This is a genomic window from Devosia sp. Z11_6 (assembly GCF_058133665.1).
Map to the genome: position 1 here is coordinate 55,313 of NZ_JBYUNQ010000001.1, position 112,662 is coordinate 167,974.

Consider the following 112,662-nt stretch of genomic DNA (forward strand, 5'->3'; position numbering starts at 1 on the left):
GGGATCGCGCAGATCCACAAAGCCGATGGCGATCATGCCGGCGGCAAGGGCGCCCTCGACCCCGTGGGGGCTGTCATCCACCATAATGCAGCGGCGGGGATCGGCCCCCATTTCAGCGGCGCAGTGCAGCATCAGGTCCGGTGCTGGCTTGGGGTGGGCAACGTGGTCGGCGCTGAACACATGACCATGAAAGGCCTTCCAGAGCCCGACGCGCCCAAGGCTGCGAGTCAGCCGGTAGAGCGAGCTGTTGGAGGCCACGCAGATCGGGCGGTTGAGGCGTGTCACCACATCGGCAATGCCCTCGATCTCTTCGACGGCTTCAAAGCCCTTGTAAAGGCGCTTGCCCCAGGCGGTGAAGAGGGCGTCGAGATCTGTAACCCCGAGCTTTTCGGTCAGATAAGCCTTGGTGTCCCGCTCGGAATTGCCGGTGAAAGTCACATGGGCTTCGGTTTGCGTCATGGGAAAGCCCGCATCGGTGAGGGCTTCGGCCATGGTGCGGCTGGCAATGATCTCGCTGTCGATCAACACTCCATCGCAATCGAAGATTACGAGGTCGGTGTTGTGCAAGATGATGGGGTCGGCCGCGGCCCCATCCGTATCGAGTATTGAATCAGCCACGAAGCTTTTCCTTTACGGAAACGGCGAGATCGGGAACATCGGAGGTGATGGAGAACACGGGCTGCTGCAGCCAGTATCCGATGCTTTCGGCATCGTTGCACATCCATACCGCCCACCGGTTCATCGGCACGATGGACTTCACCAGATCAAGATTTTCGAGGAGGACGCTGCGTTCCACCGCGACGATCTCGACGAGTTCGCCGAGCATAGTGAGCGCGGCCGGCAGTCCGCCGAGGCGCTCGGCCGAGTGCCGGTCAATCGAAGCGAGGCGCCGCCCATTGGGCACCGCTGTGCGGATGTCGCGCAGGACATCGGGATCAAAGCTCGTGAGCACCGCCCGATCCCCAAAGTTGAAGCGCTCCATCTCGGCGAGCACGGCGGGCACAATGCCCGGATAGGGCTTGTGGTCGTGATCGGATTTGAGCTCGATGTGGAGTTCGAGCGTGCTGTCGGCGAACAGTTCGAGCACTTCGCGGAAAGTCGGGATGTGCTCGCTGTCGCTGTCGCGCAAGATCACGTTCTTGCGCCCATCCACTGGCAGATCGGCCACGAGGCCCGTGCCCAGGGTCGTGCGCTCGAGCGTAGCGTCATGGATGCACAGGAGCTCGCCCGCCTTGGTCAGGTGGATATCGAACTCCACGGCATCGACGCCGAGCGCGCGCACCTTCTCGAAACCGCCCAGGCTGTTTTCTGGCCACACGTTGCGACCGCCGCGGTGACCGACGATTTGAACCACTTCAGATACCCTCTTGGTTGAAGCTTACTTGCCGGAATCGACAAGTCCTTTGGTGAACAGGCCCTGCATTGCCAGGATGATGACGGCTGGGGGCAGCATGACGAAGAACGCCGCAGCCATGGCCAGATTCCAGGCCGGTTCGGCATCGGCAACGGGCACCAATTGCTTGAGGCCCAGCACGGCAGTGGCCATGCTCTTGTCGGTCGTAAAGAGGAGGGGCCAGAGATACTGGTTCCACCCGAAGATGAAGAGGATGATCGCCAGCGCGCCGATATTGGCCTTGGAGAGCGGCAGCAGGATATCCCAGAAGAACCGCATCGGCCCCGCCTTGTCGAGGCGCGCTGCCTCGCAGAGCTCCTCGGGCACGGTGAGGAAGAACTGGCGGAACAGGAACACTGCCGAAGCCGAGGCAATCAGGGGTAGGATCAGGCCCTGATAGGTGTTGACGAGGCTCCAGTTGAGCGCGGTCTCAACCCGGTAACCGGTCAGGGAGGCGATCAACCCGGACAGGCCCGAAATATCGACCACCCAGCGCAGGGGCCCCGCCACGTCGGCAACGGCCTCATAGGTGGGGATGATGCGCACTTCGACCGGCAGCATCAGGGACACAAAGATCAGCCAGAACGCCGTCATCCGAAAGGGGAAGCGGAAGTAGACGATGGCAAAGGCCGCCAACAGCGAGATGGCGAGCTTGCCGATCACGATGCCGCAGGTGACAATGATCGAGTTGAGGAACAGCCGGCCGAAATTGCCCTCGTTCCAGGCCTGCGCGACATTGTCAAAGAAGTGCAGCCCCGGTAGCACCGGGAAGGGGGATTGCTGCACTTCCTGAAGCGTGTGCGAGCTGGCCACAAAGGCGAAGTACAGCGGCAAGCAGACCAGCAGGGCACCAAAGATCAGGATGCCATGGCAGACAATGGTGAGGGTCCGGTTCTGGATCATGCTCAGACCCCGTAATTGACTTTGCGCTCAAGGGCGCGGAACTGCAGGACGGTGAAGGCAATCGCCACGATCATCAGCACCACCGACTGGGCGGCCGATGAACCCAGGTTCAGCTGCACAAAGCCTTCCTGGTAAACCTTGTAGACGAGGATATTGGTGGCTGCTGCCGGGCCGCCGCGCGTGACCGCATCGACAATGCCGAAGGTCTCCTGCTTGGCACCGTCGCATCCGCGCTTTGCCTCACCATCGCCGCCGCTTCGGCCGGCGAAATCGCGGTGATTGTCAAGACCACCAACTCGGACTTCTGGCAGAACGTCAACAAGGGCGCTGCCGCCGCACTCGAAGGCAATTCCGAGCACACGCTGAGCTTTGACGGCCCCGCTTCGGAAGCCGCCGTGGCCGACCAGGTTAACCTGGTGGAAAACGCGGTCAATCGCGGGGTCGCGGGCATCGTCCTAGCCCCTTCCGACCCCGAAGCACTGGTGCCGGTCGTGCGCCGCGCCAACGAAGCGGGCATTCCCGTCGCCATCATCGACTCCGCCTTGGGCGAAAGCGGCGCAGGCCTCTACCAGACGTTCCTTTCCACCGATAACTGCAAGGCCGGCGAGATGGCCGCTCAGGCCGTGATCGATGGCGCCGGCACCACCGGCAAGGTTGCCGTCATGTCTTATGTCGCCGGTGTTGGCTCGGAAATCGGCCGCGTCGGCTGCTTCACCGAATATCTCAAGGGCAATAGCGAGCTCGAAATCGTCGGCCCCTATTACTCCCAGTCCCAGATGGCCACCGCGCTCAACCAGACCACCGACGTGCTGGCCGCCAATCCCGACTTGGTGGCGATCTTTGGCGCCAATGAGCCCACCGCCATCGGCATGGGCCGCGCCATCGTGCAGGCCGGCAAGGCCGGCCAGCTCACAGCCATCGGCTTTGACGGCAACGAGGACCTCCAGGCCTTTGTCAAGGACGGCACGCTCTCGGGCATTCTCGTCCAGGGCTCCTATCAGATGGGCGAGCTGGGCGTGCAGGCCGTGCTCGATCTTCTGGGCGGCAAAACCCTCGAGGAGCAGATCGATACCGGCGTCGTCCTTGTCACCAAGGACAATATCGACCAGCCCGAAGCGCAGAACGTTCTCTATTAAGCAACTCACCCGGGCAGGCACCGCGTCTGCCCGGAACTTTCGATCCGAAGATTATCAGCCGCGCAAGCTGTAGCGCGCTTCTGCCGCGGAACTCACGCCCGCACCCGTCGTTGGTCATGGCATCCCACTTCGAGAGAGAGCCATGACCGATCGCCTCACCATGCAGGACCCGCGCAGCCAATATCCCCAGCCCCCGTTCCCACGCCAGCCGCAACCCATCCCTGGTCTGGCCGCCAAAATGGATCCGGTGCCCGATCATGGCGAAAGCTCCTATCAGGGCTCGGGCAAGCTCAAGGGCCGCAAGGCGCTGATCACTGGCGGCGATTCCGGCATTGGCCGGGCCGCGGCCATCGCGTATGCCCGCGAAGGCGCGGATGTCGCCATCTCCTTTCTTGAGGCCGAGTCAAGCGACGCGCAGGAGGTGATCAAGCTGATCGAAGCCGAAGGGCGCAAGGCCATCGCGCTTCCCGGCGACATCACCGATGAAAACTGGTGCCAGCAGCTGGTGAGCCAGGCCGTCGAGGGGCTGGGCGGACTCGATATCCTCGTCATCAATGCCGGCCGGCAGCAGAACCGCGAGTCGATTGACAAGGTCACCTCGGCCGATTTCGACAAGACGATGAAGACCAATCTCTACGCCATGCACTGGATCGCCCAGGCAGCCGTGCCGCATCTCAAGCCGGGCGCTGCCGTGATCACCACGGCCTCCATCCAAGCCTATGAGCCCTCGGCCATCCTGCTTGATTACGCCACCACCAAGGCCGGCATCGTCGCCTATACCAAGGCCCTCTCCAAGCAGCTGATCGAGAACGGCGTGCGGGTCAATTCCGTGGCCCCCGGCCCGTTCTGGACGCCCCTGCAGTCGAGCGGCGGCCAGCCCGAAGAAAAGGTCATGCAGATGGGCTCGGACAGCGCCTTTGGCCGCCCGGGCCAACCCGTCGAGCTGGCCCCGATCTATGTGCTGCTCGCGTCCCAGGAAGCCAGCTACATCACCGGCGAAGTGTTTGGCGTCACCGGCGGCGCCGGCATCGCCTGACGCCAGCATGGGCCGGGCCCCTGTGCCCGGCTCCTTTTCTCAGCAACGGAGTTCATCATGGACGAGGAGGCTGCCGGCAAGCTCGTGCCGGTTCGGGCAACACCCAATGCGCCGGCGCGGGCCCGCGTCCGTTGGGCCTGGGGCCGGGCAAGCCTTGAGGTCGATGCCGAGATTACCCCCGCCGGGTTCCTGGCGATCGGGGGCATGGTCGGCATGATCCTGCTTGCGGTAGTGCCCATTGTTTCGGCTGGTAGCCGCGCCCGCCGGCGGCTGTTCTGATTTAGCCGCCGGCTCACAGTCGGCGCGCTACTTCTTGTTGCGCATCGCAGCGCTCAGCATGTCGCCCAGCGAGCCGGTGCTGCGCTTGGCCTCCTGCGGCGGGCGCTGGCTGGGGCGCATTGGCTGCTCGCGACCACGTTCGCGCGGCGCGGCGGCCTCGCCATCCCTGCGCATGGTCAGTCCGATGCGCTTGCGCGGCAGGTCCACTTCCACCACCCGCACCTTCACAACGTCCCCCGCCTTGACCACCTCATGGGGGTCCTTGACGAATTTGTCGGCCAGCTGGGAAACATGCACCAGCCCGTCCTGGTGCACGCCGATATCCACGAAGGCGCCGAAGGCGGCGACATTCGTCACCGTGCCTTCCAGCATCATGCCCGGCTTGAGATGCTTGATGTCATCCACGCCTTCGGCAAAGGTCGCGGTCTTGAACGCCGGGCGCGGGTCGCGGCCGGGCTTTTCCAGTTCCGCCAGGATATCGCGCACCGTTGGTAGCCCGAACCGCTCATCGACAAAGCTCCTGGGATCGAGCCCCGCTAGCGCCGCCTTGTCCCCCATCAGCGTGCGCAAATCCCGCCCGCAGGCCGCAACGATCCGGCGCGCCACGCCATAAGCCTCAGGGTGAACGGAGGACGCATCGAGCGGCTCGGTGCCGTCGGTGATGCGCAAGAACCCCGCGCTTTGCTCGAAAGTGCGCTGGCCCAGCCGCGGCACCTTGAGCAGCGCCTTGCGCGATTGGAACGGCCCATTGGCATCGCGATAGGTGACAATGGCTTCGGCAACCGAGGCACCAAGGCCCGAAATCCGCGCAAGGAGGGGCGCCGAAGCGGTGTTGAGATCGACCCCCACCGCGTTCACCGCGTCTTCCACCACCGCATCGAGCGAGCGCCCGAGCCGGTTCTGGTCGACATCGTGCTGATATTGTCCGACCCCGATCGCCTTGGGCTCGATCTTGACCAGTTCGGCCAGCGGATCCTGCAGGCGCCGCGCAATGGACACCGCCCCGCGCAGTGACACATCGAGATTGGGGAACTCGGTCGCTGCAAGCTGGGAGGCCGAATAAACCGAAGCCCCCGCTTCCGAAACGATCACCTTGGTGGGTTTGGGCGCCGGCAGGCGTTCGATGAGGTCGGCCACGAGCTTTTCGGTTTCTCGGCTGCCGGTGCCATTGCCGATAGCGACCAGTTCGACCCGGTGCTTCTGGATCAGCGCCTGGATGGCCGCTTGCGCCCCCACCACGTCGTTGCGCGGCTGGAACGGGTAGATCGTTGCGGTATCGAGCACCTTTCCGGTCGGGTCGATCACCGCGACCTTGACCCCGGTGCGGATGCCGGGATCGAGCCCCATCGTGGCCCGAGCGCCAGCGGGTGCCGCGAGCAGCAGGTCCTTGAGGTTGCGGGCAAACACGGAAATGGCCTCGGCTTCAGCCCGCTCGCGCAGTTCCACCATCAGGTCCACCGACAAGGACGCACGCAGCCGCGTCCGCCAGGCCCAGCCCGCAACCTCGCGCAGCCAGTGGTCGCCGGCGCCATTGCCCTGCGCCTTGAGCGCGCCCGCCACCAGTCGCTCGGCGGGCTTGACTGGGTCGGGCAGGTCCGCGTCCACCTCGATGTCGAGGCTCAAAAATTCTTCGTCGCGACCCCGCATCATCGCCAGCGCGCGGTGGCCGGCGACCTTGTTCCAGCGTTCCGAATGGGCAAAATAGTCCGAGAACTTGGCCCCGGCCTCTTCCTTGCCCTTGAGCACCTTGGCGCTCAGCATCGCCTTCTCGCGCATATAGCTGCGCAATTGCCCGAGCAGGCCGGCGTTCTCGGTCAGTCCCTCGACCACGATATCGCGCGCGCCGTCCAGCGCTTCCTTGGTGCCGGGTACGTGTTCGTTGAGGTAAGCTTGTGCCAGCGCTGCCGGGTCGGCGTTGCGATTGGCGAGAATGGCCTCTGCCAATGGCCCCAGCCCGCGCTCGCGCGCAATCTCCGCCTTGGTGCGCCGCTTGGGCTTGAAGGGCAGGTAGAAGTCTTCCAGTTCCGCCTTGGTCGCCGCGCCCGTGATGGAGGCGGTGAGCTGGGGGGTGAGCTTGCCCTGCTCGTTGATCGATTTGAGGATCGCCGCCCGCCGCGCTTCGAGTTCGCGCAGATAGGTCAGCCGCTCGGCGAGGAGCCGCAACTGCGTGTCATCAAGCCCGCCCGTCACTTCCTTGCGGTAGCGCGCGATGAAGGGCACCGTGGCGCCACTATCGAGCAGTTCCACCGCCGCACCAACCTGGGCCGGGCGAGCCCCCACTTCGGTGGCGATCTGGGCCGCAATGCGGGTGTCGAGTTCGGCCATGGCTCTTCTTCTTGGGTTCGGCTGGCGCGACCATAGTCGCCTCGCGCGGCAGGTCACACCCGATCGGGCGGGTTTTTCCCCGGTTGTGCGTTCCCATGAGGATAAACCATGTCCGCAATATGCCGGTGTCGGGAACCCGCGCCTGGCAAATGAACCTCCCGGCCGCCTCGGTATTGTTCTTTGAATGTTCTCATGCATGATAGCAACCAGAACCGCAGGGGAGGTTGGGAATGAAGGTCAGTGGAACATTCGCCGTCTCGGGATTCCAGCAGGCAGAGCTGGCCGTGCCAGACGCGGTGGTCACCGGCTTGCCCGTGGGGGTCAGCACGATGGAAAAGCTCTACACTGGCGAGGTCAGCGGTCGCTCGACCACGATCTTCACCTTCGCCTTTGATCGCGTCTCGGGCGTGGGGTCGTACCTCGCCATGGAGAGTTTTGAAGGTGCCTTGGGCGACAAGCGGGGCAGCTTCAACTTCCTTCATTCGGCGGCCACCCAGGGGAGCGATCGAGCCAACGAGTTCTTCGCCATTGTCGAGGGCAGTGGCACCGGGGAGCTGGCGGGCATCACCGGCTCGGGCGGCATCAGCATTGATGCGGAGCTGCATCACATCTGGTTCGATTACACGCTCGGCTAGCGCGACAGGCCGGCGCTTCCGCGACATCTTGGCGACGGCTCTTGCGAACAAAACAGGAATACGGTTCGGTGCCCGCCTAGCTGGAGCCTTGCGATTCGTGGCGTTCGATACCTCATATCTGGAGACCCTGAACCCCGAGCAACGCCGGGCGGTGGAGCATGGGGTTGGGGCTGATCGCTCCTCGCCGCTGCTGGTGATTGCCGGCGCTGGCTCAGGCAAAACCAATACGCTGGCCCATCGGGTCGCCCATCTTGTCGTCAATGGTGCCGATCCCCGGCGTATCCTCCTCCTCACCTTTTCACGGCGTGGCGCCGGCGAGATGACCCGCCGAGTCGAACGGATCTTGGCGCGCGTCCTCGGTACCAATACGGGTGGGGCCGGGGATGCTCTCGCCTGGGCCGGCACCTTTCATGGCATCGGCGCGCGTCTCCTGCGCGAACACGCCGTCCAGATCGGGCTTGACCCTGCCTTCACCATCCATGATCGCGATGACTCCGCCGATCTCATGAACCTCGCGCGCCACGATCTGGGCTTGAGCGGCGCCAAGAGCCGGTTCCCCACCAAGGGCACGTGCCTCGCTATCTATTCGCGTGTGGTCAACGCGCAGGGTGATCTGGCCGAGGTGCTCAAAACCGTTTTCCCCTGGTGCGCCATGTGGGAAAGCGAGCTGCGTGCCCTGTTTGCCGCCTATGTCTCGGCCAAGCAGGGGCAGAACGTGCTCGATTACGATGACCTGCTGCTGTATTGGGCCGGGATGATGGAGGAGCCGGCCATCGCAGCCAATCTCGCCAGCCGGTTCGATCATGTGCTGGTGGATGAATATCAGGACACCAACCAGCTACAGGCCTCGATCCTCCTCGCCCTCAAGCCGCAGGGGCAGGGGCTGACCGTCGTCGGCGACGATGCCCAGTCGATCTATTCCTTCCGCGCCGCGACCGTCCGCAACATCCTCGATTTCCCAACGGCCTTTTCGCCCGCGGCCGACATCGTCACCCTTGATCGCAACTACCGCTCCACCCAGCCGATCCTTGCCGCAGCCAATGCGGTGATCGAGCAGGCCAGCGAGCGCTTCACCAAAAATCTCTGGACCGAGCGGCAGTCCGAGGCCAAGCCGCTGCTCGTCACCGTGCGCGACGAGGCTGACCAGGCGCGCTACGTCGTGGAAAAGGTGCTCGAAGCGCGCGAAGGCGGCGTGTTGCTCAAGCAGCAGGCGGTGCTGTTTCGCACCTCGAGCCATTCCGGCCCGCTCGAGATCGAGCTCACGCGCCGCAACATCCCCTTTGTCAAATTCGGTGGCCTCAAATTTCTCGACGCCGCCCATATCAAGGACCTGCTGGCGCTGCTGCGCTGGGTGGAAAATCCGCGTGACCGGGTGGCCGGGTTCCGCGTGCTCCAGCTGCTGCCGGGCATTGGCCCTGCGGCCGCCGGCAAGGTGCTCGATGCGTTGGCGACCGGGCCCGATCCCGTTTGGGCTCTGGGAGAAATCCCCCAACCTCCGCGCTCGGGTCAGGGCTGGAAGGAGCTCGTGGAACTCGTCACTCGCCTCTCCCGGCGTGATGCCGGCTGGCCGGCCGAGCTGGGCTATGCCCGGCTCTGGTACGAGCCCCTCATGGAGCACACCTATGAGGATGCCAGCATCCGGCAGGCCGATATCGTTCAACTCGAGCAGATCGGGGCAGGCTATCCCAGCCGCGAGCGGTTCCTGACCGATCTGACGCTGGATCCGCCCGAGGCGACGAGCGATCAGGCGGGGGTGCCGCTGCTCGATGAAGACTACCTCATCTTGTCCACCATTCATTCGGCCAAGGGGCAGGAATGGAAGGCGGTGCATGTGCTCAATGTGGTGGATGGCTGCATTCCCTCCGATCTGGGCACCGGCAGCACCCATGAACTGGAAGAAGAGCGGCGCCTGCTTTACGTGGCAATGACCCGGGCCCGCGACGAGCTGCATCTGCTGGTGCCACAACGGTTTTACGTCACCCAGCAGTCGCGCCATGGCGACCGGCATCTGTACGCCCAACGCACCCGCTTCATTCCCCGCGCGACGCTAGGCAGTTTCGAAGATATTTTATGGCCCCCGGTAAAGCCCTATCAGCCTGATGGGTTTACCCCCACGCCGGTGCAGGCCGATCTTGGCGCGCGCATGCGCAACATGTGGGCAAAATAGCCATGGTCAGTCTGCTGACACCGGCTGACCGCTCCGCCCCTATGCTCGGCAGGTGAAACAAGGCCGTCCTCGTGAGCATCCGCAAGATCATTCATATCGATATGGACGCCTTCTACGCCTCCGTCGAGCAGCGCGATAATCCCGAGCTGCGCGGCAAGCCGGTCGCGGTGGGTCATGGCGCCGCGCGGGGTGTGGTGGCGGCCGCCAGCTATGAAGCGCGGGCCTTCGGGGTTTATTCGGCGCTGGCTTCCGTCACGGCGATGCGCAAATGCCCCGAGCTCATCTTCGTGCCCCCGCGCTTTGACGTTTATCGCGCGGTCTCCGCCCAGATCCACGAGATCTTTCGCGCGCATACCGATCTGATCGAGCCGCTGTCGCTGGACGAGGCCTATCTCGATGTCACCCACAACAAGCAGGGCATTACCCTCGCGCGGGATGTCGCCAATACGATCCGCAGCCGGATCAAGGAAGTCACCGGCCTCAATGCCTCGGCGGGGATCAGCTACAACAAGTTCCTCGCCAAGATTGCTTCGGGTTACCGCAAGCCCAACAATTATTTCGTTATCCCCCCCGAGCGCGGTGCCCAGTTCGTGGCCGCCCTGCCGATCGAAAAATTCCATGGCGTCGGGCCCGCGACCGCGGCGCGCATGCACCGGCTCGGCATCATGACCGGGGCCGATCTTGCCGCCTTGAGCATGGACGAGATGGTCGCCCATTTCGGGCGCTCGGCCCAATATTGGTTCGACCTCGCCCAGGGAGTCGACCACCGCGAGGTCAAACCCAATCGCGAGCGCAAGTCCATTGGCGCTGAGGACACGTTCGGGCAGGACATCACCACCCTTGATGAAGCGCGTACCCTGACGCGCCCGCTGATCAACAAGGTCTGGGCGGGCGGCGAAAAGCGCGGGCTTTATGGCCGCACCGTCACCTTGAAGGTCAAGTTCGCCGATTTCGAGCAAATTACCCGTGCCAGAAGCCGGCCCGAGCCGGTCAGCAGCGCTGCCGAACTGGCCCAAGCGGTGGACGAATTGCTGGCGCAGACCTTTCCGCCCAGAAAACCCGTGCGCCTTCTGGGCGTCACCATCTCCGCCTTCACGCCTCCCAGCAACACCGCCACACCCAAGCAGATGGTCCTGCCCATCCCGGACTGAGCCTGCCTAGAGCCGCGCCCGCGATTTGAGCCAGCGATCAAACGCCACGGCTAGGATCAGGATCAGCCCGATCACGATGCTCTGGGTGTAGGACGAGACATTGTTGAACTGCAGCCCGTTCTGCAGCACCCCGATCAGCGCCGCCCCGATCACGGTGCCGCCCACGCTGCCGATGCCGCCAAATAGCGACGTGCCCCCGATCACCACGGCCGAGATCACGGTCAGCTCATAGCCGGCCCCCGCCACCGCCTCGGCCGAATTGAGCCTTGCCGCCAGCACGAAGGCGGCAAGGCCCGAGAAGAACCCCACGATCACGTAAACCGAAACAAGGATGCGATCGACCCGCAACCCCGACAGCCGCGCTGCCTCCGCATTACCGCCTACCGCATATACCGAGCGGCCATAGCGGGTATAGCGCAGCACCAGATGGCACAGCACCGCCGCCACCGCAAAGATGATCACCGGCACGGGGACGGGGCCCACAAGGCCGGTGCCGAACCAGCGCATGGCCGGATCAAACCCCGATATGGGCCCGCCATTGGACACGGTGAGCGTCAGCCCGCGAAAGATCGTGAGGCCCCCCAGCGTCACGACGAAGGGCGGCACTTTGAGCCGGGTGATGGTCAGCCCTTGCACCGCGCCGCACAGGGCGCCAACCACAAGCGCGGCAAGCAGCGCCGCAAACCAGCCGAACCCCGAAGATCCGGAAGCGGACAGCGACATCGAATTGGCCGTGCCCCCTTTGGCCACCACGGCGGCGATCATGCCGCAGAACGCCAGCAGCGAGCCGACACTGAGATCGATCCCCGCGGTCAGGATGACGAAGGTCATGCCCAGCGCGATCAGCCCGGTGATCGAGATTTGCCGCATGATGTTGAAGACATTGATGGGGTCGATGAAGCTGGGCTTCATGGCGGTGAACACCACGATCAGCGCCACGAGAAAGATCAGGGGACCAAAGCGCTTGGCAATGGCAAAGCCATTAGGGCCGCTGCGCCGAACTGGCTGGGTCGTGCTGCTCATTGGTGTTCTCCCCCTGGCTGGTCGAGCGCCATCAGCGCCATCAGCTTTTCTTCGCTCGCCTCGCTGGCGAGCATCGTGCCGCTCACGCGCCCCTGCCGCATGGTGACGATGCGGTCGCTGACCGCGAGGATCTCGGGGAGCTCGGATGAAATTACCATCACCGCGATCCCGCGCGCCGCGAGTTGCACGAGGATCTGGTGCACCTCGGCCTTGGCGCCCACATCCACCCCCCTTGTGGGCTCATCGACGATCAGCACCTTGGGGTCTCGCGCCAGCCAGCGCGCCAGGATCACCTTTTGCTGGTTGCCGCCCGAAAGTCCGGCAATGGGCTGGTCGGGAGAGGCCATGCGGATCGAGAGCATTTTCTTGAACTCGCCCAAGGCCTGACGTTCGCGCCGCTCGGTCATGATCCCCAGGCGATTGGAATAAGCCTCAAGCGTGGCGATGGAAAAATTCTGCAGGATCGAGAGAATGGGAAAGATGGCCTGGTGCTTGCGGTCTTCGGGCACGAGCCCGATCCCCAGCGCGATGGCGTGGGCAGGTGAGGCGGGGGCAATGGTTTGCCCGTCCAGAGTCATCGTTCCCGCCGCAATGCGATCAGCCCCGAACACGGCCCGCGCCAGCTCGGTCCGGCCCGAGCCCACCAGCCCCGCCACCCCCAGGATCTCGCCGGCCTTGAGATCAAGATCGATGCCTGCCAGCACGATGGCATGGGGCGCTTCGGGATCGCGGATGGTCTGCAAGCCGCGCACGCTGAGGCGCACCTGGCCCGCGGCATGCCGCTGCGCCGGCCGCGTATAAAGCTCGGAGGCCGCGCGCCCCACCATTTTCTCGATGATCCGGGGCAGGGGGATCGGACCGCCTTCCCTCAGCAAGTGGCCCGCCAGTCGCCCATCGCGCAGCACGGTCATGCGATCGCAAATGGCCGAGGCTTCCTCGAGCCGGTGGGTGACGAACATGATGGCGACGCCTTCCTCGCGCAGGCGGGCCATGATGGCGAGCAGCTGGCTGACCTCGGTCTCGGTCAGGGCCGAGGTCGGCTCATCCATGATGATCAGTCGGCTTTCGAGCGACAGCGCCCGGGCGATCTCGACCAATTGCTGCTCGGCTACCGACAGCGCCGAAACCGGCGTATCGGGGTCGATGCTGAGCCCCACCCGCGCGATGATGCTGCGGGTTTCCTGGCGCATGCGGCGCCAGTCGATGATCCGCAGGGGGCCTACCGGCGCGCGACCGATAAAGATGTTCTCGGCCACCGACAGCGTCGGGATGAGGCTCAGTTCCTGGTAGATCGTCACAATCCCGGCGCGCTTAGCCGCCTGGGGCGTTGCGGGCCGATAATCCTGTCCGGCAAAAACGATGCGCCCGCTCGAGGGCGGCTGCGCGCCCGAGAGGATCTTGAGCAGGGTCGATTTGCCAGCGCCGTTTTCTCCCAAAAGCCCCAGGATTTCGCCCGGGCGCACATCTAGCGACACATCACTGAGCGCTGCGACACCGGCAAAATGCTTTGATACCCCCATCACTTCGAGCAGGGGCGGCGTCGACGGCTGTGACGTGGCAAGAGCTGCCATCGGCCTGTCCTCCTGGGTCTGGCGCAAGCAACCGGCCGGGCGCCTCCTCGCCCCCGGCCGGCGGGATGCGGCTTAGCCGGCTTCGCCGATACGCTCGGCCTGGTCCAGATTGGCCTGGGTGATGACCACGGGGGTCAGCAGCACCAGCGTTTCGGCCGGCTCGGTTCCGTCCTTGGCATAGGCCACCGCGATCTTGACCGCCTCGCGTGATTGCTCGCCGGGGAACTGCTCGACCGTGCCGGCCATGCCCCCGTCGCGCACCGAAGCCAGCGCTTCGGGTAGCGCGTCAAAGCCATAGATCTTGACGTCGGTGAAGCCGCGAGCGGCGCAGGCTTCGAGCGCCCCCAGCGCCATGTCGTCATTGGCACAGATGATCGCATCGGGCTTGCCATTGGCCGCGAGCCCGGCTTCCGTCACGGCCAATCCTTGGTCGCGGGCAAAATTGGCGGTTTGCTCGAAGACGATCTTGTACTTGTCGGCCATGCCATCAAGCACGTTGTGCACGCCCTTGTTGCGGTCGATGGCGGGACCGGCGCCCGGCTGGCCCTGCAGGTGGAAGATGGTCGCGCCATCGGGGAAGGCGTCCACGACGGCCTGCGCTTCGGCTTCGCCGCCCTTGACATTGTCGGCCCCCACATGGGCCAGAATGCCTTCCACCCCGTCGACTCGCCGGTCGATGGTCACCACCGGCACATTGGCGGCAATGGCCTGCTCGATGGCGGGCGCCAGCGCATTGACGTCCAGCGGCGAAATGACAATTGCATCCACCTGCTGCACGATGGCCGATTCAATGTCGGCGGTCTGCTTGGGCGCAGAATTTTGCCCGTCGCTCTCGATCACCGCGACACCCTGGTTGCCGGCCTCGGCCTTGATCTGGTTGAGCATATGCACAAAGAACGGAAAGCCCAGGTTGGGCACCGATCCAAGAATGGTCAATTGGTCCTGCGCCAAGACAGGACTGGCAACGGCCAGCGCGCCGAGCGCCACCGAAGACATCAGAAAACTGCGTCTATCCATGGGTTCCTCCCGTTACGGGTCGCCGGCGACATCTTGTGTGTTCGTCCGGCAAGGGGAGCCTATGTGGTGCTTCTGCTCCCCGCAAGCAGCAAACCGATGGAGTTCGCCACACCCCATCCGCTAAACACCAAGCCATTCAACTCACGGGGCACTAAGGACTGCCGCCGAAATGGGCTGGGCGCCCGCCCGGCAGTGCGTTTGCCTTTCCTTTGGTGCAACGCGGGTCGGGGCGGCGACGTTCGCCCCTGTCAGGGAAAGGCCAAGGCTGTGCAAGACGTCACCCTAGTCCTTGTTCTATTGCTAGCCGTGGTGCTGAGCGGGGCCATCTCGCGTGCGCTGCCCTGGCCCATTCCCGTGCCCCTGGTGCAGATTGCCTTTGGCGCGGTGCTCAGCATCGGCACGCGGCAGGGGATCACGATCAATCCGGACGTGTTCTTCCTCCTCTTCCTGCCGCCATTGCTGTTTCTCGATGGTTGGCGCATTCCCAAGGAAGATCTGCTCAAGGACGCCTCCACCGTGCTGGAACTGGCCCTCGGGCTGGTGGTCTTTACTGTGGTGGGCATGGGCTTTTTCATCCATTGGCTGATCCCCGCCATGCCGCTGGCGGTGGCCTTTGCTCTGGCCGCCGTGCTGTCGCCCACCGACCCTATCGCCGTGTCCGCCATTGCCCAGCGCGTGCCGATCCCCAAGCGCCTGATGCACATCCTGGATGGCGAATCCCTCCTCAATGATGCATCGGGCCTGGTTTGCCTGCGCTTTGCCATTGCCGCGGCCCTCACTGGCACCTTCTCGCTTTATGATGCCGGGCTGACCTTCCTGTGGCTGGCGCTCGGGGGCATCGCCATCGGCGTGGGCGTGACCTGGCTCATCACCCGGCTCCAGGATCGGGTCTCGGGGCGCTGGGGTGAGGACACCGGCTCGAAGGTCTTGGTGAGCCTCCTCATCCCCTTTGCCGCCTATCTCGCCGCCGAACATATGCAGTGCTCGGGCATCCTTGCGGCGGTAGCGGCGGGGCTGACCATGAGCCTGCTCGAGGCGTCGGGGCGCACCCGCGCGACCACCCGCATTCGACGAAATGCCGTGTGGGACATGATCCAGTTCGCCGCCAATGGCGTGATTTTCGTGCTGCTGGGCGAGCAACTGCCCGGCATCGCCCGCGCGGCGCATGAAACCGTGGCTCTGACTGGTCATGCGGAAGTCTGGTGGCTCGCCATTTACATCGTGGCGATCAATGCCGGCCTCGCCGCCTTGCGCTTCGCCTGGGTCTGGGTATCGTTCCGGCTGACACTTTTTCGCGGGCCCGGGCCGCGCAAATCGCCCAACTGGCGTGTGGTCGCCGCCATGTCCTTCGCCGGCGTGCGCGGCGCCATTACCCTGGCGGGTATTCTGACCCTGCCGCTCACGACGCTGGATGGGGCGGCCTTTCCCGCCCGCGATCTGGCGATCTTGCTCGCCATGGGCGTCATCATCACCTCCCTGATCGTGGCCAGCATCGGCTTGCCCATCCTGTTGCGCGATCTGGATGTCCCGGCCGAATCGGGTGCGCGGGCCCAGGAAGACGATGCGCGCAGTGCCGCGGCGGACGCCGCCCTGGCGGCCCTAAGCAAGGCATTGGACCAGGTGCCCGAGGAGCGCAGCGACGCCCCGGTTTATGCGGCGGTCGGCAACCGGCTCGCCGAGCTCTACCAGCGCCGGCTCGATGGCCACTCGCAGCTGGAAGCGCTCGATATTTCGCGCAGCGAATACGAGCGGGTGGAAAAAGAGCTGGTTCTTGTCGCCTTGCGGGCCGAGCGCGCCGAAATCCGCCAGCGCCTGCGCACCGGCAAGCTCAAAAGCGAAGTCGCGCGGCAACTCATTCGTGACCTCGACTTGGCCGAGATGCGTTACTCCCGCTAGGCTCCATCCATGAGCGCCGGCGGGTTTCCGGCATCTAGCTCAAATTGTCGTGCGGAAACGAACAAATCGGCTACCCCTCACGTTGAGGCTCGACAACGAACCCAAGGGAGACGGCGAATGGCGAAGCGGCGGGAAGTGATGGCGGGAATGGCGGCGTTGCCGCTGGTGGCATGGGCGGCAGGGGCGTTGGCTCCGGCTTTCGCTCAGGAAGCAGGCACGCTTGATGGCGATCGCATGGCGACTTCGGGCGGCGATGTGATCATCCATCCCGTGAGCCATGCGAGCCTCGTGCTCGGCTATGACGACCAGGTGATCTATGTGGATCCCGTGGGCGGTGCCGAGCTTTACGCCGAGCTGCCCGCACCAACCGCGGTGTTGATCACCCATGGCCATGGTGACCATTTCGACGTGCCCACCCTCGAAGCCATTGCAGGCGGCGGCATTCCGATCCTGACCACCCAGGAAGTGTTCGACAAGTTGCCCGAGGCGCTCAAGGCTAATGCCACGGCGCTGGCCAATGGCGACGAGGGCTCGCTCAACGGTCTGCCCGTCGCGGCCATCCCGGCCTACAACACCTCGCCCGACCGGCTGCAGTACCACCCGCAAGGCGTCGGCAACGGCTACCTTATCAAGTTTGGGGACGACATCGTGTATGTCGCCGGCGACACCGAGCCCACGCCCGAAATGCTGGCGCTCGAAAACATCGCCGTCGCCTTCCTGCCGATGAACCTGCCCTATACGATGACGCCCGAGCAGGCCGCCGAGGCCGTTAACACCTTCAAGCCGGGCATTGTGTATCCCTATCACCACCGCGGCAGCGATCTGGATGCCTTTGAAGCGGCGGTCGAGGAAGGCGTCGAAGTGCGCCGGGCCAATTGGTATCCCGAAGGGGAAGAGGCGGCGTGAGGCCGCCCCGCAAGCCTTGACTCTGCCGTTATTTGCCATGATAAGCACAACCCGATGCGCGCCGGCTCAAACCGGTGCGCTGCTTTGGTTTGAAAACGCTGCTTAAGGCTTCCCCGCCGGTTTGATCGCCGGCATGCATGAAGACCGCGACACCGGGTGTAACGCCCAGGGGAATAGTCGCGGCGCCGCAAAGCGCGACAACAGGGACCGGGATGTTTGACGCACCCGGTTGATGAATGACGTTCGCAGTGATCAAAACCGGTGGCAAGCAGTACAAAGTTGCCGCCAATGACGTATTGAAGATCGAAAAGCTCGATGCCGAAGCCGGCACCATCGTGACCTTTGACCAGGTGCTGATGGTTGATGGCGAAGTTGGCGCTCCGCTGGTGGAAGGCGCAATTGTTGCTGCCGAACTGCTGGAAACGCGCAAGCAGAAGACGGTCATCATCTTCAAGAAGAACCGTCGCCACAATTACCGTCGCCGCAACGGCCACCGCCAGCTGCTCTCGACCGTGCGCATCACCGAGATCCTGACCGGTGGCGCCCAGCCGAACCTGACAGCTCCGGCCCGTACCGAAACGGCAACACCCAGCGTGAGCGAAGCCGCACCGGCTGGCGAGCAGAACCAGGCGGGCATCCCGGCTGTCGAGACCTTTGAGGCCGAGGCCGCCGCGCCCGCCAAGAAGAGCTCGCGCAAGGCCGCCGCAGCCCCTGCTGCCGACGACGCCGCTGGCGAAACCGCAAAGCCGGCCCGCAAGACTGCGGCCAAAAAGGCCGCTCCCAAGGCCGATCAGGAATAAGGACCAAGCACCATGGCACACAAGAAAGCAGGCGGTTCATCCCGCAATGGTCGTGATACCGCCGGACGCCGTCTTGGCGTCAAGAAGTTTGGCGGCGAAGAAGTGATCGCCGGCAACATCATTATCCGCCAGCGCGGCACCAAGTGGCACCCCGGCACTGGTGTTGGCTTGGGCAAGGACCACACGATCTATGCTCTGGTTGACGGCAAGGTGGCCTTCCGCACCCGCGCCAAGTCGCAGGTGTTCGTGTCGGTCGAGCCGGCGTTGGCCGCCGAGTAAGAACCGGCCGTTTGCACGCAAGCTGCCGGGGGACAGGTCCCTCGGCGCTGCCGCAACAGCTAAGCACAGGGGAACCGGTCCGCCGGTTCCCCTTTTTGCTTTTTCGGAGCCCAACATGGACAGCCCACGTCAGCGTCTTCCGGCGACCCTCACCACCACCCGGCTGGTGCTGACCACGCCTGCGCTCGCGCATGTGCCCGCCATTGCAGAACTGGCCAATAACCCTCGCCTTCTTGCTGTGTTGACCCGCCTTCCCAATCCGTACGGGGAAAGCGACGCGGTCTTTTTTGTCGAGGAGCTTGCCCGTAGTGCTGAAGAATGGGCTTGGGCGATCGAGCTCGAGGGGCGGTTCATCGGCACGATCGGGCTGCATCTGCTGGACGGACAACCCCCCGCACTGGGGTATTGGTTGGGCGAGCCCTTCTGGGGACAAGGCTATGGCACGGAAGCGGCGCGGGCAGTGGTGCAGACCGCACAGCAGGCCGGCTTTACCGCGCTCCGCTCCCGGGCTCTCGTCAGCAACAGCGCCTCACTCGCGGTGTTGCGCAAGGTCGGCTTTGTTGAACTGGGGCAGGCGTTCGAAGAAACGGGCACGCTGGTGGGTCAACCCGTCGTGCTCCTCGGCCAGGACTTGCCGCAATGATGCACGATCATTTTTCGAGCATGGCCCAATGACCCTTACCCTGCAAACCGCGCGCTTTACGCTGCGCCAGCCAGTGCCTGAAGATGCCGAGTTGATTGCGCGCTATCTCAACGATTTCGCGGTGTCGGGTAATCTCGCGCGGGTGCCATACCCGTATCGCGTCAGCGATGCCAAGGCGTGGCTGCGCACGCGCCGTCCGGTGATGCCGCTGGAGGACACCAATTTCTCCATCGACCTGCCCGGATTTGGTTTGGCGGGGCATGTGGGCTTTCATCTTGGCCCCAAAGGCCCCATTATAGGGTACTGGCTCGGTCGCCCCTTTTGGGGGCAGGGCATCATGACCGAGGCAGTGCGGGCGAGCCTTGACTGGTTCTTCCCCGCAACCAACGCCCCGGTCGTGTATTCGGGCGTGTTTCATTTCAACGCGGCCTCGCTGGCGATCCAGCGCAAGCTCGGCTTTACCGAGATTGGCCGTTCCCGCCTCCTATGCCTTGCACGCAAGGCCGAGGTGGAGCATATCGACACTCAATTGACGCAGGGCGTCTGGAAGGCGCACAAGCCATGAAGTTTCTTGATCAAGCCAAGGTTTATGTTCGCTCGGGCGATGGCGGCGCGGGCGCCGTATCGTTTCTGCGCGAGAAATTCGTCGAATTCGGCGGCCCCAATGGTGGCAATGGCGGGCGCGGCGGCGATGTGATCATCGAATGCGTGGATGGACTCAACACCCTGATCGATTACCGCTACCAGCAGCATTTCAAGGCCAAGACCGGCACCCATGGCATGGGCAAGCAGCGCACCGGCGCCGATGGCGAGGATACGATCCTGCGCGTTCCCGTGGGCACGCAGATCTTTGAAGACGACAACGAAACCCTCATCGCTGACATGACCGAGGTCGGCCAGCGCGTCGTGCTGCTGTCGGGCGGCAATGGCGGCTTTGGCAATGCCCATTTCAAGACCTCGTCCAACCAGGCGCCCCGCCGCGCCAATCCGGGCCAGGAAGGCACGGAAAAGTGGATCTGGCTGCGCCTCAAGCTGATCGCCGATGCCGGTCTCGTCGGCCTTCCCAATGCCGGCAAGTCCACCTTCCTTGCGGCCGTGTCCGCCGCCAAGCCCAAGATTGCCGATTACCCCTTCACCACGCTCCATCCTAATCTCGGCGTGGTCTCGATCGGCGAGCGCGATTTCGTCCTGGCCGATATTCCCGGCCTAATCGAAGGGGCCAGCGAAGGGGCGGGGATCGGTGACCGCTTCCTGGGCCATATCGAGCGCTGTGGCGTTCTGATCCATCTCATCGATGGCACCCAGGACGACATCAAGACCGCCTATACGACCATTCGCACCGAACTGGCCGCTTATGACGAACTGCTGGGGGACAAGCCCGAAATCGTCGTGCTCAACAAGGTCGATGCGATCGAGCCCGACGACCTCAAGGAAAAGGTCAAGCTCCTGAAAAAGCTGAGCCAAGCCGAGGTGCTCCAGGTCTCGGGGGTGACGGGGCAGGGCGTCGACACCGTGCTTTATCGCGTCATCGGCGTGCTAGACGAAGAAAAGGCCGCCAAGGCGGAAGCCGCCCGGCGCAAGGCAGAACCCCATTGGGCCCCCTAAAATGACGGTGAGGAGGGCGCTGGTGTTTGCGAGTTGCTCCGGTAGCCCTCATGGTGAGGTGCGAGCCCCATGGCGAGCCTCGAACCACGAGGGCGTCGCACGATGAACCCCCTTGCCCCCTTCAAGCGCCTCACCGTCAAGATCGGCTCAGCCCTCTTGGTCGACAAATCCGGCCAACTACGCTCGGAGTGGCTGGCGAGCCTCGCCGATGATCTCGCCGAGCTTAAATCTGCCGGCACCGAGATCGTCATCGTGTCCTCGGGCGCTATTGCCTTGGGGCGGGGGTTGTTGGGTCTCGATGCGCCGGTGCTCACCCTCGAGCAATCCCAGGCTGCCGCCAGCGCCGGCCAGATCGCGCTCTCCCAGGCCTGGGCTGAGGCGCTCGGCCGGCACAGCATCGTCACCGGCCAGATCCTCATCACCCCCAACATTACCGAAGAGCGGCGCTATTATCTCAATGCCCGCACCACGGTTACGACCCTGCTGACCCTCGGGGCCGTGCCGATCATCAACGAAAACGACAGCGTCGCCACCGCCGAAATCCGCTATGGCGACAATGATCGCCTGTCGGCGCGCGTTGCCACCATGATCGAGGCCGAGTGCCTGGTGCTCCTATCGGATGTCGACGGGCTATACACCGCCCCGCCCGCCAAGGACCCGAGTGCTACCCATCTGCCGATCGTTCCCAGCATCACGCCGGCCATCGAAACCATGGCAGGGGGCGCCGCCAGTCACCTTTCGCGTGGCGGCATGACCACCAAGGTGGAAGCCGGCAAGATCGCGACTCAGGCGGGCACCGCTATGATCATCGCCAAGGGCACCGAGCCCCATCCGCTGCGCGCCCTGGCGCAAGGCGCGCGCCACACGCTCTTCGCTCCCGCCCAAAGCCGCGGGCAGGCGCGCAAGCGCTGGATCATGGGCACCTTGCATGTCGCGGGCACGCTAAAGGTGGATGCCGGTGCCGTGCGCGCGCTGCGCACCGGCCGCTCGCTCCTGCCTATCGGGGTCACCAAGATCAGCGGCAGCTTTGAGCGCGGCGATGCCATTGCCGTCACCGATCCCGACGGCCTTGAGATCGCGCGCGGCCTTGCGGGGCTCGACAGCGACGAAGCCAGGCTGGTGATGGGCAAACGCAGCGACACCGTGGTGGAACTGCTGGGCATCGGCCACCGCGCCGAGCTGGTGCATCGCGACAATCTCGTGCTGGTGGGCGCCAAGGAGGAAGCCGTCAATGAGCCTGGCTGAAGTTAAGGGCGACACCGCCGCCGTCATGGCCGAGCTCGGCCGCAATGCCCGCGCCGCCGCCCGGGTGCTGGCCAGCGCCACGCCTGCGCAAAAGCGCACCGCGCTCCTCACCGCTGCCGGCGCCATCAACGCCCATCGCGCCAAGATCCTCAAGGCCAATGCCCGCGACATGGAAGCCGCCACGGCCAAGGGCATTTCCAAGGCCTTTCTCGATCGTCTGCTGCTGACCGATACGCGCATCGACGCGATGATCGAGGCCGTTCGCACCATTGCCGAGCTACCCGATCCCGTCGGCAGCGTCATCGCCGAATGGGACCGGCCCAATGGCCTGCATATCCAGCGTGTACGCACCCCTTTGGGCGTGATTGGCGTCATCTTTGAATCGCGCCCCAATGTCACCGCCGATGCGGGCGCGCTCTGCCTCAAGGCTGGCAATGCCGTCATCCTGCGCGGCGGCTCGGACAGCTTTTATTCCTCCCAGGCAATCGTTGATTGCCTGCTAGACGGGCTCCATCTCGCCGGCCTGCCCGTGGAGGCGATCCAGCTGGTGCCCACCACCGACCGCGCTGCGGTGGGCGAGATGCTTGCGGGCCTTGATGGCAATATCGATGTGATCGTGCCCCGCGGCGGCAAGACCCTCGTTGCCCGCGTGCAGGCGGAAGCCCGGGTGCCGGTATTTGCCCATCTCGAAGGGCTGGTGCACGTCTATATCGATCGCTCCGCCGATCTCGACAAGGCCGTTGCAATTACCCTCAACGCCAAGATGCGCCGCACCGGCATTTGCGGCGCCGCCGAAACGCTGCTCGTTCATCGCGACGTGGTTGACACCCATCTGCGCCCGATCATCGCTGAGCTGCAGGGCGCCGGCTGCGAAATCCGGGGCGACGCAACGGTTTGCGCCCTGATACCCGAGGCCAAGCCTGCTACCGAGAGCGATTGGCGCACCGAATACGAGGACGCCATCATCTCGGTTAAAGTGGTGGACAGCATCGAGGCGGCCATCGCCCATATCGAGCATTATTCCAGCCACCACACCGAGGCGATCATCGCCGAAGACCCAGAGGCGGTGGAGCTGTTCTTCAACAGCATCGATTCCGCCATCCTCATGCACAATGCCTCTACCCAGTTCGCCGATGGCGGCGAGTTCGGCTTTGGCGGCGAAATCGGCATCGCCACCGGCAAGATGCATGCCCGCGGCCCCGTCGGCGTCGAGCAACTCACGAGCTTTCAATACCGCGTCCGCGGCAACGGCCAGCTGCGGCCGTGAACTTTCTGGTCTTGGCACCATCCTCGGAGCTTGTTGCTCCCCTCCCCCTTGAGGGGAGGGGCCGGGGGAGGGGGTCCATCAGTGATCCACTGCACCACCCCCTCCCCAACCCTCCCCTCAAGGGGGAGGGAGCCCCAGGCCGATGGTGCGGTGTCGATTGACCCACCGTCCACCCCTCCGCATTGCCGGCGTCACCGAAATTCCGCCGTCCGCGCGCGGCATGCGCATTGGTTTGTTCGGCGGCAGCTTCAATCCCGTGCATGCCGGCCACCGTCTCGTGATGCAGCAGATGCTGGTGCGGCTGCGGCTCGATGCGCTTTGGGTGCTGGTCACCCCCGGCAACCCGCTCAAGAACCACGCTGAACTCGCGCCCCTCCGCGACCGGGTTGAGGCAGCCCGCCAGGTGCTGGCGCATCCACGCGTCAGGGTCACCGGCTTTGAGGCGGCGCTCGGCTTTGCTTATTCCTGGCAGACCGTGCGCTTTTTATCCCAAATCCTGCCGGATCGGCACTTCGTCTGGATCATGGGTGCCGACAATCTCGCCCAGTTCCATCGCTGGGAGCGCTGGACGGAAATTGCCGCCACCATGCCCATTGCCGTTTATGTGCGCCCCGGCGCCGATCGGGTGGCGCCAGCTTCGCGCGCTGCCCTTGCGCTGCAGCCCTTCCGCATTCCCGAAAGCCAGGCGGGCACCTTGGCCCTGCGCCCGCCACCGGCCTGGGTTTATTTGCATGGCAAGCAATCCACGCTTTCTTCCTCGCAATTGCGCGCGCGAGGGCGTGAAACGCCAAAATAAACACCCCACCTTGCACCCAGGGCTGCAAAAGCGCATATTAGACCGGTGTGATATAGATCACCCGAGAACAGGAACGATTGCTTGTCGTTTGCAAAGACGCGTGCACATTCCGATCAACAACCAAGGATGCTGACCCAACGCATGACCCATGCCCTGCGAGCATGGGCGGGAGGCCATTGCTGATGGCCACGCTGCCCAACACCTTTTCCCCGTCCCAGACCACGCCGCCAACCGCGCCAACGCGCGCGTTGATCGATGTCGTGCTGGAATGCCTTGACGATGCCAAGGCCGAGGAAACCATCGCCGTCGATATCACCGGCAAGTCATCCCTGGCCGACCATATGGTGGTCACCTCTGGTCGCTCCCAGCGCCATGTGGGCGCCGTGGCCGATCAGCTGGTTACCGCCTTGCGCGAAGCTGGCTATGGCAAGCCGCGCATCGAAGGCCTGCCCCATTGCGATTGGGTGCTGGTGGATGCTGGGGATGTGATCGTTCATATCTTCCGTCCCGAAGTGCGCGAGTTCTACAACATCGAAAAGATGTGGCAGGCCGATTTCGCGGCCGACGCTCACTAAGCCGGACCAATCCCGCTCATGCTGGCCGAGATCGCTCGGCCAGCCCAGTTCGGCTTGCCCGAGCGGTGCGTGGCTTTGCCGCGCAGCCGCCAGCGCTGGCCGAGCGAAACTCCTTCATGCTGCCATTACCCCGCCTTGGTACTGGTCCATTGACCGCCCCAATGCCTCAATGGACTTCTCTATGCCTCGGCCACTTCCCCCCCTCGCTCCTTCGCATCTGCCCGCCTTGCCCGGCGGAATGGCCCCATGCGCATGAGCATCGCCGCCGTGGGGCGGATGAAGGCGGGGCCTGAGCGCGAAATGGTCAGCCGTTATCTTGATCGCGCCACCGGTAGCGGCAAGCCCCTGGCGCTGACGGGCTTTGACGTGACCGAGCTGACAGAGTCCCGCGCATCGGCCGCCGCCACCCGCAAAAGCGAAGAAGCCCGCGCCCTCCGCGCCGCCATTCCCGCTGGCGTCGTGGTTGCGCTGGACGAGCGCGGCAAATCCATTGGCTCGGAAGCCTTTGCCGCCCTGGTCGGGCGCTGGCGCGATGAGGGGCGCCCCGCCGTCAGCTTTGTGGTGGGCGGCGCCGATGGCCTGGATCCCGATTTCGTCAAATCTGCCAATCTGGTGCTGAGCTTTTCCCCCCTGACCTGGCCGCACCAATTGGTGCGCATCATGCTGGCCGAGCAGCTCTACCGGGTGACCACGATCCTGTCGGGCCACCCCTATCACCGCGGCGACTGAGACCCGCATTCCTTAAGCAGTGTTAACCTGCGTTTTTTGTCGGGCTTGCTATGGTGCAGCCAAGTGATTCGCCCCAGGGGCAAGCGAGCTAGGAGAGTCAATGTCGGTTTCCTCCGGCGCGAGATGGGGTGTGGTGCTGGCAGTTGTCGCCGCAGCACTGGCCCCGGCCCCGTCGCTGCTGGCGCAGGGCCCGGCGCCCCAGGGCGAGCTTGCCCCGGCGCTGCCCACCGATGCCCCTCCGGCTGCCCCCACCGATATTGCGCCCGGCGCAGCCCCGCCAGTCCCCCCAGCTGCGCCCGACGCGGCGCTTCCTGCCGCGCCAACTACGCCGAAACTGGGTGTTGATCCCGCCGCCGTGCCCCCACCGCCTGCCGAGCTGCCCCCTGATCCGGTGACCACTCAGGCCGAACTCGCCAAGCTCGAAGCCTCGATCACCATGAGCAAGGAGCGCGCCGACGAGTTGCGCGCCGAAATCGCCGCCATGCAGGGGGATCGCACCCAGCAAAATGCCGCGCTGATCGCCGCAGCCCAGCGCGTCAAGCTGGCCGAAATCGAAGTGGCCGATATCGAGGAGCGCCTGTCGGGCCTGATTGTGCAGGAGCTCGAAGTGCGCGGCCGGCTCGATGGTGCCGATGCCGAAATGGCCAATGTGCTGGCGGCGCTCGAGCGTATCTCGCTCAATCCCCCACCCGCGCTCATTGTTGATCCCGCCGATGCGCTGGGCTCCGCCCGCTCCGCCATTTTGATCGCCGCGATCGTGCCCCAGCTGCGCGCCAAAGCCGACGCGGTGACCGCTGATCTGCAGGAACTCACCAAGATCAAGGAAGCAGCCCTCGCCGAAGAAGCGGCGCTGCGCGCCAATTATTCCGTGCTCGAGGAAGAGCAATTGCGCATCGCCACGCTTATTGCCGCGCGCAGCCAGGGCATTGCTGCTGTGTCGGCCGATCTTGAGGCGACCGAACAGGAAGCCATGGCGCTGGCCGCGCGCGCGACAACGCTACGCGAACTGATCGACCAGCTTTCGGCCCGCATCGAGGAAGGCCCGACACCACCCCAGGTCGAGGGAGAGGATGCGGTGCTGACTCCCGAAGCGGTCCAGACCGCGCTTGCCAACACGGCCCGCACCGAGCCGGCGGTGCCTTTTGCCAGTGCCAAGGGGTTCCTGACCTTGCCCGCCAACGGGGTCAAGGTCGTCGATTACGGGGCGGGCGACGGGTTTGGCGGCATCTCGCAGGGCGTGTCGCTGATGACGCGGGCCGAAGCGCAGGTCGTGGCGCCGGCCGATGGCTGGGTGCTCTATACCGGCCCCTACCTCAATTACGGCCAAATCGTCATTCTCAATAGCGGGCAGGGCTATACGATCCTCTTGGCAGGTTTGGAAACGGTGACCGTTTCCATTGGCCAGTTCGTCCTGATGGGCGAGCCGGTGGGCACAATGGGATCACGCACAATTGGACGAACGGTGACCACGAGTGCTGGCAACGCCCAGCCGACGCTTTATATTGAACTGCGACACAACAGCGAACCTCTCGATCCCACCGGCTGGTGGGCAAACCCGACACAAAGTGGATGAAACCCCCATGCGCCTTTCGACCTATCGCGCCGCTGCCCTGACGCTGGCGCTGCTGCTGCCTGCTTCGACGCTTCAGGCGCAGGAAACACCGGTGCCGCCCCCCGCCGAGCAAACGCCCGCGGCCCCGGCTGAAGAGGCTCCCGCTGTTCCCGCTCCCGATCAGTCGCCTGAGCAGGCGCCAGACGCCGAGCCTGCCCCCAGCGGGGAAGAGCCCGAGCCCACGCCGGAAGAGCAAAAGGCCGCGCCGCGCGATCCGCTCGAGGTTTATGCCGATCTCAATCTCTTCGGGGAGATCTTTGATCGCATCCGCTCTGAATATGTCGATGCCCCCGATGAGCAGGAGCTGATCCGCGCCGCCATTCAGGGCATGCTGACATCGCTTGATCCCCATTCGGGCTATCTGCCCCCAGCCGATTATGACGAGATGCGCGAGGATACCTCGGGCGAGTTCGGGGGTCTGGGCATCGAAGTCACCATGGAAGAAGACGTGATCAAGGTGGTATCCCCCATCGATGACACGCCCGCCGCCGAGGCCGGCATCATGGCCAATGACCTTATTGTCCGCATTGATGGCACCGATGTTCAGGGCCTAAGCCTTGACGAAGCCGTGGGCAAGATGCGCGGCCCGATCGGCACCGCAACCAAGATCACCGTTGTGCGTGAGGGCATCGACGAGCCGCTCGAGTTCGAGTTGACCCGCGCCGTGATCGCCATGCGCGCCGTGCGCTGGTCGCTGGAAGGCGATATCGGCGTGGTACGCCTGTCGCGGTTCTCCGAGCAGGCCTTTGTCGGCATCGAAAATGCCATCAAGGACATCTATGCCGAACGCGATGGCGTGGCGCCCAAGGGCATCATCCTTGACCTGCGCAACAACCCAGGTGGCCTCGTCGATCAGTCGGTTTATGTCGCGGACGCCTTCCTCAAGCAGGGTGCAGTGGTGATGACCCGTGGTCGCCTGCCACAGGAAAGCGCGCGCTACGACGCCAAGCCCGATCCGCTGGATGCCCAGATCGCCGATGTGCCGCTTGTGGTGCTGATCAATGGCGGCTCGGCCTCGGCTTCCGAGATCGTGGCCGGTGCGCTGCAGGACCATAAGCGTGCAACCCTCGTGGGGACGCGCTCCTTCGGCAAGGGCTCGGTGCAGTCGATCATTTCGCTCGGGCCCGATGGCGCGATGCGGCTGACCACGGCTCGCTACTACACGCCCAATAACCGCTCCATCCAGGCGCTGGGCATCACCCCCGATATCGAAGTGCGCCAGGTGGTTCCCGAAGAACTGCAGGGCCGCGACGAGATCATTGGTGAAGCCGGCCTTGCTGGTCACATCACCGTCGAAGGCCAGGAAGAAACCACGGTCGGCTCCTCGGTCTATGTGCCCCAGGACAAGGCCGAGGATGCGCAACTGCAATTCGCGCTGCGCCTGATCAATGGCGAGGAAACCAACGAAGCCTATCCGCCGCGTGCCCAATAAACTTCAACTCGGGTGAATGGCGGGGCATCTGGCCCCGCCGCTTGCCGCCACCCCTTCCATCCGGACCCTCCTAATGGCCAATGATCTCAGCACGCCGCTGACCGGCCGCAAGCGCCGCGCAGGAGCCGCAAGGCCCGGTTTTCCCGTAGCACGGGTGCTGTTTGGCGTGCTGCTGCTAGCGGCGGGAGGCATTGGCGCCCGGCTTTTGCTGGTTGATGATCCTGAGGGCGGCCGCCCCAGCCGCGAAGTGGCGATCACCAATACCCGCGCCGGCAACGACATCGCGAGTTCGGTCTCCCAGGGTCCAGTGACCATCACCGCCGATCCCGAACAATTCGCCGCCGGCGCTGCGCCCCCCGCCAGTCCAACACCCGCCACCGCCGCCGCGCCTGCTGCAGCCGGCGTGCTGCCCGATCTCAGCGAAGAAACCGCCGAAGGTCCGATCCCGCGCATTTCGGCGACCGGCCAAACCCCGTTCCAGGCCTATGCCCGCCCCGTCGACCATGCCCTAGTGGGCGGCAAGCCCAGGATTGCGCTCGTGGTCACGGGCCTTGGCATCAACGAGCAGGGCTCGCTCCAGGCCATCGAGCAATTGCCCGACGAGGTCACCCTCGGTTTTGCTCCTTATGGCAAGACGCTGCAAAGCACCGTCGCCGCCGCCCGCGCCGCGGGCCATGAAGTACTCCTTGAAATCCCGCTCGAGCCCTTTGACTTCCCCCAGAACGATCCGGGCCCCCACACCCTTCTCACCGGCGAAACCACCCAGTCCAACCTTGATCGCCTGTTCTGGCTGATGGCGCGCTTTGGCGGTTATGCCGGGGTGCTCAACAATATGGGCGCGCGCTTTACCGCCTCGGGCGCCGACTTCGCCCCCGTTGTCGAGGAACTGGGCGCCCGTGGCCTGGGCTATCTGGATGACGGCTCCTCCAATCGCTCACTCGCCCCCCAGTTGGCGGGCAGCAACAAGGTACCCTTTGCCCGCGCCGATCTCCTGGTCGACGCCAATCCCGCCCAGGCAGCCATTCTGTCAGCGCTGGGGAGCCTTGAAGCCAAAGCGGTAGAGAATGGTTCGGCAATTGGTATTGTAAGCGCCTTGCCGATCTCGGTTTCCACCATTGCCCAATGGGCCAGCGAACTGGAAAGCCGCGGTGTTGTGCTGGTGCCGGCCACGGCCCTGATGAAGTAGAGTTGTTCCATGTCCGAGCGTCCCACGCGCGAAAGCCTGCCCTATCGTGATTGCGTCGGCATCACCGTCTTCAATGCGGAGGGCAATGTCTTTATCGGCCGCCGCAAGTTCGAGAACGACCCGGAAAAGTCGGCCGAACACGGCTCGCCCTGGCAAATGCCGCAGGGCGGGATCGATGCGGGCGAGGATCCGCTGCGCGCAGCGCTGCGCGAGTTGCATGAGGAAACCAATATCACGACGGTCAGCCTGCTCGCCGAAGCGCCCGAGTGGATCTATTACGATTTGCCCGATGAAGAACTCGGCGTCGCGCTCAAGGGCCGGTTCCGCGGCCAGCGCCAGCGCTGGTTCGCCTTTGCCTTCACCGGCAATGACAGCGAGATCGATGTGCTGACCCCTGGCGGTGGCAAGCATCCGGCCGAGTTCGACGAATGGCGCTGGGAGCAGTTGTCGCGTCTGCCATCCCTGATCGTGCCGTTCAAGAAGGACGCCTATGACAAGGTCGTCGAGGCCTTTGCCGATATCCCGCAGCGCTTCACCCACAGCTAAACGGCAATGAAAACCATCGGCCTCATCGGCGGCATGAGCTGGGAATCCACCGCCCATTACTATGGGGCTCTCAACCGCGAAACGGCCCGGCTACGAGGTGGGCTGCATTCAGCGCCCATTCTCCTGCATTCCCTTGATTTTGCCCCCATTGCCCAATTGCAGGCCGCAGGGGAGTGGGGCCGCGCCGGCGAGCGGTTGGCGCAAAGCGCCCGCGCGCTCGAAGGAGCAGGGGCCGAGCTGATTGTGCTGGCGACCAACACCATGCACCATGTCGCCGACGCCATCACCGCGGCCATCACCGTGCCCTTTATCCATATCGCCGATCCCACCGCCGATGCGCTGCAGGCGGACGGCATGGAGCGAGTAGGGCTCCTTGGCACCCGCTTCACCATGGAAATGCCGTTCTACCGCGAGCGGCTGGTAGCGCGGGGCCTTGAGGTGCTGGTGCCCGAAGTCGGGCGCACCAATCTGCACGGCATTATCTATGAAGAGCTGTGCCGGGGCATCGTGCGCGAGGAATCGCGCCGTGTTTACGTCTCGGCCATCGAGCTCTTGGCGGCGCGCGGCGCCGATGCGGTGATCCTGGGCTGCACCGAGATCAACATGCTGATCGATGACAGCACCAGCCCCTTGCCGGTCTATGACACGACCGAACTGCACGCCAAGGCGCTTGTTGCTGCGGCCTTGGCCGACTGAAGCGAAAAACGGACCCCAGGAAACAAAAAAGCCCGGCAGTGCCGGGCTTTGGTTTAGTTGGCGTGGGCGCCGTTGAGATAAGACGCTTCCTGCGCCAGGTTCAGCAAACCGCTGACCACTTCCTGGGCGAAGCTGCGCTCCTCGGGAGTGTTGGCGGCAGCCAGGGTCTGCTCGGCGGTGCGGATGCGGGCCTGCAGGTCTTCCTGGCCCAGTTCGGCAAACGGCACCGATTCTTCGGCAAGGATGGTCAGTCCTTCGGGTGACACATCGGCAAAGCCGCCGCGCACGAAAAACACGGCCTGGGCGCCCGCGTCACCGGTAACGGTGATGAAGCCGGTGCGCAGGGTGGTCATGAACGGGGCATGGCCCGCCATTACCGTGAAATAGCCTTCGGTCCCGGGAACAGAAACGGCGGTCGCTTGCTGCGACAGCACCAGGCGTTCGGGCGAAACGATCTCGAGCTTGAGGCCTTCAGCCATGCCGGCAATCCTTTGGGCGGTCCGCGCCCGACTGGTCGGGCAGGAGGAGAAAGAATGGTCCGGGCAGGGCGCCCGGACCGTTTAGCTTTAGGCGGCCTGGGCAGCCAGCTTCTGGGCCTTGGCCACAGCCATTTCGATGGTGCCGACCATGTAGAAGGCGGCTTCGGGCAGGTGGTCGTATTCGCCGTTCACCAGGCCCTTGAAGCCCTTGATGGTGTCTTCGAGCTGCACGAACACGCCAGGCGAGCCGGTGAACACTTCGGCCACGTCGAAAGGCTGGCTCATGAAGCGCTCGATCTTGCGGGCGCGCGCCACGGTGAGCTTGTCCTCTTCGGAAAGCTCGTCCATGCCAAGGATGGCGATGATGTCCTGCAGCGCCTTGTACTTCTGCAGGATTTCCTGCACGCGGCGGGCGGTCTGGTAGTGCTCGTCACCAACCACATTGGGGTCAAGGATGCGCGAGTTGGATGCCAGCGGATCCACGGCCGGGTAGATACCCTTTTCCGAGATCGCGCGGTTCAGCACGGTCACGGCGTCGAAGTGGGCGAACGAGGTCGCGGGTGCCGGGTCGGTCAAGTCGTCGGCGGGCACATACACGGCCTGCACCGAGGTGATCGAGCCCTTGTTGGTCGTGGTGATGCGCTCCTGCATGGCGCCCATATCGGTCGCCAGCGTCGGCTGATAACCCACCGCCGAAGGAATGCGGCCCAAGAGAGCCGACATTTCCGAGCCAGCCTGGGTGAAGCGGAAGATGTTGTCCACGAAGAACAGCACGTCCTGACCCTGGTCGCGGAAGTTCTCGGCGACGGTAAGGCCGGTCAGGGCGACGCGGGCACGGGCACCGGGGGGCTCGTTCATCTGGCCGAACACGAGGGCGCACTTGGAGCCGGCAGCGGTGCCACCGTTCTCGTGCGGGTCCTTGTTCACGCCCGATTCGATCATTTCGTGGTATAGGTCGTTGCCTTCGCGGGTGCGTTCACCAACGCCCGCAAACACCGAATAACCACCGTGTGCCTTGGCGACGTTGTTGATCAACTCCTGGATCAGCACGGTCTTGCCAACGCCGGCGCCGCCCATCAGGCCGATCTTGCCGCCGCGAGCATAAGGAGCCAGCAGATCCACGACCTTGATGCCGGTGACCAGCACCTGTGATTCCGGGCTCTGCTCGGCAAAGCTCGGGGCTTCCTGGTGGATGCCGCGACGCTCGACTTCGCCGATCGGGCCGGCTTCATCGATGGGCTCGCCGATCACGTTCATGATGCGGCCAAGGGTGGCTTCGCCAACGGGAACCGAGATCGCGCTGCCGGTATCGATCACCTGGGCGCCGCGCACGAGGCCTTCGGTGGTGTCCATGGCAATGGTGCGCACGGTGTTCTCGCCCAGGTGCTGGGCAACTTCGAGCACCAGGCGCGCGCCGTTGTTGGTGGTTTCCAGGGAATTCAGGATGGCGGGCAGATGCTCATCGAACGTGACGTCAACAACGGCACCGATGATTTGCGATACGCGACCGACCTTGGTGTCTGCCATTTGTTCGTCCTCGCTTGAAGGTTAGAGCGCTTCCGCGCCCGAAATGATTTCGATGAGTTCTTTGGTGATTTGCGCCTGGCGCTGGCGGTTGTAGCTCAGCTGCAGGGCGTTGATCATTTCACCGGCATTGCGGGTGGCATTGTCCATGGCGCTCATCTGCGCGCCGTAGAACGAGGCGCCGTTTTCCAGCAGCGCCCGGAAGATCTGCACCGAGATATTGCGCGGCAGCAGGTCCTCGACAATCGCCTCTTCGTTGGGCTCGTATTCATAGATCACGCCGGGAGCGGCCAGCTGGCCTTCGGCGCCGGCCGGCGTTTCGAGCCGGGCGGGAATGATCTGGGTTGCGGTCGGCACCTGGCTGACCACCGAACCGAACTTGGCGTAGAACAGCGTTGCCACGTCGAACTCGCCGGCGGCAAACAGCGCCAGCACGTTCTGCGCGATCTGGTTGGCCTGGGCGAACCCGACCTGCTTGACCTCGCGGAAGCTGACCGTATCGATGATGTGGTCAGGGAACTGGCGGCGCAGGATGTCGTGGCCCTTGCGGCCCACGGTCAGGATCTTGACGGTCTTTCCCTCGCTCAGCAGCCGGTTGGCATGGTCGCGGGCAAGGCGGGCGATGGAGGAGTTGAACCCGCCTGCGAGGCCACGTTCGCCCGTGGCCACGATCAGCAGATGAGTCTGGTCCCGGCCAGTGCCGGCCAGCAGCGGCGGGGCATTGGTCTGGCCCTCATAGACTGCGCCAAGGCTCGCTAGCACCCGGCCCATGCGCTCGGCATAGGGGCGGGCGGCTTCGGCGGCGTCTTGGGCGCGGCGCAGCTTGGCCGCCGCCACCATCTGCATGGCCTTGGTGATCTTCTGGGTCGATTTGACCGAGTCGATCCGGTTCTTGAGGTCCTTTAACGACGGCATGGGCCAGTCAACTCCTTGCAGGCTTTAGGCCGCGTAGGTCTTCTTGATGTCATCGAGTGCCGACTTGAGCTTGGCGCGCGTGTCGTCGCTGAGCTGCTTTTCGGACGCGATGGTCGAGAGGATCCCCGAATACTTGCCGCGCATGGCGCCAAGCACGGTCTGCTCGAAATGGCCGACCTTGGAAACGGGGATGGAGTCGAGATAGCCATTGGCGCCGGCGAAGATCACCGCCACCTGCTCTTCGGTCTTGAGCGGGCTGAACTGGGGCTGCTTGAGCAACTCGGTCAGGCGCGCACCGCGGTTCAGCAAACGCTGGGTCGAGGCATCGAGGTCCGAACCGAACTGGGCGAACGCCGCCATTTCGCGGTACTGCGACAGTTCACCCTTGAGCGAGCCGGCAACCTGCTTCATCGCCTTGATCTGGGCCGAACCACCCACGCGGCTCACCGACAGACCAACGTTCACGGCCGGGCGGATACCCTGGAAGAACAAATTGGTCTCAAGGAAGATCTGGCCGTCCGTGATCGAGATCACGTTGGTCGGGATATAGGCCGACACGTCGTTGGCCTGGGTTTCGATCACGGGCAGTGCCGTCAGCGAGCCCGAACCATGCGATTCGTTCATCTTGGCGGCGCGCTCGAGCAGGCGGCTATGCAGGTAGAACACGTCGCCGGGGTAAGCTTCGCGCCCGGGCGGGCGACGCAGCAGCAGCGACATCTGGCGGTAGGCAACGGCCTGCTTGGTCAGATCGTCATAGGCGATCACGGCATGCATGCCATTGTCGCGGAAGAACTCGCCGATCGCGCAGCCGGTGAAGGGCGCGATATACTGGAGCGGAGCCGGATCGGAAGCGGTTGCCGCGATCACGATGGAATAGGGCAGGGCGCCCGATTCTTCGAGCTGGCGCACGAACTGGGCCACGGTGGAGCGCTTCTGGCCCACGGCGACATAGATGCAGTACAGCTTCTCGCTCTCGGAAGCGCCGGCATCGTGCGCGGGCTTCTGGTTGAGGAAGGTGTCGAGGATGATGGCCGACTTGCCGGTCTGGCGGTCGCCAATGATCAGCTCGCGCTGGCCACGGCCGACGGGGATCAGCGCGTCGATGGCCTTGAGGCCGGTCGACATCGGCTCATGCACCGACTTGCGCGGCAGGATGCCGGGAGCCTTGACGTCGACGCGGCGGCGTTCGGTGTATTCGATCGGGCCCTTGCCGTCGATCGGATTGCCCAGGCCGTCGACAACGCGACCCAGCAGGCCCTTGCCCACGGGGGTGTCCACGATGGCGCCGGTACGCTTGACGACGTCGCCTTCCTTGATCGAGCGGTCGTTGCCGAAGATCACGACGCCGACATTGTCAGCTTCGAGGTTGAGCGCCATGCCCTTGATGCCGCCCGGGAACTCGACGAGCTCACCGGCCTGCACCTTGTCGAGGCCGTAAACACGGGCAATACCGTCACCGACGGAAAGCACCTGTCCGACTTCGGAAACCTGGGCTTCCTGGCCGAAATTCTTGATCTGGTCCTTGAGGATCGCAGAAATTTCCGCGGCTTTGATGTCCATTTACCCGACCTCTTTCATGGCGATCTTCATCGCGGTCAATTTTGTCTTGAGCGAAGAATCGATCATCTGCGATCCGACCTTCACCTGAAGGCCGCCGATCAACGAGGGATCGACCGATTGATGGAGCGTGACGGTCTTGCCGATCCGGGCGCGCAACGTCTCGCTCAGGGCATTGGCCTGCTCATAGCTGAGCGGGGTTGCCGAAACCACATCCGCGGTGACTTCCCCGCGTGCAGCGGCGGCCAGTTCCCGGAAGATGGTGATGATGCCGTCCAACGCGAACAAGCGGCCATTCTTGGCGACCAGCCGCAGGAAATTGGCGACCAGCGGATTGACGGTGGCCCGGGTCAGCAGGGCGTCGAGCGCGACTGACTTGGCTTCTGCAGTGATCACGGGGGAACGCAGGAAGCGGGAAAAGTCCTCGCTTTCGTTCATCAGCCGGGAAACGTCGGATAGTCCTGTCTCGACCGAAGCGAGCTGGTTCTCGCTCTGCGCCAGATCAAACAAAGCCGACGCGTATGGCCGGGCGATCTGGGTAAGCACTCCACTCTGCGCTGCCAATGCCGCATCACCCTCTTGGTTTACCCGTTCGCTCCGCCGCCTGTCCCGAAGGGGAAAGCCGGACGGTGCCAAGGCTTGTTCTTGCTTGAAAAAGGAGCAATCTGCCTGCTCCCTGGAAGTCAGGCCCGCTCTAACATAAGCGGCGCGCGCCTTGCAAGGCTCCCCCTGGGGATTCCACGACGGCGAAAGTGTCGCAGGTATGGCAAACCCGTCGGTGTGTCGCTTGGTCGCGGTTCTTTGTCTGGCCTATCATTGTGACGGTTACATGAAGCTGACGGGATCGATATCCACCTGCACACGCAGATTGCCGGTGGGGCGTTCCGCGCTTTGCAGCCAGAATCGCACATAGCCCGACAGGTCGAACTCCTTGCTGCTTTGCACCAGCAGCCGCACGCGGTGGCGGCCGCGCACCATGGCAACCGGCGCATCTGCCGGTCCGAACAAGCGCACCCGCTCGGTCATGGGAGCCGCCGAGAGCAGGCGCTTGGCGAAGTTCATCGCAATGTCATGCTCGTTGGCTGAAACGATCAGGGCCGCCAGCCGCCCGAACGGGGGCAGGATGCCCGCTTCGCGCGCCGCCAGTTCATGAGCATAAAAGGCCTCGCGGTCGCCCGTCACCATAGCGCGCATCACCGCATGATCGGGGTGGTAGGTCTGAAGGAACGCCTTGCCGATTTGCGAGGCCCGTCCGGCGCGGCCCGCTACCTGCGTCAGAATCTGGAAGGTGCGCTCGGCCGCGCGCGGATCACCATGGGCAAGGCCCAGATCGGCATCGAGCACCCCCACCACCGATAGTTTGGGGAAGTGATGCCCCTTGGACACCAGCTGGGTGCCGATGATGAGGTCATATTCGCCGCGGGTGATCTCGCTGAACCGCTCGCGCAACTGGGCATTGGTGCCCATGTCCGACGAGAGGATCACCCGGCGCGCATCGGGAAAGCGGGCGGCGGCTTCCTCGGCAATGCGCTCGATGCCGGGCCCCACCGGCACTAGCGCATCCACATCGCCGCAGGCGGCACAGTTTTTTGGCGCCCGAATCTCATGGCCACAATGGTGGCACATCAACACGCCGCGGAACCGGTGTTCCACCAGCCAGGCCGAGCAATCGGGGCATTGATACTGGTGCCCGCAGGAGCGGCAAAGGGTCAGCGGCGCATAGCCGCGCCGGTTGAGGAACAACAGCGCCTGTTCGCCCCGGTCGAGCGCCGCAAACACTTCACGCGCCAGGGTCGGGGCGATCCATTGCCCTTTTTCGGGCCCGTCGAGCCGCATGTCGATGGCGGTAATATTGGGCAGGCTCGCCGCGGCATAGCGGGCCGTCAGCAGCACATGGGCATAGCGGCCGGCATTGGCGTTGTTGCGCGTTTCGACCGAGGGCGTGGCCGAAGACAGGATCACCCGCGCCTTGGCGAAGCGGGCGCGCACAATGGCCATGTCGCGCGCATGGTAGTTGACGCCGTCCGATTGTTTGTAGGCGCCGTCATGTTCTTCATCGAGCACCAGCATGCCGAGTTCCCGGAACGGCAGGAAGAGCGCCGAGCGCGCCCCCACCACGGCGCGCACCGTGCCATCGAGCACGCCGCGCCAGACCCGGGCGCGCTGTAGCGGCGTCATTTCCGAATGCCACTCGGCCGGGCGGGTGCCAAAGCGCTTGGTGAAACGATCAAGGAAGGTGTGGGTCAGCGCGATCTCGGGCAAGAGGATCAGTGCCTGCCGGCCGGCGCGCAGCGTATCGGCCACCGCTTCGAAAAACACTTCCGTCTTGCCACCCCCGGTGACGCCATCGAGCAGCGCCACGCCGAACTCATGGGGATCAAGCGCCGTGACCTGCTCGAGCGCGGCTTGCTGCTCGGGATTGAGGCGCGCCACGCCCTCATCCGGATCGGGCGGCAGGGCCACGGGCGGGGGCGGGATTTCGAGCTTTTCCAGGGCACCGGCGCGTTCCAGCCCATCCAGCACCGATTGCGACACCCCGGCTGCACCCAGCAGAGCGGCCCGGGGCAGGGGCATATCATCGGTCAGCGTATCGAGCACGCGCAGGCGGGCCGGGGTCAGTTTTTCCGGCTCACAGCCGGTGCGGCGATAAGCGATCACCGGGCGGGGCGGATCGAGCGCTTCGCTCGAGCGCAGGACCGCTCGCAGCACCTGTCCCGGCGGCGCCAGCGTATAGCGCGCCACCCAATCGACGAGCTTGAGCAGTTCTTCTGACAGCGGGGGCACGTCATAGCTTTGGGCAATCGCGCGCAGCCGATTATGGGCAATCGTATCCTTGGGCGGACCCCAGACGACGCCCAGCGTCAGGCGCGGGCCCAGCGGCACCGCCACGATCGAGCCACGCTCAACCCGCATGCTTGGAGGCACGCTATAGGAATAGGGGCCCTCAACGGCTACCCCCACCATCACCGCTACGATATCTGGATGCTCGGTCATTTGTGCTTGTTCTGTTCGCATCCGCTACATAGGAAGCGCAAGTGATTCTGCCAAAGCCGCTACCCTTTGCTAACGCCCGCAGGCTAGCTTGAAGCCATGACCGACACCGCTTTTGCCACCGATGAATTCGTGCGCCTGCAGCTCTCGCTCTGGCAGCGCGAGCTTGGCGCGGTGCGGCGGCTCGCCGGAAACACGCTTGAGGCCTATGGCCGCGATCTCGATCAGTTCCTGAGTTTTCTGGCCGGTCACACCGGCGGTCCGGTGACCCTCCTCACCCTCAAGGAGTTGCGGGCCGCCGATATCCGCGCCTTCATGGCGCAGCGCCGATCGGAAAGCCTGGGCTCGCGCTCGCTCGCCCGGGTGCTCTCGGCCCTTAAATCCTTCTTTCGCTTCCTTGAGCGCGAGGGCGTGCTCACGACCGAGGCGCTCAACGTCATTCGCACGCCCAAGCAGCCGCGCGGCCTGCCCAAGGCCCTGACCGTGCCCGAAGCGCGCGACGCCATTGCCACCACGGGGCAAATGGAAGAGCGACCATGGGTCGCGGCGCGCGACATGGCCGTGCTTTCGCTCTGTTACGGGGCAGGTTTGCGTATCTCCGAGGCCCTGGCGATCAAGTCCGGCGACCTTGAGGGGGAAACGCTGCGCGTCACCGGAAAGGGCGGCAAGGTGCGCATGGTGCCGCTGATCGGACCGGTGCACAAAGCCATCGCGCTTTACCGCGAGCTTTGCCCGTTCAAGCTCTGGCCCGAGGATCAGCTGTTCCGGGGCGTCAAAGGCGGCGTGCTGTCACCCCGTTTGATCCAGCTGCGGGTGGAACAACTGCGCGGCGCTCTTGGCTTGCCGCAATCGGCAACGCCCCACGCGCTACGCCATTCCTTTGCCACCCATCTCCTCAGCCGGGGCGGGGATCTGCGCGCCATCCAGGAGCTGCTGGGGCATGCCTCGCTTTCAACCACCCAGATCTATACGGCAGTCGATACCGATCGACTGCTGGAAAGCTATCGCAAGGCCCATCCACGCGGGTGATCCGCCTGTCGCTAGCCCGTTTATCGGCCCCGCGAATGCTGTGCGCCGGGCTCAACTCGCGCTAAGTTGCCGCGAGCACAAAGGAGAGATCAGTGAAAGCGATCAACAAGCCATTGCCGGCCATGGCCTGCGTCCTGGTGCTGATGGGCAGCACGCTCGGATCGGCCTTTGGCGACAAGCTCTCCAATTCCCTTGAGCCCGCGCCCACTGCCGGCACCGCCGCTGATACGGGCGCTATCGACTGGGGGGACGATGCCGGCGAATGGGCCAATGATGGCGAGTGCGATGATCCGCGTTTCGAGGGCCAAGGCGTAGCCGTCGAACTGCTCGAGGCTGACCGGCTGCATGACGCCACCGATTGTCGTACGGCATTCGAAGGGGGGCGGATCACCTTGCGGCAGGGGAATGCGGCCAATCCACCCGCGGCGCCCGATTTTGGCGATAACACCAGCCAATGGGCCAATGACCACGAATGCGATGATCCGCGCTTTGAGGGTGCCGGTGTCGCTGACGAATTGCTCGAGGTTGACCGCATGCATGACGCGGCCGATTGCCGCGCCGCCTTTGAGGCAGGCACCATAACCCTGCGCGATCCCAATGCGCCCCCGCCCGTCGCCCAGTTCGATTATGGCAGCGATACCAGCCGCTGGGCCAATGACGGGGAATGCGATGATCCGCGCTTCCGCGGCGAAGGCACGAGCAAGAAGCTGCTGCCTGAGGATATACAGGCCGACGCCACTGATTGCCGGACGCTGGAAAGCGAGGGCAAGGTTTCCATCCGCGCCGTGTACCAGCCGAGTTACCAGGCCGGAGCACCCTATCCCACCAATGGCATCGATTTTGGCGACAACACTTCCGAATACGCCAATGACGATGAATGCGACGACCCACGTTTCGAAGGGCCGGGGTCGGCGCTGAACCGGTTCGAGGAGCATGCCATGCATGACAGCGCCGATTGCAAGGCCGCCTTTGAAGCCGGCTCCGTGGCGCTGGTGGAGCCGAACTAGGTTCTTTCAAATGCAAAACGGCGGGTCCATGACCCGCCGTTTTCTCATTCCAGTGCCATGCGTCACGCCGCGCGGCGCTCGACCATCATCTTCTTGATTTCGGCGATGGCCTTGGCGGGGTTCAGCCCCTTGGGGCAGACCTTGGCGCAGTTCATGATGGTGTGGCAGCGATACAGCTTGAACGGATCCTCGAGGTCGTCGAGCCGCTCCTGCGTGGTTTCGTCGCGCGAATCGATCAGCCAGCGATAAGCCTGCAGCAGGGCGGCCGGTCCCAGATACTTTTCCCCGTTCCACCAGTAGCTCGGGCACGAGGTCGAGCAGCAGGCGCACAGGATGCACTCATAAAGCCCGTCGAGCTTGGCGCGCTCGGGAACCGACTGCGTCCATTCCTTGGTCGGAGTTGGTGAAGTGGTTTTGAGCCACGGCTCGATGGCGCGGTGCTGAGCATAGAAATTGGAAAGGTCCGGCACCAGGTCCTTGACCACCGGCATATGGGGCAGGGGGTAAACCTTGATAGGCCCCGCCGAGTCATCCATGCCCTTGGTGCAGGCGAGCGTATTGAGCCCGTTGATGTTCATCGAGCACGACCCGCAAATACCTTCGCGGCAGGAGCGGCGCAGGGTCAGGGTGGGGTCGACCTTGTTCTTGATATAGAGCAGCCCATCGAGCACCATGGGCCCGCAATCATCGAGATCGACGAAATAGGTATCGATGCGCGGATTGTCGCCCAAATCGGGATCATAGCGATAGATCTGGTATTCCCGCAGGCGCTTGGCGCTCTGCGGCTTGGGCCAGGTCTTGCCCTTGAGCGGGCGATCGGCCTTTCGGAGCGTCAGCTCGGCCATGATGCGTATTCCTCTCTTAAGCGCCGCTGCGGCGGCACTGAGCTTGGTCTCGATCCAATATGCTGCACGAGGCTACCCGTCGCCCGCCTAGTATACGCGTGCCTTGGGCGCGATCTTCTTCAAATCAATGCCATCGGTCAGCGGGTCCACATGGACGGGGCGATAGCCCAGCCGCACGGCGCCGGTATCGGTGTCGATCCAGCTCAGCGTGTGCTTGCGCCAGTTGACGTCGTCGCGCGAAGGGAAATCCTCGCGGGCATGGGCGCCGCGCGATTCGTGCCGCGCTTCGGCCGACACCACGGTGACCATGGCATTGGCCATCAGGTTTTCGAGCTCGAGCGTTTCCACCAGATCCGAATTCCAGATCAGCGAGCGATCCGACACGCGCACATCGGCCATCTGGTTATAGATGGCGCTCATGCGCTGCACGCCCGATTGCAGGGTTTCGCCGGTGCGGAACACGGCGGCATCTTCCTGCATGGTGCGCTGCATGGCTTCGCGTAGGTCGGCCGTCGGCTGGCCGCCATTGGCGTTCCGCAACCGATCAAAGCGCGCCATGATCTTGTCGTCCTGGCTCTTGTTGATCGCCGGGACGGGTGCGGTGCGATCGAGCACCTTGCCGGCGCGCAGCGCGGCGGCACGGCCGAACACCACGAGGTCGGTCAGCGAATTGGAGCCGAGCCGGTTGGCGCCATGCACCGAAGCGCAGGCCGCTTCGCCCACGGCCATCAGGCCGGGCACGACGCGGTCGGGCTCGCTTTCGGTCGGGTTCAGCACTTCGCCATGATAGTTCGCGGGAATGCCGCCCATATTGTAGTGCACGGTCGGCAGCACCGGGATCGGCTCGCGCGTCAGGTCGACGCCGGCAAAGATCTTTGCTGACTCGGTGATGCCCGGCAGGCGCTCATGGAGCACCTTAGGGTCGAGGTGATCGAGATGAAGGAAGATGTGGTCCTTCTTGGGACCCACGCCCCGCCCTTCACGGATTTCGAGCGTCATGCAGCGGCTGACGACGTCGCGCGAGGCGAGGTCCTTGGCATTGGGGGCATAGCGCTCCATGAAGCGCTCGCCTTCCGAATTGGTCAGGTACCCGCCTTCGCCACGCGCCCCTTCGGTGATCAGCACGCCCGCGCCATAGATGCCGGTCGGGTGGAACTGCACGAATTCCATGTCCTGGAGCGGCAGGCCGGCGCGCGCCACCATGCCATTGCCGTCGCCGGTGCAGGTATGGGCTGATGTCGCCGAGAAATAGGAGCGGCCATAGCCACCGGTCGCCAGGACGACGAGCTTGGCGCGGAAGCGGTGCATGGTGCCGTCATCGAGCTTCCAGGCCATCACGCCCTGGCAAGAGCCATCCTCGCCCATGATCAGGTCGAGCGCGAAATACTCGATGAAGAACTGCGCGTCGTTGCGCAGCGACTGGCCATAAAGCGTGTGCAAAATGGCGTGGCCGGTGCGGTCGGCGGCGGCGCAGGTGCGCTGCACCGGCGGGCCTTCGCCATATTCGGTCATGTGCCCGCCAAAGGGGCGCTGGTAGATCTTGCCGGCTTCGGTGCGCGAAAACGGCACGCCATAATGCTCGAGCTCATAGATCGCCGCGGGCGCTTCACGCGCGAGATATTCCATGGCGTCGTTGTCGCCCAGCCAGTCCGACCCCTTGACGGTGTCGTACATATGCCACTGCCAGCTATCGGGGCCCATATTGGAGAGCGAAGCGGCAATGCCGCCCTGCGCGGCCACGGTGTGGCTGCGGGTGGGGAAGACCTTGGTGATGCAGGCGGTGTTGAAGCCCTGTTCGGCCATGCCCAGGGTCGCGCGGAGGCCGGCGCCACCGGCCCCTACCACCACCACGTCGAATTCGTGGTCGATGATCTCATAGGTGGAAGCCATCAGCCACTAACCCCAGAATACAAGCTTGAGAATGGAGAAGACGCCGATCACGGCAATCGCCAGCGTCCACATGGTGTTGAGCATCATGTAAAGGCTATAGGTGCGGCCGGCGAAATAGTCTTCGAGGATGTCGCGCATGCCATTGTGCATGTGCAGCGTCACAATGACGAGCAGCACGGCAAAGGGCAGGCCGATCCAGGCATTGCCGATCACCTCGACCATCTCGGCGCGGTCCTGGCCGGCGAGGCGCACCACGATGAAGATCAAAAAGCCCAGGAACACGATATTGCTGACGCCCGAGAGGCGCTGCAGGATGAAGTGGCTCGTCGAGGAGCGCGCATCCCCATATTTGCTTTTGGGATTGGCGATGGTGGCCTTGGAAATGATCTGTTCGCGCATCAGCGGCCAACCCACACGAAAATGGTCCAGACAACGAGGGTGAGGACAACCGAGGCCACGAGATTGGCCCAGCTCAGCGCCTCGCGCTGGCCAGCCTCATGGCCATAGATCAGGTCCCACACATAATGGCGCAAACCGCCCAGCATGTGGTGGATCAACGACCAGGTATAGCCAAACAGCACCAGCTGCCCGAGCCATGAGCCGTAGATGGCATTGACGACATTGAGGGGCTCCTCGCCCCAGGCGGCGGCTGCCAGCCACAGCACCAGCAGGGAAGAGCCGGCATAATTGGCGATGCCGGTCGCACGATGAACGATCGACATCGTCATCGTGATGGTCCAGCGATAGATTTGCAGATGGGGGGAGATCGGACGGGGTCTAACCGGCAATGCAGCCTCGCTGGCGCGGCAGAGCCGCTGCAGTTTGGAATAGTTCAAGACTTCTAGCGTCGAGCTGTCGCAAGGTCAAAGCCCGAAAACGTCTTGCAGGGATAAACTTTCGCCGCAATTGACCAATGTTGCCTCCTCGGCCGATCCCGCGCGGTTTGCGATGCCCAGGGCCATGGGCTAGAACGCCGGGGCAGAATCAAAGGGGCCGGCGTGAGCAAGCGGATCAAGGACGTTACTGTTGAAACCCTGGCCAATAACTGGGGCACGCTCACCAAGGCCAGCTTTGACTACCAGCGCAGCGATGGTTCCTGGCAGCATCAGGTGCGAGAATGCTATGACCATGGTCACGGCGCGGCCATTCTCCTGTTCGAGCCGGATGCGCGGACGGTCATCCTGATCCGCCAGTTCCGCTACCCCGTGTTTGCCGCCGGTGATCCAGCCTTCCTCGTCGAGGTTTGTGCCGGGCTTGTCGACAACGATCCGCCCCAAACCGCGGTGATGCGCGAGGCGCTGGAAGAAACCGGCTACGAGCCCTTCGGGGTCGAGCATATGTTCGACGCCTATATGAGCCCTGGCTCGGTGCAGGAAAAAGTCAGTTGCTATCTTGGGCTTTACCATGCCGGTTCGGCTGCCGCGGGCGGGGGGCTCGCCGATGAGGGCGAGGATATCGAGGTGCTCGAGCTGCCGCTCGCGGAAGCGCTCGCCATGATCGATCGGGGCGAGATCATCGATGGCAAGACCATCATGATGCTGCAATGGCTGGCGCTTAAGCGGCGCTAGTAGTCCACCAGCTTCTTGTCGGGATCATAGGGCTGGTCCGGGGCGACCCTGGTCACCGCCTGCCCGCAGCGCATCTTCTTGCTGAAGGCATCATAGGCATAGGTGGGCGAGCCATGCAGGCTCCAGCCTTCCGAAAGCGCCTTGGTGACCTTATGACAAAAACTCGCGTCGTCCTCACCCGACAAAAACCGGTAGATAATCATGCATGCCACCGATGCGCTGGCGCTGTTGCGCTGGAGTTGATCTCTTTGGCTCTTACAGCTAATTGAAAGCCCATGCACCGCTTTCCTGAACACCTTTTGAAGGGTCACGCCAATTTTATGGCGGGGCGCTATTCCCGGGAGCGCGATCGGATTCGCGACCTTGCCGCTTTTGGGCAAAATCCCACCACCATGATTATCGCCTGCTGCGACAGCCGCGCTGCGCCCGAGATGATCTTCGATGCGGGACCGGGCGAATTGTTCGTCCTGCGCAATGTCGCCAATCTCGTCCCCACCTACCAGCCCGATGGCGGCCAGCACGGCACCTCGGCGGGCATCGAGTTTGCCGTCAAGGCGCTGGGCATCGCCAATATCGTGATCATGGGTCACGGCCGCTGCGGCGGCATTCGCGCCGCGCTCGATCCCACGGCCGAGCCGCTCGATCATGGCGACTTCATCGGCAAGTGGATCGGCATGCTGGGCGAGTTGCCTAACCAGCTGGGCGCCAACAAGCTGCTGACCTCGGCCGAGCGGCAAACGGCGCTGGAGCGGATTTCCATCCGCAACTCCATCAATAATCTGCGCACCTTCCCCTATGTGGCCGAGCTCGAAAGCGCGGGCAAGCTGGCGGTACATGGCGCCTGGTTCGATATTTCAACCGGCGAGCTCTGGGTGATGGACAGCGAAACCGGCGACTTTATCCGCCCGGAGCTCTGATCGCGGCGTAAGCCGCCGGTTCGCGCCGGCGGATCACCGCCAAGCCAAGGCCGACGAGGATCAGCGCGCCCCCGGCGATCTCTGCCGGCCCGATAGTTTCCCCAAGAAACACGACGCCTGAGGCGATGCCCGCCACGGGCACGAGCAGGGTGAAGGGCGCCACGCTCGCGGTGGGGTAGCGCTTGAGCAGATTGCTCCACACCGCAAAACCGAACAGCGTATTGGGATAGGCGAGGAACGCCACCATGGCCGCGACCTGCCAGGTGGGGTGCGTCAGTGCATGAACGACCACGCCCGGACCATCAAGCGCCACCGACAACAAGAGCAGGGGCAGGGGCGCCACCAGGTTCCCCCAAACGGTGAAGCTCAGCATATCGATATTGCCGGCTTTCTTGGACACGATATTGGCGACGCCCCAGGCCATGGCCGCCGCAATGATGAGGGCGAAGGGCAAAAAGCCCATCCCCTCGAGCCCAACGCTGCCGATCAGGGCAATGCCGCCAAACGCCACCGCCACGCCCAGCAATTGCTGTGGCCGCGGGCGCTCGCGCAACACCACAAAGCCCAAAAGGATCGTGAACATGGCCTGCACTTGGAGCACGAGCGACGCCAGGCTCGCGGGCATGCCGAGGTAAATGGAGAGATTGAGCAGCGCATACAGCGCCACGCCCATGAACAGTCCATAGGCGATCACAAGGGGCCAGGGTGCATCGGGCCGGCGCACGAAGAACACGGCCGGCACGGCAGCAAAGAAAAACCGCAGCGCCGCGACCAGCACCGGCGGCAGTTCGGCAACGCTGAGCTTGATGACGGTGAAGTTGACGCCCCAGACGGTCACAACCAGAAGGGCGAGCAAAATATCGCGCGGAGACATGGAGGACCCTGCAGGCTGCGGGCTTGGCGGATCCCCGTCGGCCGCGTGAACAATGCCGGCCCCGCCTAGGGGCCGGCGAAAAGTCTTGAGGCTAGGCGGCCTTCTTGGCCATGAGGCCGCGCTCGATCAGGGTTTCGGCGATCTGGATGGTGTTGAGCGCCGCGCCCTTGCGCAGATTGTCGGACACAACCCACATGGCGAGGCCATTTTCCACCGTATCGTCTTCGCGGATGCGGGACACGAAGGTGTCGTATTCGCCCACGCATTCCACCGGCGTGGCATAGCCGCCGGGCTCACGCTTATCGAGCACCGAAATGCCCGGCGCTTCGCGCAGGATGTCGCGCGCTTCATCGGCGGTGATGGGGTTTTCGAACTCGATATTGACCGCTTCCGAATGGCCAACAAACACCGGCACGCGCACGGCCGTGCAGGTTACGCGGATCTTTGGATCGAGGATCTTCTTGGTTTCGGCCAGCACCTTCCATTCTTCCTTGGTGTAGCCGTCTTCCATGAACACATCGATCTGGGGAATGACGTTGAAGGCGATCTGCTTGGGGAACTTGTTGCCCTGGCCGGGGCTGTCATTGACGAAAATGCCCTTGGTCTGGTTCCAGAGCTCGTCAACGCCTTCCTTGCCTGCGCCCGAAACCGACTGATAGGTCGACACGACAATGCGCTTGATCTTGGCAAAGTCATGCAGAGGCTTGAGTGCCACCACCAGCTGGGCGGTGGAGCAATTGGGATTGGCGATGATGTTGGTGCGGCGCGGATTGGCCATGAAGGCGTCCAGCACATGGGCGTTCACTTCGGGCACCACCAGCGGCACGTCGCTGTTATAGCGCCAGTAGCTGGAATTATCGATGACGATGCAGCCCTTGGCCGCAATGCGCTGCGCCCATTCCTTGGAAATGGCGCCGCCGGCCGACATGATGGCAAAATCCACGCCGGTGAAGTCGAAATCGTCAAGGTTCTTGGCCTTGAGGATCTTGTCGCCAAAGCTCAGCTCGCGCCCGATCGAGCGCGATGACGCCAAGGCGATCACCTCGTCGGCCGGAAACTTGCGCTCAGCCAGGATGGCGAGAACTTCGCGGCCCACATTGCCCGTGGCCCCTACAACTGCGACGCGATAACCCATGAATGGAACTCCAGTCCCTGTACCAATTTTCCGCCCCGCACGATCCCGGTGGGACCATGGTCATCCGGTTTCGGCCTCTCCCCGGCGGGAGCGCGACCCGGGGAAAAGCTTCAGGCGGTTTTGGTGGTTTTAGTCATAAGCGCAGCAACGCCGCCGGCGAACAGCCGTGCGGTGGATGAGGTCACTGATGTGCTGATGCTGCGCATGGTTTGACTGCTTAAATGGAAAGCAGGCGAAGTCATACTCCCAAATAGGATTTAGTCAACGGCTGCTGTGCGGCTTTCCTTTGCTGCGCTTCCCGGCTGCTAGGGCGGGGCCAGACGCCTGCGGCCCGTTGCCCCTTGCCACTGCGTCACCCCTCGCAAGCCTTGCGCCGGATTGGTTGATCGCGGTAACTGCCGTCAACCAAAAAGGACAAAGCATGATCCACTACGACGTCGTGGTGCTGGGCGCCGGGGCTGCCGGCATGATGGCGGCCATTGAAGCGGGCAAGCGCGGTCGCACCGTGCTGGTGGTCGATCATGCCAAATATGCCGGCGAAAAGATCCGCATTTCGGGCGGTGGGCGCTGCAACTTCACCAATATCCACGCGACGACCGACAAGGGCCGGGATCGCTTTTTGAGCAACAATCCCCGCTTCGCGCTGTCGGCGCTGAGCCGCTATACGCCCGAAATGTTCATTGCCATGGTCCAGCGCTATGGCATCACTTATCACGAGAAAACTCTCGGCCAGCTGTTCTGCGACGGTCCTGCCACCCAGATCAACAGCATGCTCCTGAGCGAAATGCGCCAGGCCGGCGTGACCTTGGTGCTGGAAACCGCGATCGAAGCGGTCAGCAAGGCGGACAACGGCTTTGCCCTGCAGCTCTCGACCAGCTCGGTAACCTGCGACAGCCTCATCGTCGCCACCGGCGGCAAGTCCATTCCCAAGATGGGCGCCACCGGCTTTGGCTATCAGCTCGCGGCCCAGTTCGGCCTGCGCGTTACCGACACCCGCCCCGCGCTGGTGCCGCTGACCTTTGAAACCGGCGCGCTTGAGCGCCTTAAGGAGCTTGCCGGTATCGCTACGGACGCCGTGGTGCGCCACGGCAAAACCCGGTTCGCCGAAGCGCTGCTGTTCACCCATCGCGGCCTTTCCGGCCCGGCGATCCTGCAAATTTCGAGCTATTGGCGCGAGGGCGAGCCGATCGGGGTGGATCTGATGCCTGGGCGCAATCCGGGGGAGCTGTTGCGCCAGGCGCGGCAAACCACGCCCAAGCTGCAGATCCAGACCGTCTTGGGCAATTTCCTGCCTAAAAAGCTCGCCCAACTCCTCGGTGATGAGCTCAACCTGCCCGGGATCGTCGGCGACTTTTCCGACAAGAAGCTCGACCAGGCCGCCGCGATCCTGTCGGACTGGACGCTCAAGCCCGTCGGCACCGAAGGCTATCGCACCGCCGAAGTGACGCTGGGCGGCATCGACACCCGCGATCTCGACGCCAAGACCATGGCTGCCCGCGAAGTGCCCGGCCTTTATTTCGTGGGCGAAGTGGTCGATGTCACCGGCTGGCTCGGGGGCTACAACTTCCAATGGGCCTGGGCCTCGGGCTGGGCCGCCGGCCAGGTCGCCTGAGCCTAGAAGCGCAGCGCCGCCCGCACGCCCACATTGGTGACGCCCTCGTCGGGGCCGCCACAGGCGCCGCCATCGGTCAGGTGCTCGGCCGTCAGCATTACCGCCGCGCCGGGCAAGACATTGACCCCGACGCTGGCGGAGGCGCGCAGCAGCGCGGTGCAGCCCCAGCGCTGGGTCACGTCATCGTCGAGCCACTCGCCATTGTGCAATGCGGCACCCAGGCTCGCCTCGCCCCAGACCGGCAGCACCGGCACATGTACCGTCCAGCTGGCGCCGGCATAAACGAGGCTTTCATGTCCCGCCGTGTTGAGCGTCGCCCCGATATGCGGCCGGATTTCGCCCAGGAGCCCCAGCTGGCCCCAATCGGGTGCAAACAGCAACTCCACATTGGCATCCTCGATGCGTCCGCCATCGAAGAGGTCAGCCCCGGCAGCGCGCGCAAAAACACCGGCGCGGATTTCGGGCAGCAGATCCACCTGCGCCCAGGCGGGTGCAGTGGTGGCCAGCAGGGCAAGGACGGGAATGCAGAAACGGAGCATGGCGGGCCTACGCAAAACAAAAAGGCCGGGGATCGCCGGCCTTCCCATCATTGCGTTCCTATGCCTAAGCGCAGCTTAACCGGCTAGAACTTCCAGCCGAATTTGAGGGAGAGGTTGGAGATCCCGGCATTGTAGTCGCAGAGCTCGGCATTGGAGGAGTGCTCATAGGCCAAGGTGGCGGTGGCGTTTTCCGTCAGGTCGACGCCCAGCCCGATGCGCTCGTAGAAATTGACGCGGCAGCCGAACTTGCGCCGGCCGTCCGGCGCGTCGTCGCCCAGATAACCATTGTGGATCGCCGCGCCAAAGGTGCCTTCCACGAACACCGGGCTATCAAAGAGATGCGCCTGCCAGGTCAGGCCCGCATGCACGAGGCTGTCCTCGCCCTCGAGATTGATGGTGGCGCCGATTTCTGGCCGCGGCGCGCCGATCCAGCGGAAGGCATCGAGATCAGGGGAGGTGAAGAGAACGTCGAAGGTCACGTCCTCGAGCCGGCTGTAATCCCAATCGCCGAAATCCTGCGGGATCAGCGTGTAATAAACGCCGTGGAACGCCAGGCCCACGCGCACTTCATCGACAATGTCCAGCACGCCGGCAGAGGGCAGGGCGGCGACATCGGTCTGCGCCACTGCGGGAGCGGCAGTGCCGAGCAGCAAAGCCGCCACGAGGCAAGCTGGAAGGGATTTGGTCATGGCCGCACTCGGAAGGTATTGATCGGCGCCAGTAACCGGCAAGAGCCTCACCGAGTCAACCACTGCCGCCCGATTACCCCCGCTCTGTGCTGCCCGCGCCACGCCTCGGCAGCCCCTCACGCCGCCACGCTGTCTCGCTTTCATCGTAATTTACCGATATGAGGACGCAAAGACTAGCTGCGAAAGCCCAAAGCCCATGACCGCCCCCTTCGCCCTTTCCATCCAGGATCTCGCGCCCATCGCTGATGGCACCAGCACGCCTCAGGCCATGGCTGAGACCATCAAGCTGGCGCAGCTGGGCGACCAGCTGGGTTACACCAGGCTCTGGTATGCCGAGCATCATGGCATGCCCTCGATCGCGTCATCCGTGCCCGAAATCCTGATTGGGAGCGCTGCCGCTCACACCAAATCCATCCGCGTGGGGTCGGGCGGGGTGATGCTGCTCAATCACGCGCCGCTGCGGATCGTCGAGGCCTATCGCACGCTTGAAGCCCTGCATCCCGGCCGCATCGATCTGGGCCTGGGGCGCGCGCCGGGTGGCGACGGCTATGCCATGCGCGCCCTGCGCACCGGCGGCGGCGAGGAATTCGCGCAATATTTGAGCGAAATGCTGGCCTTTGAGGAAGAAGGCTTTCCCCCCGAACACCCGTTCTCCCATGTCGCCGTCGCGCCCGGTGGCATCAGCCTGCCGCCCCTTTGGCTCCTGGGCTCATCGGGCTCGAGCGCAACCGCGGCCGGGCAGCTTGGCATCGGCTATGCCTTTGCCGCCCATTTCAGCCAAACGCCCGCGGCGCCTGCTTTTGCGGCTTATCGCGAAGCCTTCACCCCGACTGCGGCGTTCCCCGAGCCACGCACCCTGTTGTGCCTGTCGGTGATCTGCGCGCCAACCGACGAGGAAGCGCGGTTCCTGTCGAGCTCGCAGGAGGTGAACTGGGCCCTGTTCCATTCGGGCGAACAGCGCCGCTTGTTTGCGCCCGAACAGGCAATCGCCCATCCGCTCACCGCCCAGCAGCGCGCGGTGATCGAGCATCAATCGAGCCTTTGGATCGTGGGGTCGCCCGAAACGGTCAAGGCCGCCATCAGCCAGAAAGCCGAGGCGGCCGGGGCCGATGAGGTGATGATCACCACGACCATGCATTCCTACGAACTGCGTCGGCGCTCCTATAGCCTGATCGCCGACGCTCTTGGGCTTGAACCGCGCTCCTAGGGCTCAGTTCTGCGCGTTGCGATCCACCAGCTCGAACGCGCCGGCAGCCGGGTCGATGCGCAGCGCCAGGCGCTGGCGATCGAGCTCGGCCAGCCACGCCGCCCAGGAACAGGGGCTGACCCCGTCATCAAGGGCCGCCGGGTCGCGTTTGTCGCTCACCGGGCTGCCAAAGCTCAGGCGCAGCTGCGCCCGCTGCTGGCCATCCGGATTGCGTATCCGGGCGATCGCCGGCCGCCCGCGTCGCCCCGTCACCCAGACCTGGATGTCGCGATGACGCGTCAATGTTTGGTTTGTAGACATGCTCGCCTCCCCTTGTTGCCGGTTCCCGGCTTATCTGGCACGTAACGGCTCCGTTTCTCCTCCGGTTCCATCGGCCAAATCTTCGTTATCGAGCCGAGTAGCCAACCTCAGGGCCAGCATCTCCTCGGGCGTGAAATAGTATAAAAGCTGCGGTGGCGTTTCGAGCGCATGCAGCCACAGCGCGGGATCAACCCCGGTTTGTTCCAGATGCCGGGTGATCTGGGCGGTGGTGGTTTGCGCGTCGCTCATCGCGGTGCCGGCGACCCGAAGCGCGTCCTGGGCATTGCCGCCCAGCGCCGCTGCATAGATCTGGTGCACGCCTATAGCCGCTTCGGGGCTGGCGATCCGCTCGGCGCCCGAGGCGAATATGATGGGGCAGGAGGAGGCGCAAAGCGAGCCCGCGGCGACCTTGGTGGCAAGGCCCCTTTGGTGGATCAGACTGCCAATCGCCAGTGCATCCACGACCGATCCTCCAGGGGAGTCGAGAACCACAGTTTGCACATATTCGCCCCGCTCGGCAATCTCGGCGGCAAACCGCTCGGCCGAGCCGACATCGAGCGTTCCCGTCAGGCTCAACTCGCCCCCGGGCCGCAGCGCGATGACGAGGGCCCCTTCCAGCACTTCGGGGCTGGTGGTGATCGCCGGGCGGGTGCCGGCGCCCGGCGATGCCTCGGGGTTTGTGGCGGGGGCGGGCGGCAGGATGGGCTGCGTCGGCACGGGCAGGGGCGCGGCCTGGTTTTGCGTCAATTCGCGAAAGTCGACGAACAGCACCGAAACCGTGCCCAGCAGCAGCGCCCAGAACGCGGTGCGCATCACTGCGCCATCGTCCACCGCCGCGGCCCGCTGGACCAGGCGCCGGCCCCAGGAGGCGCGCTGCGGCTCTTCGGACGCTTCGGCGCTCGTGCTCATACGCGGGCGGGGCCGTCGCCCCGCTTGCGCTGGGCGCTGTCGATTGGCGTCACTGTCGCATCCGCCCCGTCGGCTGGATCGGTGTGGCTGGCCGCAGCGGGCGCCAATGGCTCCATCGGTGCTTCGGGCACAGTCTCGGGTTCGGTCTCGGGCCGCTCCGCCGGCGGTGCCTGAGGAACAACCACGCCCGCCGCTTCCATCTGGCGATACAGCGCCATGGCGCGCAGCATTTCGGCGGCAGTGATGTTTTCCGCTTCTTCGAGGGATTCAGATTCCCGCCGCATGGCGTCGTTGACGATCATCAGCACCAATACCAGCACCACCGGCAACAGATCGATGGAGATGGCGCCGGCCCAGGAAGGAATGAAGTCCTGCCAATAGCGCAGCACCGCTTCGGCGCTGGACAGGGGCACAAAGCGGCGTTGCTCAACGGCTGGTGTCGCCAGGATCTCGTCGGCCGCGGTGGTCAGCGCCGCCGATTGGGTCGCCACCGAAGTGCGCACGGTTTCCATCACCTGGTTCTGCCGATTGGCCAGGTCGCCAATCTGCCCATCGGCGACCGGAGCAATAAAGCCGGCGGAAAGATCGGCCGAAGCGCGCTTGACCGAAGCGGCGACGCCGGTCTGCTGCAGCGCCGCGATCACGGCGGTCAGTTGCACGGCCTCGGCCTGGAAGCCGTCCAGCCGTGGCTCGATGCTGCCCGGCGTTGATACCAGCTCGCGCATGGTGGCGAGGCGCGCCGAGCCTTGTTCGAACTGCAGGGCGACTTCATCGCGCGAACTGGTGATGGTGGCCGCCAACTGGTTCATCTGCGTGCCCATCTGGGTGAGCAATTGCACGACGCTGCCCGAGCCGGTGGTGCCGGTCAGGGCGCCTGACTCCCGCTCGTCCGCGGCCAGTCCGGAGAACCGTTCCGCGGCGCGCTGCACATCGGGCAGCAGCGACTGGGCGGCCAGCGCATTGGCATGGGCCTGGTCGAGGTCCTCGGCATAGCCTTGGAGCGTCACCGCCATATGCTGCTCCGTGGCCGCCGATCCCGCCAATGCCGCGGCATTGAGCCATGAACTCATGGCCATGATCATCAGGCACCCCACGGCCATGGTGGCGAACAGGCCCGCCCGTTGCACCCCCGATGTCACCAGCGGCACGAAACGGAGCATGAAGCTCCAAAAGGCGTAAATGGCGACCGAGACGGCGGCCGAATAAATGATGGCAGCGAAAAACACGAATGTGGCCGAGCCATCCAGCAGCCCGCGCACCCCGAGATAGGTGTAAACGCCCGATGCCAGGGCCAAAACGGCCAGGGCAAAGCGGGTCATGGTTTCAACGCCCTTGACGGTTTCGTTGAGCCTATATGCGTTGGGCTTGAGCTGCATGAATCAGGACCCCGGGGCTCGACGGAGCCGCTGCGGACATAATCAATAGCCCTAACCCGGCAAGATCAGGGCGAATAGGTCAAGAATTCAGGCGAAACAGCGTCAGGGTTCAATGAACGCCTTCAGCTTGCAGCAATGCGCCCCATTCGGGTTTCCATAGGCTCGGATCATCAATGGCGATGACCACCCGGGCAAGCCCGCAATGGGCGCGGACTTCCTCGGCGCGTTCCAACGCCAGCGGCACCGGTCGGGGGAAGTCGGGGACGATGTAATCACTTGCATTGGGGTAATGGGCGCAGCCCACATCGCCAACCACCCGGCCCAGTGCATGCCAGATATTGACCACAACCGCGTCGGCGGGTGCCGCATGGGGTGGGCAGGTTTGAAAACGGGGCATGGGACCTCTCCGACCTTTGTTGCCATTGATACAAAGGCGCAGAACTGCAGCAGAGTTCCAGATTGTGATCGAAGCGGACGGAAACAATCGCGAGAGCTGAGCATTGCTTGGTGCGAGCAGGAATTAAGTGCATGCCCCGATTTTACTTTGACATGATGGCCAATGGTGATCTCAGCCTCGATCACACCGGCGTCGAGTTGCAGGACCTTCCGGCTGCGCGCGAGGAAGCCTTGCGCACGGCCATGGAGGTGGCCGCCGAACTCATCCCCGAGCAGGGGCCCTTGCGGCTGGTGTTCGCCGTGTCCAATGAAGCCTATCGCCTGATGTTGCGGGTGATCGTCGAGTTCGAGGCTGCGCCCGCCAATTTTCTTGGGGACCACATGCAATGGCGCGCCCTGCTCGCCGATGGTGGCGGCGCGCTTTCCCGACCCTATTAACGCGTGTTTGGCTCAAGGCTCGACGCGGCCAGGCGGGGAGGCGGGATGATTTTCTTTACAAGCGACAGCCATTTTGGCGATCCGCGCGTGTTGCGCATCGACCGGCGCCCCTTCAGCACGGTTGCCGAACATGACACGGCGCTGGTTGCCGCCTGGGCGCAGACGGTTTCCCCCGAGGATGAAGTCTGGCATCTCGGCGATTTTTCCCGCGGCGACAGCGCCACCGTTGCGGCCCTGCTAGCTGCGCTCCCCGGCCGCAAGCACCTGATCATTGGCAATAATGACGGGCCGGCCACCTTGGCCGCCGACGGCTGGGCCAGCGTGCAACATTATGCCGAACTGCATCTGGAGGGCCATATGCTGGTGCTTTGCCACTATCCGTTCCGCACCTGGAACGCGCAGGGCAAGAAGTCCATCAACCTGCATGGCCACTCCCATGGACGGCTAAGCCCGGTCACGCGCCAATACGACGTGGGCGTCGATCCGCAGGGCTGGGCGCCGGTGTCGCTGCAAACCGTGCTGGCCAGCCGCAAGGCGCGCCGGGCGGCCAAGCTTCCCGCTTAGCTCCCGTTATTGTCGGCACCAATTGGGGAACATGCTGGGGGCTTGCACGTTTTCCCTTACGCAAAAGGAGATCAACGATGAGCAAACATCTGCCTCCCGTGCCACCCGCCAACCGGAGCACCAAAGGCCCCGGCGGCGAGGCCACCCTGGATCCAAATACCAGCAACGCCGCCGCCAATGGCGCCGAACGCAACTATGATCAGCAGGGTCGCCAAGGCAACATCAAGCAGAACACGACCAATCAGGGTCTGCAGCACGATCGGTGAGCGCCATGTCTACATCTCAGAAAATCCCGGAAGCCAATCGCCACCATGGCGGTCCCGGCAGCAGCCACCAACGTGAGGACCTTCCCGACCCCACTGAGGGTCGCGGTCCAGCGCCAGGGGAGCCGACCAATGGGCGGCAGTCCGACGTTTCAGGCGGGGGCGGGGTGCGCGACAGCCATCACACCCACAACAACCGCGACAAGGGTTAGGCGCCGCTTACACCCCCTTTGACAACCGCCCGAGAAGGCAATCCGATGGACCAGGACGAGCATAAAGAAGGCAAGACCCGGGACCGCGCTTACCAGCTCTGGGAGCAGGAAGGCCGCCCCGAAGGGCGCCACGAGGATCACTGGCGCCAGGCCAGCGATGAGTTCTCCGCCCAGGGCGAGCAGGATGACGAGGGCGGCGGCGGGATCGAGGACATGGTTCCCAATCCAATTGGCGTTCCGCCTGCAGAGGCCTTGCCGCCTGGCAGTCAGCCCACCGGGATTGACGGACCGGTCGGTGGCACCATCGGCGAACAGCAAGCCGGCGCCCGGCAGTCAGGGGGCGCAGGCTCCTCGGCCGGTCAGGCCGGAGCCCGAGGAAACTCCGCCAAATAACAAACCGATGCCGGCGTTCGCGCCGGCATCTTTTTGCGCGCTTGCAGCGGACTTCCCGAAGCCTCGCTTGCTAGCTTGAACTGTGCTGGTTGAGCGGCGCCGGATCGTCACCACCTTCGGATAGCGCTCCCAGCCGATCGAGATGGCCGCGGATATGGGCCGCTTCGGCGGGGGATCCGGCCAGTGCAATCGCCCGGTTGAACGCTTCGCGCGCTGCGGCGTGTTCGCCCAGCTGCAGCAGCAAGCCGCCCCGTACCCCATGGAAATGAAAATAGCCATCAAGGCGCTCGGCAAGGGGCTCCACCAGCGCCAGCGCCGCGGCGGGCCCACGCGCCTTGCTCACGGCGACGGCGCGATTGAGCGTCACCACCGGGGAGGGCTGGAGCACTTCGAGCAGGCCATATAGCTGCTCGATACTGGCCCAGTCGGTTTCAGCGGCGCTTTGGGCCACGGCGTGCCGGGCGGCGATGGCAGCCTGCACCTGATAGGCGCCGGGCTCCCCGTGCCGCAGCGCTTTTTGCACCAAGGCCAGCCCCTCGGCCGCCATCTGGCCGTTCCACAAGCTGCGATCCTGGTCTTCCAGCAGGACCAGATTGCCAGCGGCGTCGGCGCGCGCGGGGTTGCGGGCATGCTGCAGCAGCATCAGCGCCAGCAGGCCCATGATCTCGGGTTCGGTGGGGAAGAGGCGCAACAGCAAGCGCCCCAGCCGGATCGCCTCGTCGCAAAGCCGCGCCGCCGCTTCGTCGGAGTGGCCGCGCGAATAGCCTTCATTGAAAATGAGGTAGATCATCAGTGCCACCGCCCCCAGCCGCTCGGCCCGGGCCACCGCATCGGGTGGGTCGAACGGCACGGCATTGGCGGCGACGCGCGCCTTGGCGCGGGTGATACGTTGCTCCATCGCCGCTTCCCCCACGAGAAAAGCGCGCGCGATCTGCTTGGTGGGCACCCCCGCCACGATGCGCAGCGCCAGGGCGATCTGCTGGGTGGCCGGCAATTCGGGATGGCAGCAGATGAACAGCAGCCGCAGGATGTCGTCGCGATAATGCTCGTTGTCGAGCCGCTCGGCCATGTCGGCTTCGGCATCGTCGAGATCGGAGAGGATGTCGTCGGCGGGCAGGGGCACATTGCGCCGGGTCTTGCGCACCTGGTCGATGCCGCTGTTGCGGCCCACGAAAACCAGCCACGCCACCGGTTCGCGCGGCGGGCCTTTTTCGGGCCAGGTCTTGATCGCGCGCAGGCTCGCCTCCTGAAAGGCTTCCTCGGCGCGATCAAGGTCGCGGAAATAGCGCAACAAGGCGCTCAGCGCCTGGGGGCGAGCTGCCGCAAGGGCTGCCGCGATCCAGGCGCTGTCGGTCATGGCTTGAGCCCACTGGGTTTGTAGATGGAAAGCGGCCGGATTTCATAGGATCCCTGCACCGGATTGGCTTTGGCGAGGTCCTTGGCGAAGTCGATGGCTTCATCGAGCGTGTCGCAATCGGCGACGTAAAAGCCCAAAAACTGTTCCTTGGTTTCGGCAAAGGGGCCGTCGATCACCAGCGGCTCGCCCGAGCCCGATTTGCGCAGCGTGGTCGCGGCGGTGGTGGGGAGCAGGCGCACCACGGGACCGAGCTTGCCCTTTTGGTCCAGCCGGTCCTGCACCTGGGCCAGGCGGGCAAGGCAGGCATCGTCTTCTTCCTTGGTCCAGGAGCCGACGACATTTTCGTCACTATAGCACAACACGGCGTAGAGCATGGCGCGTCCCTTCTGATTGATGACGCGGGACTATGCCAAAAGCCGACAGGCCTTGCAGCCGATTTCGTGGGGTTCAGGCCAGCGGCGGCGGGCTGCGCTGGGCTGTGGCGGTGCTGCCCAGCGACGCCAGCATCACCGCGCCAATGCCGGCCCATTGCCACGCGCTCAATTGCTCGCCCAGGAGCACCAGCCCCATCAACGCGGCCAGCGCCGGCTGTGCGCTCATCAGGATGCCAAAAGTGCGCGCCGGCAGGTGGGGCAACGCCAGCATGTCGAGCGAATAAGGAATGGCGCTGGACAGGAGCGCCATGGCCAGCGCCAGTGGCAGGATGGCCGGGTCAAACATGGCGGCGCCCGCACTCCACAGCCCAAAGGGCAGCACCAGCGCTGCCCCGAGCCCCACGCCCAGCGCCACCGTATGGGGCCCGCCACCGGTCCCCGCGCGCTGCCCGAAAACAATATAGCCCGCCCAGAACGCCCCGGCGGCCAGTGCCAGAACGACCCCCATTGGGTCCAGCGGCTCAGACAAGCCAAATAGCGGCAAAAGGAACAGCAGCCCCAGCACCGCCAGCGCCACCCAGCCAAAATCAATGCCGCGGCGCGAGCCCGCCAGCGCGACGGCGAGGGGGCCGGTGAATTCCAGCGCCACCGCGACGCCAAGGGGAATGGTGGCGAGCGCGCTATAAAACAGCAGGTTCATGGCGCCCATCGCCGCGCCATAAAAACCCACGGCGCGCCACTGCGCCCGATCGAGCCGGAACCGCCAGGGCCGGAACAGGATGGCCAGCACCAGCGCCGAAAGCAGCAGGCGCAGCGCGGTGGTGCCGCTTGCCCCGATCAGGAGGAACAGCCCCTTGGCGAGCGAAGCGCCGATCTGCGTGGCCACCATGCCCAGCGTCACCAGCGAAACAGATACAAATGGATTGGCGGGCCGCAACAACAAGGCTTCCAGTGGAGGCCAGACTCGTAGCAGTTTTGGGGTGCCCGCGCATAGCGCGCATTGACCCGACCGCGTTTGCGCACTAGCCCTAACGACCCAGCACAACAGGAGCTCCGCCATGGAGTATCGTTATCTCGGCCGTTCGGGACTTCGCGTATCAAGCCTGACCATGGGCACCATGACCTTTGGTGGCTCCGAGCGGGTGGGCAACACGCCCCAGGACGAAGCCACCCGCCAGATCGATCTCTGCCTCGATCACGGCATCAACCTGCTCGACACCGCCAATATCTACAACAAGGGCGTGTCCGAGGAGATGATCGGGGTGGCGCTGAGCGAAAACGGGCGCCGCGAGCGCACCCTGCTTGCCACCAAGGTGCGCTTCCGCACCGGCGATGGTCCCAATGATGCGGGTCTGTCGCGCCATCACATCATCGAGCAGTGCAAGGCCAGCCTCAAGCGCCTCAAGACCGACCATATCGATCTTTACCAGGTCCATGAATGGGACGGGATGACCCCGGTCGAAGAAACCATGGAAGCGCTCGACATCTTGGTCAAGCACGGCCATGTCCGCTATATCGGCTGCTCCAATTACTCTGGCTGGCACATCATGAAGGCGCTCCAGGCTGCCGGCGAGCGCCACAATGAACGCTTCATTTCCCAGCAGATCCATTACACCCTCCATTCGCGCGAAGCCGAATATGAGCTGGTGCCGATCAGCCAGGATCAGGGGCTGGGCATTCTCGTTTGGTCTCCGCTTGCCGGCGGACTCCTGTCGGGCAAATACCGGCGCGAAGGCGGCCCCGATGCCGGCCGCCATGTGGGGGGCTGGCGCGAGCCGCCGGTGCCTGATTGGAACCGGCTCTATGACATCATCGATGTGATCGTCGCCATTGCCGAAGAGCGCAATGTGTCGGGGGCGCAGGTGTCGCTGGCCTGGCTGCTGGGCCGGCCGGGCGTCACTTCGGTGATCATCGGCGGGCGCAGCGAAGAGCAGTTCCGCGACAATCTCGCTGCCGCCGAGCTCAAGCTCTCCAATGAGGAGCGGGCGCGGCTCGACGCCGTCAGCCGGCCGCCGCTGCTTTATCCCTATTGGCACCAGACTTTTACCGCCAACGACCGGCTTGGGCCCATCGACCAGGATTTGCTGGGCTCTTATGTAGAGGAATTCAAGCGTGACTGAGTTTGTGTTTTCGCCACCGGCACCCATTGGCCTTCCTGTGGATGACGGACGGATGTTTCCGGTGCGACGCATTTTCTGCGTTGGACGCAACTATGCCGAACACGCCCGTGAAATGGGCAATGACGCGCGCGAAGCTCCGTTCTTTTTCTGCAAGCCCGCCGATGCCGTGGTGACGGATAGCAGCGCGGTGCCTTATCCCCCCCAAACCAGTGACCTGCACCACGAGATCGAACTGGTGGTGGCCATCGGCACCGGCGGCGTCGACATCCCGGAAAGCCAGGCCCTCGATCACGTGTTCGGCTATGCCGCCGGCCTCGACATGACGCGGCGCGACCTGCAGGCCGTCGCCAAGAAGGCCGGCCGCCCCTGGGATATGGCCAAGGGCTTTGACCAGTCCGCCCCCATCGGCACCATCGTGCCGGCCGAGCGGATCGGCCATCCCGGCACGGGTGCCATTACTCTGAGCGTCAATGGCGTCGAGCGGCAGCGTGGCGATCTGGGTGACCAGCTTTGGGGCGTGGCTGAAACAGTCGCTTATCTCTCGGGCCTGGTTCGTCTCGAGCCGGGCGATCTGATCATGACCGGCACGCCGGCCGGCGTCGGCGCGGTTCAGCGCGGCGACCAGCTGGTTGGCACAATTGAAGGCGTGGGCACCATCGCGACCACGATCAGCTGATGACGCAATGGTCGGCACAACAGGACGCGGCCCTCAAGGCCGTGTCCAGCTGGCTCAAGGATCGGGACGGGCCGCAGGTGTTCCGCCTGTTCGGCTGGGCGGGCACCGGCAAGTCGACGCTTGCCGTGCATCTGGGCAGTGACGTCAAGAACGTTAAATATGCCGCCTTCACCGGCAAGGCCGCGCTGGTGATGCGTCGGCGTGGCTGCAAGGGTGCCCAGACCATCCATTCGCTGATCTATTCGCTGGTGAGCGAAAAGGAAGGCGAGCCCCGTTTCGTGCTCGATCCGGAATCACCCGCAGCGGATGCCGATCTCATCGTCATCGATGAAGTCTCGATGGTGGACGAGCAGCTGGGGCAGGACCTCCTGTCCTTTGGGGTCAAGGTGCTGGTGCTGGGCGATCCGTTCCAGTTGCCCCCCGTGCAGGGCGCCGGGTTCTTCACTGCCGAAGAGCCCGATATCATGCTCACCGAAATCCATCGCCAGGCTGCCGACAATCCGATCATCCGGCTGTCCATGGATGTGCGCGAAGGCGGCTATCTCGAACATGGCCGCTATGGCGAGTCACTGGTGGTCGGGCGTGAGTCGGTGGATCGCGATGCTGTGCTTCAGGCCGACCAGGTGCTGGTGGGACGCAACAAGACGCGGCTGCAATACAATGACCGCCTGCGCGAGTTGCGCGGCCTGCCATTTCACGAGCCGGTGGTGGGCGATCGCATGGTGTGCCTGCGCAACAATCCGCGCAAGCGCCTCCTCAATGGCCAGATCTGGATCGTCACCGAAGTGGCGCGCAAGGCGAATGGCAAATATTCGCTGCTGCTGGGCGCTGACGAGGGCAAGGGCGAAGCCAAGGTAATGACCCACAAGGCGTTCTTTTCGGGCGAAGAAGACGCCATGAGCTGGCCCGAGCGGCGGCAATTCGATGAATTCACCTTTGGCTATTGCCTGACCGTGCATAAGGCGCAGGGTAGCCAATGGGACAATGTCTACTTGTTCGACGAAAGCTTCGTGTTCCGTGAGGAACGCGCGCGCTGGCTTTACACCGCCATCACCCGGGCAGCCGAAAAAATCACGGTGGTCTCATGACCCTGCTGCAGGTCAGGCACGAGACGGTCTACCGCTATGCCGGTCCTGTCCACTTCGGGGAGCACCGCCTTCTGGTGCGCCCGCGTGACAGCATGGAACAAACGCTGGAATCCTTTGCCCTTCGCATCTCGCCTGAACCGGTCGGTGTGCGCTGGATCCATGATGTGTTTGGCAATTGCATCGCCCTCGCGCGCTTCGAGAAGCCCGCTGACGAGCTGCGCATCGTCGCCAGCATGGTGCTCGATCATGCGCCCGAAAGCTCGCCCGATTTCGAGATCGATCCGCGCGCCAAGCTGTATCCCTTTGACTATGGCGGCACCGACGCGGTGGATCTGGGGCCCACCAGCCAGCGCCAGTTTCCCGAGGAAACGGAAGTCGACAGCTGGGCCCGGCGCTTCCTTGATCCGCGGGGCAGCACCAATACCGGTCACCTGCTGATGACCATGACCTATGCCATCAAGGAAAGCTTTGCCTATATCCGGCGCACCCAGCCAGGGACGCAGCGTCCGTCCGTCACCCTGTCAAGCCGGCGCGGCACCTGCCGGGATTTCGCGCTGCTGATGATGGAGGCCGTCCGCTCGCTCGGCCTCGCCGCCCGGTTTGTGTCGGGTTATCTTTACTCCCCAGACCGCGATGGCAGTCATCGCGGCGGCGGCGCAACCCATGCCTGGTGCCAGGTCTTCCTGCCGGGAGCCGGGTGGGTGGAATTTGATCCAACCAATGGCATCATTGGCACCCGCGACCTGATCCGGGTCGGGGTGGCGCGCGAGCCCGGGCAGGCCATTCCCATTGCCGGCACCTATACCGGCGCTGCGGGGGATTACCTGGGCATGGATGTTGAAGTCAGGGTCGAGCGCGTGACCTCGCTGCAGGATTCTATGGGCTGAAGGCTCGGCCCTGGGCGCCGTCTCGTTCAGCTGAGTTCGGCGACGCTGACCGCATCCACTGTCCAGGGTTCATCCGTATCCGCATCGAGCGCATCGGCCCAAACGCGCACTCCGCGCGACTGCACATTGCCAAAAAGCGTAGCAAAGGCCGTGTCGGCTGCGTCGCGTCCCGAGCCGATCCGCACCAGCCCGTCAAGCGCCGCCATGCGCGTGGGGTCGAACAAGTACCAGCGGTCACCGAGATAGGCCTCAAACACCGCATGGAAATCCTGCGGCTGCAGCTGCCAGGCATAACAGGACACAAAGCGGGCAGGGATGCCGAGCGCCCGGCAAAAGGTCACGCCCAGATGCGCAAAGTCGCGGCACACGCCAGCGCGCGTGGCAAAGGTATCGGCCGCCGTTGTTGAGGTGTCGCTGGAGCCGGCGAGGTAATCGACCTCCTCATGGATCCAGTTGCAGATCTCGGTCACCCGGACAAAGCCAGGCTCCACATCGCCGAATTGGCGCGACGCAAAGCGGGCCAGGAGGTCCGATGGACAATATCGCGAGGGATTGAGAAACCCGAGGGTTTCGGGCGGCAGCTGCGCCACCGGAACTTCGCCGATATCGGCCGGGTTCGCCAGCACTGGATCAAGCACGATCTGGGCGTCATAGCGGAGCTTGAGCGCTCCACCCGATGCCGTCAGGCGCCGGAACCGGTTGCCAGTGTCGTTGGCGGTAAACTGCTCGGTCACGAATGGCGGGGTGACCACAATGCGCTCGTTCAATATTCGCTGGCGCCCGCCATGCATCGCCTCGACATTGAAGATCAAGGTGGCGTTGTCGAAAACCTCGTAATCGATCTCACAGCCAATGGATAACCGCATCGCCACTCCGTGTCTGCCCAGGGTGCGAAACCCGGCGGCAATCGGTGGGATCGCGCGGTTCGCTGGCGCTTGAACCTCGCCACCGCCGCAACCCTTGCGAGCCCCCTGCGCTTTAGTCAAGCTCGCCATCACGCTGACAAACTTGATCAACAAAGAGAGGGCTGCAGCAAAACTGACCAAACCGATTTAATTGCTGCACTTTTCCCGATCGCGGGCGCTTGCGGATCACGCAGTGATGCCCCAATTTGCTGCAGGGTCATTCCTGCACTTGTCCTTGTTGTTAGCCCGGAGTTCTTTCATGCACCATGATACCCCCCTGATCTCGACGATCGTCGCGGGTCTGGTGCTGGCCTTTATCTTCGGGATGATTGCCAATCGCTTCCGGCTCCCGCCGCTGGTGGGTTATCTGTTTGCCGGTATTCTGGTGGGCCCCAATACGCCTGGCTTTGTCGCCGACCAGGCGTTGGGGGCAGAACTGGCCGAGCTGGGCGTGATCCTCCTCATGTTCGGGGTGGGCCTGCATTTCTCCCTTAAGGACCTGATGAGCGTACGCGCGCTCGCCATTCCCGGCGCGCTGGTGCAAATCGGCTTTGCCACACTGTTGGGACTGGGTTTGGGGATCGTTCTGGGCTGGGGCATCGGCGCGGGCCTGCTGTTTGGCCTCGCGCTTTCGGTGGCCTCCACCGTCGTGCTGCTCAAGGCCCTGCAGGACCGCCGCTTGATTGAAACCGAGCGGGGCCGCATCGCCGTTGGCTGGCTGATCGTCGAGGATCTGGCCATGGTGCTGGCGCTGGTGCTGATCCCCGCCATTGCCAGCCTTTATGGCACCGATAGCGGCATCCACGATCCCTTCGTGTCGTTTGTCGAGCGCGTGCTGCGCACCGAAGTGGGGATCTGGGGCGTGCTGTTCCTGACCCTCGTCAAGGTCGCGGCCTTTGTGGGCTTCATGCTGATCGTTGGCCGGAGGCTCATCCCCTGGGCCCTGCACGTCACCGCCCATACCGGCTCGCGCGAACTGTTCCGGCTGGCCGTGCTCGCCATTGCACTGGGCGTGGCGCTGGGTTCAGCGGTGCTGTTCGGTGTGTCGCTGGCGCTGGGTGCATTTTTTGCCGGCATGATCCTGTCGGAAAGCGAGCTCAGCCACCGCGCCGCCCAGGAAACCCTGCCGCTGCGCGACGCCTTTGCCGTCCTGTTCTTTGTGTCGGTCGGCATGCTGTTCGACCCTTCCATCATCATCACCGATCCCCTGCCGGTGCTGGCCACCGTGTTCATCATCCTGATCGGCAAATCGGCGGCCGCCTTTGGCATCGTGCTGTTGTTCCGCCGCCCGGTGGGCACGGCGCTGACCATCTCGGCGTCGCTGGCGCAGATCGGCGAGTTCTCGTTCATCCTTGCTTCGCTCGGCGTGTCGCTGGCGATCCTTCCGCCCGAAGGGCAGGACCTGATCCTGGCGGGCGCACTGATCTCCATCGTGCTCAACCCGCTGGTGTTCTGGGGCGCTGACCTGCTCAAGCCAACCTTCGAAGCCCAGTTCGGCCGCCGCTCGGCACGCGACGACGACATCCGCATCGAGCCGGGCGAGGGGCCAGTCGTTTCCGATGGCCCGCTGACCACCGACCGGCCCAATGCGGTTGGCGTTGAAAGCGACACCCAGGACCTCGACGACGCCCCCGAGCCCGTTACTCTGACCGGCCACACGGTGCTGGTGGGCTATGGCCGGGTTGGCCGCGTCGCCGCCGACGCCCTGCAGCCTACCGGCAAGCTGGTGCTGATCGAGGACACCGACCATGCCGTGGCCGCTGCCCGCGCCAAGGACATTGCGGTCGTGGTGGGCAATGCTGCGAGCCTTGATGTGCTCAAGCTTGCCAATCTGGGTGCCGCCGAAGCGCTGATGATCGCAATTCCCAATGGCTTCGAGGCCGGCACGGTGGTGGAGCAGGGCCGCAAGCTCAATCCCGCCATCCGCATCATCGCCCGCGCCCATTCGGACGAGGAAGTCGAGCACCTCACGCGCCACGGCGCCGATACGGTGATCATGGGCGAGCGCGAAATTGCCGCCGGCATGCTCGCCTGGCTCAGTGGCGCGCGCGCCGATGATGGGCTCGTTGCCCAGGAATACGCGGCCCAGGCGCGCGCGGCCGAAGCGCGGCTCGCCCCCACCGAAAACATCCTGCACAAGGTCGCGGGCGCCCCGCTCGCAGCGGGGACCGAGCCGGTGCTGGGCGATTTCGAGGCTGCGAGCCTCCAGTCGGACCCCGCCGCCGAAGCCACGGAAATCGAGCCGCTGGCCACGACCCTTGCCGGGGAAACCCTCGAACCCGATTTCATGGAAACCGAGCCTGAGCTGCTCAACGACAGCCTCACCGATGTCGACGCGCCCGATGCTTTCGCCGAGGCACTCGGTCCTGTCGAGCCGCTTGCCGCCCATCCTGTTGGCGCCCCGAGCGCCACTGCCGAGACGCAGGAGACGGCTCAGGTGCCGCCGGTGCTGGTTGATGGTGGCGGTTCCGCAACTGCGCCCGCTGTGCCGCCCGCCGCCAACCCGTCCGCAGCCGAAGCGGCTGTTGTTCGCGAAGAGCCTCTGGTGGAGGTTGGTGAGCCGGCTTCGCTCGCCGAGCCGCTTGATCTGTTGGTGCCGCCCGTCGACGATGCTGCGGCCGAGACTCACGAGCACGGTGCGATGCTGTCCACCCCCCAGGCTCCCGAGCCGCTGTTGCCTGCCGGTGGGCCCGCGATGCCTGCTGAGCCGACCGCACCGGCTGAGCCGGCGCTGCCCGCTGAGCCGGCCGCGCCCATCGAGCCGCCCGAGGTTACCCCCGAGCCCCGCGATAGCCTGCCGTCACTGGACGAACTGCCGCCGGAACCCGAGGACGGGGAAGCCGACCGTCCATCGGTTGCGCCGCCTGTGACTCCCGAGCCGAGAGGCTAAGCGCCAAGCCCGATGATCTCGCAAAAGGCCAAATATGCGCTGCGCGCCCTGCTTGCCCTAAGCCGGGCGGCGCGCGGTGAATCGCGCATGATTGGCGAGATTTCGCGGGAACAGGGCATTCCCAAGAAATTCCTCGAGCAGATCCTGCTTGAGCTCAAGCGGGCCGGGCTCGTCACTAGCCGTCGCGGCCGGCTTGGCGGCTATGTGCTGGCGCGTTCCCCCGAAGAGGTGATGTTTGGCGAAGTGCTGCGCCTAATCGATGGGCCGCTCGCGCCCTTGCCCTGCCTGTCGCTGACGGCGTACCGGCGTTGCGAGGATTGTCGCGATGAGGCGTCATGCGAAATCCGCCACGTGTTCGAGCGGGTCACCCTTGCTACCCGGGCAGTGCTCGATCGCACGAGCCTTGCCGATTCATTGCAGCTGGAAGATCTGCGGGTCTAGCGGGCAACAAAAAAGGGCCGCCTTGCGGCAGCCCTTCTTGAGTTTAACGGCCTCAAAGCCGGAGGAGGTGTTGTTAGCCGAGGCGTACCTCGCCTGCCAGACCACCAAATCCAAGGCTCTCGTTGAGCGCCGTAATCTCAATAGACATTGGATCACCTCCTTCACATTTGTTGAACATATGAGAAAGATGGGGTGCCCGGGTCGGTTTGTCCAATCACGGCTTGCTGAACGAGAACTTAACGGCTTGACGCATGTGGGCGTGAGCGTAGCTGGAACAGCGTTGCGCCCAGCACACCCAGCGCCACGATGCCGATGATGATGGTCGCGAGCGCATTGACATCGGGCGACACGCCCAGTCGCACCTTGGAAAAGATCACCATGGGCAGGGTGGACGAGCCCGGGCCGGACACGAAGCTCGCGATCACCAGATCATCGAGCGACAGGGTAAAGCCCAGCAGCCAGCCCGAAACCAGGGCAGGGGCGATGATGGGCAGGGTGATGTCGAAAAACACCCGCACCGGCGTCGCGCCCAGATCCATCGCCGCTTCCTCGAGGCTGAGATCGAGGTCGGACAGGCGCGATTGCACCACCACCGTCACATAGGCCATGCAGAACACGGAATGGGCGATGATGATGGTGAGCATGCCCCGGCCCGCCGGCCAGCCGAGCGTGCCTTCCATGGCTACGAACAAGAGCAGCAATGCGAGGCCCGTGATTACGTCGGGCATCACCAGCGGCGCCGAAACCGTGCCCGCGAGCACGGTGCGGCCCCTGAAGCGTCGGAACCGCACCAGCGCAACGGCGCAGAGCGTGCCGAGGAACAAGGCAATGGTGGCGCTGACGGCGGCGATCTGCAGGCTCAGCCACGCGGCACCCAGCATCTGCGGATCGCGGAACAGCTCGCCATACCATTTGAAGGAAAAGCCCGACCAGACCGTCACCAGCCGGGATTCGTTGAACGAGAACACCACCAGCGAAATGATGGGCGCGTAGAGAAATACGAAACCCAGCGCCGCTGCGATGGGCAAAAACCAGCCGCGCCGCATCTTACTTCTCCACCACGGCGTCTTGCGCCTTTTGCAGCAGCATGATCGGGATCACCACAACCACCAGCATCGCAACAGCCACCGCCGCGGCCCGGGGCCAGTTGGTGTTGGCAAAGAACTCGTCCCACAACACGCGCCCGATCATCAGGGTCGAGGGTCCGCCCAGCAGCGAGGGGATCACGAACTCGCCGATGGCGGGAATGAACACCAGCATGGACCCGGCAATGATGCCGGGCATGGAAAGCGGCATGGTCACCGACAGGAAAGTGCGCCAGGGCCGCGCGCCGAGGTCGGCCGAAGCCTCCAGCAAGGCGCCGTCCAGCTTCACCAGATTGGTGTAGAGCGGCAGGATCATGAAGGGCAGGTAGGTATAGACAATGCCGACATAAACGGCGAAATCGGTCTGCATCATCACCAGCGGCTCGATGCCGAACAGCCCGAGGAACTGGTTGATCACACCATTGCCACGCATGAAGCCGGTCAGCGCATAAACGCGCAGCAGGAACGAGGTCCAGAACGGCAGGATCACCAGCATCAAGAGGATATTGCGCCAGCGATCAGGCGCCCGGGCAATGGCATAGGCCATGGGGTAGCCGATCAGGAGCGTGATGATCGTCGAGATAAAGGCAATGCGGATCGAGCTGAGATACGCGGCGACATAAAGATTGTCGGTGAACAGGCGCAGGTAATTGGTCAGGTGCAGCGTCAGCTGCACCGTGCCTTCCTCATCAAAGGTGATGAGGTCGGAATAGGGCGGGCGGCCGAACTGCTTGATCGACAGCGAAATGCCGAAGACCACAACCAGCGGCACAAGGAAGAAAACGGTCAGCCAGATCGCGGGTGCCGCGATCACCAGCATCTTGCCCGAAATCCCAACTGCGGCGAGCCCCCGCTCCACCATGGTCCAGGTCCGCCGGCGCGGCGCGGGATTGTCGATGTCAAAACTGGACATGGATAACTCCGCCCTCGACCGTTCCGGGCCTCGATGCAGTTGCTTTGCCCTCCCTCCCCCTTGAGGGGAGGGCCGAAGAGGGGGTGGACTTGTGTGTCACTGATGACCGGAGGCCCCGATCCACACCCTCCCCCTTGAGGGGAGGGACGGGGTGGGGGTTCCGGCCTAACAACAGGCTCAACTGCCTGAGTTCGCGCCGTTCAAACGCCCGAACCCCCACCCTAGCCCTCCCCTCAAGGGGGAGGGGACCGATCGCGCCAATGGCAGCAAACTCCATCATACCGTCAGCACCGAGCCGGCATTGCCACCCCAGGCGCAATACACTTCCTCGTCCCAGGTGATCGCGTCGGGATTGCCGCGCACCGTATTGGTTTGCGTCACCCGCAGGCGCTTGCCGCTGGCGAGCAGGATCTGGTAGACCGTCATGTCGCCGAGATAGCCGATTTCCTCGACCATGCCCTTGGTGACATTGGCGTCGTGCTCATCCTCGGGCTTTTCGCGCGACAGGCTGATCTTTTCGGGGCGCACCGCCCACCACAGGATCTGGTCGGGCGCGCAATCAACGCCATGGCTGACATAGATGTCGCAACCGAGCTCGGCCGAGCGAATGCGCACATGGTCGGGTTCGTCGTCGATCACCACGCCTTCGGCCATGTTGACCGAGCCAATAAAGCCCGCGACAAAGCGCGAATTGGGGAATTCATAGATATCGGTGGGCTCGCCGATCATGGCGATTTCGCCATAGTTCATCACCCCGATCCGGGTGGCCAGCGTCATGGCTTCTTCCTGGTCGTGCGTGACGACGATGAAGGTGACGCCCAGCGATTCCTGGATTTTGACCAGCTCGAACTGGGTTTCCTCGCGCAGCTTCTTGTCGAGTGCGCCCAGCGGCTCGTCGAGCAGCAGCAGCTTTGGTCGCTTGGCCAGCGAACGGGCGAGAGCCACGCGCTGGCGCTGCCCGCCTGAAAGCTGGTGCGGCCGGCGCTTGCCGTAATCCTGGAGCTTGACGAGGCTGAGCAGTTCCTCGACCCGGTCGGCGATCTCGTTCTTGGGCAGGTGGTCGCGCTTGAGGCCATAGGCGATGTTCTGTTCCACGCTCATATGGGGGAACAGGGCATAGCTCTGGAACATCATGTTGACGGGGCGGTTATAGGGGGCCACCTCGGTCATGTCCTGCCCATCGATCTCGATCGTGCCGCTGGTGGGTTGCTCGAAACCGGCCAGCATGCGCAAAAGGGTCGACTTGCCCGAACCCGATCCACCCAGAAGGCAGAACAGCTCTCCCTGGAAAATATCGAGCGAAACTTCATTGACGGCATAAACATCGCCGAAGCGCTTGGTCACGTCCTTGATGCGCACAAAAGGTTTGGCTGCCGGGTCGCGCCAGGGTCGGGTATCGGCGGCGATCTGGGGTTTCTTGGCCATGGCGCACTCGAAAAGTCAGAAGGGCGGCACTGCGGCCGCCCCCCGATGGGTGGGAATTGTTACTGGCCGGTTTTGATGCGGGTCCAGGTGCGGGTCAAGAGCTCTTCGAACTCGGGGCTATGCGCGGTCAGGGCAAAGGCCTTGGCGACGGTTTCGGCTGGCGGGTAGATGCCAGGATTGTTCTTGACCTCGTCAGATACGAACTCGGTCGCGGGCAGGTTGGGGTTGGCATAGAACACGTAATCGGTGATCGCGGCCACGACCTCGGGCTCAAGGATGTAGTTGATGAACTTGTGGGCGTTTTCGGGATGGGGCGCATCCACGGGAATGGCCATGAAGTCGATCAGCGTGCCCGCGCCTTCCTTGGGAATGAGATAGCCCACGTCCACGCCCTGGCCGGCTTCTTCTGCCGCATCGGCAGCAATGAATACGTCGCCCGAATAACCCAGCGCCAGGCAGATTTCGCCATTGCCCAGGTCATCGATATACTGGGACGAGTTGAAGTAGCGGATCGAAGGCTTGATTGCGGTCAGCAGTTCCTCGGCCTTGGCCAGGTCTTCCTCGCTTTCCGAATTGGGATCGAGCCCGAGATAATGAAGGGCAATTCCCACCACTTCCGATGGGCTGTCGAGCACGGCAATGCCGCAGCTCGCGAGCTTTTCCGCGTTCTCCGGCTTGAACAACAGGTCCCAGCTGTCGATCGGCGTATCGGCGCCCAGCGCCTCGGCGACCTTGGCGGTGTTGTAGCCCAGCCCGATCGTGTTGATCATATAGGGCACGGCATGGGCATTGTCCGGGTCGAAGTCGGCAGCGGTCGCCATCACTGCGGGATCAAGATTGCCCAGATTGGTCAGCTGCGACTTGTCGAGTTCGCGCAGCAGGCCGGCCTGGATCTGGCGCTGCAGGAAATTGCCGCTCGGCACCACGATGTCATAGCCCGACGAGCCGGCCAAAAGCTTGGCATCGACGATCTCGTTGGTGTCGTAAACGTCGTAATTGACCTTGATCCCCGTTTCTGCCTCGAAATTGGCGATGGTGTCCTCGGCGATATAGTCCGACCAGTTATAAACATTGAGCACGGGCTCTTCCTGGGCGAGGACCGGCGCCGCGACCATGAGCGTGCCGAGGGCAAGTGCGAGCGACTTGTTCATGTGATGGAGCTCCTGTGAGATGGAAATAGGGGTAGAAAAGGGAGGCGAACTGGCCGCCTGAACAAATGTTCAGAGGGCGTTCATCTTTGTGGCGCCAGAGAGGCAAAAGCCCCTGCCGGCATGGCGAACAAGCGCGCTGGAACGCTGAAGGAAACTGCTGCCGTGAGCCCGAAGCCGGGAGCATATCGGTCCGCGCAGACGGCGCGATCAACCCAAACCGTGTACAGCGAAGTGCCCTTTCAACGCTGGAATTGCTGCCAAACTAGAGCCAAATGCCGGGGGCGACAAGGGAAAATGGCACCACACGCAGACCCACTTGACGCCCTGCGTCGACAAGGCGCACAAGCCGCCGCGCACACTGGCGCAAAAGTGCCTTTATTCTGGCAGCGGAACGATTTCCCATGGACGGCAGAGCCTATCTTTCAGTCAGCAGCGGCATCAAAAAAGCCCTCGCAGCCGGCCAACCCGTGGTGGCGTTGGAGTCCACCATCATCACCCATGGCATGCCCTATCCACAGAACCTGGCCATGGCCCATCAGGTGGAAGCCGTAGTGCGCGAACACGGCGCCACCCCGGCCACCATCGCCATCATGGATGGCCGGTTCTGCGTCGGCGTAAGCGGGGAGGACCTAGAGCGCCTCGCCCAGGAAGGTGCCACTGCCGCCAAGGCCTCCCGGCGCGACGTTTCCTCGCTCCTCGTCAAGGGCGTGATGGCCGGCACCACGGTTGCCACCACGATGCAGATCGCGGCGCTTGCTGGCATTTCCGTGTTTGCCACCGGCGGCATCGGTGGGGTGCATAGGGGCGCTGGGGAGACCTTTGATATTTCAGCCGATTTGGAAGAGTTGAGCCGCACGCCAGTCGCCGTTGTTTGCGCCGGCGCCAAGTCGATCCTCGATATCGGCAAGACCCTTGAAGTGCTGGAAACCAATGGCGTGCCGGTGCTGGGGTATCGCACCGATGACTTTCCTGCCTTCTGGGCCCGCCAAAGCGGCCACAAGGTCGATCATCGCTTCGACGACGTTGCCGAACTAGCCCGGGTGATCGCCATGCAGGCCGATCTGGGGCTCGGGGGAGTGCTGATCGCCAATCCCATCCCGGAAGCTGCAGCGCTTGATCCTGTAGCGATTGAAGCCCGCATCGCCGAAGCCATCGCCGATGCCGAGCGGGAAGGCGTCAGCCGCAAGGCCCTCACTCCGTTCCTCCTGAAGCGGGTGTTCGAGCTTACCGGAGGCAAGTCACTCGAGGCCAATATCGAGCTGGTGAAAAACAACGCCGCCGTTGCCGCCCAGATTGCCGTGGCTCTGGCCGAGCGCGCATCGCCCAAGCCGACGCTGCATCGCGCATGAGCCGGGTCTTGGTGATCGGGGACGTGATGACGGACGTCATCGTCCAGCCTGAAGGCCCTGTTGTGCAAGGCTCGGACCGCCGCGCCACTATTCGCAGCCGCCCCGGCGGTTCGGGCGCCAACCAGGCCGTGTGGCTGGGTTCCATGGGGACAGAAGTGCTGTTTGCTGCCCGGGTGGGGGTTGCGGACCAGCCGATGTATGAGAACTACTTCCGCGGTCTGGGAGTGATCCCGGCGCTTGGTGCCGACAAATCCCTGCCCTCAGGGGTCTTGGTGACCTTGCTCGACCCAGACGGCGAGCGCAGCTTCCTGACCGACCGCGGGGCAAACCTGCATCTGTGTGCTGAAGACTTGCCCGCAAGCCTGCTTGAGGGTGTCGGAATGGTAATGGTATCGGGCTACAGCTTTTTTGCTGCAACACCGCGCCATGCCGTGCAGGCGCTGCTCGCCACCGCTCGCTCGCGTGGCATCGAGGTAGCTATCGATCCCGCGTCCATCGGCTTTCTCGATGAGGTTGGGCCGGCCGAGTTCCTGCGCTGGACCAGTGGCGCCGACTGGCTATTTGCCAACGACACCGAGGCGGAAACCCTTTGCGGAGTGGTTGGCTTTGAGCCGCAGATGCGGCTGCTGGGGGATCACTTCAGCAATGTGGTGATCAAGCGCGGCCGCTATGGCGCCGCCCTGGGCGGCAAGGACGGCCTGCGGCTGGCGCTACCCGCGCCCGTGGTTCCGGTCGTCGACTCCACGGGGGCCGGCGATGCTTTTGCCGCGGGCTTTGTGGCGGCCCATCTGGGGGGCGCCGAGCCGGCTGATGCCCTGGCGCGCGCCATTGTGGCCGGTGCCGAGGCGGTGCAGTTCCTGGGCGGACAGCCGGCGGCCTGACCTGCCGGCTGTCCAATACACGTCAGGCCTTGGCGGAATCGGCAAAGGCGGCGAGCACCCGCACCCAGGCGCGAATGCCGCGATGGAAGCTCTCGAGGTCATATTTTTCGTTGGGTGAGTGGATGGCATCATCCACATGCGCAAAGCCGATCAGCAGCGTGTCGAGCCCAAGAATGGACTTGAATTCTCCGGCCACGGGGATCGAGCCACCCGATCCCGTGATCACGGCCGGCTTGTTCCACTCGTCCGTCAGCGCCTTGAGCGCCTGACGCAGATAGATGCCCTCGCTGGGCACGGTAACTGCCGGCGAGCCGCCATGCTCCTTGAAGGTCACGGTGCAATCGGCCGGAATGCGCGCTTCCACATGCCGGCGGAAGGCCGCGCGGATCTTGTCCGGATCCATATTGCCAACGAGCCGGAACGAGATCTTGGCGCTTGCTTGCGAGGGGATAACCGTCTTGAAGCCATCGCCGGTATAACCGCCCCAGATGCCATTGATCTCGCAGGTCGGGCGCGACCAGATCGTTTCCAGCACCGAGCGACCCGCTTCCCCGGCCGGGATCGACAGGCCGACACTGCCCAGGAACGCGGCATCGTCAAAACCAAGACCTTCCCACTGCGCGCGCAACTCCGGGGTGATTTCGGGGACGTCGTCGTAAAAGCCCTCAAGCGTCACGCTCCCATCGGGAGCGCGCAAGGAGGCGACGATATCAGCGACGACCTGGTTGGGATTGCGCGCGGCATTGCCGAACATGCCGGAATGCAAATCCTTGTTGGCGCAGGTGACGGTGATCTCCTCACCCACAAGGCCGCGCAGCATGGAGGTGATGGACGGCGTCTGGCGGTCCCACATATCGGTGTCGCACACCAGCGCCACGTCGGCGCGCAGCTCTTGGGCATTGGCTTGCATGAAGCCGGGCAGGTTCTTGCCACCGCTTTCTTCCTCGCCTTCCAGCATTACGGAGACGCGCACGGGCAAGCTGCCGGTAGCCGCCTTCCAGGCGCGGCAGGCTTCAAGGAAGGTCATTAGCTGAGCCTTGTCGTCCGAGGCGCCGCGCCCAACAATGATGGTGCGGCCTTCGGGACCCTCCTTGATCACGGGCTCAAAGGGGTCGGTGTGCCAGAGCGCGAGGGGATCGACCGGCTGCACGTCATAGTGACCATAGAACAACACATGCGGCCCGGGTGTTTGTGGACCATGGGCGACAACGATCGGGTGGCCAGGCGTGGGACGGGCGGCGGCCTCAAAGCCGAGGCCTTGCAGGTCCGCGACCAGCCAATCGGCGGCGCGTTGGCAATCCTGCGCAAAGGCTGGATCGGTCGAGATGGATGGGATGCGCAGCAGGGCTTTGAGCCGTTCAAGGCTGGCGTCGAGGCCCTGGTCAACCTGGGCGAGGACGGCGTCGAGCGCACTGGTGTTCATCATAGGTAATCCTTTCGCGGCAATTAGCCGGACCATGCCGCTTGCGGGAACCAAGGGCAAGGGAGTCCGCTTGAAGAAGCGGAGTATCCCCCATGCCCAAAGTGCACAAGATCGCGACACCTTCCCCACCCCCGCCTGCCGACTTCATCGAGCCCATGGAGGCAAAGCTCGTCGAGGACTTGCCGCAAGGCGAGGGCTGGCAGTTCGAGCCGAAATGGGATGGCTTTCGCTGCATTGCGGTCAAGGCCGGAGGTGAGGTTGCGCTCTTCGCCAAATCCGGCAAGCCTTTGGGCCGGTACTTCCCGGAAATGCTCGCTGCGCTCGCGGAGGTTCCTGCCGAGCAGTTCGTGTTGGACGGTGAACTTGTGATCCCAACTGGGGAAAGCCTGTCCTTTGATGCCCTGCAGATGCGACTGCATCCCGCAGAAAGCCGCGTGCGTAAGCTCGCCGCTGAGACGCCAGCCCTGCTCGTCGCGTTTGATCTCCTGGCCGATGCCAGTGGCGCAAGCCTTATTAACTCGCCTCTAGAAGAACGCCGCGAGAAGCTTGAGGCCCTTTTGACCAATGCACCGGAAGCCGCGCGACTGCGCCTTTCCCCCCGCACCGAGGACAGGGCGCTGGCCGAGGGTTGGCTAGGCGAGACGGGGGCGACAATCGACGGGGTTATCGCCAAGCGCCTCGATACTCCCTATCAGAGTGGCGTGAGGGCGATGCTCAAGATCAAGCGCATACGAACAGCCGATTGCGTCGTGGGCGGCTTTCGCTATAGCAGCAATAACCACGAGGTCGGCTCCCTGCTGCTCGGGCTCTATAACGCGCAAGGCTTGCTCGATCATGTGGGCTTCACCTCGGGCATCGCGTCGCGAGACCGGGCCGAAATCACCGCGCGAGTAGAAGCACTTGCCGGCGGCGAAGGCTTCACCGGCGACGCCCCGGGCGGCCCTAGCCGCTGGAGCACCGAACGTTCTGCGGAATGGGTGCCACTCAAACCTGAACTCGTGGTTGAGGTTTTCTATGACCATGTCACTGCTGGCCGGTTCCGGCATGGGACGCGGCTGCATCGTTGGCGGCCTGACAAGGCGCCGCGCCAGTGCACTTTCGAGCAGATCACGCCGGCTGCATCGGCCGATGCCCGGGCAGCTCTGAACCTTTAGGATCATGATGAACGGCTTGCTTACCGTATCCGGTTAGGCTCTGGTTGCCAGCTTTGCCTGCTACTCGCAGGAGCAAGCTAGCGTTGGAAATATCGCCCTTGTCCACCAAGACTTCGACGCTGGAGGGCCGGGCGAGCCATTGCCTTCCCATTCCCCCTCGTGTTCTTAAGGCCTCGTTCTTTATTGCTTCGGATAGTGTCTCGCATGGTTGCACCGCAAAGGCTCGGCGTTCTCACCTTTCATCAGTGCATCAATTACGGCTCGTATTGGCAAGCGCGGCAACTGGTGGACGGCCTGCGGGCGCGGGGGCTGGACGCCGTGTTGCTTGAACATGACTCCGCTCGGGTGAATCGCCTGGAATGGCGCTGCGCACTGCAGCCCCTCCTGCCGATCAAGACTTCCGCCGAAGATTATCCGCGCTATCGCGAGAAGATGGGCAAGTTCTTTGCCGCCTTTGACCAATTGCCGCTGTCGCAGCGCTTTGCCCTTCATGCGCCCGAAGCTATGGAGCCCTTCGACCTGATCCTCGTCGGCAGCGATGAAGTTTGGAACCTGCGTCACCCCTGGTACGGCGCGGTGCCCCTCTTTTATGGCGATGGGCTGCGCGCTGGAAAACTGGCTTCTTACGCCGCGAGTTTTGGCAATTACCCCGCCGCCGATGGCCTCGATCCGGCTTGGGCGGACAAACTTCGGCAGTTCGATGCGATTGCAGTGCGCGACGCCAATTCTCATCGCCTCGTCAGCGACGCGCTGGGGTTCGAGCCGACCCTGGTGCTCGATCCTTGCCTGCAATTCCCCCCAGCGGCGGAGCCGCTTGTGGCCGAGACGCCTTATCTGGCGCTTTATGGGCATGGATTGCCGGGATGGTTCCGGGACGGCGTGCGCCGGTTTGCGGAGGAAAAAGGGCTGCGGCTCGTCAGCATCGGTTATCGCAATGACTGGGCCGACGAGAGCTGGATCGAAGCGGGTCCCGAAGAGTTCGCGTGCTTCATGGCTGGGGCGAGTGCGGTCGCCACCAATTTCTTCCATGGCTGCGTATTTGCGCTCCTGAACAACAAGCCATTTGCGGCCGCCCTGTCCGATTACCGCTCCAACAAGGTCCGGGATCTCATGGCGACGGTGGGGGCCGAACGGCACCTTGCCAGTGCCGAGACATCGGGCGAGCAATATGCTGCCATCTTGGGAGAAGCTCTCGACCCCATGTTGGCAGCGCGGATCGAAGCCTTGCGTGTTCATTCCAACGGCTATCTCGACCATGTCCTTGCTTGATCCGGCGCCCAAGCGGGCGGAGCCCAAACTGGTCAGTCCTGACGCCATCGTGCGCTCGGGACTGTGCATCGGCTGCGGCAGTTGCGTCGCGCAGGCGAATAACGGTGCGGCGGCGATGGATTGGGACGCCTACGGGCAGAAAAAGCCCATCGGCCCGGCCAGTTTCATGGGCGAGGCGACTGAGGCGTTTTCGCGCACCTGTCCGTTTTCGCCGTTGGCGCGCAACGAGGATCAATTGGCGCTGGAGCGTTTCCCCGAGGCCCCGATAAGCGATCCGCGCGTAGGGCGCTATGAGGCTGCCTATGTGGGCGCCGTGGCCGAGCCCGATTTCCGGGCCGAAGGCAGTTCGGGCGGAATGGTCAGCTGGGTCGCGGCGGAGTTGCTGCGCAAGGGGTTGGTGGAAGGCGTCGCCCATGTCGCGCCCGAGCTGCCCGAAACCGGCAACGGCTTTTTCCGCTATCGCATCTCGCGCGATCTTGACGAACTGCGGGGCGGCGCCAAGTCGCGCTATTACCCCGTGGATATGGCCGGGGTCATCGCGCAAATCCGCGCCGTGCCCGGACGCTACGCGGTGGTGGGCATCCCCTGTTTCATCAAAGCGGTAAATCTCCTCCGCGAGGAAGATCCTGTCCTCAAGGAGCGCATCGTTTTCGTGCTGGGGTTGTTTTGCGGCCACATGAAAAGCGCCCGGATGATCGAAAGCTTTGCCTGGCAGATGGGCGCGGAGTGGAGCGAGGTGCAAAAAGTCGAGTACCGGCTCAAGAACCCTGACCGGCCCGCCAATTGGTACACGGCACAGCTGACGCAGCGCGATGGCAGCGCCCGCACGCAGGACTGGTGGCACCTCGTGGATGGCGATTGGGGCTCGGGGTTCTTCATGAACTCGGCCTGCAATTATTGCGACGACGTGGTGGCGGAAACCGCCGACATCGCCTTTGGCGATGCCTGGGTGGAGCCCTATTCATCGGACGGGCGCGGCACCAATGTGGTGATCGTGCGTTCGCCGCTGGTGCATGGTCTGGTGCAGAACGCCATCGGCGAAGGGGGGCTGGATCTGCAGCCGGTCGACCACGAGTTCGTGGTGCAAACCCAGGCAGCGGGGTTCCGCCAGCGGCGCGAGGGGCTCGCATATCGTCTGAGCTGGCCCAAACTGGGCGTTCGGCCCCAAAAGCGAGTTGCTCCCACGCGGCAGGGCATCGCTCCGCGGCGCAAGCTCATCTACATCATGCGTTTCGGGATCAGTACCTGGAGCCACCGCATGGCCTGGCTCGCCAAGAAGACCGGGCAGCCTCGGCTCTATGTTGGCTGGGGTCGCGCGGCGCTGGCGCTCTACCACGGCGTGGCCTATGGGCGGGGGCGCATCGGCAAGCTGGTGGACAAGCTCAAGATCAAGGGGGAGGGCGGCTGACGGCCGCCCCCAACGGATCAAACCCGCAGCGGTGCGACGGTTGAGCCGCTCACCATGGTCGCGCCGGCGGGCGCATAGCGCTCGATCATCTGGCGGCAGAACTCGGCAAACTCCTCGGGCATCTGTGGAGCGCTGGTGTGATGAGGCGCGATACCGCGGTGTTCTGGCGTGAAGCAGAAGGTCACCGTGACGTTGAAGTCTTCGAGCGCCTTCATCTGGCGGTCAAACCAGTCCAGGGCATCAGGACGGAAGCTGTCAGCCCAGGACAGACCCGTGCGCATATAGGTGACGCCCAGATCCTTCATGTGCCGTACGGCATCATCGAGCCGGTGATCGTGGTAATGAAACCACTGCACCACGCCCATATCGGGCGTGTGCTTGCGGAACTCCTCGTAGGCTGGCTTGGGCGTGCCGTCTTCGCGCAGCAGTCCCATGTAGAAGTGCCGGTAGTAGGATGAGCCCTCGGCCTCACGGTGACGGGTAGTGGCTTCCCATTCGCGGGGCAGATCGTAAAGGCTGTACCACTGCATGCGCTCGACCTTGCCCTTGAGCAACTCGGCGGTACGCTGCAGGCCCCAGAGTTGGACCTCCTCGGCACCGAAAGTGGAAATGCCCACTTCGCTGATCCAGATCTGCAAGTCGGTGACGGCGCGGATTTCGTCGACCTTGGCCGGCCATTCCCCGATCTGCCACAGGTTCCAATCGAGCGGGAAACCATGCAGCGCGACCGCGTCGAGCCGGTCGAGCACGCCATAGCCCTTCATGCGGTTGATGAAGCCGGGATCGATGGGCGAAATGCCACCGAGCACACGCTTGATCGCGGGGTTCTGTGCCTTGATGGCATCGGCCGCCAAATTGACCATCTGGCCGAAACGGCTCCAATCGGGGTCGATCTCGGGGTCCCAATGCGACTTGTTGTTGGGCTCGTTCCAGATCATCGCGGCTTCAATCATGCAGTGGCTCCTGTGGCCGGGTAGACCGGCTTGGCGTAGGGGGATTGTGCCGCAGCGCGGCAGATATAGACCTCTTGCTCGGGATGGCTGACGATCTCAAAACCCGCGCTGCGCAGCAGAGCTTCGGCGGCCGCGGCATTGGGCACAAACCAGTTGGTTGGGTCGTTGCTGTAGCGCTGCTCGATAAAGTGGAGCTTGGGATAGCCGGGCCGATCGAAGATCGCCGTTTCCGAGAAGGGGTAATCCCCCTCAAGTGGCAGGATCTCGGTCGAGCCGCGCTGCATGGATTGAAACACAAGGAGGTCCTTGGCGACGTGCTCGCGGATCAGGTCCAGGGCAAGAAGCGGATGGCGCAGATGGTAGAGGACGCCCATGAAGATGACGACGTCGAATTTTTCGGCCAGCGCGCCGACATCATAGACCGAGAGCTTGCGAAATTCGATATCGGCTCCGGCGGTCTGGGCGACAAAGCGCGCTTGGTCGAGATAATGGTCATCAAAATCGACCGCCAGCACCCGATCGGCGCCGCGTTTTTTCATCTCGAGGGAGTAAAAGCCGGCATTGCAGCCGATATCGAGCACGCTCTTGCCCGTTAGGTCAGCGGGGATCGCGTCAGCAAATCTGCGGTACTTGCGGCCGGGATAATCGCCCAGGAAGTGGTTGGGCGCAGTCCAAACGCCGCCCAGATCGATATTGTGGAACCACGGCCCCAAGGTTTCAATCTTTTGTTTCAACTCATCGGCCGACAAAGCCATGACTGTTCCTTGTTGCTGCGCTTGGATGCTGATGGATACGGGCACGCTGGCTAGGAGATAACTTCGTTCAGCGTCCAGAGCTTGGCGCCCCAGTCACCAACGACAATTGTCGTGATGGATGCCGGGCCGATATCGAAACGGGGCCAGGCGTCAATGGGAAGGCCCAGAACATAGCTGACCAGTGTCTTGATGATATCGGCGTGGCTGACAAGCACGAGGCGCCTGTTCTCATGCTCTGCGACAAGGCGCTCCAGCAATGTGAGTGCCCGGCGTTGCACGTCCAGCATGGATTCTCCACCGGCCGTGCGGCTGAGGCTGCGGATCGTGTTCCATTGCCGCCAGCTTGGGTCGGTATTGAGCACGTCGAAAGTCTTGCCTGACCAGGCGCCGAAGTCCACTTCATCGAGTTCGGGCGCAGTATGGACCGGCAAGTCGCGCTCAGCTGCTATCGCCGCCGCGGTTTCCTGAGTCCGTTCACGCGGACTGGCATAAATGGCATCGAACTGCTCGCTCCCCATGCGCTGGCCAAGCCGTGCAGCCTGAGCGCGGCCTGCTTCACCCAGCCGGATGCCTGGCGTCCGTCCGGCCAGAAACCCTCCGACATTGTCATGGGCCGCGTGGCGGACCAGATAAAAAGTGGTGGTCACTCGGCCGCTCCGAGCAGCCCGTCCTCCGTGCCGGCGATAAAGGCCATCGTGCGCTGGCGCGCTTCGTCATCGGTAAACTGGGTCGGCGGCGACTTCATGAAATAACTGGAAGGGCCAACCAACGCGCCGCCAATACCCCGATCAAGCGCGAGCTTGGCGCAGCGGACGGCATCAATCACCACACCAGCCGAATTGGGCGAGTCCCAGACTTCAAGCTTGAGTTCTGCATTGAGCGGGACACCACCAAAAGTTGTGCCTTCTAACCGAATATAGGCCCATTTCCGATCGGTCAGCCACGGCACATGGTCGCTGGGGCCGACATGGATGTCGTTGGCGGGAAGGGGAACGTCGATCTGGCTCGTGACCGCTTGGGTTTTGGAAATCTTCTTGGATTCCAGCCGCTCGCGCTCGAGCATGTTGAGGAAATCGGTGTTGCCGCCAAAATTGAGTTGATAGGTGCGGTCCAGCTTGACGCCGCGCTCGCGGAACAGGTTCGCGAGCATGCGATGCACGATGGTGGCGCCAACCTGGCTCTTGATATCATCACCAATGATTGGCAGGCCCTTGTCAGCGAACTTCTGTTCCCATTCTGCGCGCGAGGCGATGAAAACGGGAATGCAGTTAATAAAGCCGCAGCCGGCAGCCAAGGCCTGCTCGGCATAGAACTTCGTCGCCTCTTCCGAGCCCACCGGTAGGTAGGAGATGAGCACGTCCACTTGCGCGTCCCGCAGAATAGCGGCCACGTCGGCGACCGGCGCATCAGACTCGGTTACTGCGTCAGCGAGGTATTTGCCAATACCATCCAGAGTGGGGCCGCGCTCAACGGTTACCCCCGTGGGAGCAACCTGAGCAAAGCGATGGGTATTGTTGGGCTCGGCGCCGATGGCTTCGGCGACATCGCGCCCGACCTTGCCCTCGGCCACGTCGAAAGCCGCCGCAACTTCGATGTCACGGATATGATAGCCGCCCAGGTCCACATGCATGAGCCCCGGCACGGGTTCATTGCCGTCGGCGTCGCGATAATAGGTGAGTCCCTGAACCAATGAAGATGCGCAGTTGCCCACCCCTACGAGCCCGATGCGAATCTTCTTTGAAGCCATGCCCTATATTCCTCGCTAAGCATCTACAATGCTGGTGCAAAACGGCGCCCCGGGGCTTGGTTCCCGTTGCGCGGGAACGCCTCCTGGCGCCTAACACAGAGCTGCATTGTGCGTTGCCGAGCGCCGTGAGTAAAGGGAGTCTGGGGAAATGCTGGTTTATGGCGACGCCGAGCGGCTCGAAAATGCCCGGGATCTGGGGGCGGAAATTACCCAGAAGCTGCTGGGTTTGCAGGGGATGCCGCCTGGAATTGCCCGGCATGCGGCGCTGGTAAGTGCCTTCATCCGTGCCGGCGAGTTGGCGCAAGGATTGCTCGATATCGCCTGGAAGATGGATGAAGCTGACGACTGGAGCGCTGATGCACTAGCAAGCAGCACCCTGCTGATCGGGCTGGCCGGGATGGTGGGACGGTCCTGGGCCGGTTGCGAACTTCAATGCGGCGAAGTTCCCGTCGAACAGCTGAACCAACTCAGCCGTTCGGTTTCGATCCGCACCAAACAAGCCGAGGGCTATGCGTTCTACGCCCTTTTTCCCGAAAGCTATCTCCTGGCAGCGCAACGATCGGGGTTGGGTCCCCATACCGTGGTGCTCGGCATACGGAGCATTGGCACGGGTCTCGCCGCCATGGTTGCGGCAGGCCTGGGCGCCGATTCCATGTTCACGCTGCGCCCTCATGGACACCCCTATCATCGGCAGATCACCGTCGCACCAAGGCTTGCCGCCAGAATCCTCGCGGACCCGCAAGCCCAGTTCGCCATAGTAGACGAAGGCCCCGGGCTATCGGGCAGTTCCTTCGGCAGCGTTGCCGATTGGCTGGAGGCTGCCGGCATTTCGCCCGAGCAGATCCACTTCTTCCCCAGCCATACAGGAGATCTCGGACCTCAGGCCGAGTCCCGCCATCGCGAACGCTGGGCCCGAGCACAACGCCACAGCATCGGTTTCGACAGTGTCGTGCTGAACAGAACTGGTTTCATGGGCGGCCTTGCGGGTTGGGTCGAGACCTTGATCGGGCCGCTCCAGGAGCCATTGCGGGATATCTCGGGAGGCGACTGGCGGCAGCTTGGATCACCTGATGCGGCCAATTGGCCGCCTGTTGACACGGGGCTGGAAAAACGCAAGCTGCTGGCGGTTTCGGCAACCGGCACTTGGCTGCTGAAATGGGCTGGGCTGGGCCGCATGGCGGACGACAGGCTGCGGCGCGGGCACCAGTTGGTGGAAGCGGGATGGACCCCGGAAATCGCGGGTATGTGCCACGGCTTCCTCGTGCAGCGCTGGGCCGACGGCAGCAGTCTGCGCCAAGCACAGCCAGAACGGGGCTGGCTGCTGGAGCAGGTCGGCGAGTACCTCAGCTTTCGCGCGCGGGCCTTTCCCGCCGACGCTGCGGGGGCATCGCTTACCGAGCTGTACGAGATGGCGCGATACAATATCGGCGTGGTGCTGGGGGAGGATGCGTCCAAGCGGGTCAGCATGGAACTGGGCGCTCCGGAGGCGCTCGCTGACCGAGTGCAACCGGCTCATACCGACAATCGCCTGCACTGGTGGGAGTGGCTGGTCAGCCCGCAGGGGCGATTGTTGAAGACCGATGCACTGGATCACGACTCGGCCCACGACCTGGTGGGCTGTCAGGACATTGCCTGGGATCTCGCCGGGGCGGCAGTCGAGCTGGAACTCACGGCGTCCGAACGCGCCAGCCTCGCCCAGAAGGTGGCAGCAGCCGCGGGCCGGCCTGCCGATCCGGAGCTGCTCGACGCCATGGAGCTGTGCTATCTGGGGTTTCAGATCGGCCTCTGGAGCTTTGCTGCCGGCAGTAATGGTGGTGCCGATGCCGAGGCCGCCCGCGCAATGGTGCAACGCTATTCCCAATTGGCGGCCGCGTGCTTATCTGGTCATTCACCTCCCAGGCCGATCCAACTTGCTGGGTCAGGGTGATTGCCATAGGGCTGCCGAAATGTGTCGTAAACCAAATCACTCGCCGTGGCGGGAAGGTGGACGGTCTCCAACCTGAATGACAACCGAAGGGGTGGCCAGAGGCAGTAGCCCGGTGGGCCGAAACTCGAAAGCGTGAACGAGGGCTGCACTCTCGGGCGGTGCTGGTTGGCGGGCTCAAGCATTGATGGGGGACAAGGACGCCGCGTTGCGTCTGAGATAGGCTGACATTTGCTTTGGCCGCCGACCGGTTCAAAGGGGCGCGAGAACCGGGCTCTTGCGGAAGATATCGGGGCCAACCCCATCAATACGGGAACACACCATGACTGGGCACACACCCAAGCCAGAATGGGCGCAAAGTAAACGTGAGCGCGACAATGCCGCCCGGGAAGCCGCAGGGCTAAAACCGCGTCGGCGGCTCGGACCCTGGATCGTGCTGGCCCTGCTTGTGCTGGGCGGGGTGGGCTATTTCCTCTGGATGCGAGCCCAACCGGCTCCCGTTGAGCCGGCACCGGTCGCTGAGGCGGCCGAGCCGGTGATGCAGCTCAATCCTCTCGAGATCACCCAGGTGGAGCCTCAGACGCTGCAGCAATTGGTCAAGGTGACGGGCTCCCTTGCGCCACAGCGCCAGACCCAGTTGGGTTCGCAGGTGGCGGGCCGGGTTGTGGCCGTGCTGGCCCGGCCGGGCGACACGGTGAATGAGGGCGATGTGCTCATGCAGCTCGACACCGAGAGCCTGCAAATTCAGCTCGACCAGCAGACCAACACCGCCGAAGCCACTCGTGCCCAGTTGCAGCTCGCTGAAAGTCAGCTGGCGCGCACCACTGATCTGATCCAGCGCGGACTGTCCGCTTCATCGGGCCTTGAAGAGGCGCAGTCGAGTGTGGACGCGCTACGCGCCAATCTTGCTGCCTTGGAAGGTCAGGTGGAGGCGGCGCGCATTGCGGTGCAAAACGCCACCCTGCGCGCGAGCATGAGCGGTATCATTTCAGAGCGCGCGGTGGAGCCGGGTCAGACCGTGCAACCCGGAACGCCCCTCTTCACCATTGTCGATCTCAGCCAGATGGAAATGGATGCGGCCGCCCCGGTGGGCGCGAGCAGCCTCGTTGCCGCCGGGCAGCCGGTGTTGATCAACGTGGAAGGGTTTGGAGACCGGACCTTTGACGGCACGGTTGATCGGGTCAACCCCGTAGCCGTAGCAGGCACTCGGACCATCCCGGTTTACATTGGCCTCGATAATCCCGATGGCCTGTTACGCGGCGGTATGTTCGCCACCGGCCAGATCGTGGTTGCCGAAGCGGTCGACGCCTTGGCGGTACCTACCGGTGCGGTGCGCGAGGATGCCGAAGGGTTCTTCCTGCTCAAGGTCGAAGGCGATCACGTCGTGCGTCAAGCCATCGAGCAAGGGTCCACCTGGAACGGGGGCCGTTTGGTGCAGATCACAGCGGGTCTGCAGCCTGGCGACATGATCGTTACCGCTCCGCTGAGCCAGTTGCAGCCCGGTAATCGCGTCGAGATGGTGGAGGGCTAGATGTTTCTTACCCGAATCAGCGTTAATCAGCCCGTCTTTACCACCATGATCATGGTGGCGATGCTGGTGTTCGGCATCTACTCCTATCAACGACTGCCCATCGAGCAGTTGCCCGATATCGACCTGCCAGTGGTTGCCGTGGTGGTGAGTTATCCCGGCGCTTCCCCTGAGGCCGTGGAAAACGACATTGTCGAGCCCATCGAAGAGGCAGTGAACACGATCAGTGGGCTCGACACCATCCAGTCGACCTCGCAGGCCGGGCAGGCCCTCGTGATCATCATCTTTGACATGAACGTCAACTCGCAGACGGCGGCGCAGGATGTTCGCGACCGGTTGGCCACGGTTGAAGCGAACTTTCCCGACAACGCCGGGGATGCGCAGGTGCTTCGCTTCGATCCTTCCGAGTTGCCGGTGATCTCGCTGGCAGTCAGCTCGGAAACAATGTCGCCGCGCGATCTGACGGCGCTCACTGAGGACGAGATTGTCACGCGGCTATCCAATATTCCCGGCGTAGGACGCGCGACTGTGGTCGGGGGCGTGCCGCGCCAACTCAACGTGCTGGTCGATCCTGATCGCCTGAACGCGTTCAATATTGGGGTCGACCAGGTGCTGCAGGCGCTGCGCCAGGAGAACCAGAACCTACCGGCAGGTTCCATTACCGAAGGTGCGCAGGTGCAATCGATCCAGGTCGAGGGCCGCATCGGCGAGGAAGCCGATTTCCTCGACATCGTCGTGGGGCGCCAGGGTGGTCAGCCAGTTTATCTGCGCGACGTCGCCGTCGTCGAGAATGGGCAGGCGGAGGTGGAAAGCCTCGCGCTGCTGAACGGGCGGCCGGCGCTGGCGATTGACGTTGTCAAGACGCAGGGCGCCAACACGGTGCAGGTCGCCGAGCAGGTGCGCGCCACTTTGGCCGATCTGCAGGCGAACGAACTGCCGGAGAGCGTGCGCATCGACATCGTCAGGGACAACGCCATTCCGGTCGAGCAGTCTTTCCATGCGGTGCAGAACATGCTGATCGAGGGCGCGGTTCTCGCCGTCGTTATCGTGTTCCTGTTCCTCAATTCCTGGCGCTCAACGGTGATCACGGGGTTGACGCTGCCCATATCGATCATCGGCACGATGATCGTGCTGTATTTTCTGGGTTTTACCCTCAACATGATGACGCTGATGGCCCTGTCTTTGGCCGTCGGCATCTTGATCGATGACGCCATTGTCGTGCGCGAAAACATCATGCGGCACTTGCATATGGGCAAGTCGCACCGGCAGGCAGCGCTGGATGGCACCAACGAGATCGGCCTGGCGGTGCTCGCCACCACGCTATCCATTGTTGCCGTGTTCATGCCGGTCGCCTTCATGGAAGGCATTTTAGGCCGGTTCTTCCTGCAGTTCGGGGTCACCGTGTCCGTTGCCGTGCTGATCTCACTGTTTGTGGCCTTCACGCTTGATCCGATGATGTCGAGCGTCTGGTATGATCCGGCCGCCCATCCGGGCGCCAAGCGCGGGCCGGTGGGGCGCGCAGTGGCGCAGTTCGACCGGTTTTTTGAGTGGATCGCACAGGGATACCGTGGCCTGTTGCGCTGGTGCCTCAAATTCCGCAAGATCACGCTTGGGATTGCATTGCTGTCCTTTGTCGGCACCTTCTTCTTGTTCCCACTTGTGGGCGTGGAGTTTGTTCCGGCGACTGATACGGGTGAATTCCAGGTCGAGATCGAGACGCCTCCGGGTTCCTCCATCGAATACACGGCCAGCAAGGTGCTGCAGGTGGATTCAACGCTCAAGCGCTTCCCCGAGGTCGAAAGCACCTATGCGACAATCAATGCGGGTACGACCACAGGTGACAACCGCGCGACGATTGTGGTGTCCATGGTGGATCAGGGACTGCGTGAGCGCACGCCAACAGAAATGACCATCCCGGTGCGCGAGGCCCTGGCGCAAATTCCGGGAGCGACGTTCATGGTGGGTGCTGCGGGGGGACTTGGGGGGCTGAGTGCGCCCATCTCGGTGACAATTTATGGCGACAACTTCGCTGTGCTGGAGCGGCTAGCCAACCAGTTGCAGGCGCGCATGGAGGAAATCCCGGGCCTAGTGGATGTGCAATCGAGCCTCGATGCCGCCCAGCCCGTTCTGGGCGTGCGAATTGATCGGGATCGCGCCAGTGATCTTGGCGTCAGCTTGCAGCAGATCGGCAATACGCTTGGCCCCATGCTGGGTGGTCAGGATGTGACTGATTGGACCGCGCCTGATGGCGACAGCTACACGGTTTCCGTCCGGCTGCCGGAGTGGGCGCGCGATGACGTTACCGCGTTGGGGTCGCTGCCGATTACCCAGAGCGGGGCCACAGGCTCCAACGGTATGGTGCGGCTGGATCAAGTCGCCGAGATCGTCCAGTCCACCGGGCCGGGCGAGATTTTGCGGCAGGATTTGTCGCGCCAGGTCAGTGTTGAGGCCGGCCTGGCTGGTGTTGAACTCGGCAACGTCATGCCAGCGGTTCAGGCCGCGACGGAAAGCTTAGTTCTCCCAGCAGGATATAGTGTTTCATTGGGCGGGGATGTGGAACAGCTCAACGAAACCGCGAGTTCGGCCGGTTCGGCGCTGCTGCTGGCGGTGATTGCCATTTATCTTGTGTTGGCCAGCCAGTTTGGCAGTTTCTTGCAACCGCTGGCGATCATGGTGTCGTTGCCGCTGGCGCTGATTGGCGTGATGGTGGGGCTGCTGATCGGCGGTTCTACGCTCAACATGTTCTCGGTGATTGGCTTCATCATGCTGATGGGCCTTGTCGTCAAGAACGCTATCTTGTTGGTAGACAACGCAAATCAGCATGTCAGGGAAGGCTGGAACCTTTACGAGGCGCTGGTGGAAGCGGGCGGCACCCGGTTCCGCCCCATCATCATGACGACACTCGCGATGATCTTTGGCATGCTGCCATTGGCGTTAAGTTTGCATGAGGGGAGTGGGCAGAATGCGCCGATGGCGCAGGCGGTGATCGGGGGGCTGGTGAGTTCCACGGCGCTGACGCTGGTGGTGGTGCCGGTGATGCTGACCTATCTCGACAGCTTCGCGCGGTTCAGCCGGCGCTTCCTGCCCAAGGCGCCATCCGATGAACCTGAGCAAATTGTTGCGTAAATATAAAGGGTTAGTAGGGAACCATTCGTCCTGCTGCCCGTTGTTAGGGTAAGCCGGCCCAAGGCGTGGCAGCGACAATTCCAGCCAATGGGTGTGCGCTTCCGCTTCTGCCGCCGCGTTCCTTTTCAGACTGATGGAGGGGCCGAGGCGAGGCAAAACCGCTGTTTGTTCATCTAGATGAACCCATTCTGAACGGGTTCTGAACGCGCGGGAGCCAGCCCATTCGCCCCGTGGCGGAGGCTTGGAGCGGGCTGCCAAGAGACCGGGAAGTTGCCACCCGGCCGAGCTCATAATGCGCTCGATTTATGACTGATGTTGGTGTTGGCGGCACCGCATCCAAAAGCCGGCGCCGTTCGTTTCGCTTTACATAGCCGCTTGGCGGCAGCTTTGGCATAGGAGACTCAATGTCAGCCCCCCTCGCGCAGTCCAAGGCCTATCCGTCCCGGTTCGAAGCGGATGAAAACCCGCTGATCTGTTTCTCCCATCTGCGATGGGACTTCGTGCTGCAGCGCCCACAGCACCTGATGCAACGATTTTCGGCCAAGCGGCGGGTGTTCTTCTTCGAAGAATACATCCCGACCGATCACAACCTGCCTTATCTGGAATATCACCCCTTTGCGGGCACGGAAGTGATTGCCGTCCGGCCAAGGCTGCCGCGGTCCTGGAGCGAAGCGGAGCGGGAGCAGGGCCTTGCGGCGCTGCTCGATCTGATGCTCAAGGTCAATCGCATAAGCAAGCCGGTGCTGTGGTTCTATACGCCCATGATGTTTGGCTTTGCCCGGCATGTGGACGCCGCCGCCGTGATCTATGATTGCATGGACGAGCTGGCCAATTTCCGCTTTGCCCCGCCCCGGCTGCGGGTACTGGAGGCCGACCTGCTGAAGCGGGCCGATGCGGTGTTTACCGGCGGCTACAGCCTTTACGAAGCCAAGCGGCACGCCCACGCCAATATCCACCCCTTTCCATCCAGCGTTGATACCACCCACTTCGCCAAAGCTCGCCGTCCTCGGCAGCTGGGCAAGATTTTTGGCTTCTATGGGGTGATCGACGAGCGGATGGATCTGGACCTGCTGGCTGAGGTTGCAGCCTTGCGCCCAGAGTGGTCGTTCGAGATTGTCGGGCCGGTGGTCAAGATCAGCGCGGCCGATCTGCCCCAGGCATCAAATATCAGCTTTGTGGGCCAGCGCGACTATGCCGATCTGCCGGGCATCGTGGCGAAGTGGGACGTGGCGCTGATGCCGTTTGCGGTCAATGAAGCCACCAAGTTCATCAGTCCCACCAAGACGCCGGAATATCTGGCGGCGGGCAAGCCGGTGGTGTCAACACCGGTGCCCGATGTGGTGCGCCAATATGGCAAGGTGCGGGGCGTCAGCATTGCGGCAGGTGCCGCGGAATTCGTGGCGGCCTGCGAAGAAGCGCTTGAGCTTGCAGCTGCTCCCGCCGGATGGCTGCCTGGCGTAGACAGGATCCTGGCGGAGATGAGCTGGGACAAGACCGCCATGAATATGGATGCATTGGTGCAGGAGGCAATCGAAGCTGCCAGCGTGCCATTGCGGCTGATGAATGGGCGGACAACGCTCGGGGTGAGCTCGGTATCGGCTTGACTGCCGGAGATCTGGCGCAGGCCAGGACCTGCCGGGCGATCTTAACCTTCGAGCCTGCCTGCGGATTCAGCGCCGACAGGCCACGTGCCGGGCTGTCGGGCTGGCCCCCTATTGCAAAGGAGGCCCCCGGCTGGCGGGGAGAACAAGCCATGCTCGGACAAGACCTTGATGCCGCTGGAGCGGTCCCGTGAGCGCCCCAGCGCCGGCGCCGGCGCCGAAGCTGTTCCAGTCCTTTATGCAGGGCGGGTTCGAATGCTCGACACATAAGCGCAAAAGCGGTTTGCGGCTCGACATCATTGCATCCAGCGAACATGACCAATTTGCCGCTGAGGATTACCGGCAGTTGCAGGACTTCGGCATTCGCACTGTGCGAGATGGCGTGCGCTGGTACCGGATCGAGACCAGCCCGGGCCAGTATGATTGGTCGAGCTGGGTGGGAATGCTGCAAGCGGCCAAAGCGACTGGAACCCAGGTCGTCTGGGACCTGCTGCATTATGGCTGGCCCGACGATATCGATATCTGGAAACCGGTCTTTGTGGACCGGTTCGCCCAGTTCGCGAGGGCGGCGGCGCAACTGGTGCGTGAGCAAAGCGATGCGGTGCCGTTTTATGCCCCGGTCAACGAAATCTCGTTCTTTGCCTGGGCGGGCGGGGATGCGCGCTATCTGAACCCCTTTGCCAGTAAGCGCGCATACGAGCTCAAGGTACAACTGGCGCGCGCGTCGGTGGCGGCGATGCGCGCCATTCGCGAGGTGGACGCGCGAGCCCGGTTTGTGCATTGCGACCCCATCATCAACATTGTGGCCTATCCGAGCCGGCCGGAGCAGGCCAAGATAGCGCAAGGGCATACACAGGCGCAGTTCCAGGGATGGGACATGTTGTCGGGGCGCCTGCTGCCGGAGCTTGGGGGTGCGCCTGACCTGCTCGACATTGTCGGGGTCAATTACTACCACAACAATCAGTGGTTCCATAAGGGGCGGACCATCAAGATGGACTCGCCGTCTTATCGTCCATTACGACAGATGCTCGCGGACACGCATGCCCGCTATAAGAGGCCGTTGCTGGTGGCCGAAACTGGCATTGAAGACGAGCGCCGGCCGGCCTGGTTTGCCTATATCGCCGAAGAAGTCGCGGCAGCGCGCGAGCAGGGCGTGCCCATGGAGGGCATCTGCCTTTATCCCGTGCTCAATCATTTCGGCTGGGACGATGACCGGCCGTGCCACAATGGCTTGCTGGAGCATCATCGCGAGGGCGACGGGCGGCGGGTGTATCAGCCGCTCGCCGACGAAATCATGCGCCAACGCGCGGCGCATCCCGATTGGCACTAGTAAGGGGAGCCCGGGGGGCTCCCCTCAGTTGCAGGAGGTCCTAGCCTTCGAGCCAGCGGACCTGTTCGGGCGTCAGCTTGATGTCGAAGGCCGACATGCTGTCATCGAGTTCGGCCAGGGTGCGCGGCCCGATCAGCGGCACGACGGGGAAGGGCTGGTGCAGCACATAGGCCAGGGCCACATGGATGGGGCTCTTGCCGAGTTCCCGCGCGAGTTGCACGGCGCGGTCCCGGCGGCCGAAGTTCTTCTCGTTGTACCAGACGCGGACCAGTTCCTCGTTGTCGAGCTTGTCGCGACCGGCACGGTCGGTAAAGAAGCCGCGCCCCTGGCTCGACCAGGCGAAGTTGGGGATCTGCCGGTCACGGAACCAGGCTTTCCACGCATCGTCCGACGAGGACACGCAGCCGGGCCAGATGACGTCCTGCATTTCGGCGAGGGCGAAGTTGTTGGAGAGGGCGCCGGGCTTCTGCTTGCCGGTCTTTTCGGCATAGGCGATGGCCTCGTCCATGCGCTCGCGCGTCCAGTTGGAGCCGCCAAAGATGCCGCGGATGCGGCCGGCCTGGACTTCGCGGTCCATGGCATCGACAAATTCACCCACCGGGACATCGGTGTTGTCGCGGTGCATGAAATAGATGTCGACGTAATCGGTTTGCAGCCGGTCGAGCGACTGGGTCAACTGCTTGCCGATCTGGTCGGGATAGCACAGGGGCGAATGGGCGCCCTTGCCGATCAGCACCGCCTGTTCGCGGGTGCCGCGGCTGGTGTGCCACTGACCAAACAGGGTTTCGGTATAGCCGGCGCCGTAGACAAAGGCGGTATCGAAGAGATTGCCGCCCTTTTCCCAATAGGCATCCATCAGCACTGAGCCCGAGGCAAAGGTGCGGAAGTCTTCAAAGCCGAGCGCCACGGCGGAAAGAGCCTTGGGGAGGCCCGGCAGGTTGCGGCGCGGGATGGTGGTGCCGCCCGCGCGCAGAGATTCGCCAGAAACGGTCGAGGTGGCGCGGGTCGATTGCTCGATGGCGAACTCGACGCCGGCTTCCTTGCGCCAGAGATCGAGGACCCGCGCATTGCCCAAAGAATCGGCCCAGGACATGCCGGGCGCATCGAGTTGGGTCTTGCCGGCAAGGATCGCCTGACTCGCCGCTTCCGCTTCGAACGAGAACAGATGGGCGTCGATGCCGAGGTCGATGGTTTCGCGGCTGCCATCGGGCTTGACGATATCGATCCGGCCGGGACCACCGGCATTGTTGGGGCCGCCGGCAAACCAGAAGCGAGGCACTTCGATGCGGCCTTCCGAGCCCATGATGCGCAGGGTGTTATCGAGATTGACGAGCACGGCGCAGGAGACCTGGGCGATGATGCCATTGGGGAAGGTGAGGGTCGCGGCGGCCCAGTCATCGGTGCCCTCGGCATTGAGGCGCGCGGTGCCGGTGACCTCGATGGGATCGAGGAAAGGCTGGTTCTGGGTAGCGCCGGCGATGAAGCGGGCGATGGAAACAGGATAACAGCCCACATCCATGATGCCGCCGCCGGCCAGATCATTGCTGAAAAGGCGATGCTCGGGCATGAAGCGGGGCATCTGGAAGCCAAAGCTCGATTCAATCATCCGAACTTCGCCGATGGCGCCCGAAGCGATGAGCTCGCCGAGTTTGCGGGTCACGGGATGCAGGCGATACATGAAGGCTTCGGCAGCAAAAGTGCCAGCCTGGCGGTGGGCATGGAACACCGCGTCGGTCGCAGCGGCCGACAGCGTCATGGGCTTTTCCACCAGCACATGCTTGCCGGCGCGAGCGGCCTTGATGGCCCATTGCGCATGGAAGGGGTGGGGCGTCGAGATATAGACGGCATCCACTTCGGGATCATCCAAGAGGGCCTGATAACCATCGACGATCCGCGCGCCCGGGAAGTTCTCGGCGAGGTCGGGCTTGCCCGGATTGCGCGCGCCAATGGCAGTGAGCGTGCCGCTCTTGGCTTGGGCGAGGCCGAGCGCGAAGGCCTTGGCGATGCCGCCTGGCCCCAGAATGCCCCAGCGGACGGGATTGGTTGTAGTCATGGTCGGGTCCCTTTGCAGAAAGTGGATCAGCGCAGCCGTTGACCGGCAGCGTCGAAGAGGAAGGCTTTGGCTGAATTGATGGACACCAGCAGCTGGTCGCGGCGGGTTTCATGGCGCGATTCCTCGCGCTCGATCACCAGCGGTTCGCCCGATTTGGTGTTGGCATAGAGGTATGAGGTGGAGCCGAGATGCTCGGCCACATCAACGGCCAGGGGGAGGTCGAGGTCGCCCGCGCCCGCTTCGCCCCAGTGTTCGGGGCGCACGCCCAGGGTGACGCGATCGCCCGCGCGCAGGCCGGGCGAAATGACGGGCATGGGCAGGCGGGCGTTGTTCTGGTTGGTGAGCTCGATCACGGTGCCATTGGCGCGGTTCTGTACCACTTCGCCGGCCAAGAAGTTCATCTTGGGCGAGCCGATGAAGCCGGCCACGAACTGGTTGGCGGGATCGTCATACAGTTCAAGGGGGGCGCCCATCTGCTCGATGCGGCCTTCGCGCAGCACGACGATCTTGTCGGCGAGGGTCATGGCCTCAGTCTGGTCGTGGGTGACATAGATCATGGTGGTGCCCAGCTCCTTGTGGAGGCGGGCGATCTCGACGCGCATCTGCACGCGCAGCTCGGCATCGAGATTGGAAAGGGGCTCATCGAAGAGGAAGGCCTGGGGCTCGCGCACAATGGCGCGGCCAATGGCGACGCGTTGGCGCTGGCCGCCCGAGAGCTGCTTGGGTCGGCGGGCGAGCAGGGGCTCGATCTGGAGGATCGCGGCGGCGCGCTTGACGCGGCGCTCGGTATCGGCGCGATCATTGCCGTTCATGCGCAGCCCAAAGCTCAGGTTCTGCTCGACGGTCATGTGGGGGTACAGCGCATAGGTCTGGAACACCATGGCGATGCCGCGCTCGGCGGGCTCGACATCGTTGACGGTGCGCCCGCCAATGCCGATCTCGCCGGTGCTGATGTCCTCAAGGCCGGCGATCATGCGCAGGAGGGTGGACTTGCCGCAGCCGGAGGGGCCGACAAAGACCACGAACTCGCCATCGGCCACATCGAGGCTGACGCCGTGGATGATGGGAACGGCGCCAAAGCGCTTGGTGACATTGCGCAGGGAAACTTCGGCCATGGCGGCGCTCCTATTTGATGGCGCCAGCGGCGATGCCGGCAATGAAGTGGCGCTGCAAGAGGAGGAAGACGACGAGCATGGGCGCTGTCAGCAGCACGGCGCCGGCCATGATGCCGCCCCAAGAGACTTTGGTCAGCCCGATCAGCGAACCGAGGGCCACGGGGGCGGTCATCATCTCTGGCTGGCTGTTAATCAGCAGCGGCCACAGGTAATTGTTCCAGGAGGCGAGGAAGAGGATGATGCAGAGCGCCGCCAGCGTCGGCCGGGCGAGGGGGAGGGCAACGAAAAGGAAAATCTTCCATTCCTTGACCCCTTCGACGCGGGCAGCATCGAACAGGTCATTGGGCATCATGGAAAAGGCCTGGCGCATGAACAGCACGCCCAGCGAATTGAAGAGGGGCGGCACGATGAGGGCAATATAGGTGTTTGCCAGCTTGAAGTCGCGGGCGACCATGATGAACTGGGGAATGACGACCACGAAATAGGGCAGGGTCAGGGTGCCCAGGATGATGCCCAGCACGACGCGCTTGCCGATGAACTCGTAGCGGGCCAGCGCCCAGCCGGCCATGGAGGTCAGGCTCACCGACAGGATGGTGTAGATCACCGCTACGCCGACCGAGATAGCCAGCGCGCGCAGGAAATTGGTGTCGGCCTGCAGATTGGCGAAGTTGGTGGCGAACTGGTCGGCCGGGATCAGATTGATGCCGGGCCCGAAGATGCGGTTCTCGGGCAGAGTCGAGAACACCAACATCATCCACAAGGGAAACATCCAAAGGAGCGCCAGCGGCACCATGAAGGCATGAAGGGCAAAGGTTCGAGCGGTCTTGTTGCCGGATCTGGTGTTCATTTCGGCTCCCGCCCCAACCAGAGATTGATCATCGAAATGGCGACGGCCAGTGCCATTAGCGTATAGGCGACCGCCGAGGCATAACCGAAATTGAGGACGGTGAAGCCTTGGCGGTAAAGGAACAGGCCCAGGGTTTCGGTCGCGCCGCCGGGGCCGCCGCGATTGGTGATCAGGAAGGGTTCGGCAAAGAGCTGCATCGTGCCAATGATCGAGAGCACCACGCAAAACAGGATAATGGGCTTGAGCAGCGGCAGGGTGATGAAAAAGAACTGCCGGAGCTTGCTGACCCGGTCCAGCGTGGCGGCTTCATAAACGTCGTCGGGGATGCCTTGGAGCCCCGATAGAATGATGATGGCGTTGTAGCCCACCCACCGCCAAGTCACGGCCATGATGATGAGCGCCATGGCCCAGGAGGGCTGGCTGAACCAGTCGATCTTGCGGATGCCGATCAGCCCCAGCACCTTGTTGACGACGCCGAAATCGAGACTGAACATCAGCCGGAACACGGCGGCATAAGCCACTTCCCCAACCACGACGGGCGCGAAAAATGCAAAGCGGAAAAGGCCGCGCGCCTTGAGCGCAGGTGAATTGAGCAGCACGGCCAGCACGGTCGCCAATGCGATCATCACCGGCACCTGGATCACGAGAATAAGCAGGGTATTGCGCAGCGCGTTGAAAAAGGCGGGATCCTTGATCAGTCGCCCCCAGTTGAAGCCGGGATTGAACACCCAAGGATTGGTGCGGGTCGCCAGGAAGCTCAGCCAGAACGAGTTGATGATCGGCCAAATCCAGAAGGCAAGAAAGATCAGCAAATAGGGCAGCAAGAAGCCGTAGGCGGTTCGCGTACGCAGCCGCATGAAGTGGAGCCTCCCGTTCCGCTTTGGGCGCTTGGTTCGGGCGGCTCGCAAGTGAGCCGCCCGAACTTGACTGGTTATTGGGCGACCGGCAGACCGGTGACGTCCGCAATCTGACCGGCGGCGTCCGCCATGGCTTCTTGGGCGGAGGGGTAATTTCCCGCGAGGTAGCTGGTCTGCACCTGACGGAAGATGGCGTCCGCATCGGCAAAAAATGCGGTGCCGCGGATCGGCTTGATCTTGGGCAGGGTCGCCAGAATATCGGCCCAGATCGGCTGGCCACCCCAATAAGGCAGGGGCTCATTGACAAACGGGTCGTCGAGTGCGGCGTTGAGGGAGGGCACAATGCCGTGCTCGCGCAGCATGGTGATCTGGCCTTCCACCGTGCCCAGAGCATAAGTGAGATAGGCGAAAGCAGCCTCGGGCGCGTCGCCGGCCGAGGTGATGGCGAGCGAGGAGCCGCCCAGATTGGCGGCACGGGCGCCGTCAGCCGTCATGCTGGGGAGGAAGTAAACGCCCCATTGGCCGGCGCTATCGGGCGCGCTGTTGCGCAAGGTGCCTTCATACCAGCCGCCAAAGATCTGGGTGGCGACAGTGCCGGCCCCGTTGGACTGGATCTTGCCACCCCAATCAGCCGCTGTGATGATGCCAGCATCGTTCATTTCCTTGAGTTTGCCCAAGGCTGCAACACAACCGGGTTGGGCGATGGTGATCTCGGTGCCGTCCGGGCTGAAATAGCCGCAGTTCTGCTCATTGGCCATCATCTGGAACACTTCAGAGCCGCCGTTGAAGTCAGCCTGGGTCATGACGACGTTCGGATTGGCCCCCATGATCTTTTGCCCGGCGGCGATGAAATCGTCCCAAGTTTGGATGGTGGCCGGATCAACGCCAGCTTTTTCATAGTAGTCACGGCGATAAAATACCGCGACCGGGCCTGAATCCCATGGCATGGCGTAAACGGCGTCACCAACCTTAAGCTCGGTGAGCTTGAAGTCGGGGAACATGGCAGCAGTCTCGGCGGTGTATCCCAGGGTGGTCTGGTCCACAAAGCAGTCCGGGAACTGGTTCCAGAAGATCTCCGCTTCACCGTTTTCGACGGTGACGATGTCGGGTAGGCCGGCGCCGCCGGCAGCACAGCCGGCCAGCAGCTTGTCAAAGACCTGCTGGTTGCCAAGGTCTTCGACCGTAACTGTGATGTCGGGGTGTTGGGCATTAAAGCCTGCAATGGTGGACTGCAGCGCGAGTGCGGCCGAATCCCAGCTCCAGATGGTGATTTCGCCCGACTGAGCCGAGGCCGAGCCAGTCGCCATGGCGGTGGCGAGCGCCAGCGTGGCGCAGGCAAGATGAATGCGCATGGTAGTCCTCCCTTTTTATTTGCTCTTCCCTTGAGCGCTTTCTAAGCTACTCATGTGGTGCCCGGCGTCCCTCCGAAAGGGAATGCCAAGTTGCCGGAAAGTAAGAAGTTGGAAAAACGCTTCTGGGAGCCTGCAAAAAGCGCGGTGGAGCGCGTGCCCAATACTCTGGTGGTCAGCCACGAGCAGCCAGGCATCATGAACACGCCCCATTGGCACGCTCAGGTGGAGATCAATTACATCTTCAGCGGTACGGTGGAGTACCGGATGCATGGGCATAATGTAGCCCTCAAAGCCAACGACCTCTGCATGTTCTGGGGCGGGTTGCCGCACCAGGTGATCGACACCTCGGAAGACGCGTTCTTTGTGGCGATCCACCTGCCGCTGGTGCATTTCTTCCGGCTAAGGCTGCCGGCCGACATGTCGGAAAAGCTGATGCGGGGCGCGACGCTCGTGACCAGCACACCCGACGGCACGGATGCCGGCAATTTCAACCGCTGGTCGCGCTATATGCAGCCGGGCGATGAGAAGCGCGCCGATCACGCCATCAACGAGTTACTGCTGCGCATCGAGCGCGTGCAGTTCGAGCCCTCGTATCTTGTGGAGCCGGATGGCACACCAAAGGGGACGCTCGAGGCGCTGGACCAGCAGTCGTTCAGTAATGTCAAAAGCATCTGCGACTTCATCGCCGGCAATTTCCGGCACGATATCTGTTCGGCCGATATCGCTTCGTCGGCCGATATCCATCCTAAATACGCTATGTCGGTGTTCAAGAAATCCACCGGCATGACGCTCAATGAATATGTGAACCTCCTGCGCCTCTCCTATGCGCAGGCGCTGCTGATGCAGGAAGATGCCAATGTGCTCCATGTGGCAATGGAAAGCGGCTTTGGTTCGCTCAGCGCCTTCAACAAATCCTTCCGCAAGATCGCCGGCATGGCACCCAGTGATTTTCGCCGCGATGCCCGGGCTCGGCCGGGTGGAGTGGGCCTGCGCCGGAACTGATTCAAGACGGATCCAGGTCGCGAGGGCAGCCGCGCCGACCCGAGGGGGCCGGCGCGACGAGAAGCCTGCTTATTCGATGAAGGTGACGGGAACGCCTGGCTCAACCATGGCGGCGAGTTCCCGGGCATCCCAATTGGTCAGGCGCACGCAGCCATGCGAGCCGGTTTTGTCGATCTTGGAGGGCTCGGGAGTGCCATGGATGCCGTAGGTGGGCTCGGACAGGTCGATCCAGACCGTACCGACCGGGCCATTGGGGCCGGGCGGCAAGGTCAGCACCTCGGTGTTGTCGCCCTGCTGGAAATTGACCTCAGGATTGTAGGTATAATCGGGATCCAGCACGACGACCTCGACCATGTGCGTACCCGAGGGTGAAGGATTGTCCTCGCTGCCGATGGTCGCGGGATAGGCGACAAGAAGGCGACCGGTGGCATCATAGGCGCGCAGCATGCCCATGCGCTTGTCGGCGTCGATGGTGGCGACCATGCCCTGCAGGTCAGCGCCTGGGGCGGCCACGGCAATTTCTTCGCCTTCGACAAAGCTTGCGCCGGGATTCAGCGCCTCGATGAAATTCACATCCATGTGGAATTTTTCGGCAAGCGCTTCGGCGACGCTCGTATAGCCGAGGGATTCGCGCTCGGCCAATTCGGCGTAGTCGCTGGGGAGCGGCTCAACGATATCGGCAACGTCCTCGGCCGTGATGGTGTAGGCCATTACGGCCGGGTCAGGGGTTTCGAGGCGCGCCAGCACTGCAGGATCAAGTGCGCCATTGCCGGGCAGGCCATTAATTGCAGCAAAAGCCATCACCGCCTTGCGGACATTGGCGCCGTCATAGCCATCGATGACGCCAGGAGAAACGCCGGCACGGTCGAGAAGGATCTGGAGGCGCGCGATTGCTGGGTCGGGCAGCTTGGATCCCTCAGCCTCGGCTGACAGCTCGGTGGCGCCCTCGTTCTGCGGGGGCGGTGGCAAGGGCTCGGCACTTTCGTCCGGCAAGGGGACGGCAAAGAGCGGCAGCAGCGGCTCAAGGCTCGCAGCGTTGATCGCCTCGGGCGTCAGGGGAGGCGGTGAAGCGGCAGGGAGCTGTTGGGCGGTGGTTGGAAGGGAGAAGGCGACGAGAAGCAGGGGGAGGGAGAGCCGGGCGGCAAAGTTCATAATTGATCTCAGGACAAGCAGTTGCCACCTCAACGCCCCATGTCAGCCCAAGTTGCCCCGATTAAACCCTATTCACAGAGGCGGGCCTGACAGGCCGCGCCATGGCAGCCCATATCCACATGGAAATGGTCGTGGTGTTCGGCATTGGCTTCGGGCCCGAGCGTGGTGGAAAAGCTCGAACAGGCCGCATCATGGGCAAAGCGCAGGAACTTGCCCTCGGGCGCGTCGGCGGCGGGCCAATCGCCTTCGACCGTGACGGTGCGGCCATCGGCAAAGGTAAAGCCGACCACATCGAGCGCATTGGCCATGCCGTGCTCGGAAAGGCGATCGGAACTGCCGCCAACCCGGGCACGGCAATTATAGTTGGTGCCGACATCAAGGCTGGCCAGTTCGGTGTTTTCGCGCGCCTGCAGATAGCCATCGATCGCCTCGCCCCAATGCGGCAGCGTCGTGGCTACTTCGCAGGTGAGGGTGGCTTCGCCCGACAGCGGCACCATGCGGCCATTGACCAGGATCCCGGTTACCGCCAAGGGGGACTGGGTGCCGCATTCGCCTTCATCGATCGGGGGAAGCAGCTTGGCCTCGATCTGGCCGCCGATCACAGCGGGGCACTGGGTCTGATAGGGGCGAGGCGGCTCGGCGGGTTCGGCGACCTTGGCGGGCGCGGGGGGTTCTTGCGCGGCGGGTGCGGCATCCGCGGGCGGTTGCTCGGCTTCGGGTGCGTCCGGGTCGGCCTTAGGTCGCTCGGCGCCGGCCTCGGGCGCGTTTGCGTCAGCGTCGGGGGCTTCCGCCTCGGCGTCGGCGGGCGCTGTTGCATCCGCTGGGGGCGCGTCGGTCAGGCTTTCGGGCCGGTCCCGCGGCATGGGCGGAACCGCCTCGGGCGCTTCCTGGGCGAGCGCCAGCGAGGACAAAAGCAGCATGACGGTAAGCAGTGAGGTGCGCAACATGGTGGCAGAACGCGGCTGAAGGCCGCGCGTTGCCAATGCGATTCAACTTTGCCTCAAGAACGAGCGCAGCCGGTCGACGCCGGTATCGATGCGTTCCGGCGCCGCGGCAAAGCACCAGCGCAGCCAGCCTTCGCCTTCATCGCCAAACGCACTCCCCGGCGCAAGCCCCAGCCCCGCTTCGGCCACGAGGCGCTTGGCAAGGGCCAGCGAGTCGGCATGGCCGTCGATGCGGAAAAAGGCGTACATAGCGCCATCAGCTTCCGGCAGGGTGACGCCGGGCAGCTGGCGCAGGGCTGTCAGCAGGGTGGCGCGGGCCTCCCCCAGTTCACGGTGGATCTGCGTGACGGTGGCGGCGCTGGCCGGATCGGTGAGGGCGGCGAGACCCCCGGACTGGACGAATTCGGGCACGCAGGAGGTGTTGTATTCGATGAGCTTTTCGAGCTGGGGCACGAGGTTGGTGGGCAGCACCAGCCAGCCCAGCCGCCAGCCGGTCATGCGCCAGGTTTTGGAAAAGCTGTTGACGACGATGAGGCGATCTTCGGGATCGGCGACCGAGAGCATGGAGGGGGCGGCGGTTTGGCCTGGGGTGAACACCAGCCGGTCATAAACTTCGTCCGACAAGATCCAGATGCCGCGCTGGCGGCAATGGGCGAGGATGGCGGCCTGCTGCTCGGGGCTGATGGTCCAGCCGGTGGGGTTGTTGGGCGAGTTGATGACGAGCATGCGCACGTCGTCGGTAAGGGTGGCGAGCAGGCGGTCGAGGTCAAGCTGCCAGCGGTTGTTGATGACGCTGAGGGGGAACCGGGTGACCTCGGCGCCGAGGATCTTGGGGATCTCGGCGATGTTGGGCCAGATGGGGGTGACGACAACTACCCGATCGCCCGGGGATAGGACGAGCTGGCTGCCCAACATCAGGGCCGATACGCCAGAGCTGGTAACGCCGACGCGGTCGGGGCCGAGGGTGATGTTGCGCAATTGGGAAATGTAGCTCGCGATCGCGGTGCGTAGGGCGGGGCGGCCCAAATTTTGGGTATAAAAGGTGTTGTTGCGCTCCAGCGATTCCACCGCAGCGGCGCGGATAAAGGCGGGGGTGGGCTGATCGCTTTCACCAAACCAGAACGGAACCACATCGCTGCGATCCATGCCGGCATTGGCAACCTCGCGGATGCGGGAAGGGGCCAAATCAAGCACCGCCTGGCGGGCCTGGGGTGGTGAAGCGAGATGTTGGTGCATGAGATCAATCCGCGGTGGGTGGGGCGATGGGTTGCCCCGCAAATCAAGGCGCAGCTATGCCGATTGGCGCGGCCAAGGCAATCGCTTCCAGCACGGAGCAGGCGCTTGACTTCGCGGGTGTGCTGCCGCTAAATCGTATCGGATAGGATATAGTTATGATCAATATTGCCGCGGAAGATGCTCGGCGGGTGAGTGAAGCGGCGCTGAGGCGAGCTGGGGTTCCCCCGGAGGCAGCGGCGCTGCAGGTGGATCTGCTGCTGGAGGCAGAGCTGCGGGGGCGCCCGTCGCACGGCTTGCTGCGGTTGCCGCGCTTGACCGACCGCATGGCCAATGGCGTGACCAGCCCCACCGCGACCGGCAACATGACCTGGCGGAGCGAGAATTTCCTGCAGGTCAACGGTCAGGATGGGCTGGGGCCGGTGGTGGCGATGGCGGCGCTGGAGGCTGCGGCCGAACGGGCGCGGCAAAGCGGGGTCGTGGTGGTGGCGATTGCGCACAGCAATCACCTGGGCATGCTGGCCTGGTATGCCGAAAAGCTGGCGCGGGACGGGCTGGTGACGCTCGGGTTCACCACGAGCGAAGCGCTGGTGCATGCCTGGGGCGGGCGCCAGCCGGTGCTGGGCACCAATCCGGTGGCGATCGGGGTGCCGCAGCCCGGGCAGCCCTTTGTGCTCGATATGGCGACCAGTTTGGTGTCCATGGGCCAGATCTATGATTACGCGCAGCGCGGGCAGGAATTGCCCGAAGGCTGGGCGCTGGATGCCGAGGGGGAGCCGACTACCGACCCGGAGGCCGCTAAAAAGGGCTCAATTGCGCCATTTGGGGAGGCGAAGGGCTATGCGCTGGGGCTGGCGCTTGAACTGCTGGTGGTGGCGCTGACCGATTCTGCGATCGGGCGCGACGTCACTGGCACGCTCGATTCGACCCGGCCCGCCACCAAGGGCGATGTGTTCATCCTGATTGATCCGGATTTGCAGCCGGGCACGTCGGCGCGGATAGCCGCTTATCTCGACCTGGTGCGCGCTTCGGGCGATGCCGAGGGGGCGCGCAAGGTAGCGGTGCCGGGCGACCGGGCGATGCGCGTGCGGGCGGAGCGGCTCCAAACGGGTATTGCCTTGCCCGAGCCGCTTTGGGCCAAATTATGCGAATTGGCCGGTGATCCGGCTTCCACAACGATAGAGCTGACATGAGCATCTATGGCGCCATCCGCAGTCCGCGGGCGATCTATTTTGGCGCCGGCCAACGGCATGCGCTGCCCGCCATCGTGGCGGGGCTGGGTCAGCGCGTGCTCCTGTGCTCCGACGAGCGGTTCAACCAGGACCCCAAGCTCAGCGCGATCCGCGCGGCGCTGGAGGGGGCGGGGCTGCGCACCGAGCTTTATGACGGCACCATCGCCGAATTGCCGCTGGCCTGTATCGCGGAGGCGACGGCCAAGGCGCGCGAGTTCGGTCCCGATGTGATCGTGGGGATCGGCGGGGGCAGTTGCCTCGACCTTGCCAAGCTCGTGGCGCTGACGCTGACGCATGGGGATGAGCTGGCCAATTTTTATGGTGAGTTCAAAGTGCCCGGCCCGGTACTGCCGGTGGTGGCGGTGCCCACCACCGCGGGCACGGGCTCGGAGGTGACGCCCGTGGCGGTGCTGGCTGATCCCGTGCGGATCTCCAAGGTGGGGATTTCGAGCCCCTATCTGATCCCGGAAGTGGCGGTGTGCGACCCCGAGCTGACCGCGACCTGCCCACGCGGTTTGACGGCGGTGGCGGGGGCAGATGCGCTGACCCATGCGATCGAGGCGTTTACCGCAATCAAGCATCCGATGGACCCGGGGCGCGCCCTCCAGCAGGTGTTTATCGGCAAGAACACCCAGAGCGACGCGCAGGCGCGGATCGCCATTGCCGCGCTGGCCGGCAATCTGGCGGCGGCGGTGGCGGATGGGGGCAATGCCGCGGCGCGCGAGCAGGTGATGTATGGGGCGCTTTGCGCCGGCCAGGCCTTTGGCGTTGCCGGTACGGCGGCGGCCCATGCCATTCAATATCCCGTGGGGGCGCTGACCAAGACCGCCCATGGGCTTGGGGTGGCGGTGCTGATGCCCTATGTGATGGACTTCAACCGATCAGCCTGCGGGCCGGAATTCGCCGAGATCGCCCGCCTGTTCGGCATCACGCAAGGCGAGGAGGCCGAGTTGGCTGATGCGGCGATCGAGGCTGTAGCCGAACTCTTTGCCACCTTGGGTATTCCGCGCACCCTGGCCGAGCTGGGCGTTCCCGTCGAGCGGCTCGACTGGGTCGCCGAGCAGTCGCTGCTGTCGGCCCGGCTCGTCAACAACAATCCACGACCTCTCGATCTGGCTGCCATGCAGCAGATTGTCCAAGCAGCTCATGCCGGCGATCGCGATCGCCTGCGCCGCCATTGAACCAAAGGCAGTTCCCATGTCCCAGTCATCAGCAATCCGCGCTCAGGGCGATTACGACAATCTCGCCACCGATCTGTTTATTGGGGGCCGTTGGCGTCCCGCCTCAAGCGGGGAGCGGATTGATGTGTTCGATCCCTCCACCGAAGAGGTGATCACCACCGTTGCCAATGCCAGCATCGAGGATGGCATTGCGGCGGTGGATGCTGCCGCTGCCGCTGCGGCAGGCTGGGCCGCAACTGCACCGCGCAAGCGCAGCGACATCCTGATGAAGGCCTATGGCCTGATGACCGAACGCGCCGAATGGCTGGCTGAGTTGATCTCGCGCGAGAATGGCAAGGCGCTGCCCGATGCGCGGGGCGAGGTGGCCTATGCGGCCGAGTTCTTCCGCTGGTATGCCGAGGAAGGCGTGCGGCTCAACGGCGAAATCTCGATGGCGCCGAGCGGCAACAACCGCATCATCGTGCAGTACCAGCCGGTGGGCATTGCCGTGCTGGTGACGCCGTGGAATTTCCCCGCGGCAATGGCGACGCGCAAGATCGGGCCGGCGCTGGCGGCAGGCTGCACCTGCATCCTCAAGCCCGCGACCGAAACGCCGCTGACCGCCTATGCCATGGCCGAAATCCTCGCCGAAGCGGGGGTGCCCGATGGCGTGGTCAATGTGGTCACGACCGGCAAGTCGGGCCCGGTGATCAGCGCCATGCTGCATGATCCGCGGGTGCGCAAGCTGTCCTTTACCGGCTCGACTGAAGTCGGGCGCGTGCTGCTCAAGGAAGCGGCCGACCAGGTGATCAATTGCTCCATGGAACTGGGCGGCAATGCCCCGTTCGTGGTGTTCGACGACGCCGATATCGATGCGGCGGTGGACGGCGCGATGATCGCCAAGATGCGCAATGGCGGGGAGGCCTGCACGGCCGCCAACCGCTTTTATGTGCAGCGCGGCGTGCTGGAAGCCTTTGCCGACAAGTTCGCGGCGCGCATGAAGGCGCTGCAGGTTGGGCCGGGCTATCATCCCACAACGCAGCTGGGACCGCTGGTCAATGCCAAGAGCCGCGACAAGGTGGCTTCGCTGGTGAGCGATGCGGTGTCGCGCGGTGCGCGCGTGGTGACGGGCGGCTCGGCCCCCGAGCGCAAGGGGTTCTATTACGAAGCCACCATTCTGGCCGATGTGAGCCCCGAGGCTGCGCTGGTGCATGAAGAGATCTTTGGGCCGGTGGCGCCAATCGTTGCCTTCGACAGCGAAGAGGAAGCCATCCGGCTGGCCAATGACACCGAATATGGGCTTGTGGCCTATGTCTATACCGGCGATCTGGCCCGCGGCCTGCGGGTCTCGGAGCGGATCGAGAGCGGCATGATCGCGCTCAACCGGGGTTTGGTGTCTGACCCGGCGGCGCCCTTTGGCGGGGTCAAGCAGAGCGGGCTTGGGCGTGAAGGCGCCCATCATGGCCTGCTGGAATTCACCGAAGCCAAATATATCGCTACGTCCTGGTAAGTCCTGAGCGGCGGGCACGGCCCGCCGCTAGTTACCCACTTGCTGGTTGCGAGCCCCCGACCGCGACAAACGGGGCCAGAAAAGACCGGCTCGGGCCCGATAGGCCTCGTAGTCGCTGGACATGGACGTGCCGGCAAAATGCCGCTCCTCGCCCCGTGCAGCCAGGATGTACATGACGACGATGGCAACCAGGGTCGGAATGGCCAGGGGCGACCAGGCCGCTATCGCCCACCCCGCCCAGAACAGAATATAGGACGTGTAGAAGGGGTGCCGCACATAGCGGTAGGGGCCGCTCTGCAACAGCGTCCTGGGTTGATTTGCATCAAAGGCAAAGCGCAGCTGCGCGTCGCGCGAGGCGCGAATGGCCGACCAGAACAAAGCCATGGCCGCCAGCTCCAGAAGTAAGCCGACCGACTTTGCCAGTATAGGCTGTTCATCACTCCAAATAATGACGGTGTAGATGATCGCGGTCAGCAGGACAAGCGCCGCGAGCAAAGCTGCGGGCCACTGCATCTTGTCCGAAACAAAGTGTCCTCTTGTTGCCCAAATGTGCTGGGCCACAACGCTCCAACTGATGACAGTGACGATAAGATCAAGCGCGGAGTTCAATTCGACCTCTCGGGTTGGAGACTGTCATTTGCCGACAAGGCCGGGGAAGTGTCAACTTGTGATCGGCTGCGGACCGAATAATTCGGTTAAGGATGCCGCTTAAGGCTTCCGCAAACTTAGAGGGGCATTGGTGGTCCGAAGGGAGCCTCTGCTATGCGGGCCAGAAGCAAAGTCATCAGGACACGCTATTCTGATATCGCCTTGCGCGACAGCGGCGGCGCCGGATACCCGCTCCTGTTGCTGCATGGTTCCGGCGCTTCGACCGATGCCTTCCGCCGGCAGTTCGACAGCCCGATGCTGCAGCCGCTCCGCCTCCTCGCGGTGGACCTGCCCGGGCATGGGCATTCCACCGATGCAGTGGATCTGGACGGCTATAGCCTCACGCATCTGGCCGAGGCGGTTCTTGAGGTGCTGGGCCAGCTCAATCTCAACCAGGTCGCGGTGTGCGGCTGGTCGCTGGGCGGCCATATCGCCATCGAAATGATGGCGCGCAGTGCTTGGATCAGCGGCGCCATGCTGGTCGGCACGCCGCCAGTGGCCAAGGGCCCGATTGGCATGCTGCGTGGGTTCCGACCAAGCTGGGATATGCTGCTGGCCAGCAAGCCTGAGTTTACCCCACGCGACGCAAGGCGCTTTCTTGCCATGTGCTATGGCGAGGGCGAGCCAGATGAGCTCAACAGGCAGGCGCTGGCCCGCGCTGACGGGCGGCTGCGGCAGAATTTTTTCAGGAGCATGATGCGAGGCGATGGCGCCGACCAGAAGCGGGTCGTGGAATCGGCTGAGATCCCGATCGCCCTGGTTAATGGCAGCGATGATCCGGTGGTGCGCCTGCATTACCTCGAAACCCTGGCCGTTCCCCAGCTCTGGACCGGAAAATGCCTGACCATTCCAGCGGCGGGCCATTCGCCGTTCTGGAGCCAGGCCGAACTCTTCAACGGGCTGCTGGCGCGGTTCGTGCGGGATGTGGAAGCGCATCAGTTTTCCGCCGGTCTGCGCAAGGCGAGGCGCGCCTGAGGGGCGCCAGCTTTCAGCCGTTGCCAACCACGAAGCGGCGGAGCGGCAACGTGCCATGGCCGGGGTGGCTTTCGGGACGCGCCAATCTGCTGTAATCGGTGCCAAAGATTTTTCACCGCCGCCATTCATGGCGGCGGATTAGTTTGGACACCACACCGCATGATCCGCCTCGACAATATCGGCAAGCAGAATGGCAAGCAGATCGTCTTTATCGATGCCTCGGCCAGCTTGTTGAAGGGCGAAAAAGTGGGACTGGTTGGCCCCAATGGCGCCGGCAAGACCACGCTGTTCCGCCTGATCACGGGCGAGGAGCAGCCCGACGAGGGCCAGGTTTCGGCGGATCGCGGCATCACCATTGGTTATTTCAGCCAGGATGTGGGCGAGATGAGCGGGCGCAGCGTCGTGTCCGAAGTGATGGACGGCGCTGGGCCGGTCAGTGCGCTGATCAGCGAAATGCGGGCGCTCGAAGCCGATATGGGCGACCCCGACAAGGCTGACGAGATGGACGCCATTATCGAGCGCTATGGCGAAGTGCAGCATCAGTTCGAGGAGCTGGACGGCTATTCGCTCGATGGCCGGGCGCGCGAAGTGCTCGATGGCCTGGGATTTTCCCAGGAGATGATGGATGGCGATGTCGGCAAGCTGTCGGGCGGCTGGAAGATGCGCGTGGCACTGGCGCGTATCCTGTTGATGCGCCCCGATGCGCTGCTGCTCGACGAGCCCAGCAACCATCTCGACCTGGAATCGCTGATCTGGCTGGAAGCGTTTTTGCAGAACTACCAGGGCGCCCTGTTCATGACCTCGCACGACCGCGAATTCATGAACCGGATCTGCACCAAGATCGTCGAGATCGATGCGGGCGGGCTTACCACCTATTCGGGTAATTACGAGTTTTATCAGCAGCAGCGCGCCATTGCCGAAAAGAACCAGCAGGCGCAATTCGAGCGCCAGCAGGCGATGCTGGCCAAGGAGCTCGATTTCATCGCCCGTTTCAAGGCGCGCGCCAGCCACGCGGCGCAGGTGCAGAGCCGGGTGAAAAAGCTCGACAAGATCGACCGGGTCGAGCCGCCCAAGCGGCGCCAGACGGTGGATTTCGAGTTCCGCCCCGCGCCCCGCTCGGGCGAGGACGTGGCGCTGCTCAAAGGCGTGAGCAAGAGCTATGGCAGCCGCTCGATCTATGACGGGCTCGACTTTCATGTGCGGCGCAAGGAGCGCTGGTGCATCATGGGGGTCAATGGCGCGGGTAAATCGACCCTCCTCAAGCTCGTGACCGGCACGACCGAGCCGGACGCCGGCACGGTGTCGCGCGGGCCATCGGTCAAGATGGCCTATTTTGCCCAGCACGCCATGGATGTACTCGATGGCGATCTGACCGTGTTCCAGCAGCTGGAAAGCTCGTTTCCGCAGGCGGGTCAGGCGCCCCTTCGCGCGCTGGCGGGGGCGTTCGGGTTTTCGGGCGACGAGATCGACAAGAAGTGCCGGGTGCTGTCGGGCGGGGAAAAGGCGCGGCTCGTCATGGGGATGATGCTGTTCGATCCCCCGAACTTCCTCGTGCTCGACGAACCGACCAACCACCTTGATATCGCCACCAAGGAAATGCTGATCACCGCGCTCAGCCAATATGAAGGCACGATGCTGTTCGTGTCGCACGACCGGCATTTCCTCGCGGCGCTGTCCAACCGGGTGTTGGAACTGACGCCCGAGGGCGTGCATGCCTATGGCGGGGGCTATACCGAATATGTGCAAAGCACCGGGCAGGAGGCGCCAGGGCTGCGCAGCTGACCGATGGCCTGATCTGGGTTATGGTTGGCCCCCAGGAAGAGCAGCTCGGGGAGGGCAGCCATGCCGGGGCATCGGATCTATGGGATGAGCTTCGCCAGCGTTTATCCGGCCTATGTCGCCAAGGCGGAGCGCAAGGGGCGCAGCAAGGCGGAGGTGGACCGCATCATCTGCTGGTTAACCGGGCATGATGAAGCGAGCCTCGAGGGTGTGCTGGCGGCGGGCACCAATTTCGAGGATTTCTTCGCCCACGCGCCGCGGATGAACCCGGATCGGGCGCTGATCCGGGGCGTTGTTTGCGGTGTGCGGGTGGAGGAGATCGAGGAGCCCACGATGCGCGAAATCCGCTATCTCGACAAACTGGTCGATGAACTGGCCAAGGGCCGGCCGATGGAGAAGATCCTGCGCAGCTGACGGTTGCCCGACGGGGCGGGGACAGCTATGCCCTGCATTAGGCAGCAGGCGGAGTTGGGTGTTTGGGGGCAGATCGGCAGAGGATTGCGGTGATCGGACTGGGGGCGATGGCCCGCAGCCTGATCGGGGCGCTGGAGGCGCGTGGCGAGGGGCTGGCGGTAGGGGCGGCACTGATGCGCAGTCCGGCGAGCGCGGGCAATTTGGAGGTGTTCAGCACGGTCGAGCAGCTGATCGGCTGGGGGCCGTCGCTGGTGGTGGAATGTGCCGGGCACGAGGCGGTGGCGCGACACGTGCCGGCTTTGCTCGCGGCGGGGGTGCCGGTGGTGGTGGCGTCCGTGGGAGCGCTGGCGGACCCGGAGCTGCGGGCGCGGGTGGCGGGGAGCGTCACGGCTGCCGGACGACTGACGCTGGTGCCGGGGGCGATCGGCGGGCTCGATGTGCTGCGGGCGGCGCGACTGGCGGGGCTCGACGCGGTGGTTTATTGCGGCACCAAGCCACCGCAGGCCTGGGCGGGCAGCCATGCCGAGACGCTGGTGGCGCTCGGCTCGATTACGGAAGCGGCGGAGTTCTTCAGCGGCACGGCGGCGGAGGCAGCGCGGCTGTTTCCCAAGAACGCCAATGTGTGTGCGGCGGTAGCGCTGAGCGGGCTGGGGTTCGAGGCAACGCAGGTGCGGCTGGTGGCGGACCCGGCGGCCGGGGGTAACCGGCATCAGGTGCTGGCGCGGGGGGCGTTCGGGCAGTTCGAGATCGCGCTCGAGAATGCGGCGCTGCCGGATAATCCGCGCACCTCGTGGCTGGCGGCGCTGAGCGTGGAAGCGGCGGTGCGGGAGTTTTTTGCGGCTTCGCCGATCGGATAAAGAAAAGCCCCGGGTTTGCCGGGGCTTTTTGTTGTGATCAGCTGGCGGTCATGTCGGCGATGGGGGGCAGGGCGCCATCGGGGATCGCCGTCTTGTAGCGGGCACGGCCGGCGACCTGGTTGAGCGTGTTGGCAGCGGCCTCGCGCAGGGAGGCGTCTTCCAGCGCCTTGACGGCGGTGTCGGCCATGACCTTGGCGGCATGGATCATGCCATTGTGGGCCGCAGCGCTCTTGCCCTGGGCGACCAGCTGCCAGGAGTGGAACGGGGTGCCGATGGCAAAATTGGCGCCGTCCAGCTGGACCGTTGGGACGACCCAGCTCACATCGGCCAGATCGGTCGAGGCGACGCCCGCGGTGGGGACGGCGATATCGGCGGGGATCAGGAAATCGGCCAGCGCCTTGTCCTCGCGCGGGGGCATGGCATAGCGCTCGTAATCATGGCGGATATGCTCGGGCGACAGGGTCGCCTGGATGGTGCGGGCGAAGCTTTCGTCCTCGGCACTGAACTGGGGCGAGCCCAGTTCGGCGAGAGCGGCGGACATGGCGCCCTGGAGAGGGGCGTTGTTGATGAGATTGGCCACCGAGCTGATGATCTTGATCTCAACACTGGTGCCGGTCATCAGCGCGGCGCCGCGAGCGACATCCTGAACGCGCGCGAGCACATCGAGCATGCTGTCGACGGTCGAGGAGCGCACGGAATAGCGCACCTTGGCGCGGGCCTGCACCACATTGGGGGCAATGCCACCGGCATCGAGAATGGCATAGTGCATGCGCGTGTCGGTCGGGACATGCTCGCGCAGATAGTTGCAGCCCACATTGGTCAGCTCCACCGCATCAAGGGCGCTGCGCCCGAGGTGCGGGGCGGAAGAGGCGTGCGCGGCGCGGCCGGTGAAGGTGAAATCAATGCGCGTGTTGGCCAGGCTCGAGCGGCGGGTCACTTCGGCGAAAATGCCGGGATGCCACGTGATGGCGATGTCGACATCATCAAAGAGGCCGGCGCGGACCATGAAGGCCTTGGCGCCACCGCCTTCTTCGGCGGGGCAGCCGTAGTAACGGACGCGGCCGGGCAGGTTGTTGGCTTCCAGATAATCCTTGAGGGCGCGGGCGGCGAGCAGGCTGCCGGCTCCGAGTAGATTGTGGCCGCAGCCATGGCCATTGCCACCGGCCTGGAGGGGCGTGTGGGTGGCGTTGCCTGCTTCCTGGCTGAGGCCTGGGAGCGCATCGAATTCGCCGAGGAAAGCGATCACCGGGCCGCCGCTGCCGGCTTCACCGACAACAGAGGTCGGGATGTCCGC

104 protein-coding genes and 4 pseudogenes (2 of these 108 only partly in view) are annotated in these 112,662 nt (G+C 63.8%); 58 read left to right on the forward strand and 50 right to left on the reverse strand.

Annotation, left to right across the window (positions count from 1 at the left end; genetic code table 11):
* The 4 genes and pseudogenes from AC3YMN_RS00290 to AC3YMN_RS00305 form a co-directional block, all read right to left on the reverse strand.
* Positions 1–618, reverse strand: partial view of an HAD family hydrolase gene (locus AC3YMN_RS00290; protein WP_489888491.1) — the 5' portion only. Its footprint begins 162 nt before the window's first position; 618 of the gene's 780 nt are visible here — the first part of the coding sequence; the start codon lies at positions 616–618; its stop codon lies beyond the left edge, outside the window.
* On the reverse strand, positions 611–1,354 hold the full coding sequence (locus AC3YMN_RS00295) for a glycerophosphodiester phosphodiesterase family protein (RefSeq protein ID WP_489888492.1): 744 nt from the start codon (positions 1,352–1,354) through the stop codon (positions 611–613). The genes AC3YMN_RS00290 and AC3YMN_RS00295 overlap by 8 nt, the downstream gene beginning before the upstream one ends.
* Before the next feature lie 24 nt (positions 1,355–1,378).
* Entirely contained in the window at positions 1,379–2,296 is a 918-nt protein-coding gene (locus AC3YMN_RS00300) for an ABC transporter permease subunit (protein ID WP_489888493.1), read from the reverse strand.
* 2 nt (positions 2,297–2,298) lie between these two features.
* A pseudogene (locus AC3YMN_RS00305) lies at positions 2,299–2,505 on the reverse strand (glycerol-3-phosphate transporter permease); the annotation flags it as partial.
* Here AC3YMN_RS00305 and AC3YMN_RS00310 point away from each other — a divergent pair.
* From AC3YMN_RS00310 to AC3YMN_RS00320, 3 genes are all read left to right on the forward strand, one after another.
* Positions 2,506–3,432, forward strand: coding sequence for an ABC transporter substrate-binding protein (locus AC3YMN_RS00310; RefSeq protein ID WP_489889177.1), 927 nt, complete (start codon positions 2,506–2,508; stop codon positions 3,430–3,432).
* A gap of 142 nt (positions 3,433–3,574) precedes the next feature.
* Positions 3,575–4,468, forward strand: coding sequence for an SDR family oxidoreductase (locus tag AC3YMN_RS00315; RefSeq protein ID WP_172124557.1), 894 nt, complete (start codon positions 3,575–3,577; stop codon positions 4,466–4,468).
* 57 nt (positions 4,469–4,525) lie between these two features.
* On the forward strand, positions 4,526–4,747 hold the full coding sequence (locus AC3YMN_RS00320; RefSeq protein WP_127754235.1) for a hypothetical protein: 222 nt from the start codon (positions 4,526–4,528) through the stop codon (positions 4,745–4,747).
* A gap of 27 nt (positions 4,748–4,774) precedes the next feature.
* On the opposite strand, the gene AC3YMN_RS00325 is transcribed toward AC3YMN_RS00320, so the two are convergent.
* The gene (locus AC3YMN_RS00325) at positions 4,775–7,072 is read right to left on the reverse strand and encodes a Tex family protein (protein ID WP_489888494.1); all 2,298 of its coding nucleotides are present in this window, start codon (positions 7,070–7,072) and stop codon (positions 4,775–4,777) included.
* Positions 7,073–7,302: 230 nt separating this feature from the next.
* Here AC3YMN_RS00325 and AC3YMN_RS00330 point away from each other — a divergent pair, with 230 nt between their 5' ends.
* The 3 genes from AC3YMN_RS00330 to dinB all read left to right on the forward strand — a co-directional run bounded on the left by AC3YMN_RS00330 (position 7,303) and on the right by dinB (position 11,025).
* Positions 7,303–7,707, forward strand: a complete 405-nt coding sequence (locus AC3YMN_RS00330; protein WP_489888495.1) for a DUF3224 domain-containing protein — start codon at positions 7,303–7,305, stop codon at positions 7,705–7,707.
* Between the two features lie 97 nt (positions 7,708–7,804).
* Positions 7,805–9,874: an ATP-dependent helicase gene (locus AC3YMN_RS00335; protein ID WP_349236723.1), complete on the forward strand. Its 2,070-nt coding sequence runs from the start codon at positions 7,805–7,807 to the stop codon at positions 9,872–9,874.
* 71 nt (positions 9,875–9,945) lie between these two features.
* A complete protein-coding gene (gene dinB / locus AC3YMN_RS00340; RefSeq protein ID WP_489888496.1) occupies positions 9,946–11,025 on the forward strand; it encodes a DNA polymerase IV in 1,080 nt (359 codons plus the stop codon).
* Between the two features lie 6 nt (positions 11,026–11,031).
* Here the strand turns inward: dinB and AC3YMN_RS00345 are convergent, their stop codons facing one another.
* From AC3YMN_RS00345 to AC3YMN_RS00355, 3 genes are all read right to left on the reverse strand, one after another.
* Entirely contained in the window at positions 11,032–12,048 is a 1,017-nt protein-coding gene (locus AC3YMN_RS00345) for an ABC transporter permease (protein ID WP_489888497.1), read from the reverse strand.
* The gene (locus AC3YMN_RS00350) at positions 12,045–13,619 is read right to left on the reverse strand and encodes a sugar ABC transporter ATP-binding protein (protein WP_489888498.1); all 1,575 of its coding nucleotides are present in this window, start codon (positions 13,617–13,619) and stop codon (positions 12,045–12,047) included. Before AC3YMN_RS00350 ends, AC3YMN_RS00345 begins: the two co-directional genes overlap by 4 nt.
* 72 nt (positions 13,620–13,691) lie before the next feature.
* Positions 13,692–14,636, reverse strand: a complete 945-nt coding sequence (locus AC3YMN_RS00355) for a substrate-binding domain-containing protein (protein WP_127754229.1) — start codon at positions 14,634–14,636, stop codon at positions 13,692–13,694.
* 267 nt (positions 14,637–14,903) lie between these two features.
* On the opposite strand from AC3YMN_RS00355, the gene AC3YMN_RS00360 reads away from it, so the two are divergent.
* The 17 genes from AC3YMN_RS00360 (at position 14,904) to AC3YMN_RS00440 (ending at position 30,849) form a co-directional block, all read left to right on the forward strand.
* Positions 14,904–16,532, forward strand: coding sequence for a Na+/H+ antiporter (locus AC3YMN_RS00360; protein WP_489888499.1), 1,629 nt, complete (start codon positions 14,904–14,906; stop codon positions 16,530–16,532).
* A gap of 117 nt (positions 16,533–16,649) precedes the next feature.
* Positions 16,650–17,438, forward strand: coding sequence for an MBL fold metallo-hydrolase (locus tag AC3YMN_RS00365; RefSeq protein WP_489888500.1), 789 nt, complete (start codon positions 16,650–16,652; stop codon positions 17,436–17,438).
* A gap of 236 nt (positions 17,439–17,674) precedes the next feature.
* Complete coding sequence (gene rplU / locus AC3YMN_RS00370; protein WP_127754226.1) at positions 17,675–18,238, forward strand: 50S ribosomal protein L21; 564 nt, start codon at positions 17,675–17,677, stop codon at positions 18,236–18,238.
* Positions 18,239–18,250: 12 nt separating this feature from the next.
* Positions 18,251–18,517, forward strand: coding sequence for a 50S ribosomal protein L27 (rpmA, locus tag AC3YMN_RS00375; protein ID WP_127754225.1), 267 nt, complete (start codon positions 18,251–18,253; stop codon positions 18,515–18,517).
* A gap of 115 nt (positions 18,518–18,632) precedes the next feature.
* A complete protein-coding gene (locus AC3YMN_RS00380; RefSeq protein WP_127754224.1) occupies positions 18,633–19,160 on the forward strand; it encodes a GNAT family N-acetyltransferase in 528 nt (175 codons plus the stop codon).
* Between the two features lie 28 nt (positions 19,161–19,188).
* Complete coding sequence (locus AC3YMN_RS00385) at positions 19,189–19,725, forward strand: GNAT family N-acetyltransferase (protein ID WP_489888501.1); 537 nt, start codon at positions 19,189–19,191, stop codon at positions 19,723–19,725.
* Entirely contained in the window at positions 19,722–20,765 is a 1,044-nt protein-coding gene (obgE, locus tag AC3YMN_RS00390) for a GTPase ObgE (RefSeq protein WP_489888502.1), read from the forward strand. The genes AC3YMN_RS00385 and obgE overlap by 4 nt, the downstream gene beginning before the upstream one ends.
* Before the next feature lie 102 nt (positions 20,766–20,867).
* On the forward strand, positions 20,868–22,010 hold the full coding sequence (gene proB, locus AC3YMN_RS00395; RefSeq protein ID WP_489888503.1) for a glutamate 5-kinase: 1,143 nt from the start codon (positions 20,868–20,870) through the stop codon (positions 22,008–22,010).
* A complete protein-coding gene (locus AC3YMN_RS00400; protein ID WP_489888504.1) occupies positions 21,997–23,277 on the forward strand; it encodes a glutamate-5-semialdehyde dehydrogenase in 1,281 nt (426 codons plus the stop codon). The genes proB and AC3YMN_RS00400 overlap by 14 nt, the downstream gene beginning before the upstream one ends.
* Positions 23,278–23,434: 157 nt before the next feature.
* Complete coding sequence (locus tag AC3YMN_RS00405) at positions 23,435–24,073, forward strand: nicotinate-nucleotide adenylyltransferase (RefSeq protein WP_489888505.1); 639 nt, start codon at positions 23,435–23,437, stop codon at positions 24,071–24,073.
* 182 nt (positions 24,074–24,255) lie between these two features.
* The gene (gene rsfS / locus AC3YMN_RS00410; RefSeq protein ID WP_172124527.1) at positions 24,256–24,648 is read left to right on the forward strand and encodes a ribosome silencing factor; all 393 of its coding nucleotides are present in this window, start codon (positions 24,256–24,258) and stop codon (positions 24,646–24,648) included.
* Between the two features lie 246 nt (positions 24,649–24,894).
* Positions 24,895–25,377: a 23S rRNA (pseudouridine(1915)-N(3))-methyltransferase RlmH gene (rlmH, locus tag AC3YMN_RS00415; protein WP_489888506.1), complete on the forward strand. Its 483-nt coding sequence runs from the start codon at positions 24,895–24,897 to the stop codon at positions 25,375–25,377.
* Positions 25,378–25,477: 100 nt separating this feature from the next.
* Positions 25,478–26,950, forward strand: a complete 1,473-nt coding sequence (locus AC3YMN_RS00420; protein ID WP_489888507.1) for a murein hydrolase activator EnvC family protein — start codon at positions 25,478–25,480, stop codon at positions 26,948–26,950.
* A 7-nt stretch (positions 26,951–26,957) separates the two neighbouring features.
* On the forward strand, positions 26,958–28,421 hold the full coding sequence (locus AC3YMN_RS00425) for a S41 family peptidase (RefSeq protein ID WP_489888508.1): 1,464 nt from the start codon (positions 26,958–26,960) through the stop codon (positions 28,419–28,421).
* 73 nt (positions 28,422–28,494) lie between these two features.
* Complete coding sequence (locus AC3YMN_RS00430; protein WP_489888509.1) at positions 28,495–29,607, forward strand: divergent polysaccharide deacetylase family protein; 1,113 nt, start codon at positions 28,495–28,497, stop codon at positions 29,605–29,607.
* A 9-nt stretch (positions 29,608–29,616) separates the two neighbouring features.
* Entirely contained in the window at positions 29,617–30,153 is a 537-nt protein-coding gene (locus AC3YMN_RS00435; RefSeq protein ID WP_489888510.1) for an RNA pyrophosphohydrolase, read from the forward strand.
* 6 nt (positions 30,154–30,159) lie between these two features.
* Positions 30,160–30,849, forward strand: a complete 690-nt coding sequence (locus tag AC3YMN_RS00440; protein WP_489888511.1) for an aspartate/glutamate racemase family protein — start codon at positions 30,160–30,162, stop codon at positions 30,847–30,849.
* Between the two features lie 53 nt (positions 30,850–30,902).
* On the opposite strand, the gene AC3YMN_RS00445 is transcribed toward AC3YMN_RS00440, so the two are convergent.
* The 6 genes from AC3YMN_RS00445 to AC3YMN_RS00470 form a co-directional block, all read right to left on the reverse strand.
* Complete coding sequence (locus AC3YMN_RS00445; RefSeq protein ID WP_489888512.1) at positions 30,903–31,328, reverse strand: F0F1 ATP synthase subunit epsilon; 426 nt, start codon at positions 31,326–31,328, stop codon at positions 30,903–30,905.
* 87 nt (positions 31,329–31,415) lie between these two features.
* The gene (atpD, locus tag AC3YMN_RS00450; RefSeq protein ID WP_127754211.1) at positions 31,416–32,855 is read right to left on the reverse strand and encodes a F0F1 ATP synthase subunit beta; all 1,440 of its coding nucleotides are present in this window, start codon (positions 32,853–32,855) and stop codon (positions 31,416–31,418) included.
* Between the two features lie 21 nt (positions 32,856–32,876).
* Entirely contained in the window at positions 32,877–33,767 is an 891-nt protein-coding gene (locus AC3YMN_RS00455; RefSeq protein ID WP_172124511.1) for a F0F1 ATP synthase subunit gamma, read from the reverse strand.
* Positions 33,768–33,791: 24 nt separating this feature from the next.
* A complete protein-coding gene (atpA, locus tag AC3YMN_RS00460) occupies positions 33,792–35,327 on the reverse strand; it encodes a F0F1 ATP synthase subunit alpha (protein ID WP_172124509.1) in 1,536 nt (511 codons plus the stop codon).
* Positions 35,328–35,888, reverse strand: a complete 561-nt coding sequence (locus AC3YMN_RS00465; RefSeq protein WP_489888513.1) for a F0F1 ATP synthase subunit delta — start codon at positions 35,886–35,888, stop codon at positions 35,328–35,330.
* A 261-nt stretch (positions 35,889–36,149) separates the two neighbouring features.
* A complete protein-coding gene (locus tag AC3YMN_RS00470; protein WP_489888514.1) occupies positions 36,150–38,318 on the reverse strand; it encodes a primosomal protein N' in 2,169 nt (722 codons plus the stop codon).
* A 96-nt stretch (positions 38,319–38,414) separates the two neighbouring features.
* On the opposite strand from AC3YMN_RS00470, the gene AC3YMN_RS00475 reads away from it, so the two are divergent.
* Positions 38,415–39,344, forward strand: a complete 930-nt coding sequence (locus AC3YMN_RS00475) for a tyrosine recombinase XerC (protein WP_489888515.1) — start codon at positions 38,415–38,417, stop codon at positions 39,342–39,344.
* A 92-nt stretch (positions 39,345–39,436) separates the two neighbouring features.
* Positions 39,437–40,351 carry a hypothetical protein gene (locus tag AC3YMN_RS00480; protein WP_489888516.1) on the forward strand — a complete coding sequence of 305 codons (915 nt, stop codon included), beginning with the start codon at positions 39,437–39,439 and terminating at the stop codon, positions 40,349–40,351.
* 62 nt (positions 40,352–40,413) lie between these two features.
* Here AC3YMN_RS00480 and AC3YMN_RS00485 read toward each other — a convergent pair whose 3' ends face one another.
* The 4 genes from AC3YMN_RS00485 to sdhC all read right to left on the reverse strand — a co-directional run bounded on the left by AC3YMN_RS00485 (position 40,414) and on the right by sdhC (position 43,874).
* Positions 40,414–41,196, reverse strand: coding sequence for a succinate dehydrogenase iron-sulfur subunit (locus AC3YMN_RS00485; protein WP_127754204.1), 783 nt, complete (start codon positions 41,194–41,196; stop codon positions 40,414–40,416).
* 87 nt (positions 41,197–41,283) lie between these two features.
* Positions 41,284–43,086, reverse strand: a complete 1,803-nt coding sequence (gene sdhA / locus AC3YMN_RS00490; protein WP_489888517.1) for a succinate dehydrogenase flavoprotein subunit — start codon at positions 43,084–43,086, stop codon at positions 41,284–41,286.
* 6 nt (positions 43,087–43,092) lie between these two features.
* On the reverse strand, positions 43,093–43,485 hold the full coding sequence (gene sdhD, locus AC3YMN_RS00495) for a succinate dehydrogenase, hydrophobic membrane anchor protein (protein WP_172124495.1): 393 nt from the start codon (positions 43,483–43,485) through the stop codon (positions 43,093–43,095).
* The gene (gene sdhC, locus AC3YMN_RS00500; RefSeq protein WP_172125132.1) at positions 43,485–43,874 is read right to left on the reverse strand and encodes a succinate dehydrogenase, cytochrome b556 subunit; all 390 of its coding nucleotides are present in this window, start codon (positions 43,872–43,874) and stop codon (positions 43,485–43,487) included. Before sdhC ends, sdhD begins: the two co-directional genes overlap by 1 nt.
* Positions 43,875–44,084: 210 nt before the next feature.
* Between sdhC and AC3YMN_RS00505 the strand changes: the two genes are divergently transcribed.
* Positions 44,085–44,654: an NUDIX domain-containing protein gene (locus tag AC3YMN_RS00505; RefSeq protein WP_489888518.1), complete on the forward strand. Its 570-nt coding sequence runs from the start codon at positions 44,085–44,087 to the stop codon at positions 44,652–44,654.
* On the opposite strand, the gene AC3YMN_RS00510 is transcribed toward AC3YMN_RS00505, so the two are convergent.
* A complete protein-coding gene (locus AC3YMN_RS00510) occupies positions 44,651–44,857 on the reverse strand; it encodes a DUF1737 domain-containing protein (protein WP_127754200.1) in 207 nt (68 codons plus the stop codon). The genes AC3YMN_RS00505 and AC3YMN_RS00510 overlap by 4 nt on opposite strands.
* A gap of 72 nt (positions 44,858–44,929) precedes the next feature.
* Here AC3YMN_RS00510 and AC3YMN_RS00515 point away from each other — a divergent pair, with 72 nt between their 5' ends.
* Positions 44,930–45,571 carry a carbonic anhydrase gene (locus tag AC3YMN_RS00515; protein WP_172124489.1) on the forward strand — a complete coding sequence of 214 codons (642 nt, stop codon included), beginning with the start codon at positions 44,930–44,932 and terminating at the stop codon, positions 45,569–45,571.
* Here the strand turns inward: AC3YMN_RS00515 and AC3YMN_RS00520 are convergent.
* Complete coding sequence (locus tag AC3YMN_RS00520; RefSeq protein ID WP_489888519.1) at positions 45,552–46,445, reverse strand: EamA family transporter; 894 nt, start codon at positions 46,443–46,445, stop codon at positions 45,552–45,554. The genes AC3YMN_RS00515 and AC3YMN_RS00520 overlap by 20 nt on opposite strands.
* Positions 46,446–46,536: 91 nt before the next feature.
* Positions 46,537–47,580, reverse strand: a complete 1,044-nt coding sequence (locus tag AC3YMN_RS00525; RefSeq protein WP_127754197.1) for an aspartate-semialdehyde dehydrogenase — start codon at positions 47,578–47,580, stop codon at positions 46,537–46,539.
* 421 nt (positions 47,581–48,001) lie between these two features.
* On the opposite strand from AC3YMN_RS00525, the gene AC3YMN_RS00530 reads away from it, so the two are divergent.
* Positions 48,002–49,192 (forward strand): BaiN/RdsA family NAD(P)/FAD-dependent oxidoreductase, encoded by a 1,191-nt coding sequence (locus AC3YMN_RS00530; RefSeq protein WP_489888520.1) that lies wholly within the window; start codon positions 48,002–48,004, stop codon positions 49,190–49,192.
* Between the two features lie 2 nt (positions 49,193–49,194).
* Here AC3YMN_RS00530 and AC3YMN_RS00535 read toward each other — a convergent pair whose 3' ends face one another.
* Together AC3YMN_RS00535 and AC3YMN_RS00540 are read right to left on the reverse strand one after the other, a co-directional pair.
* Positions 49,195–49,731: a hypothetical protein gene (locus tag AC3YMN_RS00535; protein ID WP_489888521.1), complete on the reverse strand. Its 537-nt coding sequence runs from the start codon at positions 49,729–49,731 to the stop codon at positions 49,195–49,197.
* Between the two features lie 83 nt (positions 49,732–49,814).
* Positions 49,815–50,420, reverse strand: a complete 606-nt coding sequence (locus AC3YMN_RS00540; RefSeq protein ID WP_172124477.1) for an acyloxyacyl hydrolase — start codon at positions 50,418–50,420, stop codon at positions 49,815–49,817.
* Positions 50,421–50,616: 196 nt separating this feature from the next.
* Between AC3YMN_RS00540 and AC3YMN_RS00545 the strand changes: the two genes are divergently transcribed.
* Positions 50,617–51,627, forward strand: coding sequence for an LLM class flavin-dependent oxidoreductase (locus AC3YMN_RS00545; RefSeq protein WP_489888522.1), 1,011 nt, complete (start codon positions 50,617–50,619; stop codon positions 51,625–51,627).
* A 3-nt stretch (positions 51,628–51,630) separates the two neighbouring features.
* On the opposite strand, the gene AC3YMN_RS00550 is transcribed toward AC3YMN_RS00545, so the two are convergent.
* From AC3YMN_RS00550 to AC3YMN_RS00565, 4 genes are all read right to left on the reverse strand, one after another.
* Positions 51,631–51,927 carry a hypothetical protein gene (locus tag AC3YMN_RS00550; protein WP_127754192.1) on the reverse strand — a complete coding sequence of 99 codons (297 nt, stop codon included), beginning with the start codon at positions 51,925–51,927 and terminating at the stop codon, positions 51,631–51,633.
* A gap of 30 nt (positions 51,928–51,957) precedes the next feature.
* Entirely contained in the window at positions 51,958–52,836 is an 879-nt protein-coding gene (locus tag AC3YMN_RS00555; protein ID WP_489888523.1) for a COG3904 family protein, read from the reverse strand.
* Positions 52,833–54,212: a hypothetical protein gene (locus tag AC3YMN_RS00560; protein WP_489888524.1), complete on the reverse strand. Its 1,380-nt coding sequence runs from the start codon at positions 54,210–54,212 to the stop codon at positions 52,833–52,835. Before AC3YMN_RS00560 ends, AC3YMN_RS00555 begins: the two co-directional genes overlap by 4 nt.
* 109 nt (positions 54,213–54,321) lie before the next feature.
* Positions 54,322–54,609 (reverse strand): hypothetical protein, encoded by a 288-nt coding sequence (locus AC3YMN_RS00565; protein ID WP_489888525.1) that lies wholly within the window; start codon positions 54,607–54,609, stop codon positions 54,322–54,324.
* A gap of 131 nt (positions 54,610–54,740) precedes the next feature.
* Between AC3YMN_RS00565 and AC3YMN_RS00570 the strand changes: the two genes are divergently transcribed.
* The 5 genes from AC3YMN_RS00570 to AC3YMN_RS00590 all read left to right on the forward strand — a co-directional run bounded on the left by AC3YMN_RS00570 (position 54,741) and on the right by AC3YMN_RS00590 (position 56,478).
* Positions 54,741–55,046, forward strand: a complete 306-nt coding sequence (locus tag AC3YMN_RS00570) for a DUF6894 family protein (RefSeq protein ID WP_127754188.1) — start codon at positions 54,741–54,743, stop codon at positions 55,044–55,046.
* Between the two features lie 45 nt (positions 55,047–55,091).
* Complete coding sequence (locus AC3YMN_RS00575; protein WP_489888526.1) at positions 55,092–55,610, forward strand: metallophosphoesterase family protein; 519 nt, start codon at positions 55,092–55,094, stop codon at positions 55,608–55,610.
* A 77-nt stretch (positions 55,611–55,687) separates the two neighbouring features.
* Complete coding sequence (locus AC3YMN_RS00580; RefSeq protein ID WP_127754186.1) at positions 55,688–55,876, forward strand: hypothetical protein; 189 nt, start codon at positions 55,688–55,690, stop codon at positions 55,874–55,876.
* 5 nt (positions 55,877–55,881) lie between these two features.
* Positions 55,882–56,085, forward strand: a complete 204-nt coding sequence (locus tag AC3YMN_RS00585) for a hypothetical protein (RefSeq protein WP_127754185.1) — start codon at positions 55,882–55,884, stop codon at positions 56,083–56,085.
* A gap of 45 nt (positions 56,086–56,130) precedes the next feature.
* The gene (locus AC3YMN_RS00590) at positions 56,131–56,478 is read left to right on the forward strand and encodes a DUF2934 domain-containing protein (RefSeq protein ID WP_127754184.1); all 348 of its coding nucleotides are present in this window, start codon (positions 56,131–56,133) and stop codon (positions 56,476–56,478) included.
* Positions 56,479–56,548: 70 nt separating this feature from the next.
* Here the strand turns inward: AC3YMN_RS00590 and AC3YMN_RS00595 are convergent, their stop codons facing one another.
* From AC3YMN_RS00595 to AC3YMN_RS00605, 3 genes are all read right to left on the reverse strand, one after another.
* Positions 56,549–57,835 (reverse strand): RNA polymerase sigma factor, encoded by a 1,287-nt coding sequence (locus AC3YMN_RS00595; protein WP_489888527.1) that lies wholly within the window; start codon positions 57,833–57,835, stop codon positions 56,549–56,551.
* Positions 57,832–58,209 carry a YciI family protein gene (locus tag AC3YMN_RS00600; protein ID WP_489888528.1) on the reverse strand — a complete coding sequence of 126 codons (378 nt, stop codon included), beginning with the start codon at positions 58,207–58,209 and terminating at the stop codon, positions 57,832–57,834. Before AC3YMN_RS00600 ends, AC3YMN_RS00595 begins: the two co-directional genes overlap by 4 nt.
* A 73-nt stretch (positions 58,210–58,282) precedes the next feature.
* Positions 58,283–59,149, reverse strand: a complete 867-nt coding sequence (locus AC3YMN_RS00605; protein ID WP_489888529.1) for an EamA family transporter — start codon at positions 59,147–59,149, stop codon at positions 58,283–58,285.
* 118 nt (positions 59,150–59,267) lie between these two features.
* Here AC3YMN_RS00605 and AC3YMN_RS00610 point away from each other — a divergent pair, with 118 nt between their 5' ends.
* The 4 genes from AC3YMN_RS00610 to AC3YMN_RS00625 are packed head-to-tail and all read left to right on the forward strand — an operon-like array spanning position 59,268 to position 62,980.
* On the forward strand, positions 59,268–60,329 hold the full coding sequence (locus tag AC3YMN_RS00610; RefSeq protein WP_127754181.1) for an aldo/keto reductase: 1,062 nt from the start codon (positions 59,268–59,270) through the stop codon (positions 60,327–60,329).
* Positions 60,322–61,005 (forward strand): fumarylacetoacetate hydrolase family protein, encoded by a 684-nt coding sequence (locus AC3YMN_RS00615; RefSeq protein ID WP_489888530.1) that lies wholly within the window; start codon positions 60,322–60,324, stop codon positions 61,003–61,005. The genes AC3YMN_RS00610 and AC3YMN_RS00615 overlap by 8 nt, the downstream gene beginning before the upstream one ends.
* On the forward strand, positions 61,005–62,093 hold the full coding sequence (locus tag AC3YMN_RS00620; RefSeq protein ID WP_489888531.1) for an ATP-dependent DNA helicase: 1,089 nt from the start codon (positions 61,005–61,007) through the stop codon (positions 62,091–62,093). Before AC3YMN_RS00615 ends, AC3YMN_RS00620 begins: the two co-directional genes overlap by 1 nt.
* Positions 62,090–62,980 (forward strand): transglutaminase family protein, encoded by an 891-nt coding sequence (locus tag AC3YMN_RS00625; protein ID WP_489888532.1) that lies wholly within the window; start codon positions 62,090–62,092, stop codon positions 62,978–62,980. Before AC3YMN_RS00620 ends, AC3YMN_RS00625 begins: the two co-directional genes overlap by 4 nt.
* 26 nt (positions 62,981–63,006) lie before the next feature.
* On the opposite strand, the gene AC3YMN_RS00630 is transcribed toward AC3YMN_RS00625, so the two are convergent.
* Positions 63,007–63,846: a transglutaminase-like domain-containing protein gene (locus tag AC3YMN_RS00630; protein WP_127754177.1), complete on the reverse strand. Its 840-nt coding sequence runs from the start codon at positions 63,844–63,846 to the stop codon at positions 63,007–63,009.
* A 298-nt stretch (positions 63,847–64,144) separates the two neighbouring features.
* On the opposite strand from AC3YMN_RS00630, the pseudogene AC3YMN_RS00635 reads away from it, so the two are divergent.
* Positions 64,145–65,914: pseudogene (locus tag AC3YMN_RS00635) on the forward strand (cation:proton antiporter domain-containing protein); the annotation flags it as partial.
* Between the two features lie 873 nt (positions 65,915–66,787).
* Positions 66,788–67,216, forward strand: a complete 429-nt coding sequence (locus AC3YMN_RS00640; RefSeq protein WP_489888533.1) for an RrF2 family transcriptional regulator — start codon at positions 66,788–66,790, stop codon at positions 67,214–67,216.
* 236 nt (positions 67,217–67,452) lie between these two features.
* On the opposite strand, the gene AC3YMN_RS00645 is transcribed toward AC3YMN_RS00640, so the two are convergent.
* The 4 genes from AC3YMN_RS00645 to AC3YMN_RS00660 form a co-directional block, all read right to left on the reverse strand.
* Positions 67,453–68,262 carry an ABC transporter permease subunit gene (locus AC3YMN_RS00645; RefSeq protein ID WP_172124460.1) on the reverse strand — a complete coding sequence of 270 codons (810 nt, stop codon included), beginning with the start codon at positions 68,260–68,262 and terminating at the stop codon, positions 67,453–67,455.
* Position 68,263: 1 nt separating this feature from the next.
* Positions 68,264–69,214 carry an ABC transporter permease subunit gene (locus tag AC3YMN_RS00650; RefSeq protein ID WP_127754174.1) on the reverse strand — a complete coding sequence of 317 codons (951 nt, stop codon included), beginning with the start codon at positions 69,212–69,214 and terminating at the stop codon, positions 68,264–68,266.
* Between the two features lie 276 nt (positions 69,215–69,490).
* A complete protein-coding gene (locus tag AC3YMN_RS00655; protein WP_489888534.1) occupies positions 69,491–70,639 on the reverse strand; it encodes an ABC transporter ATP-binding protein in 1,149 nt (382 codons plus the stop codon).
* 59 nt (positions 70,640–70,698) lie between these two features.
* A complete protein-coding gene (locus AC3YMN_RS00660; RefSeq protein ID WP_489888535.1) occupies positions 70,699–71,790 on the reverse strand; it encodes a polyamine ABC transporter substrate-binding protein in 1,092 nt (363 codons plus the stop codon).
* Between the two features lie 401 nt (positions 71,791–72,191).
* Here AC3YMN_RS00660 and AC3YMN_RS00665 point away from each other — a divergent pair, with 401 nt between their 5' ends.
* Together AC3YMN_RS00665 and AC3YMN_RS00670 are read left to right on the forward strand one after the other, a co-directional pair.
* A complete protein-coding gene (locus AC3YMN_RS00665) occupies positions 72,192–73,139 on the forward strand; it encodes a pseudouridine-5'-phosphate glycosidase (protein ID WP_489888536.1) in 948 nt (315 codons plus the stop codon).
* Entirely contained in the window at positions 73,136–74,020 is an 885-nt protein-coding gene (locus AC3YMN_RS00670) for a carbohydrate kinase family protein (RefSeq protein WP_489888537.1), read from the forward strand. The genes AC3YMN_RS00665 and AC3YMN_RS00670 overlap by 4 nt, the downstream gene beginning before the upstream one ends.
* A gap of 22 nt (positions 74,021–74,042) precedes the next feature.
* On the opposite strand, the gene AC3YMN_RS00675 is transcribed toward AC3YMN_RS00670, so the two are convergent.
* The gene (locus AC3YMN_RS00675; protein WP_489888538.1) at positions 74,043–75,443 is read right to left on the reverse strand and encodes a M20/M25/M40 family metallo-hydrolase; all 1,401 of its coding nucleotides are present in this window, start codon (positions 75,441–75,443) and stop codon (positions 74,043–74,045) included.
* Positions 75,444–75,535: 92 nt separating this feature from the next.
* On the opposite strand from AC3YMN_RS00675, the gene AC3YMN_RS00680 reads away from it, so the two are divergent.
* The 3 genes from AC3YMN_RS00680 to AC3YMN_RS00690 all read left to right on the forward strand — a co-directional run bounded on the left by AC3YMN_RS00680 (position 75,536) and on the right by AC3YMN_RS00690 (position 79,274).
* The gene (locus AC3YMN_RS00680; RefSeq protein WP_489888539.1) at positions 75,536–76,597 is read left to right on the forward strand and encodes an ATP-dependent DNA ligase; all 1,062 of its coding nucleotides are present in this window, start codon (positions 75,536–75,538) and stop codon (positions 76,595–76,597) included.
* Between the two features lie 204 nt (positions 76,598–76,801).
* Positions 76,802–77,866 (forward strand): polysaccharide pyruvyl transferase family protein, encoded by a 1,065-nt coding sequence (locus AC3YMN_RS00685; RefSeq protein ID WP_489888540.1) that lies wholly within the window; start codon positions 76,802–76,804, stop codon positions 77,864–77,866.
* Positions 77,853–79,274, forward strand: coding sequence for a Coenzyme F420 hydrogenase/dehydrogenase, beta subunit C-terminal domain (locus AC3YMN_RS00690; protein WP_489889178.1), 1,422 nt, complete (start codon positions 77,853–77,855; stop codon positions 79,272–79,274). The genes AC3YMN_RS00685 and AC3YMN_RS00690 overlap by 14 nt, the downstream gene beginning before the upstream one ends.
* Positions 79,275–79,291: 17 nt before the next feature.
* Here AC3YMN_RS00690 and AC3YMN_RS00695 read toward each other — a convergent pair whose 3' ends face one another.
* Genes AC3YMN_RS00695 through AC3YMN_RS00710 form a run of 4 tightly spaced genes read right to left on the reverse strand, consistent with a single transcriptional unit; the run spans position 79,292 to position 82,729 of the window.
* Positions 79,292–80,227: a beta-xylosidase gene (locus AC3YMN_RS00695; RefSeq protein ID WP_489888541.1), complete on the reverse strand. Its 936-nt coding sequence runs from the start codon at positions 80,225–80,227 to the stop codon at positions 79,292–79,294.
* Positions 80,224–81,009, reverse strand: coding sequence for a TIGR04290 family methyltransferase (locus AC3YMN_RS00700; protein ID WP_489889179.1), 786 nt, complete (start codon positions 81,007–81,009; stop codon positions 80,224–80,226). Before AC3YMN_RS00700 ends, AC3YMN_RS00695 begins: the two co-directional genes overlap by 4 nt.
* A gap of 23 nt (positions 81,010–81,032) precedes the next feature.
* Entirely contained in the window at positions 81,033–81,629 is a 597-nt protein-coding gene (locus tag AC3YMN_RS00705) for a histidine phosphatase family protein (RefSeq protein ID WP_489888542.1), read from the reverse strand.
* A complete protein-coding gene (locus AC3YMN_RS00710; protein ID WP_489888543.1) occupies positions 81,626–82,729 on the reverse strand; it encodes an inositol-3-phosphate synthase in 1,104 nt (367 codons plus the stop codon). Before AC3YMN_RS00710 ends, AC3YMN_RS00705 begins: the two co-directional genes overlap by 4 nt.
* A 148-nt stretch (positions 82,730–82,877) precedes the next feature.
* On the opposite strand from AC3YMN_RS00710, the gene AC3YMN_RS00715 reads away from it, so the two are divergent.
* From AC3YMN_RS00715 to AC3YMN_RS00735, 5 genes and pseudogenes are all read left to right on the forward strand, one after another.
* Positions 82,878–84,656 carry a hypothetical protein gene (locus tag AC3YMN_RS00715; protein WP_489888544.1) on the forward strand — a complete coding sequence of 593 codons (1,779 nt, stop codon included), beginning with the start codon at positions 82,878–82,880 and terminating at the stop codon, positions 84,654–84,656.
* 319 nt (positions 84,657–84,975) lie between these two features.
* Positions 84,976–86,184 (forward strand): efflux RND transporter periplasmic adaptor subunit, encoded by a 1,209-nt coding sequence (locus AC3YMN_RS00720; protein WP_489888545.1) that lies wholly within the window; start codon positions 84,976–84,978, stop codon positions 86,182–86,184.
* Complete coding sequence (locus AC3YMN_RS00725) at positions 86,185–89,307, forward strand: efflux RND transporter permease subunit (protein ID WP_489888546.1); 3,123 nt, start codon at positions 86,185–86,187, stop codon at positions 89,305–89,307.
* Between the two features lie 524 nt (positions 89,308–89,831).
* Positions 89,832–90,857 (forward strand): annotated as a pseudogene (locus AC3YMN_RS00730) (glycosyltransferase); the annotation flags it as partial.
* Between the two features lie 274 nt (positions 90,858–91,131).
* A pseudogene (locus tag AC3YMN_RS00735) lies at positions 91,132–92,238 on the forward strand (glycoside hydrolase family 1 protein); the annotation flags it as partial.
* 40 nt (positions 92,239–92,278) lie between these two features.
* Here AC3YMN_RS00735 and AC3YMN_RS00740 read toward each other — a convergent pair.
* From AC3YMN_RS00740 to AC3YMN_RS00760, 5 genes are all read right to left on the reverse strand, one after another.
* Positions 92,279–94,291: an aldo/keto reductase gene (locus tag AC3YMN_RS00740; protein WP_489888547.1), complete on the reverse strand. Its 2,013-nt coding sequence runs from the start codon at positions 94,289–94,291 to the stop codon at positions 92,279–92,281.
* Positions 94,292–94,317: 26 nt separating this feature from the next.
* Positions 94,318–95,406 (reverse strand): ABC transporter ATP-binding protein, encoded by a 1,089-nt coding sequence (locus tag AC3YMN_RS00745; protein WP_489888548.1) that lies wholly within the window; start codon positions 95,404–95,406, stop codon positions 94,318–94,320.
* Between the two features lie 10 nt (positions 95,407–95,416).
* On the reverse strand, positions 95,417–96,253 hold the full coding sequence (locus AC3YMN_RS00750; protein WP_489888549.1) for a carbohydrate ABC transporter permease: 837 nt from the start codon (positions 96,251–96,253) through the stop codon (positions 95,417–95,419).
* Positions 96,250–97,110 (reverse strand): carbohydrate ABC transporter permease, encoded by an 861-nt coding sequence (locus AC3YMN_RS00755; RefSeq protein WP_489888550.1) that lies wholly within the window; start codon positions 97,108–97,110, stop codon positions 96,250–96,252. The genes AC3YMN_RS00750 and AC3YMN_RS00755 overlap by 4 nt, the downstream gene beginning before the upstream one ends.
* 74 nt (positions 97,111–97,184) lie before the next feature.
* A complete protein-coding gene (locus AC3YMN_RS00760) occupies positions 97,185–98,462 on the reverse strand; it encodes an extracellular solute-binding protein (RefSeq protein WP_489888551.1) in 1,278 nt (425 codons plus the stop codon).
* A 153-nt stretch (positions 98,463–98,615) separates the two neighbouring features.
* On the opposite strand from AC3YMN_RS00760, the gene AC3YMN_RS00765 reads away from it, so the two are divergent.
* Positions 98,616–99,464 carry a helix-turn-helix domain-containing protein gene (locus AC3YMN_RS00765; RefSeq protein WP_248305130.1) on the forward strand — a complete coding sequence of 283 codons (849 nt, stop codon included), beginning with the start codon at positions 98,616–98,618 and terminating at the stop codon, positions 99,462–99,464.
* Positions 99,465–99,533: 69 nt separating this feature from the next.
* Here the strand turns inward: AC3YMN_RS00765 and AC3YMN_RS00770 are convergent, their stop codons facing one another.
* The 3 genes from AC3YMN_RS00770 to AC3YMN_RS00780 all read right to left on the reverse strand — a co-directional run bounded on the left by AC3YMN_RS00770 (position 99,534) and on the right by AC3YMN_RS00780 (position 102,796).
* Positions 99,534–100,616, reverse strand: a complete 1,083-nt coding sequence (locus AC3YMN_RS00770) for a L,D-transpeptidase family protein (protein ID WP_489888552.1) — start codon at positions 100,614–100,616, stop codon at positions 99,534–99,536.
* A 68-nt stretch (positions 100,617–100,684) separates the two neighbouring features.
* A complete protein-coding gene (locus AC3YMN_RS00775) occupies positions 100,685–101,563 on the reverse strand; it encodes an extensin-like domain-containing protein (protein ID WP_489888553.1) in 879 nt (292 codons plus the stop codon).
* A gap of 42 nt (positions 101,564–101,605) precedes the next feature.
* The gene (locus AC3YMN_RS00780) at positions 101,606–102,796 is read right to left on the reverse strand and encodes a pyridoxal phosphate-dependent aminotransferase (protein ID WP_489888554.1); all 1,191 of its coding nucleotides are present in this window, start codon (positions 102,794–102,796) and stop codon (positions 101,606–101,608) included.
* 155 nt (positions 102,797–102,951) lie between these two features.
* On the opposite strand from AC3YMN_RS00780, the gene AC3YMN_RS00785 reads away from it, so the two are divergent.
* From AC3YMN_RS00785 to AC3YMN_RS00795, 3 genes are read left to right on the forward strand one after another with little or no spacing between them, the layout of a single operon-like run.
* Entirely contained in the window at positions 102,952–103,986 is a 1,035-nt protein-coding gene (locus tag AC3YMN_RS00785; RefSeq protein WP_489888555.1) for an Ldh family oxidoreductase, read from the forward strand.
* Positions 103,983–105,206, forward strand: a complete 1,224-nt coding sequence (locus AC3YMN_RS00790; protein ID WP_489888556.1) for an iron-containing alcohol dehydrogenase — start codon at positions 103,983–103,985, stop codon at positions 105,204–105,206. The genes AC3YMN_RS00785 and AC3YMN_RS00790 overlap by 4 nt, the downstream gene beginning before the upstream one ends.
* Before the next feature lie 16 nt (positions 105,207–105,222).
* Positions 105,223–106,695, forward strand: coding sequence for an NAD-dependent succinate-semialdehyde dehydrogenase (locus tag AC3YMN_RS00795; RefSeq protein WP_489888557.1), 1,473 nt, complete (start codon positions 105,223–105,225; stop codon positions 106,693–106,695).
* A gap of 27 nt (positions 106,696–106,722) precedes the next feature.
* Here AC3YMN_RS00795 and AC3YMN_RS00800 read toward each other — a convergent pair whose 3' ends face one another.
* Positions 106,723–107,304: a methyltransferase family protein gene (locus AC3YMN_RS00800; protein WP_489888558.1), complete on the reverse strand. Its 582-nt coding sequence runs from the start codon at positions 107,302–107,304 to the stop codon at positions 106,723–106,725.
* A gap of 153 nt (positions 107,305–107,457) precedes the next feature.
* On the opposite strand from AC3YMN_RS00800, the gene AC3YMN_RS00805 reads away from it, so the two are divergent.
* From AC3YMN_RS00805 to AC3YMN_RS00820, 4 genes are all read left to right on the forward strand, one after another.
* A complete protein-coding gene (locus tag AC3YMN_RS00805) occupies positions 107,458–108,318 on the forward strand; it encodes an alpha/beta fold hydrolase (protein ID WP_489888559.1) in 861 nt (286 codons plus the stop codon).
* Between the two features lie 159 nt (positions 108,319–108,477).
* Positions 108,478–110,100, forward strand: a complete 1,623-nt coding sequence (locus AC3YMN_RS00810) for an ABC-F family ATP-binding cassette domain-containing protein (protein WP_489888560.1) — start codon at positions 108,478–108,480, stop codon at positions 110,098–110,100.
* 60 nt (positions 110,101–110,160) lie between these two features.
* Positions 110,161–110,511, forward strand: a complete 351-nt coding sequence (locus tag AC3YMN_RS00815) for a DUF2200 domain-containing protein (protein WP_489888561.1) — start codon at positions 110,161–110,163, stop codon at positions 110,509–110,511.
* An 89-nt stretch (positions 110,512–110,600) separates the two neighbouring features.
* The gene (locus AC3YMN_RS00820) at positions 110,601–111,368 is read left to right on the forward strand and encodes an aspartate dehydrogenase (protein WP_489888562.1); all 768 of its coding nucleotides are present in this window, start codon (positions 110,601–110,603) and stop codon (positions 111,366–111,368) included.
* A 37-nt stretch (positions 111,369–111,405) separates the two neighbouring features.
* Here AC3YMN_RS00820 and AC3YMN_RS00825 read toward each other — a convergent pair whose 3' ends face one another.
* Positions 111,406–112,662 carry the 3' portion of an amidohydrolase gene (locus tag AC3YMN_RS00825; RefSeq protein ID WP_489888563.1) on the reverse strand. Its footprint extends 171 nt past the window's final position, so 1,257 of the gene's 1,428 nt are visible here — the last part of the coding sequence; its start codon lies beyond the right edge, outside the window; it ends in the stop codon at positions 111,406–111,408.

Bases quoted from the DNA above. Each gene is read 5' to 3' on its own strand.
- AC3YMN_RS00600 (WP_489888528.1), bottom strand. From the start codon at position 58,209: ATGCTCTACGCCGTGTTGTGCTATAGTGACGAAAATGTCGTCGGCTCC.
- AC3YMN_RS00715 (WP_489888544.1), top strand. From the start codon at position 82,878: ATGCTGGTTTATGGCGACGCCGAGCGGCTCGAAAATGCCCGGGATCTG.
- atpA (WP_172124509.1), bottom strand. From the start codon at position 35,327: ATGGACATCAAAGCCGCGGAAATTTCTGCGATCCTCAAGGACCAGATC.
- AC3YMN_RS00690 (WP_489889178.1), top strand. From the start codon at position 77,853: ATGTCCTTGCTTGATCCGGCGCCCAAGCGGGCGGAGCCCAAACTGGTC.
- AC3YMN_RS00630 (WP_127754177.1), bottom strand. From the start codon at position 63,846: ATGCGGTTATCCATTGGCTGTGAGATCGATTACGAGGTTTTCGACAAC.
- rpmA (WP_127754225.1), top strand. From the start codon at position 18,251: ATGGCACACAAGAAAGCAGGCGGTTCATCCCGCAATGGTCGTGATACC.
- obgE (WP_489888502.1), top strand. From the start codon at position 19,722: ATGAAGTTTCTTGATCAAGCCAAGGTTTATGTTCGCTCGGGCGATGGC.
- AC3YMN_RS00640 (WP_489888533.1), top strand. From the start codon at position 66,788: ATGATCTCGCAAAAGGCCAAATATGCGCTGCGCGCCCTGCTTGCCCTA.
- AC3YMN_RS00755 (WP_489888550.1), bottom strand. From the start codon at position 97,110: ATGCGGCTGCGTACGCGAACCGCCTACGGCTTCTTGCTGCCCTATTTG.
- AC3YMN_RS00575 (WP_489888526.1), top strand. From the start codon at position 55,092: ATGATTTTCTTTACAAGCGACAGCCATTTTGGCGATCCGCGCGTGTTG.
- AC3YMN_RS00625 (WP_489888532.1), top strand. From the start codon at position 62,090: ATGACCCTGCTGCAGGTCAGGCACGAGACGGTCTACCGCTATGCCGGT.
- AC3YMN_RS00555 (WP_489888523.1), bottom strand. From the start codon at position 52,836: ATGAGCACGAGCGCCGAAGCGTCCGAAGAGCCGCAGCGCGCCTCCTGG.
- sdhA (WP_489888517.1), bottom strand. From the start codon at position 43,086: ATGGCTTCCACCTATGAGATCATCGACCACGAATTCGACGTGGTGGTG.
- AC3YMN_RS00580 (WP_127754186.1), top strand. From the start codon at position 55,688: ATGAGCAAACATCTGCCTCCCGTGCCACCCGCCAACCGGAGCACCAAA.
- AC3YMN_RS00645 (WP_172124460.1), bottom strand. From the start codon at position 68,262: ATGCGGCGCGGCTGGTTTTTGCCCATCGCAGCGGCGCTGGGTTTCGTA.
- AC3YMN_RS00790 (WP_489888556.1), top strand. From the start codon at position 103,983: ATGAGCATCTATGGCGCCATCCGCAGTCCGCGGGCGATCTATTTTGGC.
- rplU (WP_127754226.1), top strand. From the start codon at position 17,675: ATGACGTTCGCAGTGATCAAAACCGGTGGCAAGCAGTACAAAGTTGCC.
- AC3YMN_RS00725 (WP_489888546.1), top strand. From the start codon at position 86,185: ATGTTTCTTACCCGAATCAGCGTTAATCAGCCCGTCTTTACCACCATG.
- AC3YMN_RS00590 (WP_127754184.1), top strand. From the start codon at position 56,131: ATGGACCAGGACGAGCATAAAGAAGGCAAGACCCGGGACCGCGCTTAC.
- AC3YMN_RS00565 (WP_489888525.1), bottom strand. From the start codon at position 54,609: ATGCCCCGTTTTCAAACCTGCCCACCCCATGCGGCACCCGCCGACGCG.
- AC3YMN_RS00345 (WP_489888497.1), bottom strand. From the start codon at position 12,048: ATGAGCAGCACGACCCAGCCAGTTCGGCGCAGCGGCCCTAATGGCTTT.
- AC3YMN_RS00815 (WP_489888561.1), top strand. From the start codon at position 110,161: ATGCCGGGGCATCGGATCTATGGGATGAGCTTCGCCAGCGTTTATCCG.
- AC3YMN_RS00475 (WP_489888515.1), top strand. From the start codon at position 38,415: ATGACCGACACCGCTTTTGCCACCGATGAATTCGTGCGCCTGCAGCTC.
- AC3YMN_RS00515 (WP_172124489.1), top strand. From the start codon at position 44,930: ATGCACCGCTTTCCTGAACACCTTTTGAAGGGTCACGCCAATTTTATG.
- AC3YMN_RS00315 (WP_172124557.1), top strand. From the start codon at position 3,575: ATGACCGATCGCCTCACCATGCAGGACCCGCGCAGCCAATATCCCCAG.
- AC3YMN_RS00400 (WP_489888504.1), top strand. From the start codon at position 21,997: ATGAGCCTGGCTGAAGTTAAGGGCGACACCGCCGCCGTCATGGCCGAG.
- AC3YMN_RS00680 (WP_489888539.1), top strand. From the start codon at position 75,536: ATGCCCAAAGTGCACAAGATCGCGACACCTTCCCCACCCCCGCCTGCC.
- AC3YMN_RS00540 (WP_172124477.1), bottom strand. From the start codon at position 50,420: ATGACCAAATCCCTTCCAGCTTGCCTCGTGGCGGCTTTGCTGCTCGGC.
- proB (WP_489888503.1), top strand. From the start codon at position 20,868: ATGAACCCCCTTGCCCCCTTCAAGCGCCTCACCGTCAAGATCGGCTCA.
- AC3YMN_RS00570 (WP_127754188.1), top strand. From the start codon at position 54,741: ATGCCCCGATTTTACTTTGACATGATGGCCAATGGTGATCTCAGCCTC.
- AC3YMN_RS00710 (WP_489888543.1), bottom strand. From the start codon at position 82,729: ATGGCTTCAAAGAAGATTCGCATCGGGCTCGTAGGGGTGGGCAACTGC.
- AC3YMN_RS00440 (WP_489888511.1), top strand. From the start codon at position 30,160: ATGAAAACCATCGGCCTCATCGGCGGCATGAGCTGGGAATCCACCGCC.
- AC3YMN_RS00785 (WP_489888555.1), top strand. From the start codon at position 102,952: ATGATCAATATTGCCGCGGAAGATGCTCGGCGGGTGAGTGAAGCGGCG.
- AC3YMN_RS00385 (WP_489888501.1), top strand. From the start codon at position 19,189: ATGACCCTTACCCTGCAAACCGCGCGCTTTACGCTGCGCCAGCCAGTG.
- AC3YMN_RS00660 (WP_489888535.1), bottom strand. From the start codon at position 71,790: ATGAACAAGTCGCTCGCACTTGCCCTCGGCACGCTCATGGTCGCGGCG.
- AC3YMN_RS00775 (WP_489888553.1), bottom strand. From the start codon at position 101,563: ATGTTGCGCACCTCACTGCTTACCGTCATGCTGCTTTTGTCCTCGCTG.
- AC3YMN_RS00695 (WP_489888541.1), bottom strand. From the start codon at position 80,227: ATGATTGAAGCCGCGATGATCTGGAACGAGCCCAACAACAAGTCGCAT.
- AC3YMN_RS00560 (WP_489888524.1), bottom strand. From the start codon at position 54,212: ATGCAGCTCAAGCCCAACGCATATAGGCTCAACGAAACCGTCAAGGGC.
- AC3YMN_RS00750 (WP_489888549.1), bottom strand. From the start codon at position 96,253: ATGAACACCAGATCCGGCAACAAGACCGCTCGAACCTTTGCCCTTCAT.
- AC3YMN_RS00535 (WP_489888521.1), bottom strand. From the start codon at position 49,731: ATGCTCCGTTTCTGCATTCCCGTCCTTGCCCTGCTGGCCACCACTGCA.
- AC3YMN_RS00510 (WP_127754200.1), bottom strand. From the start codon at position 44,857: ATGATTATCTACCGGTTTTTGTCGGGTGAGGACGACGCGAGTTTTTGT.
- AC3YMN_RS00595 (WP_489888527.1), bottom strand. From the start codon at position 57,835: ATGACCGACAGCGCCTGGATCGCGGCAGCCCTTGCGGCAGCTCGCCCC.
- AC3YMN_RS00805 (WP_489888559.1), top strand. From the start codon at position 107,458: ATGCGGGCCAGAAGCAAAGTCATCAGGACACGCTATTCTGATATCGCC.
- AC3YMN_RS00780 (WP_489888554.1), bottom strand. From the start codon at position 102,796: ATGCACCAACATCTCGCTTCACCACCCCAGGCCCGCCAGGCGGTGCTT.
- AC3YMN_RS00795 (WP_489888557.1), top strand. From the start codon at position 105,223: ATGTCCCAGTCATCAGCAATCCGCGCTCAGGGCGATTACGACAATCTC.
- AC3YMN_RS00355 (WP_127754229.1), bottom strand. From the start codon at position 14,636: ATGGATAGACGCAGTTTTCTGATGTCTTCGGTGGCGCTCGGCGCGCTG.
- AC3YMN_RS00300 (WP_489888493.1), bottom strand. From the start codon at position 2,296: ATGATCCAGAACCGGACCCTCACCATTGTCTGCCATGGCATCCTGATC.
- AC3YMN_RS00330 (WP_489888495.1), top strand. From the start codon at position 7,303: ATGAAGGTCAGTGGAACATTCGCCGTCTCGGGATTCCAGCAGGCAGAG.
- AC3YMN_RS00610 (WP_127754181.1), top strand. From the start codon at position 59,268: ATGGAGTATCGTTATCTCGGCCGTTCGGGACTTCGCGTATCAAGCCTG.
- sdhD (WP_172124495.1), bottom strand. From the start codon at position 43,485: ATGCGCGAACAGATCATTTCCAAGGCCACCATCGCCAATCCCAAAAGC.
- AC3YMN_RS00430 (WP_489888509.1), top strand. From the start codon at position 28,495: ATGGCCAATGATCTCAGCACGCCGCTGACCGGCCGCAAGCGCCGCGCA.
- AC3YMN_RS00655 (WP_489888534.1), bottom strand. From the start codon at position 70,639: ATGGCCAAGAAACCCCAGATCGCCGCCGATACCCGACCCTGGCGCGAC.
- AC3YMN_RS00350 (WP_489888498.1), bottom strand. From the start codon at position 13,619: ATGGCAGCTCTTGCCACGTCACAGCCGTCGACGCCGCCCCTGCTCGAA.
- AC3YMN_RS00470 (WP_489888514.1), bottom strand. From the start codon at position 38,318: ATGACCGAGCATCCAGATATCGTAGCGGTGATGGTGGGGGTAGCCGTT.
- AC3YMN_RS00455 (WP_172124511.1), bottom strand. From the start codon at position 33,767: ATGCCGTCGTTAAAGGACCTCAAGAACCGGATCGACTCGGTCAAATCG.
- AC3YMN_RS00620 (WP_489888531.1), top strand. From the start codon at position 61,005: ATGACGCAATGGTCGGCACAACAGGACGCGGCCCTCAAGGCCGTGTCC.
- AC3YMN_RS00770 (WP_489888552.1), bottom strand. From the start codon at position 100,616: ATGAACTTTGCCGCCCGGCTCTCCCTCCCCCTGCTTCTCGTCGCCTTC.
- AC3YMN_RS00320 (WP_127754235.1), top strand. From the start codon at position 4,526: ATGGACGAGGAGGCTGCCGGCAAGCTCGTGCCGGTTCGGGCAACACCC.
- AC3YMN_RS00745 (WP_489888548.1), bottom strand. From the start codon at position 95,406: ATGGCCGAAGTTTCCCTGCGCAATGTCACCAAGCGCTTTGGCGCCGTT.
- AC3YMN_RS00685 (WP_489888540.1), top strand. From the start codon at position 76,802: ATGGTTGCACCGCAAAGGCTCGGCGTTCTCACCTTTCATCAGTGCATC.
- AC3YMN_RS00425 (WP_489888508.1), top strand. From the start codon at position 26,958: ATGCGCCTTTCGACCTATCGCGCCGCTGCCCTGACGCTGGCGCTGCTG.
- AC3YMN_RS00420 (WP_489888507.1), top strand. From the start codon at position 25,478: ATGTCGGTTTCCTCCGGCGCGAGATGGGGTGTGGTGCTGGCAGTTGTC.
- rlmH (WP_489888506.1), top strand. From the start codon at position 24,895: ATGCGCATGAGCATCGCCGCCGTGGGGCGGATGAAGGCGGGGCCTGAG.
- AC3YMN_RS00485 (WP_127754204.1), bottom strand. From the start codon at position 41,196: ATGGCCGAGCTGACGCTCCGAAAGGCCGATCGCCCGCTCAAGGGCAAG.
- rsfS (WP_172124527.1), top strand. From the start codon at position 24,256: ATGGCCACGCTGCCCAACACCTTTTCCCCGTCCCAGACCACGCCGCCA.
- AC3YMN_RS00675 (WP_489888538.1), bottom strand. From the start codon at position 75,443: ATGAACACCAGTGCGCTCGACGCCGTCCTCGCCCAGGTTGACCAGGGC.
- atpD (WP_127754211.1), bottom strand. From the start codon at position 32,855: ATGGCAGACACCAAGGTCGGTCGCGTATCGCAAATCATCGGTGCCGTT.
- AC3YMN_RS00545 (WP_489888522.1), top strand. From the start codon at position 50,617: ATGACCGCCCCCTTCGCCCTTTCCATCCAGGATCTCGCGCCCATCGCT.
- AC3YMN_RS00530 (WP_489888520.1), top strand. From the start codon at position 48,002: ATGATCCACTACGACGTCGTGGTGCTGGGCGCCGGGGCTGCCGGCATG.
- AC3YMN_RS00650 (WP_127754174.1), bottom strand. From the start codon at position 69,214: ATGTCCAGTTTTGACATCGACAATCCCGCGCCGCGCCGGCGGACCTGG.
- AC3YMN_RS00520 (WP_489888519.1), bottom strand. From the start codon at position 46,445: ATGTCTCCGCGCGATATTTTGCTCGCCCTTCTGGTTGTGACCGTCTGG.
- AC3YMN_RS00550 (WP_127754192.1), bottom strand. From the start codon at position 51,927: ATGTCTACAAACCAAACATTGACGCGTCATCGCGACATCCAGGTCTGG.
- AC3YMN_RS00525 (WP_127754197.1), bottom strand. From the start codon at position 47,580: ATGGGTTATCGCGTCGCAGTTGTAGGGGCCACGGGCAATGTGGGCCGC.
- AC3YMN_RS00670 (WP_489888537.1), top strand. From the start codon at position 73,136: ATGAGCCGGGTCTTGGTGATCGGGGACGTGATGACGGACGTCATCGTC.
- AC3YMN_RS00585 (WP_127754185.1), top strand. From the start codon at position 55,882: ATGTCTACATCTCAGAAAATCCCGGAAGCCAATCGCCACCATGGCGGT.
- AC3YMN_RS00760 (WP_489888551.1), bottom strand. From the start codon at position 98,462: ATGCGCATTCATCTTGCCTGCGCCACGCTGGCGCTCGCCACCGCCATG.
- AC3YMN_RS00380 (WP_127754224.1), top strand. From the start codon at position 18,633: ATGGACAGCCCACGTCAGCGTCTTCCGGCGACCCTCACCACCACCCGG.
- AC3YMN_RS00740 (WP_489888547.1), bottom strand. From the start codon at position 94,291: ATGACTACAACCAATCCCGTCCGCTGGGGCATTCTGGGGCCAGGCGGC.
- AC3YMN_RS00665 (WP_489888536.1), top strand. From the start codon at position 72,192: ATGGACGGCAGAGCCTATCTTTCAGTCAGCAGCGGCATCAAAAAAGCC.
- AC3YMN_RS00365 (WP_489888500.1), top strand. From the start codon at position 16,650: ATGGCGAAGCGGCGGGAAGTGATGGCGGGAATGGCGGCGTTGCCGCTG.
- AC3YMN_RS00445 (WP_489888512.1), bottom strand. From the start codon at position 31,328: ATGGCTGAAGGCCTCAAGCTCGAGATCGTTTCGCCCGAACGCCTGGTG.
- AC3YMN_RS00325 (WP_489888494.1), bottom strand. From the start codon at position 7,072: ATGGCCGAACTCGACACCCGCATTGCGGCCCAGATCGCCACCGAAGTG.
- AC3YMN_RS00810 (WP_489888560.1), top strand. From the start codon at position 108,478: ATGATCCGCCTCGACAATATCGGCAAGCAGAATGGCAAGCAGATCGTC.
- AC3YMN_RS00435 (WP_489888510.1), top strand. From the start codon at position 29,617: ATGTCCGAGCGTCCCACGCGCGAAAGCCTGCCCTATCGTGATTGCGTC.
- AC3YMN_RS00720 (WP_489888545.1), top strand. From the start codon at position 84,976: ATGACTGGGCACACACCCAAGCCAGAATGGGCGCAAAGTAAACGTGAG.